The organism is Mesocricetibacter intestinalis, assembly GCF_004363295.1.
GTDB lineage: Bacteria > Pseudomonadota > Gammaproteobacteria > Enterobacterales > Pasteurellaceae > Mesocricetibacter > Mesocricetibacter intestinalis.
Genome location: NZ_SNYQ01000003.1, coordinates 229,809 through 310,852 on the forward strand (window position 1 = coordinate 229,809; position 81,044 = coordinate 310,852).

At 45.7% G+C, this 81,044-nt stretch carries 83 protein-coding genes, 1 rRNA gene, 1 other RNA gene and 2 riboswitches (1 of these 87 only partly in view); of the genes, 38 read left to right on the forward strand and 47 right to left on the reverse strand.

The genetic code is table 11. From position 1 onward, the window contains the following. The 5 genes from acrB to priA all read right to left on the reverse strand — a co-directional run. Nucleotides 1-2,025, reverse strand: the 5' portion of a protein-coding gene (gene acrB, locus EDC45_RS05650; protein WP_133544334.1) for a multidrug efflux RND transporter permease subunit AcrB. 1,053 nt of this gene lie to the left of the window's left edge; only the first 2,025 of its 3,078 coding nucleotides appear in the window; its start codon is at nt 2,023-2,025; its stop codon lies off the left edge, out of view. A 21-nt stretch (nt 2,026-2,046) separates the two neighbouring features. After that, nucleotides 2,047-3,243, reverse strand: a complete 1,197-nt coding sequence (locus EDC45_RS05655) for an efflux RND transporter periplasmic adaptor subunit (RefSeq protein WP_133544336.1) — start codon at nt 3,241-3,243, stop codon at nt 2,047-2,049. A 27-nt stretch (nt 3,244-3,270) separates the two neighbouring features. Continuing rightward, on the reverse strand, nt 3,271-3,843 hold the full coding sequence (locus EDC45_RS05660) for a TetR/AcrR family transcriptional regulator (protein WP_133544338.1): 573 nt from the start codon (nt 3,841-3,843) through the stop codon (nt 3,271-3,273). Nucleotides 3,844-4,089: 246 nt separating this feature from the next. Beyond that, nucleotides 4,090-4,887, reverse strand: a complete 798-nt coding sequence (ftsN, locus tag EDC45_RS05665; RefSeq protein WP_133544340.1) for a cell division protein FtsN — start codon at nt 4,885-4,887, stop codon at nt 4,090-4,092. Between the two features lie 78 nt (nt 4,888-4,965). Continuing rightward, nucleotides 4,966-7,170, reverse strand: coding sequence for a primosomal protein N' (priA, locus tag EDC45_RS05670; RefSeq protein ID WP_133544342.1), 2,205 nt, complete (start codon nt 7,168-7,170; stop codon nt 4,966-4,968). Nucleotides 7,171-7,394: 224 nt separating this feature from the next. Here priA and rpmE point away from each other — a divergent pair, with 224 nt between their 5' ends. The 4 genes from rpmE to EDC45_RS05690 are packed head-to-tail and all read left to right on the forward strand — an operon-like array spanning nt 7,395 to nt 10,249. Then, nucleotides 7,395-7,610 carry a 50S ribosomal protein L31 gene (gene rpmE / locus EDC45_RS05675; protein WP_133544344.1) on the forward strand — a complete coding sequence of 72 codons (216 nt, stop codon included), beginning with the start codon at nt 7,395-7,397 and terminating at the stop codon, nt 7,608-7,610. A 60-nt stretch (nt 7,611-7,670) separates the two neighbouring features. Beyond that, nucleotides 7,671-8,342, forward strand: coding sequence for a glycosyltransferase family 25 protein (locus EDC45_RS05680; protein WP_133544518.1), 672 nt, complete (start codon nt 7,671-7,673; stop codon nt 8,340-8,342). Nucleotide 8,343: 1 nt separating this feature from the next. Further along, nucleotides 8,344-9,381, forward strand: a complete 1,038-nt coding sequence (locus tag EDC45_RS05685) for a glycosyltransferase family 9 protein (RefSeq protein ID WP_133544346.1) — start codon at nt 8,344-8,346, stop codon at nt 9,379-9,381. Between the two features lies 1 nt (nt 9,382). Further along, a complete protein-coding gene (locus tag EDC45_RS05690; RefSeq protein ID WP_133544348.1) occupies nt 9,383-10,249 on the forward strand; it encodes a hypothetical protein in 867 nt (288 codons plus the stop codon). A 56-nt stretch (nt 10,250-10,305) separates the two neighbouring features. Here EDC45_RS05690 and EDC45_RS05695 read toward each other — a convergent pair whose 3' ends face one another. After that, nucleotides 10,306-11,082, reverse strand: coding sequence for a M48 family metallopeptidase (locus EDC45_RS05695; protein ID WP_133544350.1), 777 nt, complete (start codon nt 11,080-11,082; stop codon nt 10,306-10,308). 212 nt (nt 11,083-11,294) lie between these two features. Between EDC45_RS05695 and EDC45_RS05700 the strand changes: the two genes are divergently transcribed. Then, nucleotides 11,295-12,062, forward strand: coding sequence for a glycosyltransferase family 2 protein (locus EDC45_RS05700; protein WP_133544352.1), 768 nt, complete (start codon nt 11,295-11,297; stop codon nt 12,060-12,062). 11 nt (nt 12,063-12,073) lie between these two features. Here the strand turns inward: EDC45_RS05700 and EDC45_RS05705 are convergent, their stop codons facing one another. Continuing rightward, nucleotides 12,074-13,111, reverse strand: coding sequence for a glycosyltransferase family 9 protein (locus EDC45_RS05705; RefSeq protein ID WP_133544354.1), 1,038 nt, complete (start codon nt 13,109-13,111; stop codon nt 12,074-12,076). Nucleotides 13,112-13,417: 306 nt separating this feature from the next. Here EDC45_RS05705 and rpsP point away from each other — a divergent pair, with 306 nt between their 5' ends. The 4 genes from rpsP to rplS all read left to right on the forward strand — a co-directional run bounded on the left by rpsP (nt 13,418) and on the right by rplS (nt 15,442). Beyond that, nucleotides 13,418-13,666, forward strand: a complete 249-nt coding sequence (rpsP, locus tag EDC45_RS05710) for a 30S ribosomal protein S16 (protein WP_133544355.1) — start codon at nt 13,418-13,420, stop codon at nt 13,664-13,666. A 36-nt stretch (nt 13,667-13,702) separates the two neighbouring features. Then, nucleotides 13,703-14,230, forward strand: a complete 528-nt coding sequence (rimM, locus tag EDC45_RS05715; RefSeq protein ID WP_133544357.1) for a ribosome maturation factor RimM — start codon at nt 13,703-13,705, stop codon at nt 14,228-14,230. 85 nt (nt 14,231-14,315) lie between these two features. Further along, nucleotides 14,316-15,056 carry a tRNA (guanosine(37)-N1)-methyltransferase TrmD gene (gene trmD / locus EDC45_RS05720; protein WP_133544359.1) on the forward strand — a complete coding sequence of 247 codons (741 nt, stop codon included), beginning with the start codon at nt 14,316-14,318 and terminating at the stop codon, nt 15,054-15,056. Nucleotides 15,057-15,091: 35 nt separating this feature from the next. Beyond that, complete coding sequence (gene rplS / locus EDC45_RS05725; RefSeq protein WP_133544361.1) at nt 15,092-15,442, forward strand: 50S ribosomal protein L19; 351 nt, start codon at nt 15,092-15,094, stop codon at nt 15,440-15,442. 78 nt (nt 15,443-15,520) lie between these two features. Here the strand turns inward: rplS and EDC45_RS05730 are convergent, their stop codons facing one another. From EDC45_RS05730 to EDC45_RS05740, 3 genes are all read right to left on the reverse strand, one after another. Next, nucleotides 15,521-16,405 (reverse strand): DMT family transporter, encoded by an 885-nt coding sequence (locus tag EDC45_RS05730; protein ID WP_133544363.1) that lies wholly within the window; start codon nt 16,403-16,405, stop codon nt 15,521-15,523. 68 nt (nt 16,406-16,473) lie between these two features. Continuing rightward, nucleotides 16,474-17,658: a mannonate dehydratase gene (gene uxuA, locus EDC45_RS05735; protein ID WP_133544365.1), complete on the reverse strand. Its 1,185-nt coding sequence runs from the start codon at nt 17,656-17,658 to the stop codon at nt 16,474-16,476. 27 nt (nt 17,659-17,685) lie between these two features. After that, a complete protein-coding gene (locus tag EDC45_RS05740) occupies nt 17,686-18,441 on the reverse strand; it encodes an FCD domain-containing protein (RefSeq protein ID WP_133544367.1) in 756 nt (251 codons plus the stop codon). 159 nt (nt 18,442-18,600) lie between these two features. Between EDC45_RS05740 and EDC45_RS05745 the strand changes: the two genes are divergently transcribed. From EDC45_RS05745 to EDC45_RS05770, 6 genes are all read left to right on the forward strand, one after another. Next, nucleotides 18,601-19,629 carry an alcohol dehydrogenase catalytic domain-containing protein gene (locus tag EDC45_RS05745; protein WP_133544520.1) on the forward strand — a complete coding sequence of 343 codons (1,029 nt, stop codon included), beginning with the start codon at nt 18,601-18,603 and terminating at the stop codon, nt 19,627-19,629. Nucleotides 19,630-19,664: 35 nt separating this feature from the next. Beyond that, on the forward strand, nt 19,665-20,651 hold the full coding sequence (locus tag EDC45_RS05750) for a TRAP transporter substrate-binding protein (protein ID WP_133544369.1): 987 nt from the start codon (nt 19,665-19,667) through the stop codon (nt 20,649-20,651). A gap of 64 nt (nt 20,652-20,715) precedes the next feature. Then, a complete protein-coding gene (locus EDC45_RS05755; RefSeq protein ID WP_133544371.1) occupies nt 20,716-21,183 on the forward strand; it encodes a TRAP transporter small permease in 468 nt (155 codons plus the stop codon). A 3-nt stretch (nt 21,184-21,186) separates the two neighbouring features. Beyond that, a complete protein-coding gene (locus EDC45_RS05760; RefSeq protein WP_133544373.1) occupies nt 21,187-22,461 on the forward strand; it encodes a TRAP transporter large permease in 1,275 nt (424 codons plus the stop codon). A gap of 29 nt (nt 22,462-22,490) precedes the next feature. After that, nucleotides 22,491-23,336, forward strand: a complete 846-nt coding sequence (locus EDC45_RS05765) for an SDR family oxidoreductase (RefSeq protein ID WP_133544375.1) — start codon at nt 22,491-22,493, stop codon at nt 23,334-23,336. Nucleotide 23,337: 1 nt separating this feature from the next. Then, nucleotides 23,338-24,291: a sugar kinase gene (locus tag EDC45_RS05770; RefSeq protein ID WP_133544377.1), complete on the forward strand. Its 954-nt coding sequence runs from the start codon at nt 23,338-23,340 to the stop codon at nt 24,289-24,291. A gap of 110 nt (nt 24,292-24,401) precedes the next feature. Here the strand turns inward: EDC45_RS05770 and aphA are convergent, their stop codons facing one another. The 3 genes from aphA to proC all read right to left on the reverse strand — a co-directional run bounded on the left by aphA (nt 24,402) and on the right by proC (nt 27,232). Further along, a complete protein-coding gene (gene aphA / locus EDC45_RS05775; protein WP_133544378.1) occupies nt 24,402-25,133 on the reverse strand; it encodes an acid phosphatase AphA in 732 nt (243 codons plus the stop codon). A 126-nt stretch (nt 25,134-25,259) separates the two neighbouring features. After that, a complete protein-coding gene (locus tag EDC45_RS05780; protein ID WP_133544380.1) occupies nt 25,260-26,417 on the reverse strand; it encodes a 3-phenylpropionate MFS transporter in 1,158 nt (385 codons plus the stop codon). Beyond that, the gene (gene proC / locus EDC45_RS05785; RefSeq protein ID WP_133544382.1) at nt 26,417-27,232 is read right to left on the reverse strand and encodes a pyrroline-5-carboxylate reductase; all 816 of its coding nucleotides are present in this window, start codon (nt 27,230-27,232) and stop codon (nt 26,417-26,419) included. The genes EDC45_RS05780 and proC overlap by 1 nt, the downstream gene beginning before the upstream one ends. Nucleotides 27,233-27,500: 268 nt before the next feature. Between proC and rdgC the strand changes: the two genes are divergently transcribed. Next, nucleotides 27,501-28,409: a recombination-associated protein RdgC gene (rdgC, locus tag EDC45_RS05790; RefSeq protein WP_133544384.1), complete on the forward strand. Its 909-nt coding sequence runs from the start codon at nt 27,501-27,503 to the stop codon at nt 28,407-28,409. A gap of 153 nt (nt 28,410-28,562) precedes the next feature. On the opposite strand, the gene hda is transcribed toward rdgC, so the two are convergent. The 3 genes from hda to upp all read right to left on the reverse strand — a co-directional run bounded on the left by hda (nt 28,563) and on the right by upp (nt 31,368). Continuing rightward, nucleotides 28,563-29,261, reverse strand: a complete 699-nt coding sequence (gene hda, locus EDC45_RS05795; RefSeq protein ID WP_133544386.1) for a DnaA regulatory inactivator Hda — start codon at nt 29,259-29,261, stop codon at nt 28,563-28,565. A gap of 188 nt (nt 29,262-29,449) precedes the next feature. Next, entirely contained in the window at nt 29,450-30,697 is a 1,248-nt protein-coding gene (locus EDC45_RS05800) for a nucleobase:cation symporter-2 family protein (protein ID WP_133544388.1), read from the reverse strand. Between the two features lie 44 nt (nt 30,698-30,741). Then, the gene (gene upp, locus EDC45_RS05805; RefSeq protein ID WP_133544390.1) at nt 30,742-31,368 is read right to left on the reverse strand and encodes a uracil phosphoribosyltransferase; all 627 of its coding nucleotides are present in this window, start codon (nt 31,366-31,368) and stop codon (nt 30,742-30,744) included. A gap of 411 nt (nt 31,369-31,779) precedes the next feature. Between upp and grcA the strand changes: the two genes are divergently transcribed. The 5 genes from grcA to era all read left to right on the forward strand — a co-directional run bounded on the left by grcA (nt 31,780) and on the right by era (nt 36,821). Beyond that, a complete protein-coding gene (gene grcA / locus EDC45_RS05810) occupies nt 31,780-32,163 on the forward strand; it encodes an autonomous glycyl radical cofactor GrcA (protein ID WP_133544392.1) in 384 nt (127 codons plus the stop codon). Nucleotides 32,164-32,380: 217 nt separating this feature from the next. Continuing rightward, the gene (lepA, locus tag EDC45_RS05815) at nt 32,381-34,177 is read left to right on the forward strand and encodes a translation elongation factor 4 (protein ID WP_133544394.1); all 1,797 of its coding nucleotides are present in this window, start codon (nt 32,381-32,383) and stop codon (nt 34,175-34,177) included. A gap of 11 nt (nt 34,178-34,188) precedes the next feature. Next, nucleotides 34,189-35,211, forward strand: coding sequence for a signal peptidase I (gene lepB / locus EDC45_RS05820; RefSeq protein ID WP_133544396.1), 1,023 nt, complete (start codon nt 34,189-34,191; stop codon nt 35,209-35,211). Between the two features lie 3 nt (nt 35,212-35,214). Next, nucleotides 35,215-35,889 (forward strand): ribonuclease III, encoded by a 675-nt coding sequence (rnc, locus tag EDC45_RS05825; RefSeq protein ID WP_133544398.1) that lies wholly within the window; start codon nt 35,215-35,217, stop codon nt 35,887-35,889. Next, entirely contained in the window at nt 35,886-36,821 is a 936-nt protein-coding gene (gene era, locus EDC45_RS05830) for a GTPase Era (RefSeq protein WP_133544400.1), read from the forward strand. Before rnc ends, era begins: the two co-directional genes overlap by 4 nt. A gap of 64 nt (nt 36,822-36,885) precedes the next feature. Here era and pepP read toward each other — a convergent pair whose 3' ends face one another. Both pepP and EDC45_RS05840 read right to left on the reverse strand, forming a co-directional pair. Continuing rightward, on the reverse strand, nt 36,886-38,211 hold the full coding sequence (gene pepP, locus EDC45_RS05835) for a Xaa-Pro aminopeptidase (protein WP_133544402.1): 1,326 nt from the start codon (nt 38,209-38,211) through the stop codon (nt 36,886-36,888). A 15-nt stretch (nt 38,212-38,226) separates the two neighbouring features. Beyond that, complete coding sequence (locus EDC45_RS05840; RefSeq protein ID WP_133544404.1) at nt 38,227-38,772, reverse strand: YecA/YgfB family protein; 546 nt, start codon at nt 38,770-38,772, stop codon at nt 38,227-38,229. A gap of 128 nt (nt 38,773-38,900) precedes the next feature. On the opposite strand from EDC45_RS05840, the gene EDC45_RS05845 reads away from it, so the two are divergent. From EDC45_RS05845 to EDC45_RS05855, 3 genes are all read left to right on the forward strand, one after another. Continuing rightward, entirely contained in the window at nt 38,901-39,227 is a 327-nt protein-coding gene (locus EDC45_RS05845) for a cell division protein ZapA (RefSeq protein ID WP_133544406.1), read from the forward strand. Nucleotides 39,228-39,300: 73 nt separating this feature from the next. Then, nucleotides 39,301-39,484, forward strand: a non-coding RNA gene (ssrS, locus tag EDC45_RS05850) — 6S RNA. 14 nt (nt 39,485-39,498) lie between these two features. Further along, entirely contained in the window at nt 39,499-40,074 is a 576-nt protein-coding gene (locus EDC45_RS05855) for a 5-formyltetrahydrofolate cyclo-ligase (protein ID WP_133544522.1), read from the forward strand. Nucleotides 40,075-40,293: 219 nt separating this feature from the next. On the opposite strand, the gene rlmB is transcribed toward EDC45_RS05855, so the two are convergent. The 9 genes from rlmB to EDC45_RS05900 form a co-directional block, all read right to left on the reverse strand. Further along, nucleotides 40,294-41,031 carry a 23S rRNA (guanosine(2251)-2'-O)-methyltransferase RlmB gene (rlmB, locus tag EDC45_RS05860; protein ID WP_133544409.1) on the reverse strand — a complete coding sequence of 246 codons (738 nt, stop codon included), beginning with the start codon at nt 41,029-41,031 and terminating at the stop codon, nt 40,294-40,296. Between the two features lie 3 nt (nt 41,032-41,034). Further along, nucleotides 41,035-43,383, reverse strand: a complete 2,349-nt coding sequence (gene rnr, locus EDC45_RS05865) for a ribonuclease R (RefSeq protein WP_133544411.1) — start codon at nt 43,381-43,383, stop codon at nt 41,035-41,037. Between the two features lie 164 nt (nt 43,384-43,547). Continuing rightward, a complete protein-coding gene (rplI, locus tag EDC45_RS05870; RefSeq protein WP_133544413.1) occupies nt 43,548-43,997 on the reverse strand; it encodes a 50S ribosomal protein L9 in 450 nt (149 codons plus the stop codon). A gap of 18 nt (nt 43,998-44,015) precedes the next feature. Beyond that, on the reverse strand, nt 44,016-44,243 hold the full coding sequence (rpsR, locus tag EDC45_RS05875; RefSeq protein WP_005759927.1) for a 30S ribosomal protein S18: 228 nt from the start codon (nt 44,241-44,243) through the stop codon (nt 44,016-44,018). 12 nt (nt 44,244-44,255) lie between these two features. Beyond that, on the reverse strand, nt 44,256-44,582 hold the full coding sequence (gene priB, locus EDC45_RS05880) for a primosomal replication protein N (RefSeq protein ID WP_133544415.1): 327 nt from the start codon (nt 44,580-44,582) through the stop codon (nt 44,256-44,258). Continuing rightward, complete coding sequence (gene rpsF / locus EDC45_RS05885; protein ID WP_133544417.1) at nt 44,569-44,946, reverse strand: 30S ribosomal protein S6; 378 nt, start codon at nt 44,944-44,946, stop codon at nt 44,569-44,571. Before rpsF ends, priB begins: the two co-directional genes overlap by 14 nt. Before the next feature lie 133 nt (nt 44,947-45,079). Continuing rightward, nucleotides 45,080-45,490 (reverse strand): MerR family transcriptional regulator, encoded by a 411-nt coding sequence (locus EDC45_RS05890; RefSeq protein ID WP_133544419.1) that lies wholly within the window; start codon nt 45,488-45,490, stop codon nt 45,080-45,082. A gap of 9 nt (nt 45,491-45,499) precedes the next feature. Then, entirely contained in the window at nt 45,500-46,345 is an 846-nt protein-coding gene (locus tag EDC45_RS05895; protein ID WP_133544421.1) for a 23S rRNA (adenine(2030)-N(6))-methyltransferase RlmJ, read from the reverse strand. A gap of 182 nt (nt 46,346-46,527) precedes the next feature. Beyond that, the gene (locus tag EDC45_RS05900) at nt 46,528-49,113 is read right to left on the reverse strand and encodes a penicillin-binding protein 1A (protein ID WP_133544423.1); all 2,586 of its coding nucleotides are present in this window, start codon (nt 49,111-49,113) and stop codon (nt 46,528-46,530) included. 149 nt (nt 49,114-49,262) lie between these two features. Here EDC45_RS05900 and EDC45_RS05905 point away from each other — a divergent pair, with 149 nt between their 5' ends. From EDC45_RS05905 to EDC45_RS05940, 8 genes are all read left to right on the forward strand, one after another. After that, the gene (locus EDC45_RS05905; protein ID WP_133544425.1) at nt 49,263-50,096 is read left to right on the forward strand and encodes a competence protein ComA; all 834 of its coding nucleotides are present in this window, start codon (nt 49,263-49,265) and stop codon (nt 50,094-50,096) included. After that, complete coding sequence (locus EDC45_RS05910) at nt 50,093-50,614, forward strand: hypothetical protein (RefSeq protein WP_133544427.1); 522 nt, start codon at nt 50,093-50,095, stop codon at nt 50,612-50,614. The genes EDC45_RS05905 and EDC45_RS05910 overlap by 4 nt, the downstream gene beginning before the upstream one ends. After that, a complete protein-coding gene (locus EDC45_RS05915; protein WP_133544429.1) occupies nt 50,611-51,144 on the forward strand; it encodes a hypothetical protein in 534 nt (177 codons plus the stop codon). Before EDC45_RS05910 ends, EDC45_RS05915 begins: the two co-directional genes overlap by 4 nt. 2 nt (nt 51,145-51,146) lie before the next feature. Beyond that, nucleotides 51,147-51,539, forward strand: coding sequence for a hypothetical protein (locus tag EDC45_RS05920; RefSeq protein WP_133544432.1), 393 nt, complete (start codon nt 51,147-51,149; stop codon nt 51,537-51,539). Between the two features lie 14 nt (nt 51,540-51,553). Further along, nucleotides 51,554-52,942, forward strand: a complete 1,389-nt coding sequence (locus EDC45_RS05925; protein ID WP_133544434.1) for a type IV pilus secretin PilQ — start codon at nt 51,554-51,556, stop codon at nt 52,940-52,942. Nucleotides 52,943-53,133: 191 nt separating this feature from the next. Then, nucleotides 53,134-53,661 (forward strand): shikimate kinase AroK, encoded by a 528-nt coding sequence (gene aroK, locus EDC45_RS05930; RefSeq protein ID WP_133544436.1) that lies wholly within the window; start codon nt 53,134-53,136, stop codon nt 53,659-53,661. A 26-nt stretch (nt 53,662-53,687) separates the two neighbouring features. Beyond that, a complete protein-coding gene (gene aroB, locus EDC45_RS05935; protein WP_133544438.1) occupies nt 53,688-54,779 on the forward strand; it encodes a 3-dehydroquinate synthase in 1,092 nt (363 codons plus the stop codon). 8 nt (nt 54,780-54,787) lie between these two features. After that, nucleotides 54,788-55,630 carry a Dam family site-specific DNA-(adenine-N6)-methyltransferase gene (locus EDC45_RS05940; protein WP_133544440.1) on the forward strand — a complete coding sequence of 281 codons (843 nt, stop codon included), beginning with the start codon at nt 54,788-54,790 and terminating at the stop codon, nt 55,628-55,630. Nucleotides 55,631-55,636: 6 nt separating this feature from the next. Here the strand turns inward: EDC45_RS05940 and EDC45_RS05945 are convergent, their stop codons facing one another. Further along, nucleotides 55,637-55,963 carry a DciA family protein gene (locus EDC45_RS05945; protein WP_133544442.1) on the reverse strand — a complete coding sequence of 109 codons (327 nt, stop codon included), beginning with the start codon at nt 55,961-55,963 and terminating at the stop codon, nt 55,637-55,639. Between the two features lie 96 nt (nt 55,964-56,059). On the opposite strand from EDC45_RS05945, the gene secM reads away from it, so the two are divergent. From secM to mutT, 3 genes are all read left to right on the forward strand, one after another. After that, nucleotides 56,060-56,380, forward strand: coding sequence for a secA translation cis-regulator SecM (secM, locus tag EDC45_RS05950; RefSeq protein ID WP_133544443.1), 321 nt, complete (start codon nt 56,060-56,062; stop codon nt 56,378-56,380). 71 nt (nt 56,381-56,451) lie between these two features. Further along, on the forward strand, nt 56,452-59,154 hold the full coding sequence (secA, locus tag EDC45_RS05955) for a preprotein translocase subunit SecA (protein WP_133544445.1): 2,703 nt from the start codon (nt 56,452-56,454) through the stop codon (nt 59,152-59,154). A 79-nt stretch (nt 59,155-59,233) separates the two neighbouring features. Continuing rightward, the gene (gene mutT / locus EDC45_RS05960; protein WP_133544447.1) at nt 59,234-59,641 is read left to right on the forward strand and encodes an 8-oxo-dGTP diphosphatase MutT; all 408 of its coding nucleotides are present in this window, start codon (nt 59,234-59,236) and stop codon (nt 59,639-59,641) included. A gap of 56 nt (nt 59,642-59,697) precedes the next feature. Here mutT and holA read toward each other — a convergent pair whose 3' ends face one another. The 9 genes from holA to uspA form a co-directional block, all read right to left on the reverse strand. Next, complete coding sequence (gene holA / locus EDC45_RS05965; RefSeq protein WP_133544449.1) at nt 59,698-60,753, reverse strand: DNA polymerase III subunit delta; 1,056 nt, start codon at nt 60,751-60,753, stop codon at nt 59,698-59,700. Nucleotides 60,754-60,761: 8 nt separating this feature from the next. After that, entirely contained in the window at nt 60,762-61,271 is a 510-nt protein-coding gene (locus tag EDC45_RS05970) for an LPS-assembly lipoprotein LptE (RefSeq protein WP_133544451.1), read from the reverse strand. Between the two features lie 53 nt (nt 61,272-61,324). Beyond that, the gene (gene leuS / locus EDC45_RS05975) at nt 61,325-63,910 is read right to left on the reverse strand and encodes a leucine--tRNA ligase (protein WP_133544453.1); all 2,586 of its coding nucleotides are present in this window, start codon (nt 63,908-63,910) and stop codon (nt 61,325-61,327) included. 138 nt (nt 63,911-64,048) lie between these two features. Continuing rightward, nucleotides 64,049-64,675: an HI_0552 family protein gene (locus EDC45_RS05980; RefSeq protein WP_424960662.1), complete on the reverse strand. Its 627-nt coding sequence runs from the start codon at nt 64,673-64,675 to the stop codon at nt 64,049-64,051. Nucleotides 64,676-64,758: 83 nt separating this feature from the next. Continuing rightward, nucleotides 64,759-65,646 (reverse strand): UTP--glucose-1-phosphate uridylyltransferase GalU, encoded by an 888-nt coding sequence (galU, locus tag EDC45_RS05985; RefSeq protein WP_133544457.1) that lies wholly within the window; start codon nt 65,644-65,646, stop codon nt 64,759-64,761. Between the two features lie 86 nt (nt 65,647-65,732). Then, the gene (locus tag EDC45_RS05990) at nt 65,733-67,097 is read right to left on the reverse strand and encodes a phosphohexomutase domain-containing protein (protein WP_133544459.1); all 1,365 of its coding nucleotides are present in this window, start codon (nt 67,095-67,097) and stop codon (nt 65,733-65,735) included. Nucleotides 67,098-67,123: 26 nt separating this feature from the next. Further along, nucleotides 67,124-67,309 carry a carbon storage regulator CsrA gene (csrA, locus tag EDC45_RS05995; RefSeq protein ID WP_133544461.1) on the reverse strand — a complete coding sequence of 62 codons (186 nt, stop codon included), beginning with the start codon at nt 67,307-67,309 and terminating at the stop codon, nt 67,124-67,126. Nucleotides 67,310-67,443: 134 nt separating this feature from the next. Continuing rightward, a complete protein-coding gene (alaS, locus tag EDC45_RS06000; protein WP_133544463.1) occupies nt 67,444-70,071 on the reverse strand; it encodes an alanine--tRNA ligase in 2,628 nt (875 codons plus the stop codon). A gap of 267 nt (nt 70,072-70,338) precedes the next feature. After that, complete coding sequence (uspA, locus tag EDC45_RS06005) at nt 70,339-70,767, reverse strand: universal stress protein UspA (protein WP_133544465.1); 429 nt, start codon at nt 70,765-70,767, stop codon at nt 70,339-70,341. 236 nt (nt 70,768-71,003) lie between these two features. Between uspA and mazG the strand changes: the two genes are divergently transcribed. Then, a complete protein-coding gene (mazG, locus tag EDC45_RS06010; RefSeq protein WP_133544467.1) occupies nt 71,004-71,792 on the forward strand; it encodes a nucleoside triphosphate pyrophosphohydrolase in 789 nt (262 codons plus the stop codon). Nucleotides 71,793-71,867: 75 nt separating this feature from the next. Here the strand turns inward: mazG and raiA are convergent, their stop codons facing one another. From raiA to ppdD, 9 genes are all read right to left on the reverse strand, one after another. Beyond that, nucleotides 71,868-72,188, reverse strand: a complete 321-nt coding sequence (raiA, locus tag EDC45_RS06015) for a ribosome-associated translation inhibitor RaiA (RefSeq protein ID WP_133544469.1) — start codon at nt 72,186-72,188, stop codon at nt 71,868-71,870. A 241-nt stretch (nt 72,189-72,429) separates the two neighbouring features. Further along, nucleotides 72,430-73,812, reverse strand: coding sequence for an alanine/glycine:cation symporter family protein (locus tag EDC45_RS06020; protein WP_133544471.1), 1,383 nt, complete (start codon nt 73,810-73,812; stop codon nt 72,430-72,432). A 108-nt stretch (nt 73,813-73,920) separates the two neighbouring features. Beyond that, a riboswitch (glycine riboswitch) is annotated at nt 73,921-74,057 on the reverse strand. Beyond that, nucleotides 74,058-74,149, reverse strand: a riboswitch (glycine riboswitch). A gap of 129 nt (nt 74,150-74,278) precedes the next feature. Continuing rightward, the gene (locus EDC45_RS06025; RefSeq protein ID WP_133544473.1) at nt 74,279-74,545 is read right to left on the reverse strand and encodes a GNAT family N-acetyltransferase; all 267 of its coding nucleotides are present in this window, start codon (nt 74,543-74,545) and stop codon (nt 74,279-74,281) included. A gap of 3 nt (nt 74,546-74,548) precedes the next feature. Beyond that, nucleotides 74,549-74,761, reverse strand: a complete 213-nt coding sequence (gene yacG / locus EDC45_RS06030; protein ID WP_133544475.1) for a DNA gyrase inhibitor YacG — start codon at nt 74,759-74,761, stop codon at nt 74,549-74,551. Further along, on the reverse strand, nt 74,754-75,380 hold the full coding sequence (coaE, locus tag EDC45_RS06035; protein WP_133544477.1) for a dephospho-CoA kinase: 627 nt from the start codon (nt 75,378-75,380) through the stop codon (nt 74,754-74,756). Before coaE ends, yacG begins: the two co-directional genes overlap by 8 nt. 24 nt (nt 75,381-75,404) lie before the next feature. Next, nucleotides 75,405-76,103 carry a prepilin peptidase gene (locus tag EDC45_RS06040; RefSeq protein ID WP_133544479.1) on the reverse strand — a complete coding sequence of 233 codons (699 nt, stop codon included), beginning with the start codon at nt 76,101-76,103 and terminating at the stop codon, nt 75,405-75,407. Beyond that, the gene (locus tag EDC45_RS06045) at nt 76,100-77,320 is read right to left on the reverse strand and encodes a type II secretion system F family protein (RefSeq protein WP_133544481.1); all 1,221 of its coding nucleotides are present in this window, start codon (nt 77,318-77,320) and stop codon (nt 76,100-76,102) included. Before EDC45_RS06045 ends, EDC45_RS06040 begins: the two co-directional genes overlap by 4 nt. Beyond that, the gene (locus tag EDC45_RS06050; RefSeq protein WP_133544484.1) at nt 77,320-78,759 is read right to left on the reverse strand and encodes a GspE/PulE family protein; all 1,440 of its coding nucleotides are present in this window, start codon (nt 78,757-78,759) and stop codon (nt 77,320-77,322) included. Before EDC45_RS06050 ends, EDC45_RS06045 begins: the two co-directional genes overlap by 1 nt. A 1-nt stretch (nt 78,760) precedes the next feature. Further along, the gene (ppdD, locus tag EDC45_RS06055) at nt 78,761-79,210 is read right to left on the reverse strand and encodes a prepilin peptidase-dependent pilin (RefSeq protein WP_133544486.1); all 450 of its coding nucleotides are present in this window, start codon (nt 79,208-79,210) and stop codon (nt 78,761-78,763) included. A gap of 127 nt (nt 79,211-79,337) precedes the next feature. Between ppdD and ampD the strand changes: the two genes are divergently transcribed. Continuing rightward, entirely contained in the window at nt 79,338-79,901 is a 564-nt protein-coding gene (gene ampD / locus EDC45_RS06060; RefSeq protein ID WP_133544488.1) for a 1,6-anhydro-N-acetylmuramyl-L-alanine amidase AmpD, read from the forward strand. 70 nt (nt 79,902-79,971) lie between these two features. Beyond that, nucleotides 79,972-80,433: a surface-adhesin E family protein gene (locus tag EDC45_RS06065; RefSeq protein WP_133544490.1), complete on the forward strand. Its 462-nt coding sequence runs from the start codon at nt 79,972-79,974 to the stop codon at nt 80,431-80,433. A gap of 333 nt (nt 80,434-80,766) precedes the next feature. Here the strand turns inward: EDC45_RS06065 and rrf are convergent. Further along, nucleotides 80,767-80,882: ribosomal RNA gene (gene rrf / locus EDC45_RS06070) — 5S ribosomal RNA — on the reverse strand. Nucleotides 80,883-81,044 lie beyond the last annotated feature (162 nt).

Consider the following 81,044-nt stretch of genomic DNA (forward strand, 5'->3'; position numbering starts at 1 on the left):
TAAAAAGTCCGCGGCCGTATCCGCCAAATCTCTGGTCGAGCCCGGTGAAGTCAGTACAAAGACGACCGGAGGTCCCTGTTCGCCGGTATCAATTTCCGGGAAAGAGAAGCCGGAAACGGAAATCTCAGGAATACTTGCCGCCTGTACGTTTAAGCCCGCCATAATTTCGCTTTGGGAACGTTCACGCTCGTTCCAATCCTTTAAGGTGGCGATAATCAATGCTTGGTTGGTATTAGGCGCACCGGCAATCACTTGCGAATACTGCATTTCGGGCAGTTGGTTTAATAAAGCTTCGTACTGCTTCGCCGCATCCTGTACATAGTCAATATTAACGTTAGCAGGTGCAGTCGCCATTCCCAGGAAGGCCCCTTTATCTTCCGTAGGCGTCAATTCGCTGGACAGGAATTTAAACATTACGGGCAAAGAGAGGAATATCAGCGCCGCAAATACCAGTACCAGTTTACGGGTCTGCATAACCAGCCCCAGAATATTACTGTAAATATCGGTAATCTTGGTTAAAGTGCGGTTTACCCGTTCTTCCAGTTTGGAACTTTCGTGGGTTAGCATTTTGCTCGACATCATAGGCGACAGAGTCAGTGCCACAACCCCGGAAATCAGTACTGCTCCGGCCAGGGTCAGCGCAAATTCTTTAAACAGGGTTCCGGTGATTCCGCCCATTAACGCCATCGGAGAATATACCGCAACCAATGCAATGGTCATGGAAATAACCGGCACGGCAATTTCTCTGGTACCTATAATCGCAGCGCGGAACGGAGTTTCCCCTTCTTTAATATGCCGGTCCACATTTTCCAGTACCACGATGGCATCGTCCACCACCAGACCTATGGCAAGAATTAATGCCAATAGCGTCATCAGGTTGATGGAGAAATCAAACATCTGCAACAGCATAATTACCCCGATCAAAGAGATCGGAATGGTAATAATCGGAATCAGGATGGCTCGGAACGAACCGATAAACATCATAATTACCACTAAAACGATTAATACCGCTTCGCCGATGGTATGAATAACATCATTGATAGAACTGTTAATCGCAATGGTTTTATCGTACAGAATTTCACCTTTGATACTGTCCGGTAAATTCTGTTTAATACTGTCGAATAAAGGTCTGATATTGCCTGCGACTGTCAGCGGGTTGGCGGTAGCCGTCGGTTCGATACCCAAAACCACAGCTTCCGCACCGTTTGCAGTTGCGCGGGTATTGTCGCTTTCTTTATTTAGCTCCACATCCGCCACATCACGCAGACGCACCAGTTTATCCCCGTCCGAATAAACGATCAGGTTACCCAGTTCTTCTACGCTTTTTGTAGTGGTTTCCACTTTATTTTTATAAATATTGTAGTAACCCTTGGCACTACCCGCCGCAGTTTGCACGTTATTGTTGGACAGCGCGGTCATTACTTCGGTAGCGGAAAGATTCTGTCCTGCCAGTTTCTGCGGATCCAACCAGATACGCATCGCATATTCCGCCGCACCGTAAATTTCGACTTTCGCCACCCCTTCAACGGTAAACAGCTGCGGCTTAACCACACGTTCGATATAGTCCGTTACCTGACTGGAGCTGAGCTTATCGGAAACAAAGCTGATATACATAATCCCCGAACCGCCGGTCGAAGAAGTAATGCTCGGATCTTCAATACCGGAAGGCAGCTCGGAACGTACGGAGTTAACCTTCGCCAATATGTCCGCCAACGCAGCATTCGGATCCGTATTCAGCTTCATTTTGACCGTGATGGAAGAGGAACTCGGACTGCTGGTGGAAGATAAATAATCGATATTATCTGCCTGAGCAATGGCTTCTTCCAGTTTAGAGGTTACAAATGCCTGAATCAGACTGGCATCAGCTCCCGGATAACTAGTGGATACCGAAATCACCGTTGTGGTCATTTTCGGATATTCGCGCACGGTCAGCTTAGAAATCGCCTGCAAACCGAGAATCACGATCAACAGGCTGATAGAAATCGCCATCACCGGACGGCGAATAAATATATCTGTAAATTTCATTCAATACTCCGCGAACTGAAATCAAAGATTTGTTTTTTCAGCCGGTTGAGAGGTGCCGACGCCTTCCTTATCCGCTACAACGACCAGGCTGCCGTTACTTAAACGTTGCTGCCCGCCGGTAACGATTTTATCGCCGGCTTTCACATCATTGCCTTTTAACTGGGCGTAAATTCCCTGTCTATCTTTGGTAAATACGGTGATCTGCTGGGCCCGATACATTTTATCCAGGGCAGGATTACCTTCCAGTTTCGCCTTATCTTCATCGGAAAGCGGTTTTAGCACATAAGCCAGTTCGCCGTACATGTTATAGGTGATAGCAACCTGAGGCACAATGATTTGATTTTTTTCCGTCGGTAATGCCAAACGTAAACGAGTAAACATACCGGATAATAATTTACTGCCGTCTTCGCGAATAAAGGTGGCCTGCACATCCACCAAACCGGTAGACTTATTAATCGCAGGCTCTATTGCCGTTACCAAAGCTTGGAAGGTTTCGCCGGGACGGGCGTCCGAAGTGGCGGTAACTTTCTGACCTATATGTAAGTCGGATAAATTATTCTGAGAAATGGAGAAGTCCACTTTCATCTCACTGTTATCTTCGACCCGTACAATATTAGTACCTGTGGTTACATATTGACCTTCATTTACCTGCACGATACCGGTAACCCCATCAAAAGGCGCCAAAATTCTGCGTCGTTCAATAGAGGCTTTCAATGCGCTGATATTAGCTGTCAGCTCGTCATAGGTCGCCTTAGCATTATCCAATTCCTGTTGTGATACGCTTTTTGAGCGGAACAGGTTGGCATAGCGTTGGTAAGTTAAACGCGCCGACGGCAATTGAGCCTCGGAAGCCTTTAAAGTTGCGGTTTCTACCTCTGAATCCAACTCCACCAGTAAATCGCCTTTTTTAACCTTCTGACCGGACACCACCAGAATCTTCTTCACCGTACCTGCAGCTTCCGCACTCAGCATCGCGCCTTGATTCGGACGAATCAATCCCGTGGTTTCTATTACCGGCGTCCATTCCTGATAATTTACCGTCATTGCCGTTACCGGGCTGGAAGGCTCGGGCGCACTTTCCATCTTCCATTTCATTCTCAGCCCTTTAACAATATTCAACCCGATCACGCCCACCACAATCAGTAAGGCGATAATTAATCCCGCCTTTAACCAGAATGCAGAAGCACGCTTGGATTTGTTCGTTTCAACTTGACTCATAAAACACTCCGTAAGCCTTAATACATGTTATTTCTGAAAAGAACGCCAGGTTCTTTCAATAATTTCATCCAACCGTTCATCAGATATAACTTCCTTAAAATATAGCTGTCTGAACGCTAAATTCATTGGGATTTCCAATCCCAATGAAAATAAAATACTTGCCGGCAAATCACAAACAACGCCTTGCGTTTTTGCCCTTTGACAAAAGTTATGCCAGACGCTGTTTGTTTCAAATTTCTTACAAATATTTTCAAAACCGGGTAATAACTGATACTGTCGCAGATTCTGCACGAAATTCGGATTATTCAGTAAAAACGTCCAGGCATTCCGCCACATTTGGCGATACTGTACGAAAAAAGAGGCGTTTTCATCCAAATGCAGCCTCACCGCCTCTTCAAAACAAACGAACACCTGCCAAGCAAAACGCTCCAGCAACTCTTCCTTGCTTTTAAAATAAATATAGATAGTACCGGGAGAAATATTCGCTTCTTTGGCAATTTTATGCATCGACAGGTGATGTAATCCGTCTTTTGCCATTAATCGCTCCGTAGCGGCAAAAATCTGCCCCGTCATATCATTTTCAGTTTGAGATTTACGCATAAAATATCAACAAATAAAGATAAATACCGGTGGATGAATGAACGTTCGTTCATTTTATGTATTTTTTTCTTTTAGGCAAGAAAAAAGCGATCAAAAAAACAAATTTTTTTGACCGCTCTTTATATTTTTATGCTTTTTAATTAATGCGCCTGGCACGGCATAAGTTTTATGCAGATAAGACAACGGCCCTATGGCAAAGCCTAAACCGAAAAAATTAATTTTTTCTTAACCCGCGCTTATTTTTTCCTACATACCGATAATTACACAGCCGGTTATCGCTGCCGCCTGTTTCTGAGCGGCGGATGCCGCACTGCGATCGCCAATCGGCCCGATAACTACCCGATTCCAGTCGGCACTCGGGTTGACCCGGGCATTTAACCCCGTCATCACTAAACGGGCCTGCAGATTTTCCGCCTGCTCCCTGTTCTTAAAAGCACCGCATTGTAGACCGAATTTTGCGCTTTTAGCACTTTCCGTTTTTTTCACTTCTTTTACCGCCTCCGCTTTTTTTGCGGCCTCGGCTTTCAACTGCTCATTTCTTTTCAGCTCTTCTTTTCTGCGCTGCTCCGCTGCCGCAAGCTCTTCTCCGCTAACGCTGCTTTGCTGTGCCGGACGTGCGGATTCTACAGGTACCGTAATCTCTTCCTGTCTGTTTGCAGCCGCCTCGGCTTTTTTCGCTTTTTCTTCCGCCTGCTGTCTTTCTCTTTCAGCCAGACGCAATAACTCTTCTTTCTGCTTATCACTTAACTGCAGATTCCGTTCACTCTGAGCCGCATCGGTCGGTACGGTACGGCTCTCCAGTTCTTTAATATAAGACCAGACTTCCTCGGGCCGACTCGGCAATTGGCTTTTCGGCACCAGCTTATTATCCGTCGTACGTTCGACAGCTACACCCTCTTGCGCTTTTTCCTTTAATAAATACAAGCCCGCCGCAAAACAAACCACCAGAATCACGGCAATACATAACAAAACGGGCTTATTTAATCCGCCTGCTTTCTTCTTTTTTCTCGAATTGCTGCGCACAGCATAATCACGTTGCACCACAATAACTTATCTCTACTGTTTTAACGAATACAAAAATAGGCTAATTCTACTTAAGTTTAAACTTATTGACTAGCCTTTTTAACTCAGATCAAGAGGATCCACATCCAACGACCAACGCACCGAGGAAAATTTCGGTTCGAAATGGGATTGGAAATCTGTCAGCAAATGCTGTAACACGCCTTTTGAAGGATGTTGTAGCAACAATTGCCAACGAAACTGATCGGACTTTTTAGCCAAGGGAGCCGGCATCGGCCCCAGCACTTCCAACCCGCTAATATTTTTTTCCCTCTTAGATTGCAGAAAATAGTCCGCCAACTGCTGCAACATTTTCTCCCCATCGGCTTCGTTCCGGCTTCTGGCATGAAATAACGCCTGCGCACTAAAGGGCGGTAAGCCCATGCTCTGACGCTGAAGCAAAGCTTGACGGGCAAACGCCGGGTAGCCCTGTTGCAATAATAACTGCAGCAAAGGATGCTCTGGATAATGGGTCTGCAGAATAACTTCACCGGGTTTGCCCGCCCGTCCGGCTCGTCCGGCAACCTGTACATACAGCTGCGCTAAGCGTTCTTCGGCGCGAAAATCCAAAGAAAATAACGCACTGTCCACATTTACCAGCGCCACCAAGGTTACATCGGGGAAATGATGTCCCTTAGCCAGCATCTGAGTGCCGATCAAAATACGGCTTTTCCCTTGGCGGATATCGCTTAAATGCTGTTCCAAATGCCCTTTGCGCGCCGTAGTATCTCGATCGATGCGAGTAATCCCGAATTGTGGAAAGCGGCTACTCAGCATTTCTTCCAGCTGCTCGGTACCCAACCCGGTGGTGATCAAATGGGTTGAACCGCAATCCCGGCATTGCATCGGTACCCTATGTTGTCCGCCGCAATGATGGCAACGTAAAATCCGCTGATGATGGTAATAGGTGTAAGTCTTATCGCAATGGGGACAAGAGGCCATCCAACCGCATTCATGACAAAGTAGCACGGGAGCAAAACCGCGTCGGTTCAGAAATAACAATACCTGATTACCTTTTTCCAGATGCTCCCCCATTTTGCGCAATAAGGTTTCCGATAAACCTTTATGCACGAGGCGACCTTTCAAATCAATCAATTGATGGCTAAGGCGGCTTCCCGAACCGGCTCGTTGACTTAATACGAGATGGCGGTATTTCCCCCTAGCCACATTATGCAGGCTTTCCAGGCTGGGGGTCGCAGAGCCCATCAATACCGGAATATTCTGTTGTTTTGCATAGAGCACCGCCAAATCGCGGGCATGATAGCGCCAACCGCCCTCCTGCTGTTTAAAGGAAGGATCATGTTCTTCATCGATCACAATAAGCCCGAGGCGCTCAAAGGGGGTAAATAAAGCGGAGCGGGTACCTATCACAATTGCGCTTTGTCCGCTTCGTGCCCGTTGCCACACCTGTAAACGCTGAGTATCGTTTAATTCGGAGTGCAAGGCATCGACGGGCAAACTGAAACGGGCGCGAAAACGTTGTAAGGTCTGCGGCGTTAAACCGATTTCCGGCACTAATACCAATACCTGGCAACCTTTTTTTAAGGTTTCCTCGATGAGTTGCAGATAAATTTCTGTTTTCCCCGATCCCGTTACCCCTTCCAGCAGCCAGGCGGCAAATCCTTGATGAAAGATCAGCTGGCTTAAAGCCAGTGCCTGCTGCTTGTTTAAACTCAGACGTTCCCCCGGATTCACAATATTGGCCGCGGATTGGTGCCAGGGAATAATATCGGCTTCTTCAATAACTTCCTGTACCCAATCTTTCGACTTTAATTTGGCCCAAATTGAAGTTGCAAAGGTGTTATTACCTTTTTCCAACGGTGCCTGACAAAGGGCTTGCAACGCCTCTTGTTGTTTTTTCATACGGCTGAGTTCGCCGCCGCTCAGTGCCTGCCGGCCAAGTGCGGTTATTTTCCATAAGATTTTCGTTTGTTCCGCCGCACTTTCCCCGCGCCGCAATCTGCTAGGCAAGGCGGAAAAAAGCACTTCGCCCAGCGGCGCCTGATAATATCCCGCCGCCCAATTCAACATATGCCACATTTCCGTAGCGAACAGACTCTGTTGATCCAGAACGACGGACAGCTGCTTCAGTTGCGAAGGTTCCACTTCGCTGACGGCGGGAAAATCTACCAGAATACCGATTTTCTGCTGCCTGCCGAAAGGTACCCTTACCCGAGCGCCCAGCGGAGGGCGTCGTTGCCCTGCAGGCAACAGGTAATCAAATAAGCGCATCAACGGCAGCGCCAATGCGACGCGAACAAGCTGCATAACCAAATCCCTGAAAAACACCAATAAAAGACGGAAACCCGTATGTCTACCGCCCGAAAACAAGCCTGTATTATAACCGTAATTCAGGCTTGAATAATCCGTTTTTTTCGGTATAATTTGCGGTCTTAAATATAAACGTGCCGTTACAGCGGCGTAATATTAATCACATGCGGTGTCGGGTGAAACAGTCCTGATAGCGGCGTGGCTTCAAATTGAGGTTTCCTATGAAAAAAGGTATTCATCCTGAATATGCAGAAATTACCGCAACCTGCTCTTGCGGTAACGTGATCAAAACCCGCTCAACTGTGGGTAAAGACATCAGTCTGGACGTATGTGGCAAATGCCATCCGTTCTATACCGGTAAACAGCGCGTCGTAGATACCGGCGGCCGAGTAGAACGTTTCAATAAACGTTTCAACATTCCTGGTGCGAAAAAATAATTTGAATGTTAGCTTTTAACCCCTGCCATTGCGGGGGTTAATTATATGCGGAGCCGAACCATGTCGTTGCCACCGATTTTTATTATCAGCCTGAAAGACTCCCCGCGCAGAGAAACTATTGCTCTGCGTATGCAGGGGCTAAATATTCCCTTTCAGTTTTTTGATGCCGTCAACGGAGGAGAACTGAGCGAGGAACAGCTAAATAATGTGGATTACCATTTTTATCCGCAGCGTTATGCCGCCAGACATCCGCTCCGACGGGGAGAAATCGGCTGTGCGTTAAGCCATATCGGTGTGTATGAACATATTGTTCAAAACAAGATTAACGAGGCGATTATTCTGGAAGACGATGCCATTGTTTCACATTATTTCGAACGTATTGTAACCGATGCGCTGCGCAAGGTTCCTGCCCGCAAGCAGATTATTCACTTTTATCACGGTAAAGCTAAATTCTGGCCGCTAAAACGTAAACTGGTCGAAGGCTATCATTTAGTACGTTATCGCTATCCGTCCAAACATTCTAAACGCACTATTACTAGCACAACGGCCTATTATCTTACCTTGGACGGTGCTAAATTACTGCTGAAACATGCCTATCCGCTAAGAATGCCATCGGATTTTTTAACCGGAGCGATTCAAATGACCGGTATTCGTGCCTATGGTGTAGAACCACCTTGTATTTTTCTCAGTTCGGACGCATCAGAAATAGACGCCATAGAACAGCGCAGTTAATATGAGTATCAAACAAAAATTACGTCGGATTCGTCTTTCTATCGGAAAATATTTTCTTGACAGAGGAACACCGCCCCTTGAAATAACCACCCCGCCAGGTAAGATTTTATTTTTACGCCATGATGGTAAAATCGGGGATTATATCGTCAGCTCCTTTGTTTTCCGAGAAATCAAAAAACAATATCCGGACAGCCATATCGGTGTCGTCTGTACGGAAAAAAACGCATATCTTTTCGAAGCCAATCCTTATATTGATCAATTGCACCTACTCAAAAAACGCAGCATTATTTCGATGGTAAAGTGCGGTCTGAATTTAGGCAGATTTTTTCATTATGATGCCGTTATCGATCCGACGGTTCTGCTGCGTAATCGCGACCTATTATTGTTACGCCTGATAAAGGCGCCACTAAACATTGGTTATCTGAAAAAAGATTATAAAATTTTCAATAAAAATATTACCGATGCAGACTTACATTTTTCCGAAGTCTATACCCGAGCATTGCAATTATCCGGTTTTAACAAAATAGATAACACTTATGATATTCCTTACCGACAAGATAGCGCTCAGCGGGTGAAAGAGTTTTTGGCTAAAAACCAATTATCTGAATTTATCGCTCTTAATTGTTACGGGCAAGGTTCGGCACGCCGCTTTAATCCGGAGAAAATTACCGCTTTGCTGCATTATCTGAATGCACATACACAAAAGCCCGTCCTACTACTAAGTTATCCGGAAGTCAGTAAAAACTTAAGCGCCCTTGCCGCCCCTTTCAAAGGGGTTATTATCGATACTGAAATGACGACGATTTTTGACTGCATCGAATATATCAGAGAGTGCGATTTATTAATTTCACCGGATACGGCAACAATTCATATTGCCGTCGGTTTAAATAAGCCGCTTATCGGTTTTTATAGTGAAGATCAGGAAAACTTCAAACACTGGCATCCGAACAGTAAAAATACCACTCATATTCTGCGTTACCGACAAACGATCAATGAAATCAAACCTGAACAGATAAAACCTGAATGGCTGGAGAATTGATATGAATCTGCTGCTATTAGCATTCGGAGCGCAAGCGGAAAACCATTATCAGGCAAACTTCGCCATCCTCAGTTTCCTTAAGGATCCGCTGATTAAGCGAGTAATTATAGTTACCGACCGTTCCGATTTTTATACCTTTCTGGCGGAGCGGGTGGAATTTATTCATATAGATGCGCAAACATTGCGCGAATGGCAGGGAGAGAGCGGATTCTTCTGGCGAATAAAAATTAAAGCCTTAGAACGAGCGCAACAATGCTATCCGACGCAACATCTGCTCTATATCGACAGCGATACCTTTCTGGCCGGATCAATAGCGCCGCTGTACCGTCATTTACAACGGGGCGGCGGCTTAATGCATAAACGCGAATGCGCCTTGGGAGATAAAACCGATAAAACCTTGCGCAATATGTACCGCAGTTTACAAGGCTCTCGGCTTGCCGGCCTGGATATCGGAGCGCAAAGTACCATGTGGAATGCCGGAGTTATAGCTCTGCCGGCGGATAAAGCCAAAGAGACTATCGCTCTGGCACTACGATTATGCGATGAAATTTGTACCACCGACTGCCCACGACGTTTGGTCGAGCAGTTTGCTTTTTCCCTCGCCCTGGAACATAGCATGGAGTTACAACCCTGCACCGAAATTATCGGGCATTATTGGGGAAATAAAGGCGAATGGAATAAACTTATTACGGAATTTTTAGTTAATGCCCGGCTTAAAGACCTGTCTCTGTCTCAATGTATCGCGCAGCTCGGAGAATTTAACTGGCGACAGCTGCCGCTACATAAAAAACAACGCAGTACCAACGCCAGACTGAAAGCTTTTATCGATCGTTGCTTTAAAGACAAAAATATTCAATATTTTCCATAAGGAAGGGGCCTCGGCCCCTTTCCTATTACTCTATCAGCATTTTTTCCAGCGTTTTTTCAGCGTTTTTTACTGCCATTATACAGTTCCAGTGCTTGCGGCATCAGGCGCTGCAGATTTTCCTGACGGGATTCATCACTCGGATGGGTGGAAGATAATGAAGCCAGCACGCCCTGCGAACCGCCGGAAGCTTTTCTCATTTTTTCCCATAATTTAGGTGCGGCCTCGGGATTATAGCCGGCCTTTGCCATCAGCATAAGCCCCACTTCATCGGCTTCTGTTTCTGCACTGCGCGAATAAGGTTTGTCCAGCGCCCAATCTTTAGTTATGCCCACCAATAAACCGCTGGCATCGGTACCGACCTGGGTAGCCAGTGCGATACTTGCCACCTGAGCGAGAATATTGGTGGCGGTGCCTACATTGGCTTTTTTCTTACCATGCTCTTCCAGTGCGTGCGCCATTTCATGTCCCATAACTACGGCGATTTCATCATCGGAAAGCTTTAAGGTATCCACCAATCCGGTATAAAACATCATTTTTCCTCCCGGCATTGCCCAGGCATTTAACTCGCGACTTTGGACAACGGCGATCTGCCAGTTGAAAGACTGGCCCGTTTTATTTTCCTGATTGGCATAAGGGCGCATGCGGTTAAATACATTGTGGATCCGTTTTGCCGTAGCCGAAGAGGTATCCAGAACCCCCTGATATTTCGCTTTATTCAGTGTTTGCATATAACTTGAGGCGGCCTGTCGATTTATCTCTTCACTGGAAGCGCACCCCCCCAAATATAATAATGCTAAACAGAGAACTAAAAATTTCCACGTTATTTTCAACATATAGATCATCCCCGCAGTCAGACGGATACAAAAATTCCTTTTAAAACAACCGCCCCCTCGGGAGGCGACAATATCGGTTTCGAGCATATTAGCTTTGCGCTGAAAGCGCAATACTTTTTCCATAACTTTCTGTGTTAAAATAGCGCCCTGAGTGAGATTGTCGCTCGGCTAAAAGCTCGGAACTCTCAATTAAAGTATAAAAGGAATAGAATATGCCGACCATCAGTGTTGCGATGATTGTAAAAAATGAAGCCCGCGATCTTGCCCTATGTCTGGATACGGTAAAAGACTGGGTCAACGAAATTATTATTCTGGATAGCGGAAGCAGCGATGAAACGGAATCTATCGCTCTCAGTTACGGCGCGAAATTCTATCGCAATACCCATTGGCAGGGATTCGGCAAGCAACGTCAACTGGCGCAACAATACGTCAGCGGCGATTATGTTCTTTGGCTTGATGCGGACGAGCGGGTCAGCCCGGCATTGCGCGAATCTATTTTACAGGCGGTCGCTCAGGATCGAGCCGATACGCTATATCAGCTACCGCGCTTAAGCGAAGTATTCGGGCGTAAAATTTATCATTCCGGTTGGTATCCCGACTATGTTACGCGCCTATATCCTACAAAGCTCGCCCGCTACGGCGACGAGTTGGTACATGAAAAAGTACATTACCCGGCCGGTGCGGAAGTAAAAAAACTAAGCGGCGATCTGTTGCATTATACCTACAAAGATATTCATCATTACCTGGTAAAATCCGCCGCTTATGCCAAAGCCTGGGCGGAGCAACGGCATGCTCAGGGAAAAAGTGCCGGCCTTGCGGAAGGCGTATTCCATGGACTCGGCTGCTTTGTCAAAATGTATCTGTTGAAAGGCGGTTTTTTAGACGGTAAACAGGGATTTTTACTGGCTTTACTGTCCGCCCACTCCACCTTTGTCAAATATGCGGATTTATGGCTTAGAACCCTTGTGCAAAAAAACTAGGGGTTCCTATATCAGCAGGAGGAATCCCAGTGGCGACGGATAAAAGGAATAATCTGAAGCATGGCTTCATCAATCTTAATCAGCGTTAAATTCTTTTCCGTAGCCTTGCCTTCCGGCGGCATAAAAGCAATATGTCGCCCCTTTTCGTTAATCGGCCGCCAACGGCGAGGAAGTGCGGATAAACGGCTCGGATAAAAACCCACAGTAGGAATATTCAATGCGCCGCTCAGGTGCAACGGGCCTGTCGAGCCGGACATAAATAAATCCGCACAAGCCAATGAATGCGCAAAATCCACCAATCCCTGGTTCTTATCATAAACCCTCGCCTGTTTACCTTGCAGCAACCCGGCTAACTGATGGACTTTTTCGCTTTCATTCGGGCCGGCGGTTAAAATTACCTCGCAATCAAAAACATCAGTAATCCCCTCAATTAAATCGGCATATTGCCGCAAGGATAAATTATTGGCTGAGCCGCCCGAACCGCTATGTACAAATAACCATTTTTTCTGCATCGACAGCGCCAAACTTTCAGCTAAAAAAACTTTCTGTTTTTCCACCGCACTTGGGGCGAAGGTCAGATAAGGCGGGGCCGGTTCAACCGCCGACAGATGCTGATCGGCTAAGAATGCGCGCGCCAGATCCAGATTATATTCGAATTCGGCTTTTGCCGATTGAGAGCGACGCTGTGTCAGGCGATGATTATATAAAAACTGAATCAGTTTGGTTGCCGGCGCCAAACGGTAAGGAATCGCGCTTTTCCAGGTCAGCTTGGCATTATAAACATCTGAAACAAAGCTAATTACGCCGTCAAAATTTCGGCCCTTAATTTCGTTCAAGACCTGCTGAAAAGCCACCTTATCCTTTTTGTCTTTAGCATCAATGATAACCTCGTCCAGGTAGGGACAAATTTCTGCCAGCGGCGCCGTATATTCAGGCACTAAAGCGGTCAGTTTTAAGGTGGGGGCGGACTGCTTCAACAAAGCGAAAGCCGGCCAGGCCAGCATAAAATCGCCTAATTTATCATTCCGGATTACAAGCAGCTTTTGCATAGATGATCATATCCTTAAGGGGCTATTAATAATTTGTCCTATATTTTAGCAAAAAATCCTGCCGCGCAAATATATGCAAGCATCTTGTTAAATAACAAGCGTCCTTTTGTTGCACCAATTGTTGCGCAAAATACTTTTCCGCAGAAAAGCCTTGAACCCGCGCCGCACACAACGAAACGGCTTGCTTTTTTCCTTGAAAAGAGTAAAATTCATCGGCTTTTTGTCTATATATACAGAGAAAAAAGTAAGCATTCCTGCACCTTCGATGTAGGTTTTCTTTTATTATTAAATAATTAGAGGAAGGTTATGGTAACCATTCGTTTATCTCGTGGCGGAGCTAAAAAACGCCCATTTTATCAAATCGTTGTGGCAGACAGCCGTTCACCGCGCGATGGTCGCTTTATTGAGCGTGTTGGCTTCTTCAACCCGTTAGCTACAGGCAAAGCCGAACGTATTCGTTTGGACTTAGACCGTATCAACGCATGGGTGGAAAAAGGCGCGTCCCTGTCCGACCGTGTTGCGAGTTTGGTAAAAGAATCTCAAAAAGCGGCTTAATCGCCCTTTATATAAATAACCGGTCAGGTGAATAAAATGAATCAGCAAAGCATTGAAGTGGTCGGCAAACTCGGCTCAACTTACGGAATTCGCGGTTGGTTACGTCTTTATTCATCCACCGAACAAGCGGAAAGCATCTTTAGCTATCAACCTTGGTTTTTAAAGATCAAGGGCTGTTGGCAGGCAACAGAGCTGGAAAGCTGGCGCCATCATAATCACGAGTTAATCGTGAAGCTGAAAAACGTCGATACCCGTGAGGCGGCTCAACTCCTCACCAATACCGAAATCGGCGTGGATCTGTCCGTTTTCCCAAAACTGGAAGAAGGTGATTATTACTGGCACGATTTAATCGGCTGCCGAGTAGTGAATCTTCAGGGCTATGATATGGGAACAGTTACGGAAATGATGGAAACAGGTTCCAATGATGTACTGGTTGTGCGTGCAAGTGCAAAAGACGCTTTCGGCAAACAAGAACGTTTAATCCCGTTCTTACATGAACAAGTAGTTAAAAGAGTAGATCTCACCGCCAAAATTATTGAGGTGGATTGGGACGCCGGTTTCTAATCTCAGGTATGCAAGAAGGCTTTAGTCTTAGCATTTCGGCAATACGAAAGGTATAATACCCTCGCGTTAAATAAGGTTGATAACAATGTATATAGGCATAATCACCCTATTTCCCGAAATGTTTAAAGCTGTTACGGAATTTGGGGTAACAGGACGGGCAGTAAAACAAAATCTTCTGCAGGTGCGCTGCTGGAATCCGCGGGATTTCACCCATGACAAGCATAAAAATGTCGATGATCGCCCTTATGGCGGCGGTCCCGGTATGCTGATGATGGTACAACCCTTGCGTGATGCCATCCGAGCGGCGAAAGCAGATGCAGGAGAAGGCGTAAAGGTAATATATCTTTCGCCACAGGGACGTAAACTCGACCAATCCGGCGTACGGGAATTAGCCGTTAACCAGAAGCTGATTCTGGTCTGCGGACGTTACGAAGGCATTGACGAACGATTGATTCAAACTGAAATCGACGAAGAATGGTCAATCGGAGATTACGTACTGACGGGCGGCGAACTGGCGGCGATGACATTGATCGATGCCGTTTCACGCTTCGTTCCGGGAGTATTGGGCAAACAGGCGTCCGCCGAAGAAGATTCTTTCGCCGACGGCTTGTTGGATTGCCCTCATTATACCCGGCCTGAAATACTGGACGGTTTAACTGTACCCAGCGTGCTGATGTCTGGTAACCATGAAGAAATCCGCAAATGGCGGTTACGGCAATCACTTGAACGTACATGGTTAAGACGCCCTGAGCTACTGGAAAACCTAGCTCTGACTGACGAACAAAGCAAACTGTTAAAGCGGATAAAAGCCGAATCTAACAGTTAATCAGTTAAATCTAGGATCTATTAAAAGGTAAAAAAATGAGCAACATCATTAAACAACTTGAACAAGAACAATTGAAACAAAACGTCCCTGCATTTCGTCCGGGAGACACTTTAGAAGTTAAAGTATGGGTTGTTGAAGGTAGTAAAAGACGTTTGCAGGCGTTCGAAGGCGTGGTTATTGCAATTCGTAACCGCGGTCTGCATTCAGCTTTCACTTTACGTAAAATCTCAAACGGTGTAGGCGTTGAGCGCGTATTCCAGACGCATTCTCCGATTATCGACAGCATCACGGTTAAACGTAAAGGTGCGGTACGTAAAGCGAAACTTTACTACTTACGTGAGCGTTCAGGTAAATCTGCTCGTATCAAAGAGCGCTTGGGCGAATAATCTCCGGATTATTACCAATGAAAAAGACTTGGCTTGCCAAGTCTTTTTTATTGCTCGCATCAAAGAAGATTTAACATTCTATCCCCGGATTTTCTTTCTGCCGGACAAGGACTGCAAACGATAAATAATCAGTGCGGAAAGAATCAGACCACAGCCGATAAATTTATCTAAGCTCAAGCTTTCGCTGAAAAACAGCACGCTGACAATCAATGTCCATACGGGTTCCAACACCATCAACATTGCTGCCGTCGTAATATTACAACGTTTTTGGCCGGCAGTCTGCAACCAGTAACGCAGATTGGTGGCGATTAGAGTACTGGCCCAAAACCACCCCCACACTTGCACCGAAACATGTTCGGGCCAGGTTTCAAACAGCAGAGAGTAACCGCTACATAAGCTTCCGACAATAAAAAACTGAATAACAATTAACGCCAATGTGGCAATATTTTTTGCATACTGATTATTCAGTACAAAATATAATGCTGCAGATAAGGAAGAAAGCAGAAAAATCAGGCTACCAACAGAAAAAGACGGCCCGGAGGCTCCACTTGCCATCGCCAGAAAATACAGTCCGAACAAGGCGATGGGCATAGATAACCAAAAACATAAAAGCGGTTTATGTTTAAACAGCAACCATGAAACCAACGGGGCGATTAACATCGATAAACTGACCAGAAAGGCGCCTTCGCCAAAATCATTACTATATGTAATGCCCAGCACCCATAAAAACAAATTCAGTGCCAGCGCACTACCGACGCTGGCAGCACATAAAAATTGTCGACTATCGATAGCACGTAATTGCCCATATGCCGGTAACAGGAAAATTAACCCGGCCAATAAAAAGCGCAACCCCATAAATCCGACGGGCGGTAACTCGGCAATTGCATTTTTAGACAGAAACCAGCCCGATGCGCCGATAAGCGTAACCATAACCATCAAAAGCTGGCCATAATATTTATCCATTATTCCTCTCCGCTTAACGGCAGAAAGGGAACCGTCCGGTTCCCTTAGCATATTAAACTACCTTTGACTTAATGATTAAAATAAACTTTTTTCAGCGCCAATTCCAGCCCTCTGAATTCCGCCAGCCCTTTTAGACGGCCGATAGCAGAATACCCCGGATTTGTCTTCTTATGCAAATCATCCAACATTTGATGACCGTGATCCGGGCGCATCGGAATCCGGCGCAGATCCCCTTCGCCTTTACGGCGATATTCTTCCGTTAACAAGGCCTTAACCACATTAAACATATCCACATCCCCTTCCAAATGAGCGGCTTCATGGAAGCTTAGCGGATTCTCCTCCCGGCAGGTGGAACGCAAATGTGCAAAATAAATGCGTTTGGAAAATTTTTCCGTCATCTGCACTAAATCATTATCGGAACGCACGCCGTACGAACCGGTACACATAGTAAATCCGTTCGCTACAGAAGGTTCCGTTTCCACAAACCATTGCATATCTTCAATGGTAGATACGACACGAGGCAATCCCAAAATCGGGCGCGGCGGATCATCGGGATGAACGGCCATTCGAATCCCCACTTCCTCTGCCACCGGCATAACCTGATTTAAGAAAAAAGCCAAATGTTGTCTAAAGCGTTCCGGGGTAATATCCCGGTAACGGTCTAGTTGCCCCTGGAATTCGGCTAGAGTATATCCCTCTTCAGCCCCAGGCAAACCGGCGATGATATTATTGGTCAGCTGATGAATTTCCTGTTCGCTCATCTTATCGAAATACTGCTTAGCCTCCGCTTTTTCCGTATCGGAATAGGCTTCTTGCGCTCCCGGACGCTTTAAAATATACAGTTCGAATGCAGCGAAAGCCGTCTGATCAAAACGTAGCGCTTTGGAACCGTCCGGCAACTGGTATGCCAAATCAGTCCTGGTCCAGTCTAATACCGGCATAAAGTTATAACATACGGTGTCTATACCGCATTTGGCCAAATTACGTAAGGTTTGCTGATAATTTTCAATCCATTGCAAATAACGCCCGCTCTGCGTTTTAATTTCTTCATGTACCGGAACGCTCTCCACCACAGACCAAACCAATCCGGCCGATTCCACTTCCTTCTTACGCTTTTCAATTTCTTCCACCGTCCAGACTTCACCGTTCGGGATATGATGAAGTGCGGTAACCACCCCCGTCGCCCCGGCCTGTCGGATATCTGATAAAGAAACGGGATCATTAGGTCCGTACCAACGCCATGTTTGTTCCATGATATTTTCTCCTAGTTGTTATAAGTATCAGATACCTACAACAACAGGATTAGTATTGAATAGGTATCCGTCGAATTTCGGATCTTCTACATCGGAAAGCTCAAATAGCTTAATTTTCACGTTTTCTAAATGCTGCCATACCATTTTTTTAGCTAATGCGGGATCTTTTCGCTGTATCGCCAATAAGATATTTTCATGATCCTTTATCCACAAATGATGGTAGTCATTTTTCAAAATTCGAGCATGGAGCTGGGCCCACATCGCGCTATTAAAACGATAAGTCCATAAATCATGCTGTATTTTTATTAAAACGTCGTTTTGTGTTATTTCAGCCAAGCAAAGATGAAAATCCCGATCAGCACTATAGTCGTCCGCATTTTCATGTAATAATTTTTGTTCTTGCGCTAATATTTTTTTAAGTTTGGCAATATCGTTTTTCGTCGCTAACTGTGCGGCAAACTCCGCAATGCTGCTTTCCAGAAGCTGCCGGGCCTGTAATAATTCAAAAGGCCCCACATCGGAAAGATTGCTATCCGGCTGTTTCTTAGCTCGTTCTTCCGGCAATTGAATAACATAAACCCCAGAACCTTTTTTAACTTTTACAAGGTTCTCCACCTCTAGCATAACTATAGCTTCTCTCACTATCGTTCTACTGACTGCAAATTTTTCCGATATTTCTCGTTCTGTCGGTAACCTATCACCGATCTTATATTTTCCCTGAGCAATATCCTTTTTTAAGAACTCTCCTATTTTTATATAGGTTCTATGCGCTATATTATCCATAAAACACCTCAATTGGCATCCCAATTTTACAAAAATCGTGATCAATTTCACAAAAATGAATTTTTGGCATACCTATTTTACAATAATTAACCTAAAATGCGAACCATAGTAGCAAAAACCAGATGATTCATGAAGACAAATACCGCCAGTGAGGTAAAAATGCAAGCGAAAATTAACAGCATATACTTATCCAAACCGGGAGAAGTAAGCATAAAATCCGTAGATTATCCCCTCAAAAAAGAAAATGAGGTTCTGATAAAAGTGGAATCCATGGGAATCTGCGGATCAGATATTGGTGCTTATCGCGGTACCAATCCTCTAGTAACATACCCTCGTATCTTAGGACACGAAATTGTTGGAACAATATTAGAAACTGGAATCGGAATACCAAAAAATATAAATATCGGAGATCGCGTTATTGTTGATCCCTATATTTATTGTGGTTCCTGTTACCCTTGCAGTATAGGTAAAACAAACTGTTGCGAAAAATTGCAAGTTATCGGGGTACATACTAACGGCGGGATGCAGCAAGTCATTACGCATCCGGCCCGACTTATCACTAAAGTACCCTCAAATATTCCGCTTAATAATTTACCTTTAGCAGAACCGCTCACTATCGCTCTCCATGCCTTACACCGAACTAAAGTAAAAGAAGGAGAACATGTAGTCATTATCGGAGCCGGAGCCATTGGTTTGATGGCGGCGCTTTCCGCCTATATTTATAAAGCGATTCCGATTTTAATTGATGTTTTAGATCAGCGCTTAGACTATGCTCATTCTATCGGAATCAAAAATATAATTAATCCGAACAATGAAAATGCCGAAGAAAAAATTAAACAGATAACCAAAGGACGTATGGCCGAAGTAGTGATTGAGGCTTCCGGAGCAAATATTTCAATTCAAAATACATTGAAATATGCCTCTTTCGCAGGCCGTATAGCTTTAACCGGATGGCCAAAAACAGAAACGCCTTTACCAACCAACCTTATTACATTTAAAGAATTGAATATTTATGGTTCAAGAACAAGTAAAGGAGAGTTTGAGGAAGCATTAAACTTAATTTCCGAAGGGAAAATAAATGCGGATAATATAATCAGCAAAACGATTTCATTCGATGAAATTCCATTTTATATCAAGGAGTTATCAGAACATCCTGAAAAACATCTAAAAATAAACGCAATATTTTAAGCAAAAATATTAAATTAAACCAAAGGAGATCAGCCATGAAAAAGAAAAATATATTCATCAAATGTTTAATTGCATCATCATTACTAATCAGCTTACCTTCTTTTGCAAAAACAATAATAAAGTTAGGTCATTATAACTCCGATACTCATTCATCTCATATTGCCTTAACGGAGTATTTCAAAAAAACCATTGAAGAAAAAACAGAGGGTAGATATGAAATAAGAATCTTCCCTAATAATCAACTTGGCGGTGAAGATCAAATCGTTAACGGTTTAAGAAACGGAACAATAGAAGCGGGTATAACCGGATTATTATTGCAAAATGTGGATCCTATCTTCGGCGTATGGGAATGGCCATATTTATTTAAAAATAATGAAGAAGCCAAAAAAGTATTTGATGCTCCTATAGCAACGGAGATAGGTACTAAAATGGAAAAATATGGTATCAAATTGCTGGCTTACGGCATGAATGGATTCAGAGTAATCTCTTCAAATAAAAAAATTGAACAATTTTCTGATTTTAAAGGATTACGCTTAAGAGTACCTCTCAATTCTCTATTCGTAGATTGGGCAAAATCCATGAATATCAATGCACAGAGTATGCCTCTTAGCGAAGTATTTACCGCACTTGAACAAAAAGTAATAGACGGACAAGAAAATCCATATGCTTTAATCAAAGAATCAGGCTTATATGAAGTACAAAAATATATCGTTCAAACCAATCATATTTTCTCACCGGGCCTATTGCAAATCAGTTTAAAAGCTTGGAATAAGATCTCCGATGAAGATAAAAAAGTGTTTGAACAAGCGGCTAAATTGTATCAGGAAAAACAATGGGAACTTGCAATTAAATCTGAGCAAGAAGTTAAAAAGTTCCTCTCTGACAATGGAAAAGAAATCATTATACCTGATGAAAAATTCCAAAGTGAGATGTTAAACGCTTCCAAAACATTATATGAGAATTTTTATAAAAAATACTCTTGGGGAGAAGATATTATAAATAAAATAAACAATGCCAAATAACATAATTAGACACACCTTTATATTATAAAGGTGTGTCTAATTTATAGAATAGCAAGGATATATTATGAAGCTGTTAAATGTACTTGATAAAACATTAAAACTATTATCAATACTTGCATTAATAAGCATGATCGCTCTTGTATTTTTTAATGCGGTTTTAAGGTATTTCTTTGATTCAGGAATAGCATGGTCAGAGGAATTTGCCAGAATCTGTTTTGTATATATGATTTTCTTTGGAATAATCCTTGTAGCCAGAGATAAAGGGCATCTTACTGTAGATATTCTAATCTCGAACGTACCGGATAAAACCAAAAGAATCTTAACGATATTATCTGATTTGTTAATCTTAATTGCGATGTCATTTGTATCTTACGGAGCATTTCTCCTTATAGAATTAACCTATAGCCAACAAATGCCGGCAACGGGAATATCCGCATCATTTTTATATATAGCCGCAATTATATCATCTGTAACTTATTTTATTATGACGGCTTTTGATATATATAAAAATATTAAATCCACAGGAGAGTAAAAAATGATATGGTTATTCTTAATTAGCTTATTTACCTTATTATTTATCGGCGTCCCTGTTGCTATATCAATGTTATTAAGTGCGGCAATTATGCTATTAACACTCGATATGTTCGATGTACAACTAATTACGGAAAATTTTGTAATGGGAACGAATAATTTCCCCCTTATGGCAATACCTTTTTTTATGCTAACGGGAGAAATAATGAAACATGGAGGAATATCGGAAAGAATTATTAATTTTGCCATGAGTATGGTCGGCCATATCAAGGGAGGGCTGGGTTACGTAGCTATAATATCAGGCTTAATATTTGCCGGTCTTTCCGGCTCGGCTGTCGCCGATACCGCCGCCTTAGGCGCTATTTTGATCCCTATGATGGTCGCCAAAAAATACGATGCAGCCAGATCAACCGGGTTAATCTGTTCCGCCGGTATAATTTCTGTGGTTATTCCACCTAGCATACCTATGATTATTTACGGTATAACTGCAGGCGCATCTATTACTAAGTTATTTATGGGAGGCGTTGTACCTGGACTATTAATGACAATAGGATTATGGATAGTTTGGAAAATTTTATATCGCAATGAAGAAAAAAATATTGTTGAAAAACAGTCTGCTAAACAAAGATTAATTGCATTTAAAGGTGCATTCCTACCGTTGTTATTGCCCGTAATTATTATTGTGGGTTTAAGAGGAGGCATATTCACCCCAACGGAAGCCGGTGTTGTCGCTTCATTATATGCCGCTGCAATAAGTATTCTATATAAAAGTCTCAATTATCAAAAAGTTGTAGAAATATTTATAAACACTATAAAAACAACCTCTATGGTGATGTTTGTTGCGGCAGCGGCGATGATTTCCGCCTTCGCAATTACAGTTGCTCAAATTCCTATGGAATTAGTTGAAATAATTAAAGGAATAACTAATGATAAAACAATATTAATGATTGTTATTATGGTTTTCCTATTATTAGTCGGTTGTGTCATGGATCTGATTCCGGCCGTACTTATCTTTGTTCCCGTATTACTTCCCGTACTACGAGCCTACCAAATAGATATTGCATATTTCGGCATAATGATGGTCATTAATTTATCCATCGGCTTAATAACCCCTCCTGTCGGAACGGTGCTTTATGTGGGATCGGGAATAGCTAAATTGGGCATAGGAAAACTATCTAAAGGTATTCTGCCATTTTTAGGTCTATATTTTATTCTATTATTTATACTTGCCTTATTCCCTGAAATTATTATTACCCCAATGAATTGGCTCTCAAGATAATATCTAATCCGATTAAATAAGGAGAAATAATGCAAATCTCATTAAATCATGACTTTTCAGATAAAGTCATTATTATCACCGGCGCAGGCGGGATATTATGCGGTTTTTTAGCCAAACAGCTGGCGAAGACAAAAGCCAAAATAGCCTTACTTGATATCAATTTTTATGCGGCGGAAGCATTTGCCCAGGAAATCAATAATGCCGGCGGTAGGGCAAAAGCCTATCAAACCAGTGTACTCGATTTATCCAGTATTCAAGCGAGCAGAGATGAAATAGCCGCAGATTTCGGTACTTGCGATATATTGATAAACGGTGCCGGAGGCAATAATCCGCAGGCCACTACCGATAATGAATTTCATGAATACGAGCTACCGGAAAACACCAAATCATTTTTCGACCTTAATCAAGATGGAGTGGAATTCGTCTTTAACCTTAATTACCTAGGCACATTATTGCCGACTCAGGTTTTTGCCAAAGATATGCTCGGAAAACAAGGCAGCAGCATCATTAATATTTCCAGTATGAATGCCTTTACGCCGCTGACTAAAATTCCGGCATATTCCGGCGCCAAAGCGGCAGTGAGTAATTTCACCCAATGGCTTGCCGTACATTTTTCCCATGTGGGAATCCGTTGTAACGCTATCGCCCCGGGTTTCTTAGTCAGCAACCAAAACCGCACCCTATTATTCAATCCAGACGGTTCTCCAACAGCGCGCGCCAATAAGATCCTGACCAATACTCCAATGGGTCGCTTCGGTAATGCGGAAGAACTGGTCGGAGCGATTTTATTTTTAATTGACGAGCGTTACTCCGCCTTTGTTAACGGTGTTGTCTTACCTATAGACGGTGGTTTCTCGGCCTACAGCGGAGTATAAAATGAAAAAGCTGTCAATTATCGGCGAATGTATGATTGAGCTAAACGGCGAGCCTTTTGGGGAAATGCGACAAAGCTACGGCGGGGATACGCTGAATACCGCAACCTATCTGGCTCGTGTCAGCCCGCCGGAAAAAATTGAGGTCGGTTATATTTCAGTACTGGGTACCGATCCGCTTAGCCGGGAAATGCAGAAACGCTGGCGGGAGGAAGGAATCCGTACCGACGGCGTTTTGTCCGATAATGCGCGCTATCCCGGACTCTATCTTATTCAGCTGGACTCCCGGGGGGAACGTACCTTCCTTTACTGGCGCAATCAATCCGCCGCCCGCTATCTGTTACGCCATCCGGACTACGCTAAGGCGTGCGAATATCTGTCTGACAGCGATATGATCTACCTGAGCGGTATTTCTCTGGCAATCTTACCGGATCAGGATAGGTATTTGTTAATAAATCAACTGGAAAAACTGGCAAAACAAGGAGTAAAAATCGCCTTTGACAGTAATTACCGCCCGGGATTATGGGAATCCGAACAAAAAACTCGTGAAATTTATACCGCACTTTATCCGTTGCTTAGTCTGGCATTAGTTACTTTTGATGATGAACAGGCATTATGGCGAGATAAAGAGGTATCGACGACGATGCAACGCCTAAATGCGGCCGGTGTTAAAGAAATCGTCGTAAAACAAGGAAAGTGCGGTGCTTTTTTTCATGATTTTTCCGGACAACAGGGGCATATTACCACCGAGCCGGTCAGCAATCCGGTGGATACCACCTCGGCCGGCGATGCCTTTAATGCCGGATTCCTAAACGGTTACTTACAAAATAAATCCCTATCCCAGTGTTGCCGCCAGGGAAACAGGCTGGCGGCGGAAGTTATTCGACATAAAGGTGCGATTATTGATAAACGGGCGACCCAACATTTTCTGGCAGAATTTAATTGTGCCAATCAATAGCGCGGGAATATCAAAATATTCAATCAACCGCTCCCCTATCTCCGCATAATTAACAACACCGCCTTAACGGCGGTGCTGAACTTATTTTTTCTTCCCTTTAATACTTCCGATTAATAAGAAGAATCCGCAACCACTTCTTCACCGTATCCGCCGTTCAAAGGTAACGGACGGTTAGTACTTACCGCCGGACGAATCACGCGAATAGCACGGACTCCGGCTTCACGGGCGGCAAGAATATCATCATTACTGTCGCCGTAATGAATACTCACCTTATGTTTTACTATAAAAGCGGTTTTATCATATTTGTAAGGGGCCTGCGGCGTATCCCGAGTATAATTCACCGGCTGCATATTTTTAATTTTAAAGGCGGATTCCAAAATCCGTCCCAGTTGATCAATTTTATCCGGCTCATTATCAATATGCGGAGTACGACCGGTAATAAAAATCACCTGATCCCCGCGAGCCTGATGCATATCAATAAGCTTTCGGGTGGACTGCTTAGGAATAGAATATTTGTCGCAACCGTCAGCCAGAAAATTCCAGTAGGCCTGATTATGTAAATAATCATAACTATTAGGTGAAAAAGTTTTCTGACCGTAGTAAAAACACTGGGAAGAAACCAAGGTGGTATCATCAATATCAAAACTCACGGTAATCGGCCCTTTACCCTGCAAATCCCGCTCAATAGTTTCCGCCGTAACCCAATTCACGGCAGAGGCGTTCTGAGCATCCAGCGCCGTTATTCCTGCATGATCATATTCAACTTTCGGCCCCTTAGCCGATGCGCCGAAACCAACAACGGAAAGCGCAACCGCAAGTGCGGTATATTTAAGCAATGTCATAGTTTTTCCTCTTAATCAATCGAATTAAAGCCGCAGCAAACTTGCCGCAGCCGCTTGAATTCCAGTGCGCAAATCTCCTATCCTCGGCAACCTAAGAAGCGAATCTCCGCTTTTGAGGCAATAAAACTAACCCTGATTAATTAAAAACCCTTTGATTTTCGGCGGAATAATCAATAATGCCGAAGCGGAAACCGCAGCCATGGTCCAGAATGCCGCAGAAGGAGAAAGGGCAAAAATCGCACCGCCCAAGGCGGTAAACAGAGCAACAGCGGCACAGGTTGCAAAACCGTTATATAGTCCCTGCAGTTTTACCATGGTATGCTGCGGGCGAGTGGTGATATAACGCATCACCGCATAATGGCACAGCGCATAACTCAAGCTATGCAAGGTTTGAAAGCAAGCGATCAGCCACAGGCTCTCGCCGTAACCGAATACCAACCAGCGTACGCAGGTTGCCGCCGCAGATAAATACAATAATGCGCTAACTCGCCAATGTTTAAACAGTTTTGTGGAAAAGAAAAATAATAGAATTTCCGCCACTACGCTCAGCCCCCACAGCAAGCTGGTACTTTGTACTGAAAAACCGAGCTCGGTCCAGTAAATCACGCTATAACCGTAATAAACCGCATGTGAACCCTGAATCAGCGAAGCTGCAATCAGCAAACGTAACACCACCGGATCTTTCAATAAGCTGAAAAATCCGCCCGTACTTTGAGCAGCATGGTTTTCATCCGCCGGCAATATGGCGGGGGTCGGTACTTGCAATAAGCTGTACAAAAATAAAAGAGCGGTCAAAATCCAGACAATATTTTGTTCGCCGAATATGCCTATGGCGTTACCGAATAGGGTAACGCCAACTACAAAAGCGGCGGAGCCGATTAAACGTACCTTGCCGTAATCCAGACCAATTTGTCGTTGCCAGGTGGTGGCAAGGGTATCCCCTAGGGGAATACCCACAGAATTCACCATAGCAAACAGCATAATCACCGGTAGTAACAGATAAATCTGTTGTGCCGAAAGGCCGATAATCACCATCAGCAAGGCACTGAGCAGAGCAAAAATTCTTAATCCGGCAGGCAAATGGGCGGCCTTTTTCACCAAGGCGGCAAAATAAATTCCGCCGATAAAACGAAAAACATAGGATAATGCCAGAATCAACCCGATTAACTCTTCACCGTACTGCAAGGATTTCAACCAAACCGGAAAAAAGGGAACAAAAACGCCATAAGCACAAAAATAACCGAAAAAGCTTAAAGCCATCCAGGTAAAAGGAGATATGCGCATCAGAACAATTTTTCCATTTCCTGTGAACGGGCGATACAGGCTGCCATGGCCTGTTTTACCATATCATCAAGCCCGCAACGGTTAAACACCGCCAAGGCCGCCGCCGTAGTGCCGCCTTTTGAGGTTACGTTTTCACGCAACAGAGATAAGGAGATCTGCGGATTCTGCTCCGCCATTTTAGCCGCACCTAATGCGGACTGCTGAACCAACAAGCGCGCCATATTCTCATCAATACCAGAATCCATCAACATAAGCTGCATCGCTTCCATAAATGCAAAAAAGTATGCCGGGCTGGAACCGGAGGCCGCCGTGATCTTATGCATATCGGACTCCTGCGCCAGCCAACAGGTTTTTCCTACCGCCGCCAGTAAAGCTTCGGCAAAATCTTTTAAATCCTGCGCCAGCGAAGGTGCGGCAAATAACCCCGACATTCCGGCGGAAACCAGAGCCGGTGTATTCGGCATCACTCGGACAATATTAGCCGCCGAAGGTAATAAATCATGCAGCCTTTGTAGCGAGATAGCGGCGGCGATGGAAATCAACAACTTATGGCTGAAATCCACCGCCTGTAACGGCAAACAGACAGCCTCCATCATCTGCGGTTTTACCGCTAGCAGGACAACTTCCGCTCGGATTGCCGCCTCAATATTATTATCGGAAACCATTATCCCTCGGGCGGCAAAAATATCACGCCGGGAAGGATTAGGATCGCAAACCATCAGTTTATGGGCCGGATATCCCTGTTGTAACAGTCCGAATATAATGGCCTGCGCCATATTACCGCCGCCGATAAAAGTGATGAATTTATGCTGCATAACGCCCCTCTCGTCCTAATCTCCCATTGCCCGAGCCTATACTCGGCCGCCCTTTTTAATCAGGGCATTTTACTCCCTTTAAGCGGGAATTGATAGCATAGCGCCTCGCTGCAAAAGCAATAGAATAAGAGAAGATCCGCAAGTGCGGTGTTTTTTCAGCGGATTTTTTCTACCTAAGGTTTGCTGCAAGTTATGCGGATTCCGTATCCGAATTAAGGTACAATACAGTCCGGCATAAATTTACTCGTTTACATCACAAGGAGCAGAAATGTATTGGTTTAAAAACGCCATGATTTACCGCCTGACCAAAACCCTGGACTGGGCGCCCGACGCCCTGCAGCAAAAACTGGCGTCATGCGCTTATCATCCCTGCAATCAGTCGGATATGAGCAAATTTGGTTGGAATGCGCCTTTACGCGGCTCAGAATTATTGTATTTTACGGTAGGAAAGCAGATTTTATTGTTGGCTCATAAAGAAGAAAAAATCTTACCGGCCCATGTGGTTAAACGCGAACTGGAAAACCGTATCCATCAATTGGAACAGAAAGAAAACCGCAAACTGAAAAAAACCGAAAAACAGGCGCTGAAAGAAGATGTAATTTCCGTCCTACTGCCGCGAGCATTCAGCAAAAATCAGCAAACCGCCCTCTGGATCGACGGTGAAAATAACCTGATTTATGTGGATGCAGCTTCGGCCAAACGAGCGGAAGAAGCGCTGGGATTATTGCGTAAATCCCTCGGTTCCCTGCCTGTCGTTCCTCTGGCTTTCGCTACGGAACCTAGCGCAGTAATGACAAACTGGTTAAAAGAACAAAATATTCCCGCCTGGCTGACCCCTTTGGAAGAAGCAGAACTGCGCAGCACAGAAGACAAAGGCATTATCCGCTGTAAACAGCAGGCATTGGACAGCGACGAAATTTTCTCGCATCTGCAAGCGGGCAAAATCGTTACCAAGCTGGCGCTGGACTGGGACGAACACCTAAGCTTTCTTCTCGCCGAAGACGGCAGCCTAAAACGGCTAAAATTCGCCGATATGATCCGAGAAAAAAACGATGATATTTTGAAAGAGGATTTTGCCCAGCGCTTTGATGCGGATTTCGTATTGATGAGCGGAGAACTGTCGAAACTAACCGAGAATCTGCTGGATACCTTCGGCGGAGAAAAACAGCGCTTATGATTTTACCCTTTTTCGTGATTATCGGGAACGTCGTACCGGCGTTCCCGCCCGGGGAGTAAAATTCCCTTTTTATCGCTCTCGGCCAGACCTTGAAAAAAGCGCACTCTGCCGCAACGAATATTTAAGCGCATTCTTGTGCAAGCGCTGTTCCTGTTATAATCCCAGAGTTTCCTTTACAAAGGGAATTGTCAACTTACGCTGCGCCTGCAAAGAGGCTTTATCCAGCCGCAACAGTGCCTCAAACAGGGTTTTCATATCCCGCTTCAGGCGTTTAAGCAGAAAGCTCGCCGTTTCATCGGGCAACTCGATACCCCGTCGGCGGGCGTCCTGTTGTAAGGCCCGAATTTTTTGCTCGTCATTCAATTCATGCAGCTGATAAATCTCGCCCCACATTAAGCGCGAGGCTAAATCCGGCAATTCTACGGGTAAGGCATGAGGTGATTGCAGCGCACTGATCAGCAATAGGGTACGGCCTCCCTCTTTGATACGGTTAAATAAATCGAAAATAGCAATTTCCCATTCCGGCTGACCGACCACCGCCTGTAAATCGTCCAGACATACGGCGTCTTGGCGCTCCAGATTTTCCAGTACTGCGGGAGAAAAATAACGGGATTTACTCAGAGGGACATAAATGGCGGGGCGCCCTTCCGTCAACACCCGGTTAGAAATGGCTTTGAGCAAATGGCTTTTACCACAGCTTCTCGTGCCCCAGAGATAAAAAAACTGTTGTTCGGTTTTTTCCAGATTTTTAAGTAAAGAAGCGAGCAGCAAACTGTTGCCGCCGACAAAAAAATTATCAAGACTATCGTCATCAATTTGATGAATAGGTAACGGAAGTTGGTTATCTAACAAAAAAATATCCTGAAGTCTGCATTAAAATAGCCACGCCTTTAGCGTGCGGCTTTGATATTCAAAAAAACCGTTTGATTTCCACCGCACTTTCCCCCTATCAGCGCCTTATCTGAGAATGAATAGAGGACGGTTTCGAATATAGCCGAAAAAATCGGGCTTAAAAAGCACTAAGCCCGATTTTTTATTAATTATTCTTCAATAACTTGATTCTTCGCTTTCGGCAAAATCAAATTCAATATAATGGCAACCACGGCACACAGGCTGATGCCTTTTAATGAAATTTCACCGAAATTCACGAACATTCCGCCGATACCGAATGTCATGACCACGGAAATAATACACAGATTACGCGCTTCGGTAACATCCACCTTGCCGCGAATCAAGGTACTCATTCCGACTACGGCAATAGAGCCGAATACCAGCATCATAATTCCGCCCATAACAATGGTCGGAATAGTGGATAAAAAAGCGCCGACTTTACCGCAGAAGGAAATGGCAATGGCCCAAATCGCCGCCCAGGTCATAATATTCGGGTTGAAATTACGGGTCAGCATCACCGCACCGGTAACCTCCGCATAGGTGGTATTCGGCGGCCCGCCGATCAATGAAGCCGCCGCCGTCGCTACGCCGTCCCCCAACAAGGTACGATGCAGGCCCGGTTTTTTAATAAAATCTTTCCCGGTTACGGAACTGATCGCCATAATTCCGCCGACGTGCTCCACTGCCGGCGCAATGGCTATGGGCAGCAGATAGAGAATCGCTTCCAACTTAAATTCCGGTACGGTAAATTGCGGCAGGCTGAACCAAGGAGCGTCCAGTACCGGTTGGAAATCAATCACTCCTAACCACAGACACAGTATATAACCGACGGCAATGCCGAACATAATTGGAATCAGCTTCATCATGCCTTTGGAAAATACGGCAACGATCAGGGTGGTAATTAACGTAACCATGGATACCAACACCGCATCGTTATACGAATAAGCGCTGTTTTTTCCCAGTGCCATATCTACCGCCACCGGAGCAAGCCCCATGCCGATAATAATAATCACCGGCCCGACCACCACCGGCGGAAAAATACGCTGCAGAGCTTCGGCGCCGCGTAATTTCACCAATAGGCTTAAAGCCACATATACCAAACCGGCAAAGGCCAGTCCGCCCATGGTTACCGCAACGCCCCAGGTTGCCACGCCGTACTGAATCGGCGCAATAAAGGCAAAAGAAGAGGCTAAAAAAATAGGAACCTGCTTACCCGTACAAAGTTGGAAAAGTAAGGTTCCTATCCCCGCCGTTAACAAGGCGGTATTGGCGTCCAGTCCCGTAATCAGAGGAACCAGAACCAACGCCCCGAAGGCTACAAATAACATCTGTAAGCCGACAAAGGCTTGTTTTACGCTGCTTTGCGCCTGAGTCGGCGCCTGTGTCTGTGTTGTCATTTTAAGTTTTAACTCGCTGATTAAATTAACTTGAAAAATTACGCTTATTTAGTACCGAAAATTTTATCGCCCGCGTCGCCTAAACCCGGAATAATATAGCCGTTTTCATTTAAATGGCTATCTACGGAAGCGGTATATACTTCAATATCCGGATGAGCTTTTTCCAGAGCTTTAATCCCTTCCGGCGCCGCAACCAAAATCAGAACTTTAATTTGTTTGCAGCCTTTTTGTTTTAACAAATCTATGGTGGCAATCATCGAACCGCCGGTGGCCAACATAGGATCCACAACAATAGCTAAGCGCTCTTCCAGATCACTGGCCAGTTTTTGGAAATAAGGCACGGGCTCCAGGGTTTCTTCATCACGATACATTCCCACAACGCTGATACGCGCACTCGGAATATGTTCCAAAACGCCGTCCATCATACCTAAACCCGCACGTAAAATAGGTACTACGGTAACTTTTTTGCCCTTAATCCGCTCCACTTCCGCTGGACCGCACCAACCTTCGATCGTTACGGTTTCCGTTTCCAAATCCGAGGTGGCTTCGTAAGTCAGCAAACTGCCCACTTCCGTTGCCAATTCGCGAAACGCTTTAGTGCTAACGTCGGCGGCACGCATTAAGCCTAATTTATGTTTCACCAAAGGGTGTTTAACTTCGACAAGTTTCATAGTCTATTCCTTTTCTTTGTTATTTTCGGACAAATCGTGGAATTTTAGAACGAAAGAAAATTATGTTCAATAAAGTACGGGGATTTTTTATAAATTGTCGGCGTTCTGTCAAAATAAGCGGATAATTTCGACACAACAATATGGCGAAAATATACATAAAGTTTTAATCTATGCATATTATCCCTTCAGCGAATGACAACATAGCGACAGCGCCAAAATGTTAATTTAATGTTAAATAATTTTATTTAAGATTCAAAGACTCATAATAAATTTTGACTAATATCAATTTACCCAAAATGTTATAAAAATTTTATTTGATCCCCCTCAAAAATAGTTGAAAAGATCAAATATTTTGATAGACTGCACAGCAATTAAACGATTTATATTCATCCAGCCAAAGGGAGGCACTTTATGATTAAAGGTATTCAGATTACTCAAGCTGCAAATGACAATTTATTAAATTCATTCTGGTTATTGGACAGCGATAAAGGCGAAGCCCGCTGCTTATGTGCCAAAGGTGAATTCAAAGAAGATCAGATCGTTGCTATCAGCGAATTAGGTCAAATCGAATATCGCGAATTACCTGTCGATGTAGCTCCGACGGTAAAAGTTGAAGGCGGTCAGCATCTGAATGTTAACGTATTACGTCGCGAAACCTTAGAAGATGCGGTAAAACACCCGGAAAACTATCCGCAGCTAACTATCCGCGTTTCAGGTTATGCCGTACGTTTCAATTCATTAACGCCGGAACAGCAGCGTGATGTTATTACCCGTACTTTCACCGAAAGCCTGTAATCGGATATTTAACTCAATGACAAACCCCGGAATTCCGGGGTTTTGTTTTTGTCGCTGTCGCTAAAAAGCCTTCCGCCCTGCGGATAAACTTCCGGCGCAAAAAATATTGCCGAAATCCACCGCTCTTTTACGCCCAAATATAGCGATTTTTAGCCTTTTCGGGTACAATCTTTCAGTTTGATTTTATTTACTTTTAGCGGAACAACTTATTTATTTTATGAAGAATATTCGTAACTTTTCAATTATCGCGCATATCGATCACGGCAAATCCACCTTATCGGATCGTTTGATTCAAACCTGCGGCGGTCTGTCCGATCGCGAAATGGAAGAACAGGTACTGGATTCGATGGAGCTGGAACGCGAGCGCGGCATCACTATCAAAGCACAAAGCGTTACCCTGAACTACCGGGCTAAAAATGGCGAAGACTATCAGCTGAACTTTATCGATACCCCCGGACATGTCGACTTCTCCTATGAAGTTTCCCGCTCATTGGCGGCCTGTGAAGGGGCATTATTAGTGGTAGACGCCGGCCAAGGAGTTGAAGCCCAGACCTTGGCAAATTGCTACACCGCTATAGAAATGAATCTGGAAGTGGTCCCCGTACTGAACAAAATTGACTTACCGGCGGCAGAACCGGAACGCGTAGCGGAAGAAATCGAGGATATCGTCGGCATCGACGCAATTGATGCGGTACGTTGCTCAGCCAAAACCGGCGTCGGTATTGAAGATGTACTGGAAGAAATCGTGGCCAAAATCCCCGCTCCGGAAGGGGATCCCGAAGCGCCGTTACAGGCATTGATTATTGATTCCTGGTTCGATAACTATCTCGGAGTGGTTTCTCTGGTACGAATTAAAAACGGAACCTTGCGCAAAGGGGATAAAATCAAAGTAATGTCTACCGCACAATCCTACAATGTGGATCGTCTCGGCATTTTCACCCCGAAACAGGTGGACACGCAGGTATTGAACTGCGGTGAAGTGGGTTGGTTGGTTTGTGCGATTAAAGATATTCTCGGGGCGCCGGTGGGTGATACCCTGACATTACACCATAAACCCGCCGCCGCCGCGCTACCGGGCTTTAAAAAGGTAAAACCTCAGGTCTACGCCGGGTTATTTCCAATCAGCTCCGATGACTACGAGGCTTTCCGCGACGCACTTGGCAAACTCAGCCTGAACGATGCCTCCCTATTCTATGAGCCGGAAAATTCCACGGCGCTCGGATTCGGCTTTCGCTGCGGTTTTCTCGGCCTGCTGCATATGGAGATTATTCAGGAACGTCTGGAACGGGAATATGATCTGGATCTGATCACCACTGCACCAACGGTTATTTATGAAGTGGAACTAACCAACGGCGAGGTAGTCTATGTAGACAGCCCGTCCAAGCTACCGCCGTTGAACAATATCGCCCAAATCCGCGAACCTATCGCCGAATGTAATATTCTGGTGCCTCAGGATTATCTGGGTAACGTAATTACGCTATGCGTGGAAAAACGCGGCGTACAAACCAATATGGTATATCACGGTAATCAAATCGCCCTGACCTATGAAATTCCGATGGGCGAAGTGGTATTGGATTTCTTTGATCGGTTGAAATCCACCTCGCGCGGTTATGCTTCGCTGGATTACGGTTTTAAACTGTTCCGTGCGGCGGATATGGTGCGGGTGGATATTATGATTAACGGCGAACGGGTCGATGCCCTGGCGTTAATCGTACATAAAGACAACGCCCCGTACCGCGGACGCGAACTGGTGGAAAAAATGAAGGAACTGATTCCCCGCCAGCAATTTGATATTGCGATTCAAGCCGCTATCGGAAACCATATTATCGCCCGTTCCACCGTAAAACAATTACGTAAGAACGTATTGGCAAAATGTTACGGCGGAGATGTCAGCCGTAAGAAAAAATTACTGCAAAAACAAAAAGAAGGTAAAAAACGAATGAAACAGTTAGGTAACGTCGAAGTACCTCAGGAAGCGTTTTTAGCCATTTTACACGTAGGAAAAGACAAATAAGGAAAAAGGGAATGTCTAAATTTTTTCTGCCGATTTTACTTATTGCAGGCTTTATCATCTGGAAAATACTGGACTTTATGCAGCTGCCGAATACCTTTTCGATTCTGCTGATTATTCTGACCCTGCTGTCCGGTATTTTATGGTGCTACCATCGTTTTTCCGTTCTGCCGAAACGGGCAAGACAGGTAGCCCGTGCGGAACAGCGCAGCGGTAAAAGCCTGAGTGAAGAAGAAAAACAACAAATCGAACCAATTTCTGAAGGGGCGGAATTTTTATCTTCACTGTTCCCGGTACTGACCTTGGTCTTAATCCTACGTTCTTTCGTATTGGAACCCTTCCAGATTCCTTCCGGCTCCATGGAGCCGACCCTACGCATCGGCGATTTTCTGGTGGTGGAAAAATATGCTTACGGTTTGAAGGATCCCGTTTTCCAGAATACGCTGATAAAAACCGGCGAGCCGAAGCGTGGTGATGTAATCGTCTTTAAAGCGCCGACTCAGCCTAATATCGATTATATTAAACGTATCGTTGCGATTGGCGGCGATCGAATCCGCTATAACGAACTGGAACGTAAAATCACCATCATCTATGGCAAAGAAGGCAAAGCCTGTACTGAAGATTGCCATATCCGCGAATTTACCTACAGCACACCTAAACCCGATCCGGATTATCGTTTTGTGATCGGTAGAAATGCCGACGGCAGCCTAATATACGGCCCGAATCCGTTGTTGCTAACGGAAAAGGGGGATGTGGAGCACGATATTCATCTTTACCCCGAAGCTATTTCGGAAGGCTTCCGCTATCAGGCATATGATAAACAGGAAAATTATGTTACCGAATGGCTGGTGCCGGAACATGAGTATTTCGTCATGGGGGATAACCGTAACAACAGCGAAGACAGCCGTTTCTGGGGATTTGTACCGGAAAAAAATATCGTGGGGAAAGCCAGCCTCATTTGGCTGAGTTTAGATAAGCAACAGGGAGAATGGCCAACGGGTATCCGTACCGAACGTTTCTTCCGCAAGATTCAGTAAATTATGCAAAATTTAGCAAGACTACAGACGAAAATCGGTTATCAATTTAATGATCTCGGTTTATTAAAGCAAGCCTTGACACATCGCAGTGCCGGGGCCAAACATAATGAACGTCTGGAATTTCTCGGTGATGCGGTATTAAATCTGACTATTGCCGAAGCGCTGTATCATCAATTCCCGCAATGTAACGAAGGCGAACTAAGCCGTATGCGCGCCACTTTGGTACGCGAGCAAACCCTCGCCGTGCTGGCGCGCAAGTTCGAATTGGGTGATTATATGTCCCTGGGACAGGGGGAACTGAAAAGCGGCGGATTCCGGCGCGCTTCAATTCTGGCCGATTGCGTGGAAGCCATTATCGGTGCTATTTCTTTAGATCGTGATCTGATGCAGGCCAATCAGGTGGTACGGCTATGGTATGTTAGCTTGCTGCAGGAAATTAAACCGGGCGAGAATCAAAAGGATCCGAAAACCCGTTTGCAGGAATATTTACAGGGGCAGCGTCTGGCTTTGCCGAACTATGAGGTAATCAATATACAAGGTGAAGCCCATTGCCAGATTTTTACCGTTGAATGCCATATCGCCAATATCAACCAAACATTTACCGGTAGCGGAAGCAGCCGCCGTAAAGCGGAACAGGCCGTTGCCGAACAAATTCTAAAACAACTGGATATAAAATGACAGAATATCGCGCTGAACAGCAAAATCCTCAATCAACTCAGACCTACTGCGGTTTTATCGCTATCGTCGGGCGTCCCAACGTCGGTAAATCCACCTTATTGAATAAGATTTTAGGGCAGAAAATCTCGATTACCTCGCGTAAAGCGCAAACTACCCGCCACCGCATTATAGGTATTCATACCGAAGGCCCTTATCAAGCGATTTATGTTGATACGCCGGGGTTGCATATTGAAGAGAAACGCGCCATTAACCGTCTGATGAATCGAGCCGCCAGCAGCGCTATCGGTGATGTGGATTTAATTATTTTCGTCGTTGAGGGTACCCACTGGAATGCGGACGACGAAATGGTGCTGAATAAACTGCGCGAAGCTAAAGCCCCTGTGGTACTAGCCATTAATAAAATAGACAATATTAAGAATAAAGACGAGTTGTTGCCGTTTATCACCGAGCTGAGTCAGAAGTTCGAATTCAAAGAAATCATCCCGATTTCCGCCCAGCGCGGTAATAATGTCAATAATCTGCAAGCAATCGTACGTCAATCCCTACGAGCGGATATTCATCATTTCCCGGAGGATTACGTAACCGATCGCTCACAGCGCTTTATGGCCTCGGAAATTATCCGCGAAAAGCTAATGCGTTTTATGGGAGAAGAACTGCCCTATTCCGTTACGGTGGAAATTGAGCATTTCAAAGTTAATGAACGCGGTACCTATGAAATCAACGGACTGATTCTGGTGGAGCGCGACGGGCAGAAAAAAATGGTTATCGGCCACCAAGGACAAAAAATAAAAACCATTGGCAGCGAGGCCCGTGCCGATATGGAACGCCTGTTTGATAACAAAGTCCATCTCGAATTATGGGTGAAGGTTAAATCGGGCTGGGCCGATGACGAACGCGCTTTACGCAGCCTGGGTTATATGGAAGATTACTAATGCTTCCCGCCTAATGATCACAAAGGGCCGAATAAATTCGGCCCTTTTCATTTTTCTTCTTTACTTAGATTTTTCCGCTCATTACCGCTTCAATATCTGATATTTCTTTCGGTACCGCCGAAGTCAGTACTTTATTACCGTATTCGGTGATTAAAATATTATCTTCGATTCTGATACCGATTCCCTTGTATTGCTCGGGAACCTCCGCTTGAGGGGCAATATATAGACTGGGTTCCACCGTTAGCACCATACCGACTTCCAGCGGGCGATTCCGCTTATTCCGGCTATTAGCTTCCCCCTGTTTACTGTAGCTCCCCACATCATGCACGTCCAAACCGAGCCAATGACCGAGTCCGTGCATATAGAACTGACGATGGGCCTCCCGTGCGATCAGTTCCTGCGGATCCCCTTGCAAAATTCCGAGCTTCACCAGCCCTTCCACTTTGATCCGAATCACCTCATCATTGGCTTGCTGGATGCTATTTCCCGCCACCAGCAGTTCAATGGCCCGTTTCTGCGCCTTTAACACAATTTCATAGATCTCCCGTTGCGGCTGACTGAATTTTCCGTTAACCGGAAAAGTACGGCTGATATCGCCGGCATACATTGCAAACTCGCAGCCGGCATCAATAAGCAGTAGATCGCCGTCCTTTAAGCTCCGATCATTCTCGGTATAGTGCAGAATGCAGGCATTGTCGCCGCTCGCAACGATACTATTGTAAGCGGCATATCGGGCGCCAAAGCGATTGAACTCATGCACAAGCTCACTTTCGATTTCATATTCCGGCCGATTCGGACGAGTCTCCCGCATCGCGCGCAGATGCCCCAGGGCGCTAATCTGTCCTGCCTGCTGCATTAATGCGATTTCATTCTGCGACTTGAATAAACGCATTTCATCAACAATCAGGCGCCAGTCAAAAACTCGGATAAAATCAACCGCACTTTTTTCCAACAGCGCATCTCCCCAGGGGTGCAGTTGCGGCGCATGATAAAGGCAATCCGTAGCTTTACTTAAGCGGGCAAAAACCGCCTCAAACTCATCAATGGCATAGGCCTGATCCAACGCCAGTTTTTCCGCCGCCTTCTCTACCCCCAAACGTCGGCCGTGCCAGGTCTCCAATAAAGGATCCGAAGGACGTAAAAAAAGGATATCCTGCCGTTGCCCCTGTTTTTTCCGTATCAGCAACACGGCATTAGGTTCGTTAAAGCCGGTCAGATACCAAAAATAGCTGTCCTGACGAAAAGGGAAACTGCAATCGTTATTACGCCGTTTTTCCACTTCGGAAAATACCAGCAGCACGGAATTATCCTGCATTTGTTCCGCCAGCTTGGCCCGCCGTTCGCTGAACTCATGTTGCGGCATAACCGCCATATAAGCTAAATCCGTCATATTTTTTCCTTTGTTTTAATGCAGCACAGGTTTAGAGGCGCTTTTTAGCGGACGGAAATGAGTATAGAACAAGGCGGCAATGGTACGCACATATTCAATAATTTCTTCCAGAGCCTGCATCAGTTCCTCCGGGTCATCCTCTTCACTGTAACCCAAACGGCAAATCTCGTGCAGATCCTCAATGGCTTCGCCGATTTCCCCTTTTTCCAGTTCTAGCTTCGGCTGAGCCAGGCCCAACCCCAATAAAAAGTGATTCGCCCAGGCGGATAATCCGTCGGCCCGCACAAAAACATCTTCCTCCTCCGGCAACCAGAGTTCGAAAGCAAAGGAATCCATATCCGCCAACTGCTCCTTGATTTGGCGATAAAGGGCTTCCGTCCGAGTCAATAAGGCCGTCGGATAGGCATGATTATCATTAGTAAACTGATATACCAGGCTCAACCAGCTTTGGTCCTCAATACCGCCGCATACCAAACCGCTGATAAAACCGTGCAGCTCCGCTGCGGACAGGCTAATCCCCGCCCCCTGCAACTGCTGGTTGAAAGTTAAATAAGAAGTCATTGTTATTACCGCTGTTTTCTATCGTTTAAGATAGCGTCATTCTACCATTCTTTTCGCTATTCTCTATGACGAAAAATTTTCTCTATGGCATAATAGGGCGAAATTTTTGCAAACAGGTGGAAATGCATATGTCATCGAAAACTATTGAGTTGAACTTCTTAGGTCAGCTTTTCCGTTTAAATTGCCCGGAAGAACAGCATGAGGCGCTACGGGAAGCGGCAAAGATTTTAGATCAGCGGGTAAGTGAAATGAAAGAACGCACCGGTATTCTGCAGGTAGAGCGAGTACTGGCTATCGTCGCCCTGAACTTTAGTTTTGAACTGATGAAAGAACAGCAAAAAACCCAGTTTACCGAAGGCGTATTACAATCGCAGATTCAGCAGTTGACGCATTCTTTAGAAAGCATTTCTCTGTCCGGTACAATCTCTCAGCAAACGACCTACGAAATTCAATAAATCCAGGCCGAAAGCTGAATTTTATACCAATTAACACTAGTCAACACCGATAAATTCGGTTAGTATAAATCAAAATTTCCTGAGATGTTCGCTAGCGGATTACGTCCCTGAGCCGATACTAAAAATAGATTGAATTGGTTCTGTATTGTTGGTGAGCAAGCTTAGCCAGACTAAGAAGCCTAAAAACGATAATAACTGATTCCCTTGGACTTTCGGGTTCAAGGACCGAACATCCGCAACGGCATCTCGGGTTCCTTTCTCTTATTTGATTATGCAACAAAATCCCCTTGCCATTCAGCGTCGCAATCTGCGTCATTTGTTCCGTCAACGTCGGCGAAGTTTAACTCCCGAACAGCAACAACAGGCGGAAATACAAATCTGTGAAAAAGCTTTAGCCTTTATTAATCAGCATCAGGCGCAAAATATCGCTCTCTATCTTGCCGTAGACGGTGAAATCGGCACCGCCACACTCATAGAACGTTTATGGGCTGAAGGTAAGGAAGTCTGTCTGCCCGTGCTGCATCCCTTTAGTCTCGGTCATTTATTATTTCTGCGCTATCGTCCGGATTCCGTTCTGCAAGCGAATAAGTTTAATATTAATGAACCCAAACTGGATATACGCGACGTAATACCCAGCCATAAACTGGATATTATTTTTACGCCGCTAGTGGCTTTCGACCAAGCCGGAAATCGGCTTGGCATGGGAGGCGGTTTCTATGATCGCACCCTGTGCGACTGGCAATGCAAATCCTTTCTACCAATCGGACTGGCACATCAATGTCAGCAGCTGGAACGGCTTCCAGCGGAAAGTTGGGATATTCCGCTGGCCCATATTCTCAGTGCTTGAGCAAAGCTATAAATATTCCGGCTGCACACCCGCAAGGTAATTTATCCTGAGCCGGGAAGTACGGGGCATCTAATATATAGACGAAGAGATGAACAAAAGCGCCCGCTTATCCGCTGCTTATTTCAGCTTTCTACAAGCGGGCGAAAATCCGAGAGAAAACCACCGCTCTTTTAACGCGGATAAGCATAGAGCAAGGGTATTCCCGCTAAAGCCTCAAACTTAAAGCGAACGCTGACGTACGATTTCAAACAGGCATACGCCGGTGGCTACCGAAACATTTAAAGAAGAAACCGCACCCGCCATAGGAATACTAATTAATTGATCGCAATGCTCGCGGGTTAAACGGCGCATTCCTTCCCCTTCCGCGCCCATCACCAATGCCAGTGCGCCGCTCAGTTTGGTCTGATACAGGGTTTGTTCGGCTTCACCGGCGGTACCCACCACCCAGATATTATGCCGTTGCTGTAAATCCCTTAAGGTACGGGAGAGGTTGGTAACTCTAATCAGCGGCACCGTTTCTGCCGCCCCGCAAGCCACTTTACGCGCCACAGAGGTTAAAGGCGCCGATTTATCCTTAGGCACAATAACCGCACATACGCCGGCGGCGTCGGCACTGCGCAAACAGGCGCCAAGATTATGCGGATCCGTTATTCCGTCCAATACCAATAACAAGGGATTTTGTTTTTCGCTCAGAATACCGTCCAGATCATGCTCGTTCAATTCTTTCGCCGGCCGTACTCTGGCGATAATTCCCTGATGGTTTTCTCCGTCGGATTTTTTATCCAGGGTCTGTCGGTTGCTCCATTGCACCGCAACGCCAAGGCGCAACAAAGCTTCGGTTAAAGGTTGCAGGCGTTTATCCTCCCGCCCCTTTAATACATAAACTTCAATAAAACGTTCCGGAGCGGTAGCTAATAAGGAATTTACCGCATGAATACCATGAATATAGTCTGACATTAATTATTTTCTCTTCTTATTTTTCTTCTTAGCAGAAACTTTCTCTTTTTTGACCGCACTTTTTGCTTTCTTCCCTTGCTTTTCCATGCTCCGTGCATAACGCGGTGCCCGCTTCGCCTTATCCCTGGCGGTTTTTCCTTCTCTGCGCGGCTTTCTGGCCGAGGAGATCAGGGCGAAATTCACCTGACGTTGCTCCAGGCTGACCGCTTCAACCCTGATTCTCACCGTATCGCCGATACGATAAATAGCACCGCTGTTTTCACCGATTAAACGCTGTGCGGCGACCTCCAGACGATAATAATCATTATCCAGGGTAGAAATATGCACCAGTCCGTCAATAAACAGATCCTTTAAGCGGACAAAGAAACCGAAGCCGGTAACCGAAGAAATAATCCCTTCGAACTCGTCGCCGATATGATCCTGCATATATTCGCACTTCAACCAGTCGGCAACTTCACGGGTGGCATCATCGGCACGGCGCTCGGTCAGGGAGCAATGTTCACCCAGTATGTCCATTTCTTCCAAACTGTAATGATAACCGCCGCCGTCGGTGGTTTTACGTTTGGAACCCTGCTCTTTAGCCAGCAAATATTTAATGCCGCGATGCAAACTGAGATCCGGATAGCGGCGAATCGGCGAGGTAAAATGCGCATATTCTTCCAGCGCCAGACCGAAATGCCCGATATTATCCGGGTGATAAACCGCCTGACTTAAGGAGCGCAGTAACATCATCTGGATTAATTCGCGGTCGGGACGTTCCTGCACCCGAGCCAGCAGCCGTGCATAATCGGCAGTCGTAGGTTTTGCTCCGCCCTCAAGGCTTAAGCCGCATTCGCTTAGGAATGCTCGGAACGCCGATAATTTTTCCTCGCCCGGTGCGGCATGAATACGATAAAGCGCCGGTTCTTGACGCCGCGCCACAAAATTTGCCGCAGCGATATTGGCCAGAATCATACATTCTTCAATCAATTTATGCGCATCATTGCGCACCACCGGCTCAATGCTTTCGATCCGTCCCATGGCATTAAATACGAATTTGCTTTCGATGGTTTCAAAATCAATGGCGCCGCGCTGCCGACGGGCGTTGACCAATGCCTGGTACATGGCGTGCAGCTCCTGCAAATGAGGTACCAACGGCTTGTAGCGCTCGCTCATTTCCTCATCGCCCTCCAAAATCCGCGCCACTTTGGTGTAGGTCAGGCGGGCATGAGAATTCATTACCCCCTCGTAGAATCGGTAATTTTTCAGTTTACCGTTCGTATCAATTTGCATTTCGCATACCATGCAAAGACGATCCACCTGCGGATTCAGTGAACACAGGCCGTTGGAAAGCACTTCCGGCAACATAGGAACAACTCGGTTAGGAAAATAAACGGAATTGCCGCGCAAACGGGCTTCATTATCCAGAGCCGTACGTAAACGTACATAATAGCTGACATCGGCGATAGCAACCCATAAACGCCAACCCTTTTGTTCACGCCGACAATATACCGCATCATCAAAATCCCGTGCGTCCTCGCCGTCAATCGTAACCAAGGGTAAGGGGCGTAAATCCACCCTTCCTTGTTTTGCCGCTTCCGGCACTTCCTCCGTCAGCTTTTTAATTTGCTTTTGTACCGCCGGCGGGAAGCTATGCGGAATATCATGATTGCGCAGGGCTATTTCCACTTCCATTCCTTTCGCCATATTGTCGCCGAGAACTTCGGTAATCACCCCGATAGGTTGACTGAAAGTCGCGGTACGAGGTTTCAGCGCCACGACCACCACCTGTCCCATGCGGGCTGCGCAGCGGCCTTCCTCCGGAATTAAAATATCCCGGCTGATACGGCGATCATCGGGCACCACATAACCTATGCCTTCCTCCAGGAAAAAACGCCCGACTATTTGTTTCTGTCGCTCCTGTAGCAAACGGACGATACGTACTTCGCGCCGTCCTTTACGATCCAACCCCAAGGGCTGGGCCAGTACGAAATCACCGTGCATCACGCGCTTCATCTGTGCATTCGGAATAAACAAATCCTGCTTTGCCCCTTCCACTTGCAGAAAACCGTAGCCCTCGTGGTGCCCAATCACCATTCCTTTCAGTAAATCCAGTTTTTCCGGCAGGGCGTAGCATTTACGTTTGGTAAATACCAGCTGGCCGTCATTTTCCATGGCACGTAAACGGCGGCGTAAACCTTCCCGTTGCTCTTCATCCTTAATTTGTAAGGTTTTCAGGATTTCTTCTTTTGTCATCGGCGCATTATGGCGACGAATGATATCCAGAATAAATTCCCGGCTTGCGACAGGATTGGAATATTTTTTTGCTTCGCGCTCAAAATTTGGATCCTGGGGTTTTGTTTTTTTAGCCATGTTATACCTGCCTGAGTGAGGGATAAATCGGGGTGAGTTTGACACTATACGGGGGATAAATCAAGCCGGAGGGAATTAAATATCTGCGCAAGTACGCTCGGAAAAGAGGGAGTTTTTTAGAATTAAAACAGGGGACGCAGGTCCCCTATAATAAAAATGAATGTTTATTCTGCAACAACAACGATGTTTAATGTTGCAAACACTTCACCGTGGAATTGGAATTTAACTTCGTGATCGCCGGTAGTGCGGAGCGGACCGTTCGGTAAACGAACTTCGCTTTTCGCAACTTCAACGCCGGCCGCAGTAACTGCGTCCGCAACATCACGCGTAGTAATGGAACCGAATAAACGGCCTTCATCACCGGCTTTAGAAACGATTGTTACCGCTTCTAAGGCTTCTAATTTTTCTGCGCGATCTAATGCCGCAGCCAATGCTTTGGCCGCTTTTTCTTCCAATTCGGCACGACGGGCTTCAAAGTGCTCAATGTTAGCTTTGGTCGCCATAACCGCTTTACCCTGCGGGATTAAGAAGTTACGCGCATAACCTGATTTAACACTGACCTGATCACCCACGTTACCTAAGTGAACGATTTTATCTAAAAGAATTACTTGCATTACCGTATCCTCTCTTAATTACTGATGGTTGTCAGTGTACGGAAGTAAGGCTAAATAGCGTGCACGCTTAATAGCGCGGGCTAATTGACGCTGATACTTCGCACGAGTACCGGTAATACGGCTTGGAACAATTTTGCCGCTCTCTGTGATATAGTTCTTCAATGTAGCGATATCTTTATAATCGATTTCAACTACATTTTCCGCTGTAAAGCGGCAGAACTTACGACGACGGAAATAACGTGCCATTTGGCTAGTCTCCTAATCTATAAATTCGATTTGCTCGGCATGTAATACTAACTGGCTGAACCCTTTTGCGCTTTTATGCGCATGAACGAATCCCACTACCAACAGCTTGCTGCCGACCGTAATGCTTTGAGTTTTCTGGATCAATTGATTGCCGCTGATCTGTACCGCCATTTTGCAACTTGCAGAACGTTTAAAGCCTGCTTCGGTCTGCTCGGAATGATGTTCGAGCCAAATGCTGCAATGTTCGATACCGTTCGGGCTTTTTCTTCGTTTAGGCGTATCGGATACGACTCCGATTAAGGATAAACGATTATCAATCTTCGAATTACTCTTCAGCATCCTCAAAATCGTTGTTTTCAACTTCAGTTAAAGCTTTACGATCGTCTTTCGCTTTAACCATTGGGGACGCTTCTGTTACGGCGTGCTTAGTACGAATAATTACGTTACGAAGAACTGCGTCGTTGTAACGGAACGTTGTCTCTAGCTCGTCGATGACTTCTTGAGGCGCTTCTACATTCATAAGCACATAATGTGCTTTATGTAATTTATTGATTGGGTAGGCTAACTGACGACGTCCCCAATCTTCTAGGCGATGAATCTGACCGCCGGCTTCTTTAACAGAACCGGTATAGCGTTCAATCATGCCCGGTACTTGTTCGCTTTGGTCCGGATGAACCATAAACACGATTTCGTAGTGACGCATTACTGCTCCTTACGGGTTAATCAGCCTCCGCGCGATAGACCGACCACCTGTCTGCGGAAGCAAGGAACGAAAATTAGAATGTGGCCGTAGGGTGCGGATTATACACGCTGCCCCCGATTAGCTCAAGGGTAATTTATTTTATTTTGCGGAAACGCACCTTATCGGTACGGAATAGACCTTTCGTCAGACTGACCCCGGTTAATTCACTGCATCTCTGGCGCAGTCGGATTAATTCAATTCTTAAATGATCCAGTTCGTGAATCCGTTTTGCCACTTCTTGAATGTGCCGCTCCAATAAACTATCTATTTCCTGCGCTTGTTCTTCACCCGAATGTTCTAGGCTGAGTAACATTTTTATTTCTTTCAGCGACATATCCAATGAACGGCAGTAACAGATAAAAGAAAGACAGCGCAGATGCTCTTCGCTATAACGGCGGAAATTATTCGCTCCCCGTTCCGGTTTCGGTAAAACCCCCTGCTTTTCATAAAAACGGATGGTTTCGATCGTACATCCCACCGCTTTTGCAAGCTGACCGATTCTCATTAAATCTCCTTATTCCGGCGTAATCCATTGTACCGACCAATGCCCCGTGCCTTGCGGAACCAATACTTCGGTCAGATAAGGCAGAATTTTTTTCATTTGCGTTTCCAGCTGCCAAGGCGGGTTTACAACAATCATTCCACTGGCGGTCATACCGCGCTGATCACTGTCAGGACGTAGCGCCAGTTCGATTTTCAAAATCTTACGGATACCGCTGTTCTCCAAGCCTTTAAAAATTCGCTTGGTCTGCTGCCGTAGCACTACCGGATACCAAAGGGCATAAATCCCCGTAGCAAAACGCTTATAGCCTTCTTCGATCGCTTTAACCGTTAAATCATAATCCTCTTTTAATTCGTAAGGCGGATCAATCAACACCAAACCGCGCCGCTCCTTCGGCGGCAAAGTGGCCTTCAGCTGCTGAAAACCGTCCTCCCGTTTGACGCTGATATTGGCATATTGTTTGAAATTATTCCGTAATAACGGAAAATCCGTCGGATGCAGTTCGGTCAGCAACGCTCTGTCCTGAGCGCGTAGCAAACCGGCCGCAATTAGCGGAGAACCGGCATAATAACGTAATTCCTTACCACCATAATTAAGCCGTTTGATAATTTGCACATAACGCCGTACTTCTTCGGGTAAATTCTCCCGTTCCCATAAGCGAGCGATACCCTCTTTAAACTCCGCCGTTTTTTCCGCCGTTTCATCAAATAAGCGATAACGGCCGACGCCCGCATGGGTATCCAAATAGTAAAATCCTTTCTCTTTTTGTTTCAGGTTTTCGATAATTAACATTAATACGATGTGTTTCAATACGTCGGCATGATTACCGGCATGAAAACTGTGGCGATAACTGAGCATATCCGTCCTTAATGAAAGTTGATAAGTTGTTTGGCGGAAAAGGTAATTTATAACGCTAAAGGCCGTGCAATTCTTATATTAGCCCCTTCGGGAACCTAAGCTGCAAATGGCGACAATTCACCGGCCCAAAAAACATAAAAAAAACCACCGCACTTTTTCAAGTGCGGTATGTTTATCTCGGATTAGAACAATTCCCGATCAGGAGAGGCTGTCGGCGCCGTTCCCGGTGCTGTCGGCTCATTTACCCCCATCGGCGGAACATAATAACCGCGCTCCTGAACATAAACCCGTTTAGGTTCCGTTCCTTTAATAAAATATTCGGTACGTCCCTGCCCAGCGGATAACAAGCCGGATTTAAGGTCGATATTCTTCTCTATAATATTGGCAGGTAGCGGCAAGCGACGCTCCTCAATATCCGCCAGGCTGCTTTTCATATAGGCAATCCAGGCCGGCATCGCTGTTTTCGCCCCGGCTTCACCGCGCCCCAGATTACGCTTGTTATCGTCGAAACCCACATAAACCGCCGTGGTAATATTGGCACCGAAGCCTGCATACCAGGCGACTTTTGAATTATTGGTGGTACCGGTTTTGCCGCCGATATCTCTGCGTTTGAACTCATTCGCCATACGCCAGCTGGTGCCTTTCCAGCCCTGTCCCTCTTCACCGTAAACCGCCGTTGTCAGCGCACTGCGAATCAAAAATGCCAACTCGCCGCTGATCACTCGCGGCGCATATTGGACCTGAGCGGATTCATTTTGACCGCTCGCCATCAGACTAATCTCATCTTCGGCAAGACGAGCGTTTTGGGTCTGCAGTTCCGGCACGTCATTTTGCTCCCCGTTTTGATCCACTTCTTCTCCGTTGGTACTGTCGTCGGTTCGGTTCAAATTGTCCGCCGCCACTTCATCATTGTTCTGGAATCCGTCCACTTTATCCGTCTGACCGTAAATGGTCGGAATATCATCACAGCTGATACAGGCGATTTTCGGATTGGCCACAAAAATCTCGCGCCCCGAATTATCCAGAATTTTCTGAATAATATAAGGATCAATCAGGAATCCGCCGTTATCAAACACCGCATAACCGCGCGCCATTTCCAGCGGAGTAAAGGAGGCGGCGCCGAGGGCAAGCGCTTCGCTGGCAAAATACTGATCCCGTTTAAACCCGAAACGCTGTAAAAAGTCCGCAACATAAGGCACGCCGGCCAATTGCATGGCGCGGATGGCAATCATATTTTTAGATTGCCCCAAACCGACCCGCAAACGCATAGGACCGTCATAACGATCCGGTGAGTTTTTCGGTCGCCAGTCCGGTTGGCCCGGTTTGCGCAGGCTAATCGGAGAATCCTGTAAAACGCTGGATAAGGTCAGCCCTTTTTCCAGTGCAGCTGCATAAATAAAAGGTTTGATAGAAGAACCGACCTGTACCAGTGATTGGGTGGCGCGGTTAAATTTACTCTGTTCAAAACTGAAGCCACCGACAATGGCCTCAATGGCACCGTTATCGCTGTTCAGAGAAACCAACGCGGAATTTACCTCCGGCACCTGCCCCAGCATCCATTGATTTTTAGCATCGGTGCGCAACCAAATCAATTCGCCCACTTTAACCGGATTGGCCTTCCCGCTCCAACGCATACCGCTTTGCGGCAAGAGATCCTTCTGACCGGAAGCCAGTAATACTTCGGCACCGTTTTTCTCTATTCCTATTACTGCCGCCGGAACAAAAGGCTCCATATTCGGTTGTTTTTTCAGCTCGGCGATAATTCGCTCTTCCGCCCAAGGGGCTTCGCTCTTCTGCCACAGGGCAACCGCGCCGCGATAGCCGTGGCGCATATCATAGCTGATAATATTATCACGCAATGCTTTTTGCGCCTGGGCCTGATCTTTAGATAACACCGTGGTGTAAACCTTATAACCGCGGGTATAGGCTTCCTCTTCGCCATAACGTTTTACCATTTCTTGGCGAACCATTTCCGTAACATAATCGGCCCGAAACTCCAGTTGCGCCCCGTGGTAACTGGCCACAATAGGCGCTTTCAGCGCATCTTCCAATTCCTCGCGGGAAATAAACTCCATTTCCAACATACGATTCAACACCACATTACGTCGGGCTTCCGCGCGCTTCGGCGAATAAATCGGGTTAAGGCTGGACGGCGCCTTCGGCAAACCGGCAATAATCGCCATTTCCGATAAACTCAGTTCGTTCAGTTCCTTACCGAAATAAGTCTTAGCCGCCGCTGCAACCCCGTAAGAACGGTATCCCAGATAAATTTTATTCAGATACAATTCCAGAATTTCATTTTTAGTCAGGGTATTTTCGATTTCGACTGCCAAAATAGCTTCTTTTACTTTACGGATAATGGTTTTTTCCGGGGTTAAAAAGAAATTACGCGCCAGCTGCTGAGTAATGGTACTTGCCCCCTGAGAAGCGCCTCGGTTGCTGATAGCAACGGATACCGCACGGGCAATCCCGATGGGATCCAAACCATGATGGGTATAAAAACGGCTGTCTTCAGTCGCCAACACCGCATTGATCAGTTGCTGCGGAATATTTTCCAATTTCACCGGTATTCTGCGCTGTTCGCCCACTTCGCCGATCAATTTACCGTCAGCGGTATAAATCTGCATCGGCTGCTGCAGTTCCACCGTTTTTAAGCTTTCCACCTGCGGCAATTCGGATTTTATATGTATATAGAATATCCCTATTGCGATGCAGCCCAGCACGATCAGCGTCAGCAGCGTGCTAAAGATGAGTTTTACGATTTTCATTCCAGAATTCACTCTTACCTAATGCCTTTGTTCCAAAATTAATAAAAACTACTTTTTCAACAGACAAGTATAAAGATTAGTGGTTCAAACCGAAAGCTAAAAAACAACACAAACGGATTTAGGGCGAATAAAAACGGGGAAAACCAAGTATGCGGCGGCTAAAAAGCAAAATAAAAAACGGAAAAAAATACAAAATCCGAATCGGCCTATGGCGCCGACAAAACAATTTGGAAATAGTATGGCTTGACGAGCAAAAAAGACCGCACTTTATTATCCCGCAGCTAACCGCTTTCACACCATCTGAACTTTCTTCTCATTTGGAAACCTGCCTCGGCCAGGCGTCCGCCGTCCTGAGTTATAGTTACGCCAGTGCGCTACTGCCGAACCATATTTGGTATAAAAGTCTTATTCTGCCTTACCAACTCAGCAGTCAGGAATGCGAGCGCCAATGTTTTCATATTTTGGAAAAGGAACTGCCGATTGACCTGGGAGAACTCTGGTTTGATTACAGTATTCACCCTTTTCATAACAGCACCCGCCTGGATATTTCCGCCGTCAGAAAAAACCTTGCCGCCGAACAGCTACAATCATTGTCGCCCTTTAAAATCGATATTCTGGATGATGCTACCAATGCCATACTGCGCGCATTTCGTTTCCTCAGCCGACGCCCGGTAACGGATAACAGTTTATATATCTATCAAGATGGGAACCTCTGTCTTGCCGTTCAAGAAAAGAAACATTGCCGTCATCTGCTGCAGGCTACGGATAGAACGCCGCAAGAACTGTTTGAGCTTTTTTACCGACGTTACCCCGGCGCCCCTGAAACTTGCTATTTCTACAGCACGGAACCACAAGCCGTATGCCCCGCCCTCTGGCACAAAATAGACACCCCTATTCCCTTTATCGCTCTGGGTGCGGCACTATGGCAACGGAAATCGGCCACAGAAAGGCAGTTAGCAGACGCCGATGAGATGCGCCCATGAATACGGCGATTAATTTACTCCCCTGGCGGCAGCAACGCCAGCGCAGACAAAGCAGAGATTTATTGATTAAGCTGACAATTATTTGTCTATTTGCCCTGTTTCTGGGGATCTTAGTTAATGCTCAAAGCCGCCGAACCGAATCGGAACTACAGCTTCTTCAGCAAAGCTTGAAACAGGAAACTCAACGCCTGCAAGAACTGCAAAATCAGATTGTCGCCCTCAACCGACCGGCACTGCAATCCGAACCTCTGTATCCGATACCGCCTCGACGCGCCGCCGAGTTACTGAACATTGTCGCCGCATTACCCTTATCCGAAGGAGAACTCAGCGAACTGGAACTGAATGCATCTCGCCTGCTAATGAGCGGAACGGCGGAATCACAGCATGAATTTGAACTGGTACAAGATTATTTGCAAAAAATCGCTCTGTTTCGTCATGTGGAATTAGCCCAGTTTATCCTGCATCCGAACGGAGAAACCTATTTTCAGTTCCATCTGCCTTATGAGCCCGAACAATGAAAATGGCATATTTTGATAATCCGCATAATGCCTGGAGACGCTTACTACAGCTGCCCAAACCTTTCTTGCACCTGATTTTATGTGCAATCTTTGCCATATTGATGGCGCTTCCCCTATTTAATTATCTGCAACAAAGTCAACTGCTGGCACAACAAAAAAACGCATTATACAAATTACAACAGGAAACCCGCCACCGGCAAAAAATCCTGCAAGCGCTACGCCGCCATGCCGACAAAGCCCGTCTGACCCCGGAAATTGCGGCCAAAATCGCCCCCATTCATCAAAAACTGCTCTACACCGCCAGAAAGCTGAGGGTACAAACCTCACAATGGGAATTTTCCCGCTCGCCCTTACTGAGAATAGAGGTGGACGGAAATTTTCCCGATCTCAATCATTTTTTACAAACCCAGTTTGTTCCGGACGCTTATGTTCATTTGCTTGAACTTTCCGTACAGCGCTACCGCCAGGAGCCGGAACAAAGTTCCATTCGGGCGGATATTCTGATGCAAATTGAGCTGGAAGAGGAATAAATATGCGGCGGATTATTTTATTACTACTGATGCTCTGTTCCGTTTCGCTGGCGGCAAGGCTATCCGATCCCTTTGATAAAAAACGGCGAATCAAGCCCGCCGTACCGCCAAACGAAGATAATGCGCCTTCCGTCTGCGTTACGGAAAGGGATACAGTGGTTGCCGAACAATATGCCTTTGCCGAATTGCAAGTTATCGGTTTGTTGGAATATGCGGACAGCCATAAAGTCATATTTTCCGCCCCGGACACAAGGGTTTTCATTCTGCATCCAAACGAACTCATTGCACGGGAACGCCTGCGCCTGAAAAGGATAAACAGAAACAGCATTCAGTTTCTGCGCCCTCGCTCCGGGCAGGATTGCACAATAATGGAAAATCTGAATCTTCATTTTTAAGCTGAGGAAATAATATGCGACAAATAAGCGATTCCTTAAAGTGCGGTGGATTTTATGCTATTTTTTTCTTTTTTCTCGCTTTTTCGGCTTACGTCTCCGCCTCGGCACAGACAGAATTCAGTATTCGTCTAAAACAGGCGCCCCTGGCGGCAACCCTCCAACAACTGGCAGCGGAACAGGCAATAAATTTGGTTCTGGATGATGAACTGGAAGGTTCATTATCGCTGCAATTGGAAAATACCGATATTCATCGCTTATTGTACGCTGTAGCTAAAATCAAAAATCTGAATCTGCATAAGGAAGAGAACGTCTATTATCTAAGCCGCCCGCTCCGGGCAAGCGCAGGGCAAGATTCGAGCCTACTCGAAGCGCCTGAAGCAGAAGATTTAGTAACCGAAAGCTTCAGATTACAGTTTGCCAAAGCCGCCGATGTAATGAAGTCTTTGAGCGGCGGTAGCGGTTCCCTGTTATCCCCCTACGGTACCCTGTCATTCGATGAACGCAGCAACCGCCTGCTTATCCAGGATCAAAGAAAAATCATCCGTCAGATTAAAACTCTGGTACAACAGTTAGATCAACCGATTGAACAAATCGCAATCGAAGCCCGCATTGTAACCATCAATGATGAAAGTCTGAAGGAACTCGGCGTACGCTGGGGCATATTCGAACCCTCTGCGAATGCGCATAAAATCGCAGGCAGTCTGAATGCCAACGGACTGCGCAATATTACCGATAATCTGAACGTCAATTTCGGCGTAACCGCCAGCCCGGCGGCTTCAGTGGCCTTACAAATAGCCCGTATCAACGGGCGTTTACTGGATCTGGAACTGAGCGCACTGGAGCAGGAAAAAAACGTGGAAATCATCGCCAGTCCGCGTTTATTGACGACCAATAAAAAGAGCGCCAGTATTAAGCAGGGGACGGAAATTCCCTATATCGTGGCAAATAAAAAAAACGATACCCAATCGGTGGAATTTCGTGAAGCGGTACTGGGACTGGAAGTAACCCCGCATATTTTGCGTGATAACCAAATCCTATTGGATTTGACGGTCAGCCAAAATGCCCCCGGTAATCGAATCGCCTATGGCGCAAGTGAAGTGGTATCCATTGACAAACAGGAAATTAATACTCAGGTTTTCGCCCGCAACGGTGAAACCATTGTTCTCGGAGGTGTGTTTCACGATACGGTAACCAAAACCGAAGATAAAGTCCCTCTACTGGGCGATATACCTGTTATTAAACCCCTGTTCCGGCGTGAAAGCGAACGTCGTCAGAAACGTGAACTCGTCATTTTCGTTACGCCGCATATTTTAAGCGCCCCTCCCCTTAACAGCAAAGCCGCCCATACCCGGGAAAATGAACCTAAAAATTCAATTGGCGCGGTACAAAGGCAGAGAAAATAAACGCAAAAAAAGAATGGTTTTATTTTTCGACATTATTACGAATTAATTCTCTCCCGAGGTTGAAAATGAGGGGGATTTATTGCGATAATCACCCAGTTCAGAGGATCCCTCTACCTATCGCTATATTTTGTGCGGCACAGGATCTTATTTTAGAAGCAGAAAATCAAAAAAGAGATTGAAGAAAAATAACAATGGCAGAAAAACGTAATATTTTTTTAGTGGGGCCGATGGGTGCGGGCAAAAGCACGATCGGCCGCCAGCTCGCTCAACTGTTGAGCATGGAGTTTATTGACTCCGACAATGAAATTGAACAACGTGCGGGAGCGGATATCGGCTGGATCTTCGATATCGAAGGAGAAGAAGGTTTCCGTAAGCGTGAAGCTCGCATCATTAACGAACTGACGCAGAAACAGGGGATTGTTCTTTCTACCGGCGGCGGTGCCGTGCTCTCAAAAGAAACCCGTAACCACCTTTCCGCACGCGGTATCGTGGTCTATCTGCAAACGACCGTAGATAAACAATTCGAGCGGACTCAGCGCGATAAAAAACGGCCCTTGTTACAAGGCGTACAGGACGCCCGTCAGGTATTGCAGGAGTTAGCCGAAATACGCAACCCCTTATATGAGGAAGTGGCGGATATCACCCTCCCTACCGACGAACAAAGCGCGAAGCTGATGGCGAATCAGATTATCGAATTGATTGAAAATTTCCAGAACTAAATTCTCGTTAAAGGCCCGGCAAATCTATGTTATGTGTGAATGTTGAACTGAAAGAACGTCGCTATCCTATTCATATCGGAGCGAACCTGCTCAAGGATACGACGGTTTATCCTCTGAAAAAAGGGGATAAGGTCATGATTGTAAGCAATCCCACAGTAGCAGAATATTATTTACCCGAGCTGACCGAAACATTACAAGCGATAGGTTGCCAAATCAGCAAGGTTTTGCTGCCGGACGGGGAAAAATATAAAACCCTGGATTCTCTGAATCTGATCTTTACTGCACTGTTAGAGGAAAATCATGGCCGCGACACTACAATTATCGCTCTCGGCGGCGGTGTTATCGGCGATGTAGCCGGTTATGCGGCAGCCAGTTATCAGCGCGGTATCCCTTTTATTCAGATACCGACCACCCTATTGGCTCAAGTAGATTCTTCCGTGGGCGGAAAAACTGCGGTCAATCATGCTTTGGGTAAAAATATGATCGGCGCCTTTTATCAGCCTGTTGCAGTAATTATCGATAGCATGACCCTGAATACCCTACCGAAACGTGAAATTAACGCCGGTTTAGCGGAAGTTATCAAATACGGCGCCATCGCGGATGCGGATTTTTTCCAATGGCTGGAACAGCATATTGACGAGCTGGTAGCGCTAAATCAATCGACGTTACAAACCTGTATCTCCCGTTGCTGCCAGATTAAAGCCGAAGTAGTGGCGCGAGACGAAAAGGAAAAAGGCGAACGCGCCCACCTTAATTTGGGGCATACTTTCGGACATGCAATTGAAACCCATTTGGGTTACGGCAACTGGTTGCACGGCGAAGCCGTAGCCGTGGGTATGATGATGGCGGCGGTACTATCGGAAAAACTCGGCAAACTGAGTAAACAAGAGGCTGCACGCTTGGAAAAACTGCTGGCGCGCGCCAATTTACCAACCCTCTCACCGGACAGTATGCAAGCGCAGGATTATTTACCTCATATGCTGCGGGATAAGAAGGTGCTGGGCGGGAAGTTGCGTCTGGTATTGCTTGAAACTTTAGGGCGGGCTTATGTCGCCTCGGATATTGATAATCAGGCCGTCCTTGAGGCTATCCGAACCTGTAGTCAGCCGGATCAATAACAGCTCCAATGTCCGATGCAAAAACCAAACCCCAGCCCAAATACCGTCCTTTTCTAAAATGGGCCGGTGGGAAATATCGCCTGACGGAAGAAATCAATAGGCTGCTGCCGAAAAGAAAAAGCTGCCTGGTGGAACCTTTCGTCGGCGCCGGCTCGGTCTTTCTCAACAGCAACTTTAAACATTATATTCTGGCGGATATTAACCCGGATCTGATTAATCTGTTCAATACCATAAAACAGGATGTCGAAGCTTATATTCAGGCATTACGCCCCCTGTTTTTTCACCCGCAGGCCAATAGCGCGGCTTATTATTACGCCCGGCGCGACGAATTTAACCTCAGTTCCGATCCCTTCCTACGTTCGGTTATCTTCCTATATTTAAACCGTTTCGGCTTTAACGGTCTGTGCCGTTACAACGGTCGGGAAGAATTTAACGTTCCCTTCGGCGCCTATAAAAAGCATTATTTCCCCGAACGGGAACTGCGCTACTTCGCCCATAAAGCGCAAAATGCAGATTTTATTTGTGCGGACTTTCACAAAACCTTTGACTTGGCAGAGGAAAATTCCGTTATCTACTGTGATCCGCCCTATGCTCCGCTACCCCAGAACAGCAATTTTACCCGCTACGCAGGGCAGGATTTTTCTCTGGCCCAGCAGAAAGCCCTGGCGGATCTGGCGCGGCAAACCGCGCAGGATAGGGGAATTCCCGTGATTCTGTCCAACCATGACACCCCCTTTACCCGCGAGATTTATCAGGCGGCGAAGCTAAAACGGATCAAGGTGCAGCGCTCCATCAGCCAGTCGGCGCTGCGTCGGATTAAAGTTAACGAATTGATTGCGGTATTTAAGTAACTGCGGCTAGCCCCGGAAATCCGCAGGCTTCCGGCTTAATTCGGGATTCACCCGGAAATCCAGACGACGAATCTCCGGATACTTTTGCTGAATTAACCCTAACAGTTCCGACTGACGAAATAACAACCCCTGTCGCACCACCGCATTAGCCACCTCAATATTCAGACGATCGCCCGCCCTATTCGCCGCACGAAAAAGACCAGCAAACCGAGGCGGGAAAATCTGCTGCAAATGTGAGTTCAGGTTGCTCAGATAGATCCCTTTACGCATTACCTGCGCCAAATCGGAGGTTTGCAGTAATTCTTTGATATTAACCACTTTTTGTTTGCGCATGCACTTGAAATTCTCATTTTAGACTCAATAAATTAGCGACATTGTAGCGAAATTTCGTTACAATACGACAGTTTTTTCAACAGCAAGCGGATAATAATGATCTTACACAAGGGTAAACAAAATTTCTGGTCGCAATTACTGATTAGTATGATTGCGATCTTTGCTTTACCTCAGGTTCAGGGCAATCAGCCCGTTCAGACTAATGCCAATTATCAAACCCAGTCCGCTTATCAAATTCAGCGCCAGGCCCTGTTGGCTTCGGCGTCTTCCGTTCAAAAAACCATAGTAAGACAGATTCGTCTGTCGGAAAGCAAGCTGATTCCCGCTGCACAGAATAAAACCGAAACCAATTTCAACGGACATCAAATCCGTTTTCATACACCTATTCGTGCCGGTCCCTTCATTACGATGCTCTAAATCCCGTTAATTCCCCCGATCTCCGTACAGAGATCGGAATATTCATTATTTATGTAAAGAGAACAAATCCAATGTTGAGAAGTATTGCAACTAAAATTTTCGGTAGCCGTAATGACAGAATCTTACGCCGTTTAAATAAGCAAGTTAATAAAATCAATAAATTAGAAGCGCAATTTGAAGCCTTAAGCGATGAGGAATTAAGCGCTAAAACCGCAGAGTTTAAAGCCCGCTTGGAAAAAGGCGAAACTCTTGAAAGCCTGTTACCGGAAGCTTTTGCTACGGTGCGGGAAGCCAGTAAGCGGGTACTGGGTATGCGCCACTTTGATGTCCAGCTTATCGGCGGTATGGTACTTACCAATCGTTGTATCGCCGAAATGCGTACCGGGGAAGGTAAAACCCTCACCGCGACACTCCCTTGCTATCTGAACGCATTAAGCGGAAAAGGGGTGCATGTGGTTACCGTGAACGATTATCTGGCCCGCCGTGATGCGGAAACCAATCGCCCGTTATTCGAATTCCTAGGTATGAGTGTGGATGTTAACGTTCCCGGTCTTTCCCATGAAGAAAAACGCAAGGCCTATCGTGCGGATATCACCTATGCCACCAATAGCGAACTGGGATTCGATTATCTGCGCGATAATCTGGCTCATTCCGCGCAGGAACGTTTCCAGCGTCCGTTGCATTATGCGCTGGTGGATGAGGTGGACTCCATTCTAATTGACGAAGCCCGTACCCCATTAATTATTTCCGGCCCGGCGGAAGACAGTTCGGAGCTTTATATTGCTATTAACAAACTGATTCCGATTCTGGTACAGCAGGATAAGGAAGACTCGGAAGACTATCAGGGCGACGGCGATTTTACTCTGGATTTAAAAACCAAACAGGCCTATTTAACCGAACGCGGCCAGGAAAAATGTGAGAACTGGCTGATTCAGCAAGGGCTGATGAATGAAGATGAGTCCCTTTATTCGCCGGCCAAGCTCGCCTTAGTACATCATATTAATTCCGCTTTGCGCGCGCATAAACTGTTTGAGCGCGATGTGGACTATATCGTCAAAGAAGGCGAAGTTATCATTGTAGACGAACATACCGGACGTACCATGGCAGGGCGCCGCTGGTCGGATGGTCTGCATCAGGCGATTGAAGCGAAGGAAGGAGTAAAAATTCAGGGCGAAAACCAAACTGTCGCCTCCATTACCTACCAGAATTATTTCCGTCTGTATGAAAAACTGGCCGGTATGACAGGTACCGCAGATACGGAAGCTTTCGAGTTTCAACAGATTTACGGTCTGGAAACCGTGGTTATCCCGACTAACCGCCCGATGATAAGGGACGATCGCACCGATGTTATGTTTGAAAATGAACAATATAAATTCGATGCAATTATTGAAGATATTAAAGATTGCGTAGCACGCAAACAGCCGGTGCTGGTCGGTACCGTATCCATTGAAAAATCGGAATTGCTGTCAAACGCACTCAATAAAGCAGGTATCCCGCATAATGTTCTGAATGCGAAATTCCATGCTCAAGAAGCGGAAATCGTTGCTAATGCCGGCTATCCGGGTATGGTAACCATCGCAACCAACATGGCGGGACGCGGTACGGATATCGTTCTGGGCGGTAACTGGAAAGCGGAAGTGGCAAAACTGGAAGAGCCTACCGAAGCCCAAATCGAAGCAATCAAAGCGGCGTGGCAGGAACGCCATGATACCGTGATGCAAGCGGGCGGTCTGCATATTATCGGTACCGAACGGCACGAATCCCGTCGTATAGATAACCAGTTGCGCGGCCGTTCCGGTCGTCAAGGCGATCCGGGCTCCTCCCGTTTTTATTTATCCCTGGACGACGCATTAATGCGTATCTATCTGAACGAAGGCAAGCTGAATATGATGCGTAAAGCCTTCAGTCAGCCGGGCGAGGCCATGGAATCCAAGCTGTTGGCGAAAGTTATCGCTTCGGCACAGGCTAAAGTGGAAGCCCATAACTTCGACGGTCGTAAAAATCTGCTACAGTTTGACGATGTTGCCAATGATCAACGTCATGCCATTTACAGTCAGCGTAACGAATTACTGGATAACCAGGATATTTCGGACACCATACAGGCTATTCGTCATGATGTTTTCAATACGGTAATAGATCAGTATATTCCACCGCACTCTCTGGAAGAGCAATGGGATATTCCGGCACTGGAACAGCGCTTAAAACAGGATTTTGCGCTGGATTTACCGCTGGCTCACTGGTTGGAAGAAGATAATCAGCTACATGAGGAAACGCTACGCGAGCGCATTATTAATACCGCTATTGAAGAATATCAGGCCAAAGAGGAAATGGTCGGTGCGGAAACCATGCGTAATTTTGAAAAAGGCGTGATGCTACAAACCCTTGATGAACTCTGGAAAGAACATCTGGCGGCGATGGATCACCTGCGCCAAGGTATCTATCTACGCGGTTACGCACAGAAGGATCCGAAACAGGAATATAAGAAAGAATCTTTCCAAATGTTTACGGAAATGCTGGATGCGCTCAAATTAACCGTGATCCGTACCCTTAGCCGTGTTCAGGTGCGTACTCAGGAAGAAATCGAACAGGCGGAAAAAATGCGCCAGGAAGCGGCGCAGCGCGAAACCGCTAATATGCAGTATCACGGCGGTAGCGACGGCGTTCAGGGAGAACAAGGAGAAAAGGGACGTAAAATTGGACGTAACGAACCTTGCCCTTGCGGTTCCGGCAAAAAATATAAATATTGTCATGGTGCGGTGCAAAAACGCAGCTAACGGACAAAGCGGAAACGGCCAATCTCATAAAAACCGGCCGTTTCCGACCGCACTTTCGCTCTATCGGTATCAATGAAATATGAAGAAAAAACTGGTTCAGGTTTCCGCGGCCATAATCCGCAACGAATTCGGTCAAATCTATTTAACCCGACGTCTGGAAGGACAGGATTTTGCCCAGTCTCTTGAATTTCCGGGTGGTAAGGGCAATGAAGGTGAAACACCGGAGCAAACCTTAGTCCGGGAACTGGAAGAAGAAATCGGTATCCAGGTATTAAGTGCGGTAGTTTTCGAGCATTTTTTATTTGAATATCCGAGCAAGATTATTCAGTTTCATTTTTATCTGGTGGAAGAATGGATCGGCGAACCCTTCGGGCGTGAGGGTCAGGAAGGCATTTGGCTGGCGCAAAACGAACTGGACGCCAGTCTGTTTCCGCCGGCCAACGCAAGGTTGATTCAGCGCCTGTTAGCGGAAAGCGAAAACTGCTAATTCTCCTACCGCACTTATCTCCCTATGCTCCGTTCCAACAGGATAAATTTTAATCCTTAGTTCCGGAGCTTTGTTTCGCTTGCGCAAATCTGTACGGAAAGATCCGCCAGCCCCTGCCAAATATCCGTATCAAAACTCTGCTTAGCTTGGCGTTCCAGCTCTGCCAGTCGTTGAAAAATCAGATACAAACGCCGATAAGTCAGACGCTTGAATAACTCTGTGTACAGCCCACGCCGGCTCTGCCAGATTTTCAACCGATCAAACCCCGCTTTCAATTGTGCCGCCGGCAAAGGCTGATCCAAATGAATGGGTTGCTGCGGTTTTGCCAGCTCCAGCAGCATGATTAATTCCCGTTGCAGAGCGCGTAACAGAATGATTGCCTGCACATCTTCCGCCTGTAATCCGCGTAAAATACGCTCCGCCCGGTTTTCTCGCCCTTGCATCAGCGCATCCACCCACTGATAAGGGGTAAATAATGAGGATTGCTCGACAATAGTTTGTACCCGAGCAAAACTCAGCTTCTTGTCCGGATAAAGTAACATTAGCAGTTGCAGCGTTTGTTTCAGCGCAAGTAAGTTATTCTCATAACTGTAGGCCAGTAGCTGTATCGCTTCCTGTTCAATATGTAGTCCCATTTGCCTGGCTCGGTGGCTTATCCAGCGCGGTAATTGCTCGGCATTCGGTGTCTGGCACTGTACCAAGGTTAGATTGGGTTCGTATTGTAACGCCGCCTGATGCCAGCCTTGTTTTTCCGTAGTCCGGCTTAATCTGCTCAACTGAAGTACCAGCAGAATATCGGGGTTGAGCAACTGCATCAGCTGTAGCAGGGAAGACTGTAGGGCGCTGCCGATATTATCGGGCAGATGAAGGAGGATAATCTGACGGCTAAAAAAAAGCCCGCGCGACTGGCAACGATCGAATAATCCGTTCCAATCGGCGGCGGCTTCCACTTTCATTTCAAATTTTTCATCAAAACCCTGTGCGGCGGCATTCTGCACTATGGTCGCCAAGCTTTCATCGAGCAACAGGGGATCCTGTCCCGCCAGATAATAAATCCCCTTTATTCCAGCGGCCAGATTAGCGCTCAGTTGCTCGGCAAAAATACGATTCATCGTGCAGATTAGTGTTTTTCAGTATTAATCTGATGCTGTAATGCGACCATTTTACTTATTAGCTGACGAGCCGCCTGCTCACGCATATCATTCCAGATAATTTCTTTTTCCGCGGATTTGGCCAGCGCGGCGCGCGAATTATCAAAAAAAGTGCGGTTAACCTTGACATGAATCGGGTAAACCATGGAATTCGGCAATCTTACCGATGCCTCCACATCCAATATCAGGATTTTTTCCGCTTCGCGCCCCTGCTTAAATACCGAAGCCACTTCGTCATTACTGCTGCTCTTATTCAAACGCAGCAAAGGAACATCTGAGGCGGAGTCGACCAGCCTGATATCATTCATCTGCAATTGCTTGCGTAGCGCCCTTGCCATATCACTGTAAGGATCGGGGCTTTCGAAAGCCAAGGTTTTTAATGCCGGCGGAATCAGCTGGCCGTTCTGAAACTGAAAGCCGCAGGCACTTAATAGCAGTAAAGTGGTGGTAATAACTAAAACTTTTAATTGTTTCAACATAAAAAACCTTCCGAATTCTGACCGCACTTTGCACCGATACGGTACTGCCGTCATTATTTTGCCACGAAGTTCAGCAATTTACCCGGAACATAAATTCCTTTGACAATAGTTAGACCTTCGAGGAATTTCATCACATTAGGATCCGCCAGGGCAGTCTGTTTGATTTCTTGTTCCGGCATATCTGCCGGTACGGTAATTTTCGCTCTCACCTTACCGTTAACCTGGATGACCAGCAATTTTTCATCATCGATCATTGCTTCAGAATCCGCTTGAACCCAAGGGGCGAAATCAATAATATCTTGATTCCCCAATTCCTGCCACAGACGGAAGCAAATATGCGGGGTAATAGGATAAAGCATACGCACAACCGCACTCAGCGCTTCCGCCATTACGGCGCGATCCTGAGCCTCTTGCAGTGGGGCGCGAGTCAGCTTATTCATCAGTTCCATAATAGCGGCGATAGCGGTATTGAAGGTCTGACGACGTCCGATATCATCACTCACTTTAGCAATGGTTTTATGCACGTCGCGACGTAATGCTTTCTGCGCCGGCGACAATGTTGTCGCACATAGATTTTCCTGAGCCGGATTTTTCAGATATTCGAATACCAGATTCCATAAACGCCCAAGGAAACGTTTTGCTCCTTCAACGCCGGATTCCTGCCATTCCAATGTCATTTCCGCCGGGGAAGCGAACATCATAAACAGGCGCACCGTATCGGCACCGTATTTTTCCACCATTTCCTGCGGATCAATCCCGTTATTTTTAGATTTTGACATTTTAGTCATGCCGGAATGCACCAGCTCATGACCTTCCTCGTCGATCGCCTGCAGGATTCGGCCTTTATCGTCGCGGGTAACCCTAACCTTAGTCGGAGATACCCAGATTCGTTCGTTGGTCGGGCTGGTATAGTAAAACGCATCTGCCAGTACCATTCCCTGACAGAGCAATTTTTTGGCCGGCTCATCACTGGCGACTAAGCCTGCATCACGCAATAATTTATGATAAAAACGGAAATACAGCAGGTGCATGGTGGCATGTTCGATACCGCCGATATATTGATCCACCGGCAGCCAGTAATTGGCTTCCTCCGAGTCCAGCATCCCCTGTTGATACTGCGGACAGGTATAGCGGGCGTAGTACCAGGAAGATTCCATAAAGGTATCGAAGGTATCCGTTTCTTTCAAAGCGGGACGTCCCTGATAGCTGGCCTTAGCCCAGTCCGGATCCGCTTTAATCGGACTTTTTACCCCGTCCATATTAACCTCTTCCGGCAGAATCACCGGTAAATCCTGCAACGGTGCAGGCACCACTTCGCCGTCTTCCAAGGTTAGCATCGGAATAGGTGCTCCCCAGTAGCGCTGACGGGAAACCCCCCAGTCGCGTAAGCGATAGTTAACCTGACGTTTACCTACCCCCATGGCTTCAAGTTTATCGGCAATCCCCTTAAAGGCGGCGCTAAAATCCAAACCGTCAAATTCGGCGGAATTAATCAAGCGTCCGTGTTCCGTAAAAGCCGCAACACTAAGATCCGGGTTTTCTCCCTCAGCAGCAGGAGCTATTACCTGACGGATCGGCAAATCATATTTGCAAGCAAACTCAAAATCGCGCTGATCATGGGCCGGTACCGCCATAACGGCACCGGTACCATAATGCATTAATACGAAGTTCGCCACCCATACCGGAACTTCTTTGCCGGTTAGCGGATGAAGTGCATACAAGCCGGTGGCGATACCACGTTTTTCCATGGTCGCTATATCCGCTTCCGCTACCTTGGTATTTTTTACTTCATTTATAAATCTTTCCACTTCCGGATTGCTTTTCGCCGCTTGAACGGCAAGAGGATGCGCCGCGGCAATGGCAACATAGCTCACCCCGTACAGCGTATCCGGTCTGGTAGTATAAACCGTTAAAGACTGGTCGCTGTCTTTGATTTGGAAGCTGATTTCCACCCCTTCGGAACGGCCGATCCAGTTTCGCTGCATGGTTTTCACCATATCCGGCCATTCCGGTAATCGATCCAGATCGCATAACAGCTGCTCGGCATAATCGGTAATTTTAATAAACCACTGCGGAATTTCTTTCTGCTCTACCGGGGTATCGCAACGCCAGCAACAGCCTTCATGTACCTGTTCGTTCGCTAACACGGTTTCATCGTTCGGGCACCAATTTACCGTGGAGGTTTTTTTATACACCAGACCTTTTTTATATAATTCGGTAAAAAACCATTGTTCCCATTTATAGTATTCCGGTCGGCAGGTGGTTACTTCCCGTTCCCAGTCATAACTGAATCCCAGCATTTTTAACTGGTTTTTCATATACTTGATATTTTCATAGGTCCATTCGGCGGGCGCGGTATTATTTTTAATCGCGGCATTTTCCGCCGGCAAACCGAAGGCATCCCACCCCATCGGCTGCAATACGTTTTTACCCTTCATACGCTGATAACGGGAAACCACGTCGCCTATGGTATAGTTACGGACATGCCCCATATGTAATCGACCGGACGGGTAAGGCAGCATTGAAAGGCAGTAATATTTGGGTTTAGCGTTGTCCTTTATCGCTCTGAATACTTTATTTTCTTGCCAATATTGTTGCACTTCCGGCTCAATTAAATCGGGACGATATTGTTCTTGCATGATGAGTACCTTTTCAATAGGGTCGCACCTTTTACCGGAAAGCAGGTTGTTGCATCCGTTCGGGCATTCGGTAAAGGGCGGAAATTATCTTATAAAATGTGTAATAGAATAGCTTAAAAGCGGTGGAAATAACAGTTTTTATTGATGGCAGCAATGGTATAGGGGCAATAGTTTGGTGAAGGTTTCGGCAATAAAGCCCGGAACATCCGTGCGGGTCAGTGCCTCGGCTTCAATACTTTTTCCAATCCGCCAGAAATCCCTTGCGCTAGTCGCTACTAAATCCCCTTTTTGCAGCTGTTCCAGGCGGAGAAAATCCGCATATTCGCTTTCATCACAATGACGGATTTCAAAATCTCCGAATTCCTCCCATAAGGCGGGATAATCTGTCCAGCGGTTATATTGTTGCAGGCTGATGCGGGAAGATTCGGCGCGGTAGCTATGCCAGTTCAATTCCATAAGCAGACGGCGGCGATTTAAAATAACGGATAAAATTGCCGCCGAATCCTGTTGGCTACTATATTTAAAATACGCAAAAAAATGCGCTCTCAGTTGCCAGCCGTTAGTCCAGCGCTCAATATGTGGGGCGGCAAAAGCGGAATCAAGATATTCTTCGGTTTGTAGTATCACTTGCTTCCACTCATTCCAGTGGCGCTTATAATCTTGTTTAATTGCCGGAATTAGTTCCGGCGTATATTTTTTCAGTTGCGCAAACTGAAAAAAAGGAAGGTTAAACAAATAACAGGATTCGGCAGTCAGCATAGCAATTTACAAACCCTTAATGTAAAAAAAACCTCAGTTTAGGAAACTGAACCGCTCCCAACTAAGGTTTTATAATAAAAAACGTCGAATTACAGGCGCTTAGCCAGTTTTTTTACATAATCTTTAAACTGAGCCCCTAATTTTTCATGATGCAACCCGTACTCGACAAATGCCTGCATATAGCCGATTTTATCACCACAATCGAAAGCTTCGCCGCTCATATGGAAGGCTTCCACTTTTTCCTGTGCAATCAACATATCAATAGCATCGGTCAGCTGAATTTCATCGCCTACGCCAATCGGTGTTTTTTCCAGCAAATCCCAAATGGAAGCGGAAAATACATAGCGGCCGACGACGGAAAGGTTGGAAGGCGCTTGTTCCGGACTCGGTTTTTCTACAATATTACTGATTGCTGCACTCTCCCCGGCACCGATTTCTGCGCCTTTGCAATCAACGATACCGTAGCTGCTGACTTCCTCTTTGCTGACCGGAGATACCATAATCTGACTGATATTCGTTTGCTCAAAGCGTTTAATCATCGCCGCTAAATTTTCACTTTTCTGATCCGCACTGAAATCCGCCAGTAAGACGTCCGGCAAAACAACCGCAAAAGGTTCGTTACCCACTAACGGACGACCGCACAATACCGCATGCCCCAAGCCTTTGGCATTACCCTGACGCACATGCATAATGGTAACGTCTTTCGGACAAATAGAGCGCACTTCTTCCAATAACTGACGCTTCACTCGTTTTTCTAACATGGTTTCCAATTCGAAAGATGTATCGAAATGGTTTTCGATGGCATTCTTCGACGAATGGGTTACCAACACGATATCTTTAATCCCTGCGGCGATACATTCGTTGACCACATATTGAATTAGGGGCTTATCCACTAAAGTCAGCATTTCTTTTGGAATGGCTTTTGTCGCCGGCAACATGCGGGTTCCCAAACCGGCTACGGGAATAATCACTTTCATTTTTTTCTCTAATTTATTTTTTATCTAAGAAATCACCGCACTTTAATCTCGGAAAAATAAAGTGCGGTGTGTTTTTTACTAAGTTTTTACTGACGGAGTAATGTTAAAATCTGTTCGGTTTTTTCCGCCATCAGCGTCTTATCGCCACGAGTTTCCAGATTCAGGCGCACCACCGGCTCCGTATTCGAACTGCGTAGGTTAAAACGCCAATCCGGATATTCGATACTGATCCCGTCAATATCTTCCGTACGGATAGCGTCTTGCTCATAGGCGGAGCGTACCCGGGCAATAGCTGCCTCAGCATCTGCAAGCTTACTATTGATCTCGCCCGGCGAAGGGAAAGCATCAACGCTTGCACTGACCAGTTCACCCAAAGTGCGACCGGTACTGCAAACCAGTTCCAACACCAATAACCAAGGAATCATACCGCTGTCGCAGTAGAAGAAATCGCGAAAATAATGATGTGCGCTCATTTCACCGCCGTAAATCGCATCAACTTCGCGCATTTTCTCTTTGATAAAAGAATGGCCGGACTTGGACATTATCGCTTCGCCGCCGCTTTCTTCCACCAGTTTCAGAGTATTCCAGATCAAACGCGGATCATAAATAATCTTCGCCCCCGGTTTTTTCTGCAGAAAAGCTTTGGCCAGCAAGCCCACAATATAATAACCCTCAATAAAGCGGCCTTTTTCATCAAACAGGAAACAGCGGTCAAAATCACCGTCAAAGGCAATTCCCATATCCGCGCCCTGGGCTAGCACCGCATCTATGGTATCTTGGCGATTCTCGGGCAGAATCGGGTTAGGAATACCATGTGGGAAAGAACCGTCCGGGTTGTTATGAACTTTCACCAATTCAACCGGGACATGTCGCGCTTTAAATTGAGCTTCAATGGCATCGATTACATGTCCTGCCGCTCCGTTACCGGAGTTAATCACCAATTTCAAAGGTTTCAGGTTATCGCAATTAATATAGGATAATAAATGCTCCACATAATCACCGAGTACGGACTGCTGACGATACAAACCGCGCCGGCTAACCGGCGGAAAAGCATTTTCTTCCGCCAGGCGACGAATATCCGCCAAGCCGCTATCGGCACTGATTGGACGCGAACCTTTGCGCACCAATTTAAGCCCGTTATAGTCCATCGGATTATGACTGGCGGTTACTTCGATACCGCCGTCGGCCTGTAAAAATGAGGTGGCGAAATAAACTTCTTCGGTACCCACTTCTCCCAAATCGATAACATTCACCCCCGCATCCAATAAACCGTTGGTAACCGCGCTTTTCAGCGATTTGCTGGTTAAACGTACGTCTCCGCCGACAACCACGGTTTGCGGTTGCAGAAATTGTCCGAAGGCACGGCCGATACGATAAGCGATATCCTCATTCAATTCATCACCTAAACGGCCCCGGATATCATAAGCCTTAAAACAGGTTAATGTACTCATTACATCTCCGATTCGCGCGGTTACAATTATTTTTCGCCGTCTTCTTCAGCGGCTTGCTTAATACGTTGGTAGATTTCTTCACGATGAACCGAAACGTCTTTCGGCGCATTCACACCGATTTTCACTTGGTTACCGCGTACGTTTAAAATAGTAATGGATATATCATCACCAACGAGCAGGCTCTCGCCGACTTTACGGGTTAATATTAGCATACAGACTCTCTCACCATCATTTTGATTTTAATATCCTTATAGTGTCTGTAATGTCCTTATTCTTCATTGAATTCCTAACAATTTCCGCCGCTAGCGACGGAATATTGCTCCAAAAATAAAGTTACTGCAAAGAGTTATAAATGAGCATTTAACCAATTTTCACATTGATTTAATGCCGCAGTTATATTCTCAGGCTGAGAACCGCCCGCCATTGCCATATCCGGACGGCCGCCTCCTTTTCCGCCAACCTGCTGAGCCATGATATTGACCAGCTCGCCGGCTTTTATTTTACCGGTTAAATCATTTGTTACTCCCGCAATTAAATTGACTTTATCTTCAATTACGGAGGCAAAAACAATCACTCCCGAACCGAGCTGATTTTTAAGATCATCAACCATAATTCGTAAAGTTTTCGGTTCTACGCCCTCAAGTCGCTGCATAATAACGGAAATATCCTTTATTTTGACCGCACTTTTCGCGAGATCCGAACCGGCATGCATCGCCGCTTTTTCTTTCAGCTGCTGCAATTCTTTTTCCGTTTTTTTCGCCTTTTCCTGCAACTGACGGATTTTTTCCACCATTGTGGAGGCGTCGGATTTTAATAGTTCGCCGCTTTGCTCAACTATATGTTGTTGATTATGCAGCCAGTCTATCGCAGCTTCTCCGGTTACCGCTTCAATACGACGAATTCCCGCCGCCACGGCTCCCTCAGCAACGATTTTAAATAAGCCTATGTCGCCGGTACGTTTGACATGCGTACCGCCGCACAGTTCAATGGAAAATTCGCTCATTTTAACGACGCGCACTTGAGCGCCGTATTTTTCACCGAATAAGGCCATGGCGCCCTGCTGCTTCGCCTGTTCCAAATCCATGACTTCGGTAACCACTTCAAGATTATCGCGAATTTTGCGGTTAATAATACGTTCTATTTCGTCCAACTGGGCCCGGCTTACGGCTTCCGGCTGAACAAAATCAAAACGCAAGGCATTATCGGAAACCAGAGAGCCTTTTTGCGCCACATGCTCGCCCAGAACCTGGCGCAATGCGGCATGCAATAAATGGGTCGCACTATGGTTAAGAGTAATGGCATGGCGACGCTCGCTATCCACCCGCGCTTCAATGTTATCGCCGATACTAAGACTACCTGATTCAAGCCGGCCTATATGAGCAAAAACCTGGCCGTATTTCTGCGTATCTTCGGTACGGAAGCTTGCCGACTCGGCAATAAGATAACCGCTGTCGCCAATCTGACCGCCGGACTCGGCATAAAATGGGGTCTTATCTAAAATAACAACCGCTTTTTCACCGGCCCGAATACTGTCCACCGCTTTCCCTTCACAGAATAAGCCCACAACCTTCAGATCATCGCTACGTACGTGGGTATAACCTTCAAACCCGGTTTCACCTTCCGTTTTAATCACATTATTATAATCAACGGCAAAATTACTGTTTGCTTGAGCACGGGCGCGCTGTGCCTGCATTTCCCGTTCAAACCCGGCTTCATCGATACGGATATTACGCTCACGGCAAACATCGGCGGTCAGATCCAATGGAAAACCGTAAGTATCATACAGTTTAAAAGCCACTTCGCCGGATAACAGGTTATTCTCCAGTTTATTCAGGGTTTCGTCTAACAGGGCCAGTCCTCGTTCCAGAGTTCGGGCAAACTGCTCCTCTTCCGTTTTCAGAACTTTTTCAATCTGTGCCTGCTTCGCCGTTAAAATCTCGCCCGCATGCCCCATTACCTGCGCTAAAGGTGCAACCAGTTTATAGAAGAAAGCCTGTTTCGCTCCCAACAGATTTCCATGCCGAACAGCGCGGCGGATAATCCGTCGTAATACATAACCGCGACCTTCATTGGACGGCATAACACCGTCCGCCACTAAATAGGCGCAAGAACGAATATGATCGGCAATTACTCGCAGGGATTTGTTAGCTAAGTCCTCTTCACCGGTCAGTTCAGCGACCTTGGCAATTAAAGTCCGGAAAATATCAATTTCATAATTCGAATTAACATGCTGTAAAACCGCACTAATACGCTCTAACCCCATTCCCGTATCGACGGAAGGTTTCGGCAGTTTTTCCATAGTGCCGTCAGCCAGACGGTTAAACTGCATAAAGACGATATTCCAGATTTCAATATAGCGATCTCCGTCTTCCTCCGGCGAGCCCGGCGGGCCTCCCCAAATATGTTCGCCGTGATCATAAAAAATTTCGGTACAAGGCCCGCAAGGACCTGTGTCTCCCATTTGCCAGAAATTATCCGAGGCATAAGGCGCGCCTTTATTATCGCCGATCCGAATAATTCGTTCCGCCGGGATACCTATGTTTTGATGCCAGATGTTATAAGCCTCATCATCGGTTTCATAAACGGTTACCCATAATTTTTCTTTCGGCAACCCCAACCATTGCGGAGAAGTCAGAAATTCCCAAGCAAAGGGAATAGCATCCGCCTTAAAATAATCGCCGAAGCTGAAATTACCGAGCATCTCGAAAAAAGTGTGATGACGAGCGGTATAACCTACATTTTCCAGGTCATTGTGTTTACCGCCCGCACGTACGCAACGCTGCGAAGTGGTGGCTCTGCTGTAAGCGCGTTTATCCAAGCCGAGAAACACATCCTTAAACTGGTTCATTCCCGCATTGGTGAAAAGTAATGTCGGATCATTCTCCGGTACCAGAGAACTGCTTTCGACAATTCGATGCCCTTTACTCTGAAAAAAATCTAAAAAAGACTGTCTGATTTGAGCTGTTGTTTTCATTTATAAACCTTGCTGTTTATATTATTTTTTATTCCAATAGGTATTTGCGTTGCGTATTGTGGCATACTTTTCGGATTTATAGAACGGGTTTTTATCAGATACTATATATAAATTATGTTATTATCCGTGCTTATTTATATAATCATGAGTTATAAAATAACAGTTCGAAATATTTAAAAAACTCATCAGAGTAATATATTTGCAACAAAAACTAACCGCACTGTTCGATAAGTGAAAGTGCGGTTATTTTTTTATAAGTTTTTTCGGCTATTCGTCGTCACGCAAAGGAACGATCAACATATCTATCGTAATGTTATTCATCACCTGGCGCGTAGAAGACATTAACTTACTCCAGAAGTCCTGATGATGCCCCGTAACCAGAAGGTCAATATCATACTGCTCTATGGCATCGGCAAGCACTTGACCTAAATCGCCGCTACCACTGAGTTTTTCGCTGATCGGATAATCCGAATGTTCGGATAATTCCAGCAGCGCCTGCTGAGTTTCCGTTGAAATACGCTCCTGCATGGAAGACATATTAACGTCAATCAACCCGGTATAGAGATCGGAGAAATTCACATCAACATGAATAATAGAGAGTTTCGCCCCATGTCTCTGTGCTACGCCGGCTGCCTTTTTCAAAAGCACCGGACTTTCATCAGAGAGATCGACAGCAACTAATATATGCTTGTACATAATGAACTCCTTATTTAATCCGAGGAACAATCTTAGTATATGACAATACTAGCATTCTCACTGCGAAAAAAAATTGAACTTGATCACGTTCTGATAAAAGTTTCTTATTTTATATCAATAAGAAACATTCCGGATAAAAAAGACTTTATATGCTACATTATAGATCATCTGAATTATGCTACAATAACCGCCCTTATATCATTCCGTTATTTCATATATAAAAAGAGAATAAGAATATGCAAACCAATATTGATCATTTTGTCCGACTAATAGCTAAATTACGTGATCCGAAAGATGGTTGTCCCTGGGATCTAAAACAAAATTACCGTTCAATGATACCCTGTGTGCTGGAAGAAAGTTATGAAGTAATCGAAGCCATTGAGCAAAACAATATGCAGAATCTACGGGAAGAACTGGGAGATTTGCTGTTGCAGGTAGTTTTTCTCAGTCAACTGGCCGCCGAAGAGCAAATATTTACTTTTGAGGATGTGGTGTGCGATATTTCGGAAAAGATCCTACGCCGCCATCCGCATGTCTTTGGCGATAAGTCCGCTACCAATGAGCAAGAAGCGCTGGAAAACTGGAATGCGGTTAAAGCGGAGGAAAACCAAAAGAAAGCCTATACCTCGATATTGGATAATATCCCTCAGGCCTTTCCTGCTTTGATGCGAGCTGAAAAATTACAAAAACGTTGCGCCAAAGTCGGCTTTGACTGGGAGGATATCAATCAGGTTGCCGCCAAAGTGGAAGAGGAATTACAGGAAGTGCGCCAGGAGCTTGCTTGTTGTCCGCCGGTACCGGCGCGTATTGAAGAGGAAATCGGCGATTTATTGTTTGCCGCCGTAAATTTGGCCCGCCATGCTCAGTGCCGACCTGAGGAAAGCCTGCGTAAAGCCAACCGAAAATTTGAACGCCGCTTCAGGGCTGTGGAAAAAAAACTCAAGCAAGAGGACAAGGATTTTTCTCAAACTTCACTACAGGAAATGGATTTACTCTGGGATGAAATTAAGAAACAGGAAAAGTAATCGACAGCTCCGCCTGTTATACGGCAATAAAAAAGCGGTTAGCCTTAACTAACCGCTCTATTCCTCAGATAAAAACTATTCGAAAGAATCCTTTAAACGCTCGTCAGCTCGGCGGGCTTCGCTTTTGTGTTGCAATTTATTCAGCTGTCTTTCTAATTTTTCTTCCACTTCATTAATTGCTTTATACATATCGTCGGACTCTGCACCGGCAAATAAATTACCGTTCGGAGTAGTGATTGTGGCCTCAACGGAGAAACCCTGCGGAATTTTACTTAAGACAAAATGAGGATTAATTAACTGCGTTTGCCATTTCCCTAACTTAGCAAGCCGTTCTTCAACATGAGCGCGGATGGCCGGTGTAATATCCATTTGTTTGCTTGTGATATTTAATGTCATAGCATTTACCTCTTCGCTTTAATAAGGAGTATTTCTACTCTCGTTCTTAGATTCCATGTTATACAACATAACTATGTCGCCATTACTTTTCAAGTACTTTGTTATGAATACAAACAGAAACAGAAGAAAATATGATTTCCCTTGGATAAACGGAAAAAAGAAATTCTATTTCTGCTTAAAACTGCTATTATCTGAAAGTTATAAAACGTTTTTTCATCTTTCTTCGAAACAACAGGTTCTGTTAACCGGCGGAGATTTCCCCTTCTTCTTCATTGATTCCGTTATTGCGCAAACGCAGAAAATAGTCTTTTGTTTCATTGATAATAATATGACGCAAGCCGATCAATGCGATCAAATTAGGGAAAGCCATTAAACCGTTAACAATATCGGCAATAATCCAAATAACATTCAATTTAATAAATGCACCGCAGGCAATTAACAGGATAAATACCAAACGATACAGTTTGATCCCCTTAATACCGACCAGATAAACAAAACAACGTTCTCCGTAATAGCACCAACCGAGAATAGTGGTAAAAGCGAAAAACAGCAAACCCACAGTTACGATAGTGGCTCCCCAACCGGATCCCAACCCTTGAGAAAAAGCGAAATTGGTTACCGCAGAACCTTCAACTCCCGCCTGCCATGCCCCCGTAATCACCAATACCAGTCCGGTCATAGAACAAACAATTATGGTATCCAAAAAGGTACCTGTCATTGAAATCAATCCCTGCCGTACCGGTTCTTTTGTTTGTGCCGCGGCAGCCGCAATAGGCGCACTACCTAGCCCCGATTCGTTGGAGAAAATGCCGCGAGCCACCCCCGATTGAATGGCCTGCATCATGGTAAAGCCCAAACCGCCGCCTAATGCGGCTTGCGGATTAAATGCACTTTCAACGATCAAAGCTAAAGCGGCAGGAACCTTATCCGCATTCAGAATTAAAATAATTACGGATGTGGCCACATAAAAAACCGCCATAAAAGGAACGATATAGGAAGATACCGCAGCGATACGTTTTACCCCGCCGAGAATAATTAATGCCACCAGTAATGTAACCAGCGCCGCACTAACAAAGATCGGTACAGAAAAAGTATCCTGCATAGCATGAGTTATCGCATTGACCTGAGGGAAGGTTCCGATACCGAAAAAAGCGACCATAACCCCGAATACGGCAAAAAATTTAGCCAGCCATTTTAACCCGAGTCCGCGTTCAATATAGTACATCGGGCCGCCCGCCATAAATCCGTTTTTATCTCTGACCCGATATTTTATCGCCAGCAGACATTCCGCATACTTAGTCGCCATACCGAGCAAGGCGACCAACCACATCCAGAACATTGCTCCCGGCCCGCCTGCCTGAATGGCGGTAGCCACCCCGACGATATTCCCCGTACCTATGGTCGCGGAAAGTGCGGTACAAAGTGCGGCAAAGGCCGATACGTCCCCTTTTTGCTGATTCCCTCGCTCTTTACGGAATAAATACCCCATCGCTCGAGGTAATTGAAAAATTTGAATAAAACCTAAACGGAGGGTTAAATATAATCCTGTCCCCGATAACAGAATAAGCAGCGGCGGTCCCCAGATAAAAGAATTTACCGATGATAAGATAGCTTCTATCGACATAATTGATTCCTCGTAAACAGCAATACAAGGAGGCGAAAAGAGTTGTTGCGGATAATAAAAAGAGAAAAAACACACCATAGAAAATCGTGTGTTATTTTACCGAGTAATCTTTCTGCCCCTGTCCTTTTGCCTGAGCGTTTCAAAAACAATCGAAAATTCGACCGCTCTTTTGCGCCTTCGGCGTCCTTCAGTAGACGGAAATGGGATACATATAATCCTCCGCCACCGGGATCTCTCCAAGGGTTCGTCCAGTAACAGTCCTTGCGGATAATTCCGCGCCTGAAAGATTTTACCTCGTCGGCGTGAAGTCAATTCTTCACTCTCCAGCTACCTTCTTCCGAACTTACATTTAAGAGGGAGTAAAAATAAAATTCTCCCCGAACTTAAAAGTGGGGAGAATTCTAACAAGATCAAACAAAAATCTCAATATTTTCTCAAAATGCTGAAAACAGCATAAATATAAACCCTATGCTTGTTCACGCTGCCATTTGGCGGCGATATAACTGCAACTGGGTATCAGCTTTAAGTCTTTTTCCCGTACAAAGTCCCGCAACGCCCGATATAACCCGTCGGCCAGGCCCTGACCGCGGAAAGCGGCGGGAACATAGGTATGATGAGCATTGATTGTCCGCCCGTCCACAAAATAATAGCTCAACACCGCAATTTCTTTTCCCTCGGCATCCAGATACGCAAACTTTCCCTGTTCCCCTTCCTGTTTATGCTGAATATACATAATTTATCCCCGAGATTGCGTCCATTCGCTATCAAATTCCGGAGCGGCGGAAAAATCTGCGCTTTCACAGGGAATCGCTTTCTCTTCCGCCGCCCATTCGCCCAGATCAATCATCTGACAACGTTTACTGCAAAAGGGTCGATAAGGACTCCGGTTCGACCATTCAACCGCTTTTTTACAATGGGGGCATTCAACGCTGAAAATATCATCACTCATGTTGTTTTTTCTCTTCTGCCAAACGTAAATATAAGAGATGCAAATTGGCTATTTGTCGCTGTAAACTGTCCTGACTATCAGCAAGTTCTTGGTTATTATCAATAACATCATCGGCAAATGCCAACCGCTGTTCACGACTAATCTGAGCCTGCATAATACGCCGAATCTGCTCTAATTTGTTTTTATCTCGCCGTGCGGCACGCGCCAGCTGAGTTTCCGGGTTAACATCCACCACTAAAATACGATCGCAAAGATCGTTCAGCCGATTCTCAATAAGCAAAGGAACGGCAAAAATCACATAGGGCGATTGCTGCTGCCCTAATTGTCGCTGCATTTCTTCCCGAATCAGCGGGTGTAGCAGATTATTCAGCCAATGACGCGCCTGTTCATTGGCGAAAACCAATTCGCGTAACAGTCCGCGGTTCAACTCTCCGCTTTCGGTTAAAATCCCGCGACCGAAATATGTTTTGATTTCAGCCAATGCCGGTGAGCCTTTTTCCACAACCTGACGGGCAACCACATCGGCATCCACTAATGCTGCCCCCAATTTAACAAATTGTTCGGCGACGGTGCTTTTACCGCTGCCAATACCACCTGTAAGCCCGACGATATAAGGCATATGTCCTCCGACTGAATTCTGCGCCTATCCTAACATGTTTAATCCAAATATAAAAACTGCGGATAAGGAAAGAAAAGGCGCAAAAGGAATCAATGAATTATCTTTTGATAATAATTTTAGATACAGCGCATATATTAGTGCGCAGCAACAAGCGCCAAAGATCATTAAGGGTAATTGCCGCCAAGAAATAAATGCCGACACCCCGGCAATCAGCCAATAATCGCCGGCGCCGAAAACTTCCTGTTGATAAAAGAGATAAGACAAATGATAAACGGACTTAAAAATACAAAATCCGCAGGCAAGACTAAACAGGCTTTGTGGCACGGAGAGCGGAATAGCATTTAGGTGGGCGCTAATAAGCCCTAATGCCATTAATATCTGACAGAGGGCAACATCAATCAGACGGTAATGATAATCCAAGCGTGAAACCGCATAGAGAAGCGAACAATATAGGGCGAAGCTGAAGGCCGTTGTATTCTGTCCGATGATAAGGGCGCACAGCAAGAAAAAAAGCGCCCCATAACAGGCGTATTTATAGCAAGCGCCTAGCTTCAACGGTTTTAATACGGAAGATTCCATGCTAAGCGGCGGCGGGTTGTCTGCAAATATTTCACAATAGGCGCTATGTACCTCAACGGCAACCCGGGGAGCAAAAAAGCGGCAATAATAATGGACCCAGCTACCGGCGCCTAACCCGCATAAAACAAACAGGCACAATATCATTGTAAAAATGCCCCCATATTGAAAATCGGTAAGTACATGCCCAGCATAATAAGACCTATTAACCCGCCGATAATAAGCATTAAAATAGGTTCCAACAATTGAGACAGTAGCGCTATCCGATGTTCCAGTTGCTGTCCGTAGCTCTCGGCAATATGCTGCAGCATAATATTTAATTCGCCGGATTGCTCGCCGACCTGTAACATTTTTCGTGCTTTGGCGGGAAAAAGTTCCGATCCGACACTGTCGGAAAAACTATAGCCCCGAGCGATACCTTGTAAAATAAAACCGATTTCACGAGTTAAAATAAAATCCTCTTGCATATGAACACCTTGCCGCCGCTTTTCATGCCGAGGTAAAAAAGATTCAAGGGCCTGATTAATAGGGACGCCGGCTCCTAACATCAGCTGCAAAGAACGACAGAACGCGATTAAACGGGATAGGCGTTTAATTTTTCCCAGTAACGGAACCGAATTAATAAAAGCGCTCTTTTGAGCATGACACCAGGAGGAATGGCGCAAACGTAACCTAAACAAACATATGGATAGCACGATAATTAATATCAGCGCCCCCAAATACTGTTGCAAAAAAGCGGATAAAAATAATAAAGCGGCGGTAATAGCAGGAAGTTCCGCGCCATTATTCGCATACATTAGTGAAAATTCTGGGACGATAAACAGCAATAGTACCGTACTCATAATCAAGCTGATTATCAGCACAAACAGAGGATATAGGGAAATTTTTTGTATTTTTCGTCGTAATGCTAAAGATTGCTGCTTATTCACCGCTATTTCACCACAAACCCGTGCTAACTGCCCTGTCATTTCACCGGCTTGAATCAGTCGGCAATCCTGAAACGACAGATATTTTCCCTGAGCTTCTACGGATACCGATAAAGGCAAGCCGCTTTCTATATCACGGAGCAAGGCCCGAATCCATTGATTCAAGCGGACATTATGACAATCAAGGAGTAGCAGAGATAGCGCCTCTTGTAGCGGTAGGGAGGATTTTAATAATAGCGCCAGTTGTAATAAAAGATCACAAACCTCGGCATATCCGGGTTCTCTGATAAACTGCCAGTTACGCTGTAAACGAATATCCCGCATCTCACGTAAAAATAATTCCTGCCTTGCCTGTGATGCACTTGCCGCAACAATCAGCCCTTTTTGTACCAAATTAAATCGGTTTATAGCCTGCCAACGATATTGTTTTAATGCCATTATTCTTCTCCCAGAACTCGAGAGATTTCCGCCGAATCCGTGATCTGGCTTTCAACTTTTTTCTTTGCGGCAGCGAATAAAGACGGAAAATCCGTTTGATAGGTGATTTTATCCCCTGCTATACGGGGCCACAAAAACTGATAGATACCGGTTCTGCCCTTATATCCCTGAAAGCAGCCGCAATTGTTATCTTCGACAGCCTCCTTTCCTACCTTACACAGAGGACAACATTTACGTACTAGGCGTTGGGCGATAACCAGTAATAAACAGCTATCGATTTCATGTTGCTGTACACCTAATTGCAATAAACGGGAAATTGCCGACTGAGCGTCATTCGTATGTAAAGTGGACAACACCAGATGCCCGGTCTGAGCCGCTCTTAATGCAATAGCAGCGCTTTCCTCATCCCTGATTTCCCCTAACATAATAATATCGGGATCCTGACGTAAAAAGGTGCGTAACAAACGGCTGAAATCTAAACCAATCTGGCGATTAACCTGAGTCTGCACAATCCCTTCAAGTTCAATCTCTATGGGATCTTCCGCGGTCATAATATGTTTCTCCGGCTGATTAAGGTATTGAAGCGCCGTATATAATGAGATGCTCTTTCCGCTGCCGGTGGGACCCGTTACCAATATAAGCCCTTGCGGGGCTTTCAATATTCGTTCCAAATGTGCTTGCTGCCAAGGTTCCATGCCTAATTCGGTAAAAGAAAGCTCAACGGGTTTATTTTGCTGTAAACGCAAAACCACTTTTTCGCCCGAACTGGTCGGTAGGGTAGAAAGACGAAAATCCAACAGATCGGAAAATTTCGTTTTAAAATAAAAACGCCCGTCCTGCGGCAATCGATTTTCACCGATATCCAATCTGGCCAACAATTTTAGACGAGAAATCAAACGGGAGGCTAGACTCGGTGCCAACAGCTTCCAAACCTGTAATACGCCGTCAATCCGGTATCTAATCTGAAAGCGATCCGATTTGGGTTCTAAATGAATATCCGATGCCTTCTTTTTGCGTGCGTTTTCAAAAATCTCTTCCAGCAGCTGGACCATGGGCTCATCGCTGGCATTAACAATCTCTTTTGGCAGTGCTGAGAGTTGCCCGTTATCCGCGCTGTATAACAACGGATTTTCTTCCGCCTGTGCCTTTGACGGCGATAATTCGCGTAATAATCCTTTTAAAACCTCGCTTTCCAGTTCAACGGGTTCAACCAGCTTTCCTGTTAGAAAGGAGAAGGTCTCACAGGCGGAAATATTGTTAAAACTGTCCACCCCGAGCCAGAGATTGCTTTCATCTTCACGTAGCGGCAAAGCAAGATAGCGCAATAACAGCTGCCATTGCTGGCGGTTTCTCTGCCATAGGTTTTCTTCGATTTTAAAGCAAACACCGTTAATATCGCTCACCAGCCTACCGGAATATGATGTGTGTATTATTGACATATTAACTGCAGAAGCCTACCGGGAAAATATCCTGATTATCGTTACAATCCACCGTCCAGCTAACACCAGTATTCGCATTTCCTGTTGCCGTGAGACTGTAGCTTACCCCATCTAGGGCGCCTCTTCCCTGAGCGCTGATCACCCCGGAATTTACCGTAACGGATTTAATATATTTACCGCTCTCATTCATTGCAGAACGTATCCCGTTGCTACCGGCGTTACAGCTTCTTACATCGTTAGTATTATAAATGCAGAGCTCAATATCCGCCCGATAGGCGGCGGTAGCCTGAAGCAACTCCGACACGGCCGCTTTTTTCGTGTAATTCTGATAGGAAGGCACGGCAATAGTGGCCAAAATTGCCACAATGGCAATTACAATCATAAGCTCAATAAGGGTAAAACCCTTCTTCAGCGGCAGATTAATAAGATTAAAAGTGCGGTTGATTTTCATATAATTTCCTTAAACCAGAAAAGAAAGCTTAAATCATTGAGATACGGTTGAAAAAGAATCCGACAAAGATAAAATATCTTCAGAAAAACATAAGCCCCGTTCGATCATGATCTCAAAATCCAAATTAATGCCTACTGAAACAAGAATAAAGATTCGAAACGGCTGGTTGGAAAATACCCGCCGTCTAGCCTCCCCTCATTTTGACCGGCGTCCCGATACCCAGGATATTTCCCTACTGGTGATCCACTATATAAGCCTACCGCCGGAACAATTCGGCGGCGACTACATAGATGATTTTTTCTTAGGAAAACTGGATCCGTCGCAACATTCTTATTTTGAAAATATTTATCAAATTCGAGTTTCCGCCCATTGCCTTATCAACCGCAAAGGATTAATCACTCAATATGTTAATTTCAATGACAGAGCCTGGCATGCCGGACAATCCGAATTTGAAGGCAGAGAAAAATGTAATGACTTTTCGATAGGTATTGAACTTGAAGGCAGCAACCTGCAACCTTTTACCGAGGCGCAATATAACGCCCTAGGTCGCTTGACGGAAGAAATTATGCGCGCCTATCCATTAATAAACAAAGCAAGAATTGTCGGCCATTGCGATATTGCACCGGGGCGAAAAATTGATCCGGGGCAATATTTCGATTGGGAAAGATATTTCAGTTTAGTTGATGCTTAGTCCTTAAAAATATGCCAGAATAGCAATAGGCTTGAGTAGTAGGCCCTTATCTCTGGTTTAAGGAGGCGAAATGAAAAAAATTAGTCTTATGTTTATTTCCCTGTTCCTTGTTGCCTGCTCTTCGCAACAGACGACCAAACCGATAACAGAATCAATTATCACACCGAATCAGGTAAAAAACGGTTTTCTGAAAATATCACCCGATGGGCAATATTATGCGGATATCAACTCCGTATGGTCGGAATCTGCCCATAATAAACTGATTTATTTTGATACGGTGATTAATCTGTCAAAAGGCCCTCATCTTTATCCGCAACCTTTTAAATATGCCAAATCAATACGCCAAGCCAAACGACTAAATTGCGAGAACTACCGGCTGGATCAGCTAAATACGACTTATTACTCTGAATTTTGGGGAGAAGGCGACCCCTTTATTCCGAAACAACAACGAAAATACCAGGTTAAACTAAGGGCGGAATCATCTTTAGCTACCTTGGCACAGGTTTTATGCACCAATCTGTATAAATACTAGGCCATCGAGGGTTAATCAAAAATTGAGGGCTAATCAGAATAAACAGTGCCTGCTCCCGGATAAAGGGTTAACGTCAGGCCTCTAACGGTGTGTGTTTAACGGCTTGTATCCAACCGCAAGGGCGGAAGCAATAGTTGTGATGCGCTTTCGCTTATCCGCTAAATTACCGGCATTAAGGGCTAAGTAAAGGTATAAGGAATGGATAAGCAAAGGCATAAAAGGGCAAAGCGGGGCGGAGTGGTTTTACAAGGGCATAATAACTAAAAGTGCGGTGTTTTTTTTAAGGATTTTTTTAAAAAAAAGCCCCGATATTTATCGGGGCTCTCTATTCCTACCTGGCGGTGACCTACTCTCACATGGGGAAGCCCCACACTACCATCGGCGTTACGGCGTTTCACTTCTGAGTTCGGCATGGGGTCAGGTGGGACCACCGCACTATCGCCGCCAGGATAATCCTTTTACACTTTTTATACTTTATACTATTCTTTTATTCGCGATGCCCCTCATCAGATTCTACTCACAAAATCCAGCGCCTCGCCTTCACAATAAAAAAACAAACCGAAAACAAAAATACTTGAGCGTTGTATGGTTAAGCCTCTCGGGCAATTAGT

What these genes read in the sequence shown, in the direction of transcription:
- EDC45_RS05655 (WP_133544336.1), bottom strand. Translation starts at nt 3,243, where the DNA reads ATGAGTCAAGTTGAAACGAACAAATCCAAGCGTGCTTCTGCATTCTGG.
- EDC45_RS05660 (WP_133544338.1), bottom strand. Translation starts at nt 3,843, where the DNA reads ATGCGTAAATCTCAAACTGAAAATGATATGACGGGGCAGATTTTTGCC.
- priA (WP_133544342.1), bottom strand. Translation starts at nt 7,170, where the DNA reads ATGCAGCTTGTTCGCGTCGCATTGGCGCTGCCGTTGATGCGCTTATTT.
- rpmE (WP_133544344.1), top strand. Translation starts at nt 7,395, where the DNA reads ATGAAAAAAGGTATTCATCCTGAATATGCAGAAATTACCGCAACCTGC.
- EDC45_RS05680 (WP_133544518.1), top strand. Translation starts at nt 7,671, where the DNA reads ATGTCGTTGCCACCGATTTTTATTATCAGCCTGAAAGACTCCCCGCGC.
- EDC45_RS05685 (WP_133544346.1), top strand. Translation starts at nt 8,344, where the DNA reads ATGAGTATCAAACAAAAATTACGTCGGATTCGTCTTTCTATCGGAAAA.
- EDC45_RS05690 (WP_133544348.1), top strand. Translation starts at nt 9,383, where the DNA reads ATGAATCTGCTGCTATTAGCATTCGGAGCGCAAGCGGAAAACCATTAT.
- EDC45_RS05695 (WP_133544350.1), bottom strand. Translation starts at nt 11,082, where the DNA reads ATGTTGAAAATAACGTGGAAATTTTTAGTTCTCTGTTTAGCATTATTA.
- EDC45_RS05700 (WP_133544352.1), top strand. Translation starts at nt 11,295, where the DNA reads ATGCCGACCATCAGTGTTGCGATGATTGTAAAAAATGAAGCCCGCGAT.
- EDC45_RS05705 (WP_133544354.1), bottom strand. Translation starts at nt 13,111, where the DNA reads ATGCAAAAGCTGCTTGTAATCCGGAATGATAAATTAGGCGATTTTATG.
- rpsP (WP_133544355.1), top strand. Translation starts at nt 13,418, where the DNA reads ATGGTAACCATTCGTTTATCTCGTGGCGGAGCTAAAAAACGCCCATTT.
- rimM (WP_133544357.1), top strand. Translation starts at nt 13,703, where the DNA reads ATGAATCAGCAAAGCATTGAAGTGGTCGGCAAACTCGGCTCAACTTAC.
- trmD (WP_133544359.1), top strand. Translation starts at nt 14,316, where the DNA reads ATGTATATAGGCATAATCACCCTATTTCCCGAAATGTTTAAAGCTGTT.
- rplS (WP_133544361.1), top strand. Translation starts at nt 15,092, where the DNA reads ATGAGCAACATCATTAAACAACTTGAACAAGAACAATTGAAACAAAAC.
- EDC45_RS05730 (WP_133544363.1), bottom strand. Translation starts at nt 16,405, where the DNA reads ATGGATAAATATTATGGCCAGCTTTTGATGGTTATGGTTACGCTTATC.
- uxuA (WP_133544365.1), bottom strand. Translation starts at nt 17,658, where the DNA reads ATGGAACAAACATGGCGTTGGTACGGACCTAATGATCCCGTTTCTTTA.
- EDC45_RS05740 (WP_133544367.1), bottom strand. Translation starts at nt 18,441, where the DNA reads ATGGATAATATAGCGCATAGAACCTATATAAAAATAGGAGAGTTCTTA.
- EDC45_RS05745 (WP_133544520.1), top strand. Translation starts at nt 18,601, where the DNA reads ATGCAAGCGAAAATTAACAGCATATACTTATCCAAACCGGGAGAAGTA.
- EDC45_RS05750 (WP_133544369.1), top strand. Translation starts at nt 19,665, where the DNA reads ATGAAAAAGAAAAATATATTCATCAAATGTTTAATTGCATCATCATTA.
- EDC45_RS05755 (WP_133544371.1), top strand. Translation starts at nt 20,716, where the DNA reads ATGAAGCTGTTAAATGTACTTGATAAAACATTAAAACTATTATCAATA.
- EDC45_RS05760 (WP_133544373.1), top strand. Translation starts at nt 21,187, where the DNA reads ATGATATGGTTATTCTTAATTAGCTTATTTACCTTATTATTTATCGGC.
- EDC45_RS05765 (WP_133544375.1), top strand. Translation starts at nt 22,491, where the DNA reads ATGCAAATCTCATTAAATCATGACTTTTCAGATAAAGTCATTATTATC.
- EDC45_RS05770 (WP_133544377.1), top strand. Translation starts at nt 23,338, where the DNA reads ATGAAAAAGCTGTCAATTATCGGCGAATGTATGATTGAGCTAAACGGC.
- aphA (WP_133544378.1), bottom strand. Translation starts at nt 25,133, where the DNA reads ATGACATTGCTTAAATATACCGCACTTGCGGTTGCGCTTTCCGTTGTT.
- EDC45_RS05780 (WP_133544380.1), bottom strand. Translation starts at nt 26,417, where the DNA reads ATGCGCATATCTCCTTTTACCTGGATGGCTTTAAGCTTTTTCGGTTAT.
- proC (WP_133544382.1), bottom strand. Translation starts at nt 27,232, where the DNA reads ATGCAGCATAAATTCATCACTTTTATCGGCGGCGGTAATATGGCGCAG.
- rdgC (WP_133544384.1), top strand. Translation starts at nt 27,501, where the DNA reads ATGTATTGGTTTAAAAACGCCATGATTTACCGCCTGACCAAAACCCTG.
- EDC45_RS05800 (WP_133544388.1), bottom strand. Translation starts at nt 30,697, where the DNA reads ATGACAACACAGACACAGGCGCCGACTCAGGCGCAAAGCAGCGTAAAA.
- upp (WP_133544390.1), bottom strand. Translation starts at nt 31,368, where the DNA reads ATGAAACTTGTCGAAGTTAAACACCCTTTGGTGAAACATAAATTAGGC.
- grcA (WP_133544392.1), top strand. Translation starts at nt 31,780, where the DNA reads ATGATTAAAGGTATTCAGATTACTCAAGCTGCAAATGACAATTTATTA.
- lepA (WP_133544394.1), top strand. Translation starts at nt 32,381, where the DNA reads ATGAAGAATATTCGTAACTTTTCAATTATCGCGCATATCGATCACGGC.
- lepB (WP_133544396.1), top strand. Translation starts at nt 34,189, where the DNA reads ATGTCTAAATTTTTTCTGCCGATTTTACTTATTGCAGGCTTTATCATC.
- rnc (WP_133544398.1), top strand. Translation starts at nt 35,215, where the DNA reads ATGCAAAATTTAGCAAGACTACAGACGAAAATCGGTTATCAATTTAAT.
- era (WP_133544400.1), top strand. Translation starts at nt 35,886, where the DNA reads ATGACAGAATATCGCGCTGAACAGCAAAATCCTCAATCAACTCAGACC.
- pepP (WP_133544402.1), bottom strand. Translation starts at nt 38,211, where the DNA reads ATGACGGATTTAGCTTATATGGCGGTTATGCCGCAACATGAGTTCAGC.
- EDC45_RS05840 (WP_133544404.1), bottom strand. Translation starts at nt 38,772, where the DNA reads ATGACTTCTTATTTAACTTTCAACCAGCAGTTGCAGGGGGCGGGGATT.
- EDC45_RS05845 (WP_133544406.1), top strand. Translation starts at nt 38,901, where the DNA reads ATGTCATCGAAAACTATTGAGTTGAACTTCTTAGGTCAGCTTTTCCGT.
- EDC45_RS05855 (WP_133544522.1), top strand. Translation starts at nt 39,499, where the DNA reads ATGCAACAAAATCCCCTTGCCATTCAGCGTCGCAATCTGCGTCATTTG.
- rlmB (WP_133544409.1), bottom strand. Translation starts at nt 41,031, where the DNA reads ATGTCAGACTATATTCATGGTATTCATGCGGTAAATTCCTTATTAGCT.
- rnr (WP_133544411.1), bottom strand. Translation starts at nt 43,383, where the DNA reads ATGGCTAAAAAAACAAAACCCCAGGATCCAAATTTTGAGCGCGAAGCA.
- rplI (WP_133544413.1), bottom strand. Translation starts at nt 43,997, where the DNA reads ATGCAAGTAATTCTTTTAGATAAAATCGTTCACTTAGGTAACGTGGGT.
- rpsR (WP_005759927.1), bottom strand. Translation starts at nt 44,243, where the DNA reads ATGGCACGTTATTTCCGTCGTCGTAAGTTCTGCCGCTTTACAGCGGAA.
- priB (WP_133544415.1), bottom strand. Translation starts at nt 44,582, where the DNA reads ATGCTGAAGAGTAATTCGAAGATTGATAATCGTTTATCCTTAATCGGA.
- rpsF (WP_133544417.1), bottom strand. Translation starts at nt 44,946, where the DNA reads ATGCGTCACTACGAAATCGTGTTTATGGTTCATCCGGACCAAAGCGAA.
- EDC45_RS05890 (WP_133544419.1), bottom strand. Translation starts at nt 45,490, where the DNA reads ATGAGAATCGGTCAGCTTGCAAAAGCGGTGGGATGTACGATCGAAACC.
- EDC45_RS05895 (WP_133544421.1), bottom strand. Translation starts at nt 46,345, where the DNA reads ATGCTCAGTTATCGCCACAGTTTTCATGCCGGTAATCATGCCGACGTA.
- EDC45_RS05900 (WP_133544423.1), bottom strand. Translation starts at nt 49,113, where the DNA reads ATGAAAATCGTAAAACTCATCTTTAGCACGCTGCTGACGCTGATCGTG.
- EDC45_RS05905 (WP_133544425.1), top strand. Translation starts at nt 49,263, where the DNA reads ATGCGGCGGCTAAAAAGCAAAATAAAAAACGGAAAAAAATACAAAATC.
- EDC45_RS05910 (WP_133544427.1), top strand. Translation starts at nt 50,093, where the DNA reads ATGAATACGGCGATTAATTTACTCCCCTGGCGGCAGCAACGCCAGCGC.
- EDC45_RS05915 (WP_133544429.1), top strand. Translation starts at nt 50,611, where the DNA reads ATGAAAATGGCATATTTTGATAATCCGCATAATGCCTGGAGACGCTTA.
- EDC45_RS05920 (WP_133544432.1), top strand. Translation starts at nt 51,147, where the DNA reads ATGCGGCGGATTATTTTATTACTACTGATGCTCTGTTCCGTTTCGCTG.
- EDC45_RS05925 (WP_133544434.1), top strand. Translation starts at nt 51,554, where the DNA reads ATGCGACAAATAAGCGATTCCTTAAAGTGCGGTGGATTTTATGCTATT.
- aroK (WP_133544436.1), top strand. Translation starts at nt 53,134, where the DNA reads ATGGCAGAAAAACGTAATATTTTTTTAGTGGGGCCGATGGGTGCGGGC.
- aroB (WP_133544438.1), top strand. Translation starts at nt 53,688, where the DNA reads ATGTTATGTGTGAATGTTGAACTGAAAGAACGTCGCTATCCTATTCAT.
- EDC45_RS05940 (WP_133544440.1), top strand. Translation starts at nt 54,788, where the DNA reads ATGTCCGATGCAAAAACCAAACCCCAGCCCAAATACCGTCCTTTTCTA.
- EDC45_RS05945 (WP_133544442.1), bottom strand. Translation starts at nt 55,963, where the DNA reads ATGCGCAAACAAAAAGTGGTTAATATCAAAGAATTACTGCAAACCTCC.
- secM (WP_133544443.1), top strand. Translation starts at nt 56,060, where the DNA reads ATGATCTTACACAAGGGTAAACAAAATTTCTGGTCGCAATTACTGATT.
- secA (WP_133544445.1), top strand. Translation starts at nt 56,452, where the DNA reads ATGTTGAGAAGTATTGCAACTAAAATTTTCGGTAGCCGTAATGACAGA.
- mutT (WP_133544447.1), top strand. Translation starts at nt 59,234, where the DNA reads ATGAAGAAAAAACTGGTTCAGGTTTCCGCGGCCATAATCCGCAACGAA.
- holA (WP_133544449.1), bottom strand. Translation starts at nt 60,753, where the DNA reads ATGAATCGTATTTTTGCCGAGCAACTGAGCGCTAATCTGGCCGCTGGA.
- EDC45_RS05970 (WP_133544451.1), bottom strand. Translation starts at nt 61,271, where the DNA reads ATGTTGAAACAATTAAAAGTTTTAGTTATTACCACCACTTTACTGCTA.
- leuS (WP_133544453.1), bottom strand. Translation starts at nt 63,910, where the DNA reads ATGCAAGAACAATATCGTCCCGATTTAATTGAGCCGGAAGTGCAACAA.
- galU (WP_133544457.1), bottom strand. Translation starts at nt 65,646, where the DNA reads ATGAAAGTGATTATTCCCGTAGCCGGTTTGGGAACCCGCATGTTGCCG.
- EDC45_RS05990 (WP_133544459.1), bottom strand. Translation starts at nt 67,097, where the DNA reads ATGAGTACATTAACCTGTTTTAAGGCTTATGATATCCGGGGCCGTTTA.
- csrA (WP_133544461.1), bottom strand. Translation starts at nt 67,309, where the DNA reads ATGCTAATATTAACCCGTAAAGTCGGCGAGAGCCTGCTCGTTGGTGAT.
- alaS (WP_133544463.1), bottom strand. Translation starts at nt 70,071, where the DNA reads ATGAAAACAACAGCTCAAATCAGACAGTCTTTTTTAGATTTTTTTCAG.
- uspA (WP_133544465.1), bottom strand. Translation starts at nt 70,767, where the DNA reads ATGTACAAGCATATATTAGTTGCTGTCGATCTCTCTGATGAAAGTCCG.
- mazG (WP_133544467.1), top strand. Translation starts at nt 71,004, where the DNA reads ATGCAAACCAATATTGATCATTTTGTCCGACTAATAGCTAAATTACGT.
- raiA (WP_133544469.1), bottom strand. Translation starts at nt 72,188, where the DNA reads ATGACATTAAATATCACAAGCAAACAAATGGATATTACACCGGCCATC.
- EDC45_RS06020 (WP_133544471.1), bottom strand. Translation starts at nt 73,812, where the DNA reads ATGTCGATAGAAGCTATCTTATCATCGGTAAATTCTTTTATCTGGGGA.
- EDC45_RS06025 (WP_133544473.1), bottom strand. Translation starts at nt 74,545, where the DNA reads ATGTATATTCAGCATAAACAGGAAGGGGAACAGGGAAAGTTTGCGTAT.
- yacG (WP_133544475.1), bottom strand. Translation starts at nt 74,761, where the DNA reads ATGAGTGATGATATTTTCAGCGTTGAATGCCCCCATTGTAAAAAAGCG.
- coaE (WP_133544477.1), bottom strand. Translation starts at nt 75,380, where the DNA reads ATGCCTTATATCGTCGGGCTTACAGGTGGTATTGGCAGCGGTAAAAGC.
- EDC45_RS06040 (WP_133544479.1), bottom strand. Translation starts at nt 76,103, where the DNA reads ATGATATTGTGCCTGTTTGTTTTATGCGGGTTAGGCGCCGGTAGCTGG.
- EDC45_RS06045 (WP_133544481.1), bottom strand. Translation starts at nt 77,320, where the DNA reads ATGGCATTAAAACAATATCGTTGGCAGGCTATAAACCGATTTAATTTG.
- EDC45_RS06050 (WP_133544484.1), bottom strand. Translation starts at nt 78,759, where the DNA reads ATGTCAATAATACACACATCATATTCCGGTAGGCTGGTGAGCGATATT.
- ppdD (WP_133544486.1), bottom strand. Translation starts at nt 79,210, where the DNA reads ATGAAAATCAACCGCACTTTTAATCTTATTAATCTGCCGCTGAAGAAG.
- ampD (WP_133544488.1), top strand. Translation starts at nt 79,338, where the DNA reads ATGCCTACTGAAACAAGAATAAAGATTCGAAACGGCTGGTTGGAAAAT.
- EDC45_RS06065 (WP_133544490.1), top strand. Translation starts at nt 79,972, where the DNA reads ATGAAAAAAATTAGTCTTATGTTTATTTCCCTGTTCCTTGTTGCCTGC.